This is a genomic window from Nocardioides agri (assembly GCF_013778305.1).
Classification (GTDB): domain Bacteria; phylum Actinomycetota; class Actinomycetes; order Propionibacteriales; family Nocardioidaceae; genus Nocardioides; species Nocardioides agri.
On the sequence record NZ_JACEIC010000002.1, the window covers coordinates 2,978,928 to 3,090,970 of the forward strand.

General features: G+C 72.4%; 109 protein-coding genes (2 of these 109 cut by a window edge). 65 read left to right on the top strand and 44 right to left on the bottom strand.

Translation table 11 applies throughout. The features are described 5' to 3' along the window. Window positions 1-646: the start of a dolichyl-phosphate-mannose--protein mannosyltransferase gene (locus HZF07_RS19035; protein ID WP_181645385.1), read on the bottom strand. The gene continues 977 nt to the left of window position 1, outside the view; 646 of the gene's 1,623 nt are visible here — the first part of the coding sequence; it begins with the start codon at window positions 644-646; its stop codon lies beyond the left edge, outside the window. 18 nt (window positions 647-664) lie between these two features. Here HZF07_RS19035 and rsmI point away from each other — a divergent pair, with 18 nt between their 5' ends. Genes rsmI through HZF07_RS19050 form a run of 3 tightly spaced genes read left to right on the top strand, consistent with a single transcriptional unit; the run spans window position 665 to window position 3,170 of the window. Beyond that, complete coding sequence (rsmI, locus tag HZF07_RS19040; protein WP_309504849.1) at window positions 665-1,516, top strand: 16S rRNA (cytidine(1402)-2'-O)-methyltransferase; 852 nt, start codon at window positions 665-667, stop codon at window positions 1,514-1,516. Beyond that, window positions 1,513-2,349, top strand: a complete 837-nt coding sequence (locus tag HZF07_RS19045) for an alpha/beta fold hydrolase (RefSeq protein ID WP_157343827.1) — start codon at window positions 1,513-1,515, stop codon at window positions 2,347-2,349. The genes rsmI and HZF07_RS19045 overlap by 4 nt, the downstream gene beginning before the upstream one ends. Next, complete coding sequence (locus tag HZF07_RS19050) at window positions 2,346-3,170, top strand: TatD family hydrolase (protein WP_157343829.1); 825 nt, start codon at window positions 2,346-2,348, stop codon at window positions 3,168-3,170. Before HZF07_RS19045 ends, HZF07_RS19050 begins: the two co-directional genes overlap by 4 nt. 99 nt (window positions 3,171-3,269) lie before the next feature. Here HZF07_RS19050 and HZF07_RS19055 read toward each other — a convergent pair whose 3' ends face one another. After that, the gene (locus HZF07_RS19055; protein WP_181645386.1) at window positions 3,270-4,490 is read right to left on the bottom strand and encodes an alpha/beta hydrolase domain-containing protein; all 1,221 of its coding nucleotides are present in this window, start codon (window positions 4,488-4,490) and stop codon (window positions 3,270-3,272) included. A 241-nt stretch (window positions 4,491-4,731) separates the two neighbouring features. Between HZF07_RS19055 and HZF07_RS19060 the strand changes: the two genes are divergently transcribed. Next, complete coding sequence (locus tag HZF07_RS19060) at window positions 4,732-5,886, top strand: transglycosylase family protein (RefSeq protein WP_309504850.1); 1,155 nt, start codon at window positions 4,732-4,734, stop codon at window positions 5,884-5,886. 71 nt (window positions 5,887-5,957) lie between these two features. Here HZF07_RS19060 and HZF07_RS19065 read toward each other — a convergent pair whose 3' ends face one another. Next, a complete protein-coding gene (locus tag HZF07_RS19065) occupies window positions 5,958-9,437 on the bottom strand; it encodes an immune inhibitor A domain-containing protein (protein ID WP_181645387.1) in 3,480 nt (1,159 codons plus the stop codon). A 124-nt stretch (window positions 9,438-9,561) separates the two neighbouring features. Between HZF07_RS19065 and rsmA the strand changes: the two genes are divergently transcribed. The 3 genes from rsmA to HZF07_RS19080 are packed head-to-tail and all read left to right on the top strand — an operon-like array spanning window position 9,562 to window position 13,107. Continuing rightward, on the top strand, window positions 9,562-10,422 hold the full coding sequence (rsmA, locus tag HZF07_RS19070; protein WP_157343831.1) for a 16S rRNA (adenine(1518)-N(6)/adenine(1519)-N(6))-dimethyltransferase RsmA: 861 nt from the start codon (window positions 9,562-9,564) through the stop codon (window positions 10,420-10,422). After that, window positions 10,419-11,321, top strand: coding sequence for a 4-(cytidine 5'-diphospho)-2-C-methyl-D-erythritol kinase (locus tag HZF07_RS19075; RefSeq protein WP_157343833.1), 903 nt, complete (start codon window positions 10,419-10,421; stop codon window positions 11,319-11,321). Before rsmA ends, HZF07_RS19075 begins: the two co-directional genes overlap by 4 nt. Next, window positions 11,314-13,107: an ABC-F family ATP-binding cassette domain-containing protein gene (locus tag HZF07_RS19080; RefSeq protein WP_157343835.1), complete on the top strand. Its 1,794-nt coding sequence runs from the start codon at window positions 11,314-11,316 to the stop codon at window positions 13,105-13,107. The genes HZF07_RS19075 and HZF07_RS19080 overlap by 8 nt, the downstream gene beginning before the upstream one ends. Before the next feature lie 3 nt (window positions 13,108-13,110). On the opposite strand, the gene HZF07_RS19085 is transcribed toward HZF07_RS19080, so the two are convergent. Then, a complete protein-coding gene (locus HZF07_RS19085) occupies window positions 13,111-13,599 on the bottom strand; it encodes a MarR family winged helix-turn-helix transcriptional regulator (protein ID WP_157343836.1) in 489 nt (162 codons plus the stop codon). Window positions 13,600-13,664: 65 nt separating this feature from the next. Here HZF07_RS19085 and HZF07_RS19090 point away from each other — a divergent pair, with 65 nt between their 5' ends. Both HZF07_RS19090 and HZF07_RS19095 read left to right on the top strand, forming a co-directional pair. After that, complete coding sequence (locus HZF07_RS19090; protein ID WP_157343837.1) at window positions 13,665-14,441, top strand: trans-aconitate 2-methyltransferase; 777 nt, start codon at window positions 13,665-13,667, stop codon at window positions 14,439-14,441. Beyond that, window positions 14,438-14,797 (top strand): VOC family protein, encoded by a 360-nt coding sequence (locus HZF07_RS19095; protein WP_157343838.1) that lies wholly within the window; start codon window positions 14,438-14,440, stop codon window positions 14,795-14,797. Before HZF07_RS19090 ends, HZF07_RS19095 begins: the two co-directional genes overlap by 4 nt. Here HZF07_RS19095 and HZF07_RS19100 read toward each other — a convergent pair. From HZF07_RS19100 to HZF07_RS19115, 4 genes are all read right to left on the bottom strand, one after another. Further along, entirely contained in the window at window positions 14,786-14,938 is a 153-nt protein-coding gene (locus tag HZF07_RS19100; protein ID WP_157343839.1) for a hypothetical protein, read from the bottom strand. The genes HZF07_RS19095 and HZF07_RS19100 overlap by 12 nt on opposite strands. A gap of 128 nt (window positions 14,939-15,066) precedes the next feature. After that, a complete protein-coding gene (locus tag HZF07_RS19105) occupies window positions 15,067-15,903 on the bottom strand; it encodes a patatin-like phospholipase family protein (protein WP_157343840.1) in 837 nt (278 codons plus the stop codon). Window positions 15,904-15,912: 9 nt separating this feature from the next. Next, entirely contained in the window at window positions 15,913-16,926 is a 1,014-nt protein-coding gene (locus HZF07_RS19110; RefSeq protein ID WP_198346430.1) for a phosphotransferase, read from the bottom strand. After that, entirely contained in the window at window positions 16,923-18,011 is a 1,089-nt protein-coding gene (locus tag HZF07_RS19115) for a TIGR03857 family LLM class F420-dependent oxidoreductase (protein ID WP_181645388.1), read from the bottom strand. The genes HZF07_RS19110 and HZF07_RS19115 overlap by 4 nt, the downstream gene beginning before the upstream one ends. Window positions 18,012-18,084: 73 nt before the next feature. Between HZF07_RS19115 and HZF07_RS19120 the strand changes: the two genes are divergently transcribed. After that, window positions 18,085-18,546, top strand: coding sequence for a hotdog fold domain-containing protein (locus HZF07_RS19120; protein ID WP_157343841.1), 462 nt, complete (start codon window positions 18,085-18,087; stop codon window positions 18,544-18,546). Here the strand turns inward: HZF07_RS19120 and HZF07_RS19125 are convergent. Beyond that, complete coding sequence (locus HZF07_RS19125; protein WP_157343842.1) at window positions 18,530-19,240, bottom strand: hypothetical protein; 711 nt, start codon at window positions 19,238-19,240, stop codon at window positions 18,530-18,532. The two genes, HZF07_RS19120 and HZF07_RS19125, sit on opposite strands and share 17 nt — an antisense overlap. 114 nt (window positions 19,241-19,354) lie before the next feature. Here HZF07_RS19125 and HZF07_RS19130 point away from each other — a divergent pair, with 114 nt between their 5' ends. Then, on the top strand, window positions 19,355-20,428 hold the full coding sequence (locus HZF07_RS19130) for a sensor histidine kinase (RefSeq protein ID WP_232523621.1): 1,074 nt from the start codon (window positions 19,355-19,357) through the stop codon (window positions 20,426-20,428). Then, window positions 20,425-21,066: a response regulator gene (locus tag HZF07_RS19135; protein WP_181645389.1), complete on the top strand. Its 642-nt coding sequence runs from the start codon at window positions 20,425-20,427 to the stop codon at window positions 21,064-21,066. Before HZF07_RS19130 ends, HZF07_RS19135 begins: the two co-directional genes overlap by 4 nt. Here HZF07_RS19135 and HZF07_RS19140 read toward each other — a convergent pair. From HZF07_RS19140 to HZF07_RS19160, 5 genes are read right to left on the bottom strand one after another with little or no spacing between them, the layout of a single operon-like run. Next, entirely contained in the window at window positions 21,059-22,528 is a 1,470-nt protein-coding gene (locus tag HZF07_RS19140) for a CehA/McbA family metallohydrolase (RefSeq protein ID WP_157343844.1), read from the bottom strand. The genes HZF07_RS19135 and HZF07_RS19140 overlap by 8 nt on opposite strands. Before the next feature lie 34 nt (window positions 22,529-22,562). Then, on the bottom strand, window positions 22,563-23,411 hold the full coding sequence (locus HZF07_RS19145) for an amino acid ABC transporter permease (protein WP_157343845.1): 849 nt from the start codon (window positions 23,409-23,411) through the stop codon (window positions 22,563-22,565). A gap of 7 nt (window positions 23,412-23,418) precedes the next feature. After that, window positions 23,419-24,069: an amino acid ABC transporter permease gene (locus tag HZF07_RS19150; protein WP_157343847.1), complete on the bottom strand. Its 651-nt coding sequence runs from the start codon at window positions 24,067-24,069 to the stop codon at window positions 23,419-23,421. A gap of 47 nt (window positions 24,070-24,116) precedes the next feature. Continuing rightward, window positions 24,117-25,025 (bottom strand): glutamate ABC transporter substrate-binding protein, encoded by a 909-nt coding sequence (locus HZF07_RS19155; protein WP_157343848.1) that lies wholly within the window; start codon window positions 25,023-25,025, stop codon window positions 24,117-24,119. Between the two features lie 52 nt (window positions 25,026-25,077). After that, window positions 25,078-25,851 carry an amino acid ABC transporter ATP-binding protein gene (locus tag HZF07_RS19160; RefSeq protein ID WP_157343849.1) on the bottom strand — a complete coding sequence of 258 codons (774 nt, stop codon included), beginning with the start codon at window positions 25,849-25,851 and terminating at the stop codon, window positions 25,078-25,080. Window positions 25,852-25,964: 113 nt separating this feature from the next. Here HZF07_RS19160 and miaB point away from each other — a divergent pair, with 113 nt between their 5' ends. Together miaB and HZF07_RS19170 are read left to right on the top strand one after the other, a co-directional pair. After that, the gene (gene miaB / locus HZF07_RS19165; RefSeq protein WP_157343851.1) at window positions 25,965-27,434 is read left to right on the top strand and encodes a tRNA (N6-isopentenyl adenosine(37)-C2)-methylthiotransferase MiaB; all 1,470 of its coding nucleotides are present in this window, start codon (window positions 25,965-25,967) and stop codon (window positions 27,432-27,434) included. Between the two features lie 28 nt (window positions 27,435-27,462). Beyond that, complete coding sequence (locus HZF07_RS19170; RefSeq protein ID WP_181645390.1) at window positions 27,463-28,194, top strand: Type 1 glutamine amidotransferase-like domain-containing protein; 732 nt, start codon at window positions 27,463-27,465, stop codon at window positions 28,192-28,194. Here the strand turns inward: HZF07_RS19170 and HZF07_RS19175 are convergent. Genes HZF07_RS19175 through HZF07_RS19195 form a run of 5 tightly spaced genes read right to left on the bottom strand, consistent with a single transcriptional unit; the run spans window position 28,191 to window position 29,450 of the window. Next, a complete protein-coding gene (locus tag HZF07_RS19175; RefSeq protein WP_157343852.1) occupies window positions 28,191-28,406 on the bottom strand; it encodes a hypothetical protein in 216 nt (71 codons plus the stop codon). The two genes, HZF07_RS19170 and HZF07_RS19175, sit on opposite strands and share 4 nt — an antisense overlap. Beyond that, window positions 28,403-28,654: a hypothetical protein gene (locus HZF07_RS19180; RefSeq protein WP_157343853.1), complete on the bottom strand. Its 252-nt coding sequence runs from the start codon at window positions 28,652-28,654 to the stop codon at window positions 28,403-28,405. Before HZF07_RS19180 ends, HZF07_RS19175 begins: the two co-directional genes overlap by 4 nt. 16 nt (window positions 28,655-28,670) lie before the next feature. Beyond that, window positions 28,671-29,168, bottom strand: a complete 498-nt coding sequence (locus HZF07_RS19185) for an NUDIX hydrolase (protein WP_181645391.1) — start codon at window positions 29,166-29,168, stop codon at window positions 28,671-28,673. Next, window positions 29,165-29,308 (bottom strand): hypothetical protein, encoded by a 144-nt coding sequence (locus HZF07_RS19190; RefSeq protein WP_157343854.1) that lies wholly within the window; start codon window positions 29,306-29,308, stop codon window positions 29,165-29,167. The genes HZF07_RS19185 and HZF07_RS19190 overlap by 4 nt, the downstream gene beginning before the upstream one ends. Before the next feature lies 1 nt (window position 29,309). Then, window positions 29,310-29,450: a hypothetical protein gene (locus tag HZF07_RS19195; RefSeq protein ID WP_181645392.1), complete on the bottom strand. Its 141-nt coding sequence runs from the start codon at window positions 29,448-29,450 to the stop codon at window positions 29,310-29,312. A gap of 18 nt (window positions 29,451-29,468) precedes the next feature. Between HZF07_RS19195 and miaA the strand changes: the two genes are divergently transcribed. From miaA to HZF07_RS19230, 7 genes are read left to right on the top strand one after another with little or no spacing between them, the layout of a single operon-like run. Next, on the top strand, window positions 29,469-30,389 hold the full coding sequence (miaA, locus tag HZF07_RS19200; RefSeq protein ID WP_181645393.1) for a tRNA (adenosine(37)-N6)-dimethylallyltransferase MiaA: 921 nt from the start codon (window positions 29,469-29,471) through the stop codon (window positions 30,387-30,389). 48 nt (window positions 30,390-30,437) lie between these two features. Then, window positions 30,438-31,343, top strand: coding sequence for a helix-turn-helix domain-containing protein (locus HZF07_RS19205; protein ID WP_157343855.1), 906 nt, complete (start codon window positions 30,438-30,440; stop codon window positions 31,341-31,343). Then, the gene (locus HZF07_RS19210) at window positions 31,340-31,876 is read left to right on the top strand and encodes a dihydrofolate reductase family protein (protein WP_181645394.1); all 537 of its coding nucleotides are present in this window, start codon (window positions 31,340-31,342) and stop codon (window positions 31,874-31,876) included. Before HZF07_RS19205 ends, HZF07_RS19210 begins: the two co-directional genes overlap by 4 nt. A 17-nt stretch (window positions 31,877-31,893) precedes the next feature. Continuing rightward, window positions 31,894-33,687, top strand: coding sequence for a gamma-glutamyltransferase (gene ggt, locus HZF07_RS19215; RefSeq protein WP_157343856.1), 1,794 nt, complete (start codon window positions 31,894-31,896; stop codon window positions 33,685-33,687). A 21-nt stretch (window positions 33,688-33,708) separates the two neighbouring features. After that, window positions 33,709-34,350, top strand: coding sequence for a pyridoxamine 5'-phosphate oxidase family protein (locus HZF07_RS19220; RefSeq protein WP_181645395.1), 642 nt, complete (start codon window positions 33,709-33,711; stop codon window positions 34,348-34,350). Further along, entirely contained in the window at window positions 34,343-35,149 is an 807-nt protein-coding gene (gene dapF, locus HZF07_RS19225) for a diaminopimelate epimerase (RefSeq protein ID WP_157343858.1), read from the top strand. The genes HZF07_RS19220 and dapF overlap by 8 nt, the downstream gene beginning before the upstream one ends. A gap of 20 nt (window positions 35,150-35,169) precedes the next feature. Next, the gene (locus tag HZF07_RS19230) at window positions 35,170-35,946 is read left to right on the top strand and encodes an SDR family NAD(P)-dependent oxidoreductase (RefSeq protein WP_157343859.1); all 777 of its coding nucleotides are present in this window, start codon (window positions 35,170-35,172) and stop codon (window positions 35,944-35,946) included. Here HZF07_RS19230 and HZF07_RS19235 read toward each other — a convergent pair. Next, entirely contained in the window at window positions 35,939-36,463 is a 525-nt protein-coding gene (locus tag HZF07_RS19235) for a maleylpyruvate isomerase family mycothiol-dependent enzyme (protein ID WP_157343860.1), read from the bottom strand. The two genes, HZF07_RS19230 and HZF07_RS19235, sit on opposite strands and share 8 nt — an antisense overlap. Window positions 36,464-36,514: 51 nt before the next feature. Here HZF07_RS19235 and HZF07_RS19240 point away from each other — a divergent pair, with 51 nt between their 5' ends. Next, window positions 36,515-37,321, top strand: coding sequence for a helix-turn-helix domain-containing protein (locus HZF07_RS19240; protein WP_157343861.1), 807 nt, complete (start codon window positions 36,515-36,517; stop codon window positions 37,319-37,321). Here HZF07_RS19240 and HZF07_RS19245 read toward each other — a convergent pair. Further along, window positions 37,284-37,874: a nucleoside/nucleotide kinase family protein gene (locus HZF07_RS19245; protein ID WP_309504854.1), complete on the bottom strand. Its 591-nt coding sequence runs from the start codon at window positions 37,872-37,874 to the stop codon at window positions 37,284-37,286. The genes HZF07_RS19240 and HZF07_RS19245 overlap by 38 nt on opposite strands. Before the next feature lie 57 nt (window positions 37,875-37,931). Here HZF07_RS19245 and hflX point away from each other — a divergent pair, with 57 nt between their 5' ends. From hflX to HZF07_RS19305, 12 genes are all read left to right on the top strand, one after another. Beyond that, window positions 37,932-39,404, top strand: coding sequence for a GTPase HflX (gene hflX, locus HZF07_RS19250; RefSeq protein WP_157343864.1), 1,473 nt, complete (start codon window positions 37,932-37,934; stop codon window positions 39,402-39,404). A gap of 511 nt (window positions 39,405-39,915) precedes the next feature. After that, window positions 39,916-40,617 (top strand): SGNH/GDSL hydrolase family protein, encoded by a 702-nt coding sequence (locus tag HZF07_RS19255; RefSeq protein WP_157343865.1) that lies wholly within the window; start codon window positions 39,916-39,918, stop codon window positions 40,615-40,617. A 40-nt stretch (window positions 40,618-40,657) separates the two neighbouring features. Beyond that, window positions 40,658-41,848 carry an ROK family transcriptional regulator gene (locus HZF07_RS19260; protein WP_309504855.1) on the top strand — a complete coding sequence of 397 codons (1,191 nt, stop codon included), beginning with the start codon at window positions 40,658-40,660 and terminating at the stop codon, window positions 41,846-41,848. Between the two features lie 192 nt (window positions 41,849-42,040). Beyond that, window positions 42,041-43,246, top strand: a complete 1,206-nt coding sequence (locus tag HZF07_RS19265; protein ID WP_309504856.1) for an ROK family transcriptional regulator — start codon at window positions 42,041-42,043, stop codon at window positions 43,244-43,246. Continuing rightward, window positions 43,243-44,757 (top strand): sugar ABC transporter ATP-binding protein, encoded by a 1,515-nt coding sequence (locus HZF07_RS19270; RefSeq protein ID WP_198346431.1) that lies wholly within the window; start codon window positions 43,243-43,245, stop codon window positions 44,755-44,757. Before HZF07_RS19265 ends, HZF07_RS19270 begins: the two co-directional genes overlap by 4 nt. Then, window positions 44,754-45,782: an ABC transporter permease gene (locus HZF07_RS19275; protein WP_157343866.1), complete on the top strand. Its 1,029-nt coding sequence runs from the start codon at window positions 44,754-44,756 to the stop codon at window positions 45,780-45,782. The genes HZF07_RS19270 and HZF07_RS19275 overlap by 4 nt, the downstream gene beginning before the upstream one ends. Before the next feature lie 57 nt (window positions 45,783-45,839). Next, the gene (locus HZF07_RS19280; RefSeq protein ID WP_157343868.1) at window positions 45,840-46,913 is read left to right on the top strand and encodes a substrate-binding domain-containing protein; all 1,074 of its coding nucleotides are present in this window, start codon (window positions 45,840-45,842) and stop codon (window positions 46,911-46,913) included. A gap of 85 nt (window positions 46,914-46,998) precedes the next feature. Beyond that, entirely contained in the window at window positions 46,999-48,180 is a 1,182-nt protein-coding gene (locus tag HZF07_RS19285) for a Gfo/Idh/MocA family protein (RefSeq protein WP_157343870.1), read from the top strand. Then, window positions 48,177-49,340: a xylose isomerase gene (xylA, locus tag HZF07_RS19290; RefSeq protein ID WP_181645397.1), complete on the top strand. Its 1,164-nt coding sequence runs from the start codon at window positions 48,177-48,179 to the stop codon at window positions 49,338-49,340. The genes HZF07_RS19285 and xylA overlap by 4 nt, the downstream gene beginning before the upstream one ends. A gap of 22 nt (window positions 49,341-49,362) precedes the next feature. Then, complete coding sequence (locus HZF07_RS19295) at window positions 49,363-50,367, top strand: sugar phosphate isomerase/epimerase family protein (protein ID WP_157343871.1); 1,005 nt, start codon at window positions 49,363-49,365, stop codon at window positions 50,365-50,367. A 49-nt stretch (window positions 50,368-50,416) separates the two neighbouring features. Next, on the top strand, window positions 50,417-51,385 hold the full coding sequence (locus HZF07_RS19300) for a sugar phosphate isomerase/epimerase family protein (RefSeq protein ID WP_157343872.1): 969 nt from the start codon (window positions 50,417-50,419) through the stop codon (window positions 51,383-51,385). Between the two features lie 146 nt (window positions 51,386-51,531). Beyond that, a complete protein-coding gene (locus HZF07_RS19305) occupies window positions 51,532-53,388 on the top strand; it encodes an ATP-dependent DNA helicase (RefSeq protein ID WP_232523627.1) in 1,857 nt (618 codons plus the stop codon). On the opposite strand, the gene HZF07_RS19310 is transcribed toward HZF07_RS19305, so the two are convergent. The 3 genes from HZF07_RS19310 to lexA all read right to left on the bottom strand — a co-directional run bounded on the left by HZF07_RS19310 (window position 53,381) and on the right by lexA (window position 56,710). Further along, complete coding sequence (locus HZF07_RS19310; protein WP_157343873.1) at window positions 53,381-54,898, bottom strand: MXAN_6640 family putative metalloprotease; 1,518 nt, start codon at window positions 54,896-54,898, stop codon at window positions 53,381-53,383. The genes HZF07_RS19305 and HZF07_RS19310 overlap by 8 nt on opposite strands. Before the next feature lie 139 nt (window positions 54,899-55,037). Next, window positions 55,038-55,847 carry a phosphatase PAP2 family protein gene (locus tag HZF07_RS19315; RefSeq protein WP_157343874.1) on the bottom strand — a complete coding sequence of 270 codons (810 nt, stop codon included), beginning with the start codon at window positions 55,845-55,847 and terminating at the stop codon, window positions 55,038-55,040. A 104-nt stretch (window positions 55,848-55,951) separates the two neighbouring features. Next, a complete protein-coding gene (gene lexA, locus HZF07_RS19320) occupies window positions 55,952-56,710 on the bottom strand; it encodes a transcriptional repressor LexA (protein WP_157343875.1) in 759 nt (252 codons plus the stop codon). A gap of 271 nt (window positions 56,711-56,981) precedes the next feature. Here lexA and HZF07_RS19325 point away from each other — a divergent pair, with 271 nt between their 5' ends. After that, window positions 56,982-57,347: a LysM peptidoglycan-binding domain-containing protein gene (locus tag HZF07_RS19325; RefSeq protein WP_157343876.1), complete on the top strand. Its 366-nt coding sequence runs from the start codon at window positions 56,982-56,984 to the stop codon at window positions 57,345-57,347. Window positions 57,348-57,475: 128 nt separating this feature from the next. Here the strand turns inward: HZF07_RS19325 and HZF07_RS19330 are convergent, their stop codons facing one another. After that, on the bottom strand, window positions 57,476-57,853 hold the full coding sequence (locus HZF07_RS19330; protein ID WP_157343877.1) for a hypothetical protein: 378 nt from the start codon (window positions 57,851-57,853) through the stop codon (window positions 57,476-57,478). A gap of 33 nt (window positions 57,854-57,886) precedes the next feature. Next, a complete protein-coding gene (locus tag HZF07_RS19335; protein ID WP_157343878.1) occupies window positions 57,887-58,660 on the bottom strand; it encodes a sigma-70 family RNA polymerase sigma factor in 774 nt (257 codons plus the stop codon). Window positions 58,661-58,995: 335 nt separating this feature from the next. On the opposite strand from HZF07_RS19335, the gene nrdR reads away from it, so the two are divergent. Next, window positions 58,996-59,481 (top strand): transcriptional regulator NrdR, encoded by a 486-nt coding sequence (gene nrdR, locus HZF07_RS19340; RefSeq protein WP_157343879.1) that lies wholly within the window; start codon window positions 58,996-58,998, stop codon window positions 59,479-59,481. A gap of 154 nt (window positions 59,482-59,635) precedes the next feature. Further along, a complete protein-coding gene (locus HZF07_RS19345; RefSeq protein ID WP_157343880.1) occupies window positions 59,636-62,536 on the top strand; it encodes a vitamin B12-dependent ribonucleotide reductase in 2,901 nt (966 codons plus the stop codon). A 327-nt stretch (window positions 62,537-62,863) separates the two neighbouring features. Here HZF07_RS19345 and HZF07_RS24600 read toward each other — a convergent pair whose 3' ends face one another. Together HZF07_RS24600 and HZF07_RS19355 are read right to left on the bottom strand one after the other, a co-directional pair. After that, window positions 62,864-65,719, bottom strand: a complete 2,856-nt coding sequence (locus tag HZF07_RS24600) for a tetratricopeptide repeat protein (RefSeq protein WP_181645399.1) — start codon at window positions 65,717-65,719, stop codon at window positions 62,864-62,866. A gap of 1,231 nt (window positions 65,720-66,950) precedes the next feature. Beyond that, a complete protein-coding gene (locus HZF07_RS19355; protein ID WP_309504857.1) occupies window positions 66,951-69,290 on the bottom strand; it encodes a PQQ-dependent sugar dehydrogenase in 2,340 nt (779 codons plus the stop codon). A gap of 255 nt (window positions 69,291-69,545) precedes the next feature. Between HZF07_RS19355 and HZF07_RS19360 the strand changes: the two genes are divergently transcribed. From HZF07_RS19360 to HZF07_RS19370, 3 genes are all read left to right on the top strand, one after another. Further along, a complete protein-coding gene (locus HZF07_RS19360) occupies window positions 69,546-69,827 on the top strand; it encodes a hypothetical protein (protein ID WP_157343884.1) in 282 nt (93 codons plus the stop codon). A 4-nt stretch (window positions 69,828-69,831) separates the two neighbouring features. Then, window positions 69,832-70,512 carry a response regulator transcription factor gene (locus HZF07_RS19365; RefSeq protein ID WP_157343885.1) on the top strand — a complete coding sequence of 227 codons (681 nt, stop codon included), beginning with the start codon at window positions 69,832-69,834 and terminating at the stop codon, window positions 70,510-70,512. 95 nt (window positions 70,513-70,607) lie between these two features. Then, window positions 70,608-70,991, top strand: a complete 384-nt coding sequence (locus HZF07_RS19370; protein WP_198346434.1) for a response regulator — start codon at window positions 70,608-70,610, stop codon at window positions 70,989-70,991. On the opposite strand, the gene HZF07_RS19375 is transcribed toward HZF07_RS19370, so the two are convergent. Further along, the gene (locus HZF07_RS19375) at window positions 70,944-72,983 is read right to left on the bottom strand and encodes a sensor histidine kinase (RefSeq protein WP_157343886.1); all 2,040 of its coding nucleotides are present in this window, start codon (window positions 72,981-72,983) and stop codon (window positions 70,944-70,946) included. The genes HZF07_RS19370 and HZF07_RS19375 overlap by 48 nt on opposite strands. Before the next feature lies 1 nt (window position 72,984). Continuing rightward, window positions 72,985-74,295, bottom strand: coding sequence for a GAF domain-containing sensor histidine kinase (locus HZF07_RS19380; RefSeq protein ID WP_157343887.1), 1,311 nt, complete (start codon window positions 74,293-74,295; stop codon window positions 72,985-72,987). Window positions 74,296-74,499: 204 nt separating this feature from the next. Here HZF07_RS19380 and HZF07_RS19385 point away from each other — a divergent pair, with 204 nt between their 5' ends. Next, on the top strand, window positions 74,500-75,279 hold the full coding sequence (locus tag HZF07_RS19385; protein WP_157343889.1) for an ABC transporter ATP-binding protein: 780 nt from the start codon (window positions 74,500-74,502) through the stop codon (window positions 75,277-75,279). A gap of 3 nt (window positions 75,280-75,282) precedes the next feature. After that, window positions 75,283-77,829, top strand: coding sequence for an ABC transporter permease (locus tag HZF07_RS19390; RefSeq protein ID WP_157343890.1), 2,547 nt, complete (start codon window positions 75,283-75,285; stop codon window positions 77,827-77,829). A 162-nt stretch (window positions 77,830-77,991) separates the two neighbouring features. Here the strand turns inward: HZF07_RS19390 and HZF07_RS19395 are convergent, their stop codons facing one another. Next, window positions 77,992-78,816, bottom strand: a complete 825-nt coding sequence (locus HZF07_RS19395) for an SGNH/GDSL hydrolase family protein (protein WP_157343891.1) — start codon at window positions 78,814-78,816, stop codon at window positions 77,992-77,994. Window positions 78,817-78,977: 161 nt separating this feature from the next. Beyond that, window positions 78,978-79,190 carry a hypothetical protein gene (locus tag HZF07_RS19400; RefSeq protein WP_157343893.1) on the bottom strand — a complete coding sequence of 71 codons (213 nt, stop codon included), beginning with the start codon at window positions 79,188-79,190 and terminating at the stop codon, window positions 78,978-78,980. Between the two features lie 212 nt (window positions 79,191-79,402). Here HZF07_RS19400 and HZF07_RS19405 point away from each other — a divergent pair, with 212 nt between their 5' ends. Further along, entirely contained in the window at window positions 79,403-80,878 is a 1,476-nt protein-coding gene (locus tag HZF07_RS19405; RefSeq protein WP_157343894.1) for a serine/threonine-protein kinase, read from the top strand. Between the two features lie 22 nt (window positions 80,879-80,900). On the opposite strand, the gene HZF07_RS19410 is transcribed toward HZF07_RS19405, so the two are convergent. Together HZF07_RS19410 and HZF07_RS19415 are read right to left on the bottom strand one after the other, a co-directional pair. Continuing rightward, window positions 80,901-81,377: a hypothetical protein gene (locus HZF07_RS19410; protein WP_157343895.1), complete on the bottom strand. Its 477-nt coding sequence runs from the start codon at window positions 81,375-81,377 to the stop codon at window positions 80,901-80,903. Window positions 81,378-81,390: 13 nt separating this feature from the next. Beyond that, window positions 81,391-82,989 carry a hypothetical protein gene (locus tag HZF07_RS19415; RefSeq protein WP_157343896.1) on the bottom strand — a complete coding sequence of 533 codons (1,599 nt, stop codon included), beginning with the start codon at window positions 82,987-82,989 and terminating at the stop codon, window positions 81,391-81,393. Between the two features lie 192 nt (window positions 82,990-83,181). Here HZF07_RS19415 and HZF07_RS19420 point away from each other — a divergent pair, with 192 nt between their 5' ends. The 4 genes from HZF07_RS19420 to HZF07_RS19435 all read left to right on the top strand — a co-directional run bounded on the left by HZF07_RS19420 (window position 83,182) and on the right by HZF07_RS19435 (window position 86,876). Continuing rightward, window positions 83,182-84,378: a cysteine desulfurase-like protein gene (locus HZF07_RS19420; protein ID WP_181645400.1), complete on the top strand. Its 1,197-nt coding sequence runs from the start codon at window positions 83,182-83,184 to the stop codon at window positions 84,376-84,378. A 65-nt stretch (window positions 84,379-84,443) separates the two neighbouring features. Continuing rightward, on the top strand, window positions 84,444-84,803 hold the full coding sequence (locus HZF07_RS19425) for an excalibur calcium-binding domain-containing protein (RefSeq protein ID WP_157343897.1): 360 nt from the start codon (window positions 84,444-84,446) through the stop codon (window positions 84,801-84,803). A 53-nt stretch (window positions 84,804-84,856) separates the two neighbouring features. Beyond that, a complete protein-coding gene (locus HZF07_RS19430) occupies window positions 84,857-86,032 on the top strand; it encodes a fatty acid desaturase family protein (protein WP_157343898.1) in 1,176 nt (391 codons plus the stop codon). A gap of 13 nt (window positions 86,033-86,045) precedes the next feature. Next, window positions 86,046-86,876 carry a class II glutamine amidotransferase gene (locus HZF07_RS19435; protein WP_181645401.1) on the top strand — a complete coding sequence of 277 codons (831 nt, stop codon included), beginning with the start codon at window positions 86,046-86,048 and terminating at the stop codon, window positions 86,874-86,876. 3 nt (window positions 86,877-86,879) lie between these two features. Here HZF07_RS19435 and HZF07_RS19440 read toward each other — a convergent pair whose 3' ends face one another. Further along, complete coding sequence (locus HZF07_RS19440) at window positions 86,880-87,161, bottom strand: MerR family transcriptional regulator (RefSeq protein ID WP_181645402.1); 282 nt, start codon at window positions 87,159-87,161, stop codon at window positions 86,880-86,882. Window positions 87,162-87,266: 105 nt separating this feature from the next. On the opposite strand from HZF07_RS19440, the gene HZF07_RS19445 reads away from it, so the two are divergent. Next, window positions 87,267-87,692, top strand: a complete 426-nt coding sequence (locus HZF07_RS19445) for an Hsp20/alpha crystallin family protein (protein ID WP_157343899.1) — start codon at window positions 87,267-87,269, stop codon at window positions 87,690-87,692. 76 nt (window positions 87,693-87,768) lie between these two features. Here HZF07_RS19445 and HZF07_RS19450 read toward each other — a convergent pair whose 3' ends face one another. The 4 genes from HZF07_RS19450 to HZF07_RS19465 all read right to left on the bottom strand — a co-directional run bounded on the left by HZF07_RS19450 (window position 87,769) and on the right by HZF07_RS19465 (window position 90,569). After that, on the bottom strand, window positions 87,769-88,158 hold the full coding sequence (locus HZF07_RS19450; RefSeq protein ID WP_157343901.1) for a hypothetical protein: 390 nt from the start codon (window positions 88,156-88,158) through the stop codon (window positions 87,769-87,771). A gap of 126 nt (window positions 88,159-88,284) precedes the next feature. Next, a complete protein-coding gene (locus HZF07_RS19455; RefSeq protein ID WP_181645403.1) occupies window positions 88,285-89,157 on the bottom strand; it encodes a DUF1295 domain-containing protein in 873 nt (290 codons plus the stop codon). A gap of 11 nt (window positions 89,158-89,168) precedes the next feature. Continuing rightward, the gene (locus tag HZF07_RS19460; protein WP_157343902.1) at window positions 89,169-90,101 is read right to left on the bottom strand and encodes a hypothetical protein; all 933 of its coding nucleotides are present in this window, start codon (window positions 90,099-90,101) and stop codon (window positions 89,169-89,171) included. A gap of 69 nt (window positions 90,102-90,170) precedes the next feature. Then, window positions 90,171-90,569 carry an ATP-binding protein gene (locus HZF07_RS19465; RefSeq protein WP_157343903.1) on the bottom strand — a complete coding sequence of 133 codons (399 nt, stop codon included), beginning with the start codon at window positions 90,567-90,569 and terminating at the stop codon, window positions 90,171-90,173. Between the two features lie 117 nt (window positions 90,570-90,686). On the opposite strand from HZF07_RS19465, the gene HZF07_RS19470 reads away from it, so the two are divergent. From HZF07_RS19470 to HZF07_RS19480, 3 genes are all read left to right on the top strand, one after another. Further along, window positions 90,687-91,655: a bile acid:sodium symporter family protein gene (locus HZF07_RS19470; protein WP_157343904.1), complete on the top strand. Its 969-nt coding sequence runs from the start codon at window positions 90,687-90,689 to the stop codon at window positions 91,653-91,655. Window positions 91,656-91,728: 73 nt separating this feature from the next. Further along, window positions 91,729-92,181: an LPXTG cell wall anchor domain-containing protein gene (locus HZF07_RS19475; RefSeq protein ID WP_157343905.1), complete on the top strand. Its 453-nt coding sequence runs from the start codon at window positions 91,729-91,731 to the stop codon at window positions 92,179-92,181. Then, the gene (locus HZF07_RS19480) at window positions 92,178-94,481 is read left to right on the top strand and encodes an immune inhibitor A domain-containing protein (protein ID WP_157343906.1); all 2,304 of its coding nucleotides are present in this window, start codon (window positions 92,178-92,180) and stop codon (window positions 94,479-94,481) included. Before HZF07_RS19475 ends, HZF07_RS19480 begins: the two co-directional genes overlap by 4 nt. Window positions 94,482-94,619: 138 nt before the next feature. Here the strand turns inward: HZF07_RS19480 and HZF07_RS19485 are convergent, their stop codons facing one another. Next, a complete protein-coding gene (locus HZF07_RS19485; RefSeq protein ID WP_157343908.1) occupies window positions 94,620-96,071 on the bottom strand; it encodes an MFS transporter in 1,452 nt (483 codons plus the stop codon). A gap of 89 nt (window positions 96,072-96,160) precedes the next feature. On the opposite strand from HZF07_RS19485, the gene rlmC reads away from it, so the two are divergent. Together rlmC and HZF07_RS19495 are read left to right on the top strand one after the other, a co-directional pair. Continuing rightward, window positions 96,161-97,291 carry a 23S rRNA (uracil(747)-C(5))-methyltransferase RlmC gene (gene rlmC, locus HZF07_RS19490; RefSeq protein ID WP_157343909.1) on the top strand — a complete coding sequence of 377 codons (1,131 nt, stop codon included), beginning with the start codon at window positions 96,161-96,163 and terminating at the stop codon, window positions 97,289-97,291. After that, the gene (locus tag HZF07_RS19495; RefSeq protein ID WP_157343910.1) at window positions 97,288-97,641 is read left to right on the top strand and encodes a TraR/DksA family transcriptional regulator; all 354 of its coding nucleotides are present in this window, start codon (window positions 97,288-97,290) and stop codon (window positions 97,639-97,641) included. The genes rlmC and HZF07_RS19495 overlap by 4 nt, the downstream gene beginning before the upstream one ends. Here the strand turns inward: HZF07_RS19495 and HZF07_RS19500 are convergent. Continuing rightward, window positions 97,617-98,270, bottom strand: coding sequence for a response regulator transcription factor (locus HZF07_RS19500; protein ID WP_157343912.1), 654 nt, complete (start codon window positions 98,268-98,270; stop codon window positions 97,617-97,619). The two genes, HZF07_RS19495 and HZF07_RS19500, sit on opposite strands and share 25 nt — an antisense overlap. Further along, the gene (locus HZF07_RS19505) at window positions 98,267-99,415 is read right to left on the bottom strand and encodes a sensor histidine kinase (RefSeq protein WP_309504858.1); all 1,149 of its coding nucleotides are present in this window, start codon (window positions 99,413-99,415) and stop codon (window positions 98,267-98,269) included. The genes HZF07_RS19500 and HZF07_RS19505 overlap by 4 nt, the downstream gene beginning before the upstream one ends. A gap of 131 nt (window positions 99,416-99,546) precedes the next feature. Between HZF07_RS19505 and HZF07_RS19510 the strand changes: the two genes are divergently transcribed. Beyond that, window positions 99,547-101,691 carry an MMPL family transporter gene (locus HZF07_RS19510; protein WP_157343913.1) on the top strand — a complete coding sequence of 715 codons (2,145 nt, stop codon included), beginning with the start codon at window positions 99,547-99,549 and terminating at the stop codon, window positions 101,689-101,691. 112 nt (window positions 101,692-101,803) lie between these two features. On the opposite strand, the gene HZF07_RS19515 is transcribed toward HZF07_RS19510, so the two are convergent. Further along, window positions 101,804-102,142, bottom strand: coding sequence for a TfoX/Sxy family protein (locus HZF07_RS19515; protein ID WP_157343914.1), 339 nt, complete (start codon window positions 102,140-102,142; stop codon window positions 101,804-101,806). A gap of 43 nt (window positions 102,143-102,185) precedes the next feature. Here HZF07_RS19515 and HZF07_RS19520 point away from each other — a divergent pair, with 43 nt between their 5' ends. Genes HZF07_RS19520 through HZF07_RS19530 form a run of 3 tightly spaced genes read left to right on the top strand, consistent with a single transcriptional unit; the run spans window position 102,186 to window position 104,205 of the window. After that, window positions 102,186-103,043 carry a methyltransferase domain-containing protein gene (locus HZF07_RS19520; protein ID WP_157343915.1) on the top strand — a complete coding sequence of 286 codons (858 nt, stop codon included), beginning with the start codon at window positions 102,186-102,188 and terminating at the stop codon, window positions 103,041-103,043. Next, window positions 103,036-103,185 carry a hypothetical protein gene (locus HZF07_RS19525; protein ID WP_157343916.1) on the top strand — a complete coding sequence of 50 codons (150 nt, stop codon included), beginning with the start codon at window positions 103,036-103,038 and terminating at the stop codon, window positions 103,183-103,185. Before HZF07_RS19520 ends, HZF07_RS19525 begins: the two co-directional genes overlap by 8 nt. Before the next feature lie 18 nt (window positions 103,186-103,203). Then, the gene (locus tag HZF07_RS19530; RefSeq protein WP_157343918.1) at window positions 103,204-104,205 is read left to right on the top strand and encodes an aldo/keto reductase; all 1,002 of its coding nucleotides are present in this window, start codon (window positions 103,204-103,206) and stop codon (window positions 104,203-104,205) included. A 3-nt stretch (window positions 104,206-104,208) separates the two neighbouring features. Here the strand turns inward: HZF07_RS19530 and HZF07_RS19535 are convergent, their stop codons facing one another. Further along, window positions 104,209-104,367 carry a hypothetical protein gene (locus HZF07_RS19535; RefSeq protein WP_157343919.1) on the bottom strand — a complete coding sequence of 53 codons (159 nt, stop codon included), beginning with the start codon at window positions 104,365-104,367 and terminating at the stop codon, window positions 104,209-104,211. Window positions 104,368-104,495: 128 nt separating this feature from the next. Here HZF07_RS19535 and HZF07_RS19540 point away from each other — a divergent pair, with 128 nt between their 5' ends. The 8 genes from HZF07_RS19540 to HZF07_RS19575 all read left to right on the top strand — a co-directional run. Continuing rightward, a complete protein-coding gene (locus tag HZF07_RS19540; RefSeq protein ID WP_157343920.1) occupies window positions 104,496-105,341 on the top strand; it encodes an MBL fold metallo-hydrolase in 846 nt (281 codons plus the stop codon). A 21-nt stretch (window positions 105,342-105,362) separates the two neighbouring features. After that, window positions 105,363-105,725, top strand: coding sequence for a winged helix-turn-helix transcriptional regulator (locus HZF07_RS19545; RefSeq protein WP_198346435.1), 363 nt, complete (start codon window positions 105,363-105,365; stop codon window positions 105,723-105,725). 9 nt (window positions 105,726-105,734) lie between these two features. Continuing rightward, window positions 105,735-106,598, top strand: coding sequence for an alpha/beta hydrolase (locus tag HZF07_RS19550; protein ID WP_157343921.1), 864 nt, complete (start codon window positions 105,735-105,737; stop codon window positions 106,596-106,598). A 39-nt stretch (window positions 106,599-106,637) separates the two neighbouring features. Further along, window positions 106,638-109,754: a heavy metal translocating P-type ATPase gene (locus HZF07_RS19555; protein WP_157343922.1), complete on the top strand. Its 3,117-nt coding sequence runs from the start codon at window positions 106,638-106,640 to the stop codon at window positions 109,752-109,754. A gap of 10 nt (window positions 109,755-109,764) precedes the next feature. Next, window positions 109,765-110,187 (top strand): hypothetical protein, encoded by a 423-nt coding sequence (locus tag HZF07_RS19560; RefSeq protein WP_157343923.1) that lies wholly within the window; start codon window positions 109,765-109,767, stop codon window positions 110,185-110,187. Window positions 110,188-110,261: 74 nt separating this feature from the next. Then, window positions 110,262-110,810 (top strand): RNA polymerase sigma factor, encoded by a 549-nt coding sequence (locus HZF07_RS19565; RefSeq protein WP_198346436.1) that lies wholly within the window; start codon window positions 110,262-110,264, stop codon window positions 110,808-110,810. Further along, window positions 110,807-111,640, top strand: coding sequence for an anti-sigma factor family protein (locus tag HZF07_RS19570; protein ID WP_157343924.1), 834 nt, complete (start codon window positions 110,807-110,809; stop codon window positions 111,638-111,640). Before HZF07_RS19565 ends, HZF07_RS19570 begins: the two co-directional genes overlap by 4 nt. Further along, a protein-coding gene (locus HZF07_RS19575; RefSeq protein WP_157343925.1) for an ABC transporter ATP-binding protein crosses the window boundary here: on the top strand, window positions 111,637-112,043 show its 5' end (the start). The gene runs 424 nt beyond the window's last position; 407 of the gene's 831 nt are visible here — the first part of the coding sequence; the start codon lies at window positions 111,637-111,639; its stop codon lies beyond the right edge, outside the window. The genes HZF07_RS19570 and HZF07_RS19575 overlap by 4 nt, the downstream gene beginning before the upstream one ends.

Genomic DNA, 112,043 nt, shown 5'->3' on the forward strand with positions numbered 1-112,043 from the left:
GGCCCCAGCCCCGGTCGGTGGTCACCGGCTCCGGGAGCAGCCGGGCGAGCCGCGCCCGGTGCCAGTCGCGGTCGGCGACCAGGCAGTGCACGCCGCACAGCAGGAAGAACGCGACGAAGATGTCGAGCAGCGCCAGGCGGGAGAGCACGAAGTGGATGCCGTCGAGGCAGAGCAGCAGGCCGGCGACGCAGCCGAGCAGCGTGGAGCCGGTGAGCCGGCGCGCGAGCCGGCACATCACCAGCACCATCAACGCGCCCACCACCGCCGCGGACACCCGCCAGCCGAAGGGGTCCATGCCGAAGGCCTTCTCGCCCAGTGCGATCAGCCACTTGCCGACGTCGGGGTGCACCGCCATCTCGGGCCCGTCGCGCCAGAGCCCGGTCGTCGTACCGTCGAGGATCCTCTGGTTGGCGTCCTCGACGTAGTTCTGCGCGTAGCCGTGGTGCAGCAGCGACCACGCGTCCTTGGCGTAGTAGGTCTCGTCGAAGGAGAACTGGTGCGGCTTGCCGAGCCCCCACAGCCGCAGGAGCAGCGCCAGCAGGGCCACGCCGATGCTCGACGCCCACCCGACGATGGGGTCCTCGGAGCGGGTCCGGCTCCGGGCACGCGCCCACGCTGACGGCGTCGGCGGCTCCTCGGGCGTCACGATGGGAGACTCTAGGGCGTGTCGACAACTGGCGTGCTCGTGCTCGCGGCAACTCCCATCGGGCGCGTCGGTGACGCCCCGCCGCGACTGGCCGAGGAGCTCGCGACCGCCGACGTGGTCGCGGCCGAGGACACCCGCCGGCTCAAGCGGCTGACCACCGACCTCGGGGTCACCGTCGCCGGGCGGGTCGTCTCGTACTTCGAGGGCAACGAGTCCGCGCGCACCCCGGCACTGCTGGAGGCGCTGCTCGCCGGCGACCGGGTGCTGCTGGTCACCGACGCCGGCATGCCGAGCGTGTCCGACCCCGGCTACCGGCTGGTCGCGGCGGCGGTCGAGCACGACGTGCTCGTCACGGCGGTGCCCGGTCCGTCCGCGGTGCTGACCGCGCTGGCGGTGAGCGGCCTGCCGGTCGACCGGTTCTGCTTCGAGGGCTTCCTGCCGCGCAAGGCGGGGGAGCGCTCGCGGCGGCTGTCCGCGCTTGCCGCCGAGAAGCGCACGATGGTGTTCTTCGAGGCGCCGCACCGCACCGAGGCCGCGCTGGCGGCGATGGCGCAGGCGCTCGGCGACGACCGGCCGGCCGCCGTCTGCCGCGAGCTGACCAAGACCCACGAGGAGGTACGCCGCGGTCCGCTCGGAGACCTGGTCGCCTGGGCGGCCGAGGGTGTCCGCGGCGAGGTCACGATCGTCGTGGCCGGCGCCCCACCGGCCGCCGAGGTGGCCTCCGACCCGGCCAGCCTGCTCGCAGCCGTCGCCGAGCTCGAGGCGGACGGCGTACGCCGCAAGGAGGCGATCGTCGAGGTCGCCCGGCGCGCCGGCGTGCCCAAGCGCGACGTCTACAACCTGGTCCACGGGGGAGAAGGGAAGGCATGAGCGACCGCATCCGCGTCCTGCACCACGACGGGCTGAGCTTCGACGTCCTCGACGAGGGGCCCGAGGACGGCACCCCGGTGGTGCTGCTGCACGGCTTCCCCGAGCGCAGCTCGACCTGGCGCGACGTCGTGCCGCGGCTGCACGCGGCCGGGCTGCGCACCTACGCGCTCGACCAGCGCGGCTACTCGCCCGGTGCGCGGCCGCGCGGTCGCCGCAGCTACCGCATGCACCACCTCGCCGGGGACGTCGCCGCGCTCATCGAGCAGATCGGGCAGCCGGTGCACCTCGTCGGCCACGACTGGGGCGCCGCTGTGGGCTGGGCGGTCGCCGGTCGCTTCGGCGACCGGGTCCTGACCTACACGGCGCTGTCGGTGCCGCACCCCGCGGCGTTCGCCCGGGCGATGAAGAACCCCTCGCAGCGGCGGCGGTCGCGCTACATGGCGGTCTTCAACATCCCGGTGCTGCCGGAGCTGGCCGCGCGCAAGCCGGGCGGGCAGTTCGACCAGGCGATGCGCAAGGGCGGCATGACCGCCGACGAGGTGGCCCGCTTCCGCCGCGAGATCGTCGAGTACGGCGCCCTGCGGCACGCGCTCGGCTGGTACCGCGCGCTGCCGGTCACCCGACCCGGGTCCACGGACTTCCACGTGCGGGTGCCGACCACGCTCGTGTGGAGCGACCGGGACATCGCGATCGGCCGCGAGGGCGTCGACGGGACCGCCCGCTGGGTGGACGGGCCCTACGAGCTGGTCGTGCTCGAGGGCGTCAGCCACTGGATCCCGACCCAGGCCGCCGACGCGTGCGCCGACGCGATCCTGGCGCGGGTCCGCGGATGAGCCGTCCGCCCGTCCCGGAGCCCCTTCCGCACCCGGTCGTCGACAACCACTGCCACCTCGACATCGCGCGGGGCGACGAGCCGGCCGTGCCCGTGGGGGAGGCGCTGGCGCGCGCGGCCGGCGTCGGCGTCCCCCGCATCGTCCAGATCGGCTGCGACCTGCCCGGCGCCCGGTGGGCGGTCGAGGCGGCCGCGACGTACGACGCGCTGGTCGCCGGCGTCGCCCTCCACCCCAACGAGGCGCCCCGGCTGCCGTCGCTGGACGACGCGATGGCCGAGATCGAGGCGCTGGCCGCCGCGCACGACAAGGTCCGCGCCGTCGGGGAGACCGGGCTCGACTTCTTCCGCACCGGTGAGGAGGGCCGGGCGGTGCAGGAGGAGTCCTTCCGACGCCACATCGACCTCGCCAAGCGGCTCGACAAGACGCTGGTCATCCACGACCGCGACTCCCACGAGGCGGTGCTGCGGGTGCTCGACAGCGAGGGCGCTCCGGAGCGGTGGGTGATGCACTGCTTCTCCGGCGACGCCGAGTTCGCGCGCTCCTGCCTGTCGCGGGGCGCCTACCTCTCCTTCGCCGGCACGGTCACCTTCAAGAACGCCGAGCCGCTCCGCGCGGCCCTGGCCGTCACCCCGCAGGACCGGGTGCTCGTCGAGACCGACGCGCCCTACCTCACGCCGGTCCCGCACCGCGGCCGGCTCAACGCCTCCTACCTCGTGCCGCTCACCGTGCGCGCCATGGCGGAGGTGCGCGGCGACGACCTCGGCGACCTCTGTGCGGCTCTCGACGCCAACACGGAGGCGGCGTTCGGGGGTGCGTGGTGACGGCGTCGGAATCACCGGTGCACCGGTGAATCCGTCACTTCTCGGCCGTTGCAACGCCTGAGAAGTGACAGCAACCCCTGAGGAGTGGGGCCCGTGAGGCTAGAGGGACCGCGCCTCGGCAAGCACCGCGTCGCGATCCTCGGCCAGCACGAACCCGGCGGCGATCGCCGCGTCGGTCGCCGCCGTGTACGCCGCCAGGTAGTCGGCCTGCGACTCCCACAACGGCGATGGCAGTGGCAGCGTCCGCCCGAAGAGCGCGCAGATCACCGAGGCGCCGGGGGCGGCGTAGCCGGACAGCACGTCGGCGGGCGCGTCGACGACCGGCGTGCGCACCCCGCCCCGCACGTTGCCGACGCCGTCGACCACGAACGAGTCGCCGGAGACCTCCAGCCGGGGCGCCGCGGGGGCGGCGGGTCCGCCGCGGGCCCAGCCCTCGAGCCACCGCAGCGCCGCGCGCACGACGTACGCCTGCTGGCCGCGATTGACCGGGTCGGGGCAGCCGAGGAAGGACTCGAAGGCGCCGATCTGGAAGAGGTCCGCGTGCGCGGCGCCGGCGATCTCCCACACCCGGAGGCGCTCGGCGTCGGGCTGCCGGGCGGGCAGGTAGGAGAGCCGCCCGAACAGGTCGCCCTCGGTCTGCACGACCATCACCGGCGCGGCGTGGTCGGTGCGGATCGGGGTGGGCGCGTCGGTGTGCAGCGCACCGCCACCGCGGCTGTGCACCAGGAACCCGTCGAACAGCCCGGCCGAGGAGTGCACCAGCTCGAGGTACGTCGTGAGCGCGTACGCCGACTGCGACTCCCCGATCGCCAGCACGCAGGTCGCCCCGAGGTCGGCGGCGAGGCCGCGCGCCACCTGGGTGTAGATGTCGTGGCAGTAGTCGTCACCGGGGTGCGCCAGCGAGCCGTAGCGCTGCGGGTCGAGCTCCTTCAGCCCCTGGAGCGTGACGCCCGTCGCGACCCGCGGCGGGCCGCCCTCCACCCCGACCACCTGCGCCGAGACCCCCGCCCAGGCGTGCCCGCGGCGGACCACCTCCTCGCCGAGGTAGGTCCAGTCGGGCGCGGCGTCCTGGCCGCTGCTCACGTTGAGCCACTCGACCACCAGCGTCCCGCTGCCACCGGCGGCGGGGCGGCGCACGACGACCCGGGTCGCGTACGCCGCCGCCGCGTCCCCGTGCAGCGCGGCGGCGACACCGACGGCGCGCAGCTCGCTCTCGACGTAGCCGGCGGCGGCCAGGTCCGGACCGGGGTTGGCGGCCACCAGCGACACGCCGTTTCCGCTGGTCAGCGCCGTGAAGGCGGCTCGCTCGGAGGTGCGCACGGGCGGACTTTACCCACGAGATCCTGCTCACGGACCGCCCGAATATGAGAGGTTCGGTTTGCATTCGCCAGGGAACGCTGCTGGTCTGGATGACTGAAGGCCGGGATCGGGACCCGATTTCGACCAGTGCACAGGGCCTCGTGGGGCCCGAAACAGGAGACACCAGGCGCTGCCCCGCTCGGGAGGCGAGGCGCCGCCGCACTGGCACCCGAGGCCCGGGACGTACGACGTTCGGAGAATCGTGCCCGACCACGAGCACACCCCCTCGACCCCCGGCTGGCTCCGCCGAGCCACCCACAGCCGCCCCCTGATGATCGCCCTGTGCGCGGTCGTCGTGACTGCCGTCGCCGGCACCACCTTCGGCTACAGCGCCCTGAGCAAGACGGTGACGGTGAGCCTCGACGGCGAGTCCGAGCAGGTCACCGCGTTCGGCGGCACCGTCGGCGACGTGCTCGCCGCCCAGGGCGTCGAGGTCACCGACCGCGACAAGGTCGCGCCGCCACTCGACGAGAAGGTCAGCGACGGGTCCAGCATCTCGGTGCACTTCGCCCGCCCCTTCGAGGTCAACGTCGACGGTGAGGCGACGACCTACTGGGTCACCGCGACCACCGTCTCCGGAGCGCTCGACGCCATCGGTCACCGGTACGCCGGCGCCGACCTGTCCACCAGCCGCAGCGGCGCCGTGGACCGTGACGGCCTGACCCTCGACGTGGTCACGCCCAAGGAGCTCACGGTCAAGATCGGCGACCGCCACCCCGTCGAGCGCACGGTCACCGCGCTCACCGTCGAGGACGCCCTCGACGACCTCGGTGTCGAGCTCGACGCCCGCGACCAGACCAAGCCGGCGGTCGACCACGTGCTCGAGGACGGCGACCGGCTCGTCTTCACCGACGTGAAGGTCACGACCAAGCACGTCTCCGACGAGGTCGTCCCGTTCGACACGGTCGAGCAGGAGGACGACTCGATGTACGCGGGCGAGTCCGAGGTGGTCCGTGAGGGCCGCGAGGGCCTGCGCGACGTCACCTACCGGATCGTCTACCGCAACGGCGAGATCTCGGTGAAGAAGGTGCTGAGCCAGGACATCAGGCGCCAGCCTGTCGACGAGGTCGTCAAGGTCGGCACCAAGGAGGCCGCGGCGAACTTCACCGGCGGCGACAGCGTCTGGGACCGCCTCGCGCAGTGCGAGGCCGGCGGCAACTGGGCGACCAACACCGGCAACGGCTACTACGGCGGCCTCCAGTTCAGCCTCGGCACCTGGCATGCGTACGGCGGCCCCGGCATGCCGCACACCGCCAGCCGCGAGACCCAGATCGCGATCGCGACCAAGGTCCGCGACGCGTCCGGCGGCTACGGCGCCTGGCCCGGCTGCGCTGCGAAGCTCGGCCTGCCGCGCTGACCTGACAGACGGACGACGAAGGCCCCGGTGCGCTGCACCGGGGCCTTCGTCGTTCCGTGCTTCCTCCGGGACTACCTGACCGTCACGTCGACGGTGTGGCTCGCGGGGCCGAAGCCACGGGCCGGCAGATAGGTCACCTTCAGCTCATGGCTGCCCTTGCCCCGCTTCGGCAGCCTGATCGAGACCTCCCCGGACTTCAGCGTCAGCGTGTCCACGGGCTCGACGTCGTAGGTGATCCGGACCCGCCCGGAGACCCGCAGGTCCGGGGAGGTGGCCCGGACCGTCAGCCGCACCTTCTTGTTCTTCCTGGCGGGCCCGTGCTTCAGCGTGAGCGTCACCGGCGCCTTGCCCACCGTGCCCGACGTCGCGCTCGCGGTGCCGGGCGGGTAGCCCGGGCTCGTGAACGTCTCGGTCACGCTCACCGTCTTGCCGAGGTCAGCCGGCCTGACCTGGTACGTCGTGCCCGTCGCGACCTGGCTGCCACCGACCGTCCACGCGAACGTCGACGCGCCCGCGCGCGGCCAGGCGGCGCCGGTGACCGTCAGCGTCGACCCCACGCGCGCGGTGCCGGTGATCGCCGGCGCCCTGTTGGGGCTCGGGGCGGCGCCCGGCGCGACCGGCCCGGTGCTCGCCGTGTCGGTCGCGTCCAGGTATCCCACGGTCCTGCGGGTCTCGGTCAGCGTGACGACCTTGCCCAGGTCGCCGGGCTTGACGTCGTACGTCGGTCCGGTGCCGGCCGGGCTGCCGCCGACCGCCCATGCGAACGTGGACGTGCCCGCGCGGGACCACCCGGCACCCTGCGCACCGAGCGTGCTGCCCACCGTGGCCGTGCCGAGGATGCCGACGGCAGAGGTCGTCGTGGATGCGGGGCCGGGCGCCACGCTCACCGCGGCCGACACGGCGGTGGTCGCCGTGTAGCCGTCCTTGCTCCCGGTGAAGGCGACCCGGATGCCCGCACCGGCGTCGGCGGGGCCGAGCTGGTAGGTGAGGTCGTCCGCGCCGTCGATCGGCTCGCCGTCGCGCAGCCAGGCGACCTGGGTGTCGACGTCGTCCTGGAACCAGGTCGGCGCGACCGCGGTCAGTGTCCGTTCGACCTGGGGCGTCCCGTCGATCTCCGGCCGGCTGGTCGACGCCACGAACCGCTTGCCGATCCTGACGACCATCTGGCCGGTGGCCTCGTCGGAGGAGACGACCTGGACCATCGCCCCGGCGCCCGCGACGCGGGTGCCGAGCCTGTCGCTGCCCGGCAGCGACGGGTCGTAGTAGCCGTCGACGTCGCTGTCGTCGAAGACGGGGTTGCTCGGCCCGGCCGGCACCTCCAGCGACCCGGTGGTGCTCGGGTCGAGCTCCATGCCGAGGTCGAGCGCGTCGGTCTCGTCGACGTCGAAGGTCGCGTCGAAGCCCTGGACCCGCGAGTCGACCAGTGCCACGGGGTCGCCGTCGCCGTCGACCCAGGCCTGCGCCGCCGCTGCGGCGTCCACCGGCAGGGTCACCCCGCCGCCCGGGTGCTCGCTGGTGTTGTTGTCGCCGTACCGCCCGTTGACGTACCAGACCAGCAGGCCGTCCTGGTACGGGAACCGGTCTGACACCGTGTAGGGCTCGGCGCTGACGTTGTGGCCCCAGCTGTAGGGGCCGGCGGTGAGGGTGTCGTCGTAGCCGGCGTACTGGCGGTTCTCGAGGATGTAGTACTGCCGGTAGGAGATGTCGTACTCGTCGTTGCGCACGGCCGCGAAGCCGCCGTCCAGCTGCCAGCCGACCTGGTCCTCGTCGAAGCCGGTGCCGTAGTCGCCCAGCGCGATCTCGTCGAGCGCGAAGCCGACGTCACCGAGGGTGCCCTGGTCGGTGAGGTACTCCCACTGCAGCCGGACCGTGCGCCCGGCGTACGCCGACAGGTCGGCCGTGAGGTCGACCCAGCCCCCGGAGCTGCCGGTGATGCCGTTGCCGAGGTTCGCCTCGGAATCGGCGTCGGTCGACTCGCTGGTCTCGATCGGGCTCGCGGACCACTCGTCGGCCGCGACGTCGTAGACCCAGAGGTAGACGTAGTCGAAGCCCGGCTCGGTGTCGTAGGCGACCTTGGCGGTCAGCGTCGGGCTGGCGACGTCGGGCACGTCGATCTCCGGGCTCGTGGCCAGTGCCTGGGTCTGGCTGGTGTTGCCCGAGTAGAGGTACGCGCCGTCGTCGCTGCCGGTCGCGGGACCGTCGACCGTCTCCTCGCCGTCCGGGAGGTCGACGATCACGGCCTGCTTGCCGGTCGTCGTCGCGTGGTACGAGGGCCCGAGCGTGACGGTGGCCGGCTCGTCCGCGAGGCCGTCGACGACCTCGAGGTCGTCGTTGGCCGGTCCGGGCGCGCCGTACCACCCCAGGAAGAGCTTGTCGTAGGCGCCGACGTGGTTGGGCGTCGTGCCGGTGGCGTGGCCCTCGTTCGAGAGCCACGAGCCCGCGCTCATCAGGTTCCAGAAGCCCACGCTGTTGTCGGTGGTGGAGCTCTCGGTGTCGTAGTAGTCCGGCAGCCCCAGGTCGTGGGCGAACTCGTGCGCGAAGACGCCCAGGCCGCCGTTCTCCGGCTCGGTCGTGTAGTCGAAGATCCAGTAGCCGGTGTCGCCGATCTCGACGCCACCGGGCAGGAAGCAGTCGAGCCCGGGGTTCGCCGAGACGCAGTCCGGGCCGGTCGAGAACGTCGGGTCGAGCGCGGCGCCACTGCGGTGCGACCAGATGGTCCAGGGCGCACCCCCCGCCTCCTCGCCGACGCCGGCGTGGATCGCCTGGAAGTGGTCGATGTAGCCGTCGGGCTCGTTGAAGACGCCGTCGTTGTCGGAGTCGTAGCGGTCCCACTCGTCGAAGCTGGCCAGGTAGTCGTGGACCTCGGCCGGGGTCATCGTCGACGTCGCCTCGGCGAACCACGCGGAGGCGCTGTCGCCGATGAAGTTCGCCATGTCGTGGCCGCTCTCCTCGCCGTTCGCCTGCGAGTAGTACGACGACGGGTGGTCGACCGACACCCAGTCGGACACGTCGCCCGACAGGCCGAACCGGCCGCTCGACATCTCGGTGTAGAGGTCCTTGAACGACTGCCCGTCCTGGTCGGCCATGCCGTTGAAGAACATGTCCTCGTAGTGCTGCTCGTCGAAGCTCGGCTTCCAGTACGTGCTGTTGTCCGACGGCGCGGGCGGCGGGAGCCGGTCGTGGACCGGCCCGGCGGTCTGGTCGGGGAAGTCGGGGTTGCCCTCGCCGTCACCGAAGTCGACGAGGAACGTGAGCAGCCGCGCGTGCTGGGTCGTCGGGTAGGACACCTTCGACCCGTCGGCCGTCAGGATGGTGCGGCTGCGGCCCCGCCCCTGCAGCCGGGCATCGCCGGCCACCAGGTCCTCGACCGCCGACTGGCGCAGCGCGTTCTGCCGCGTCGACGCCGGTGTCGGCCGGTCGTCGGCGCGCACGACACCGGAGCGGGCATCGCCGCCCGCGGTGCCGGTGGGCGCCGCCGCTGCTGACGTGGCCACGGACGGGAGCACGGCGATGGTGGCCAGAGCACTCAGCACGGACAGGGCGCGGCGCATGTCGATCCTCCGAGTCGGCGCGGCCCGAGTCCGCTCACGAGAAAGTGAACCGACCCTATCCACCCACGGAACGGTCCGGGCCGCGAATGCGGTCCCGGGTGTGGCGCTGACTACGCTGGCGGGCATGCCCGAGCCGTCTGCGACCCCCCGCCTGCTGGGCGCGGCGGACGTCCGGAACCTCGCGGCGCGGCTGGACCTGCGACCCACCAAGCAGCGCGGCCAGAACTTCGTGATCGACGGCAACACGGTCCGGCGGATCGTGCGGGAGTCGGGGGTCGGCGCCGACGACGTCGTCGTCGAGGTCGGGCCGGGGCTCGGCTCGCTCACCCTGGCTCTCCTCGAGGTCGCCGGCCGGGTGGTCGCGATCGAGGTCGACGACCGGCTCGCTGCGCTGCTGCCCGAGACGATCGCGACGTACGCGCCCGGCCGGGCGGACCGCTTCGAGGTCGTGCTCGCGGATGCGATGCGGGTGACCGAGGTGCCCGGGCCGGCACCGACGGCGCTGGTCGCGAACCTGCCCTACAACGTCTCGGTGCCGGTGCTGCTGCACCTGCTGGCGCTGCTGCCCTCGCTCGAGCGCGGCCTGGTCATGGTGCAGTCGGAGGTCGCCGACCGGCTGGCCGCCGAGCCGGGCTCCAAGGTCTACGGCGTGCCGTCGGTCAAGGCCGCCTGGTACGCCGACGTGCGCCGCGCGGGCGCGATCGGGCGCAACGTCTTCTGGCCGGCGCCCAACGTCGACTCCGGCCTGGTCGCCTGGACCCGGCGCGAGCCGCCGACGACCGACGTCTCGCGGGAGCGGGTCTTCGCGGTCGTCGACGCCGCGTTCGCCCAGCGGCGCAAGGCGCTGCGCGGGGTGCTCCGGTCGCTGGCCCCCAGCGAGGCCGTGGACGCGGCGCTCGCATCGGCCGGCATCGACCCGCTGGCGCGCGGCGAGACGCTCACCATCGACGACTTCGTCCGCATCGCAGAAGGACTCCCAGCATGACGTTGACGGTGCGCGCACCGGCCAAGATCAACCTGCACCTCGGTGTGGGCGCTCCGCGTGAGGACGGCTTCCACCCGCTGACCAGCGTCTACCAGGCCGTCGGCGTCTACGACGACCTCACGGTGACCAGGGCCGACGGCTGGTCGGTCGACCTCGTGGTCGCCGACTGGATCGACCGCAGCCACGTGCCGCTCGGCGGCGCCAACATCGTCGACCGCGCCGCGGCCCTGCTGGCCGCCCACCACGGGCTGGTGCCGTCCGGAGACCTGCACATCGACAAGGCGATCCCGGTCGCCGGCGGCATGGCCGGCGGCTCGGCCGACGCCGCCGCCGCGCTCGTCGCGCTCGACCGGCTCTGGGGCGTCGAGACCTCCGACGCCGACCTGCTCGCGATCGCGGCCGAGCTCGGCAGCGACGTGCCGTTCGCACTCATCGGCGGCACCGCGCTCGGCACCGGCCGTGGCGAGATCGTCGAGCCGGTCGCCGACCACGGCACGTGGTGGTGGGTGCTCGTCCCGTCCACGGAGGGCATGTCGACGCCGGCGGTCTACCGGCACTTCGACGAGCTCGTCCCGGACGCCCCCGCCGTACCCCCGATGCCGGACGCCCTGCTCGCTGCCCTCGACGCCGGCGACCCGCACGCGCTGGCGGCGGCGCTGCACAACGACCTCCAGCAGGCGGCGCTCGACCTGCGCCCCGACCTGGCCGGGCTGATCGACGCCGGCGAGGCCGCCGGCGCGCTGCGCGGGGTGGTGACGGGGTCCGGACCCACGTGCGTCTTCCTCTGCGAGTCCGCCGACGCGGCTCGCGCGACCGCCGCGGACCTGCGCACCGCGCACGACGTGGTGCTCGTGACGACCGGCGCGGTGGCCGGCGCGCACCCGGTGTCGTATGTCTAACCTCGTCAACCTCGAGCGGGTCTCCAAGTCCTACGGCGTGCGCCCGCTGCTCTCCGACGTCTCGCTGGGCATCGCGGCGGGGGAGCGCGTCGGCATCGTCGGCCGCAACGGCGACGGCAAGACCACGCTGCTCGAGGTGATCAGCGGCCTCGACGAGCCCGACACCGGTCGGGTCTCGCGGCAGCGCGGGCTGCTCATCGGCTACCTGCACCAGGGCGACGAGCTCGAGGACACCCACACGGTCCGCGAGGCGGTGCTCGCCGGCCGGTCCGACCACGAGTGGGCGGCCGACCCGCGCACCCGCGAGGTCGTCGAGGTGCTGCTGGCCGGCGTCGAGCTCGACCGCGCCGTGCTCGGCCTGTCGGGTGGCGAGCGCCGCCGCTGCTCCCTGGCCGCCCTGCTGCTCGACGACCACGACCTGGTGATCCTCGACGAGCCCACCAACCACCTCGACGTCGAAGCCGTGGCCTGGCTGGCCCAGCACCTGGTCAACCGCTCGTCCGCGCTGATCGTGGTCACCCACGACCGCTGGTTCCTCGACGCGGTCTGCCAGTGGACCTGGGAGGTCCACGACGGCGTGGTCGACGCCTACGAGGGCGGGTACGCCGCGTTCGTGCTGGCCAAGGCCGAGCGTCAGCGCCAGGCGGCGGCCTCGGAGGTGCGCCGGCAGAACCTGGTGCGCAAGGAGCTCGCCTGGCTGCGTCGCGGCGCCCCCGCGCGCACCTCGAAGCCGAAGTTCCGCATCGACGCCGCCAACCGGCTGATCGAGGACGTGCCGCCGCCGCGCGACCGGATGGAGCTGCAGCGGTTCGCGGCGCAGCGGCTCGGCAAGGACGTCATCGACGTCGAGGACGTCGACCTCTTCCGCGGCACCCGGCAGCTGCTGTCGCACGCCACCTGGCGGATCGGCCCCGGCGACCGGATCGGCATCGTCGGCGTCAACGGCGCCGGCAAGACCTCGGTGCTGTCGCTGCTCACCGGCGAGTTGGCCCCGTCGGTCGGCAGGGTCAAGCACGGCCGCACGGTCGCCCTCCAGCACCTCACCCAGCAGCTCGACGACCTCGACCCCGACGGCCGGGTGCTGCCGACCGTCGAGTCGATCCGCCGGGTCACCCGCACCGCCGACGGCGAGATCACCGCGAGCTCGATGCTGGAGCGCTTCGGCTTCACCGGCGACCGGCTCACCGCCCGCATCGGCGACCTCTCCGGTGGGGAGCGGCGGCGCTTCCAGCTGCTCCGGCTCCTGCTCACCGAGCCCAACGTGCTGCTCCTCGACGAGCCGACCAACGACCTCGACATCGAGACGCTCAACGTGCTCGAGGACTTCCTCGACGGCTGGCCGGGCACGCTCGTCGTGGTCTCCCACGACCGCTACTTCCTCGAGCGGGTCACCGACTCGGTCTGGGCCCTGCTCGGCGACGGGCAGATCTCGATGCTGCCCCGCGGCGTCGACGAGTACCTCGAGCGCCGGGCCGCCTCCCTCCACCTCGACCTCGCCGAGCCGGCGCAGCCCGCTGAGGAGCCCGCCGACCCGGCGCAGTCCTCCGTCGTGCCCAAGGCGAAGGCAGGAAGCGCCGAGGAGCGGGCCGCCCGCAAGGTGATCGCCCGGATCGACAAGCAGCTCGAGCGGATCGCCGAGCAGGAGGCGGCGCTCAACGCCGAGGTGCTCGAGCACGCCCAGGACTACGAGAGGCTCGCGGAGCTCAGCGCCCGGTTGACCGCGCTCGCCGACGAGAAGGGCCAGCTCGAGCTGGAGTGGCTCGAGGCGGCCGAGCTCCTCGACTAGCGGTCAGCCGGCGAACGGCGCCAGCAGCGTGCGCAGCAGCCCGGCGAGCTGCGCGCGGTCCTTGTCGGGCAGGCCGGCCAGGAACGTGACCTCGGCCTCGAGCAGCCGCTCGAAGGCGCTGTCGACGGCGACCTTGCCCTCGGGAGTCAGCCGCACCAGCACGCCGCGCCGGTCGCGCGGGTCCGGCAGCCGCTCCACCAGGCCGCGCTCCACGAGCCGGTCCACGCGGTTGGTCATCGTGCCGCTGGTCACCAGCGTCTCGCGCAGCAGCCGTCCGGGCGAGAGCTCGTACGGCGCGCCGGCGCGCCGCAGCGCGGCGAGCACGTCGAACTCCCAGGACTCGACCTGGGCAGCGGTGAAGGCGTCCCGGCGGGCGAGGTCGAGGTGTCGGCCGAGCCTGCTGATCCGGCTGAAGACCTCCACGGGCGCGAGGTCCAGGTCGGGACGCTCGCGCGCCCACGCCTCGACCAGCTCGTCGACCTCGTCGCGCATGGGGGGAGCGTAGCGGATACGTCGAGAATCTTGACATCAAGATAAATCGGGCGCACGCTGGGGGCATGGCGCACACCTGGGACCCGGATCGCTACCTGACCTACGCCGACGAGCGCGGCCGACCGTTCCTCGACCTGCTCGCCCGGGTCGGCGCCGATCGCCCGCGCAGCGTCGTCGACCTCGGCTGCGGTCCCGGCAACCTGACCTCGCTCCTCGCCGACCGGTGGCCGGAGGCCGACGTCGTCGGGCTCGACTCCAGTCCGGAGATGATCGCCGCGGCCACCGGCAGCGCCGGTAGCGGCCGGGTCAGGTTCGAGGTCGCCGACCTCCGCGAGTGGGAGAGCGCGGAGCCGGTCGACGTGCTGGTCTCCAACGCCACCCTCCAGTGGGTGCCGGGCCACCTCGACCTGCTGCCGCGCCTGGCCGCCCAGGTGGCGCCGGGCGGCTGGTTGGCGTTCCAGGTGCCCGGCAACGTCGGCGAGCCCAGCCACACGATCCGCGCCGAGCTGGCCGCGGAGCCGGCGTACGCCGCGCACACGGCCGGTGTGGCCGTCCCGAGCAGCCACGACCCGGCGGTCTACCTCGACGCGCTGGCGGGGCTCGGCTGCACCGTCGACGCCTGGGAGACGACGTACCTCCACGTGCTGACTGGGCCCGACCCGGTCTTCACCTGGGTCTCCGGCACCGGCGCGCGGCCGACGCTCCAGGCACTGCCCGACGACCTGCGCCCCGCGTTCGAGCAGGAGTTCAAGGGGCGGCTCGCCGAGGCCTACCCCGAGCGCGGGTACGGCGTCGTCCTGCCGTTCCGCCGCGTCTTCATGGTCGCGCAGGTCGCCGCATGAGGCTCCACCACGTCCAGGTCGCCTGCCCCCGCGGCGGCGAGCACGCCGCGCGACGGTTCTACGCCGACGGGCTCGGCATGAGCGAGGTCGCCAAGCCCGCGGAGCTCGCCGGCCGCGGCGGCTGCTGGTTCCGGCTCGACGCGGCCGAGATCCACGTCGGCGTCGAGGAGCCGTTCCGGCCGGCCCGCAAGGCGCACCCGGCGCTCGTCGTCGAGGACCTCGCGGCCGTCGCCGAGCGGCTCGGCGCGCTCGGGTTCGAGGTCGACTGGACCGAGCGGCACACGTTCCCGGGCTTCGAGCGCTGTCACACCCGCGACGCGCACGGCAACCGCGTGGAGCTGCTCTCAAGCGGCTAGCGGGACCGCGCCGGGCGCCGGCAGCGGCGTGCAGGCGCAGCTCTCGCTGCAGGCCAGGTAGGTGTGCTGGGCGTGGCCGCACCGGGCGCACGGCAGGTCGTGCGACAGGTGGACCTGGTTGGTCTGCGGGGTGTCCCACATGGCGGTGCCTCCTCGTCCGGCTCGTCGTCCGCCCTCACGTGAACTACGAAGGAGATCGGCTCGGTTCGACATCTCTGAAGGAGGAACCTGCTTCGCGTCAGATACCCGGGGCACGGTCCCGGCTCCGGTCAGGCCCAGATCTCTCGCGCCAGCGGGGCGACCGCGGCGGCCTGGGCGCGCCCGGCCCGCGCCGACGCGGCGCGCCGGGCGGGGTCGAGGACGTTCTTGCCGATCGCCCGCACGGAGTCGGCGTCCGGCGAGACGACCAGGTGCGGCACGTCCCCGAGCAGCTGCCCGGCGCTCCGCAACGGCCCGACGGCCCGGTCGACGGGCGTGAACGCGAGGACCCGGTCGCAGTCGGCGACCAGGTCGGCGTTGGACCCGGACCGGGCGCCGCCGTCGACGTACTGCCGCCCCTGGATCGGGACCGGCGGGTAGACCCCGGGTACGGCGCAGCTGGCGGCGACGGCCGCCACCAGCGGGACGCCGTCGGAGCCGTCGAAGACCCGCAGCGCGCCGGTCTCGACCTCCACCGCCGTCACCTGGAGTCGGCCGCCGGGCCCCCACTCCTGGACCGGCAGCCGTTCGCGGATCGCGTCGAACCGCGACTCCAGGCTGGGCAGCCGGCCGGCGTCCGCGCGCCGTGCCGACCACGCCCCGACGTGCCGCCCGAACGCCTCGAGGTCGCCGCGGGCGCGCAGCAGCGCGCGGGCGAACCCCCACAGGACCACCGGGCTGATGCGGGCCAGCGGTGCGGGCCTGGGCTGCGAGACCTGGTAGGCGAAGAGGTCGCTCAACGAGATGCCGGTCGTGAGCTGGGCGCCGACGACCGACCCCGCCGACGTGCCGACGACCGCGTCGGCGACCGTGACGTCGACCCCGAGGTCCTGCAGCCCGAGCAGCAGCCCCGTCTCCCAGGCGATCCCCGTGACCCCGCCGCCACCGAGTGCCAGTCCTCGTCGCATGCGCGGACCCTACTGGCCGACCACGTCGAGGCTGCCGAGGTCGCGGATCGCGGCGCAGCCGCGGGCCACCATGGCCGCGAACATGCGGTCGCCGCGCTCGCTCCGGCTGGTGCTGTAGGCACAGCCGAAGGTCGCGACGAGCGGCACCTGGAGCATCGCGAACACGTAGTCCTCCCAGCACAGGTCGAAGGGGTAGTCGGCGACGCCGTACCCCACCAGCGCGTGGTGGTACGCCGCGACGATGTCGCGCTCGTGGGCGCGGCGGTCGTCCGGCGCCAGGCTGGTGGCGACGAGGTAGGCGAGGTCGCGCGCGGGCAGGGCGAGGCTCAGCGTCTGCCAGTCGACGGCGGCGACGTCGGTGCTGTCGGGGGAGAACATCAGGTTGTCGAGGCGGTAGTCGCCGTGCACGAGCCCGAACCGCTCCTGCCGCGCCAGCAGCCACGGGCCGATCACCGGCACGCAGGCGCGCAGCGTCGCGGCGTCCTGCGGTGCGACGAGGTCGCCCAGGCCGTCGAGGAAGAGCTCCGTGGTCGGCCCGTACATCTCGAGCAGCAGCGCGATCTCCTCCGGACCGTTGAGCGACAGCGTGTCCACCTCGGCCAGGGTGGGGTCGCACCAGCGCGGACCGTGCAGCCCGGCGAGGTTGACCGCGGCCGCCCGCGCCTCCTCGACCGTGCAGCCGGCGATCTGGTCGCCCTGCTCGGCCGGCGCCAGGTCCTCGAGCAGCAGCACGAAGTCGCCCGAGTCCTCGGCGATCTCCGCGTGGTGGCAGTACGGCGTGCGCACGGCGACGGTCCCGGCGACCTGTTGGTAGAACCGCACCTCGCCCCGGTAGGCGCCGGCCATCATGTCCCGCTCGCCGGGATCCGCCGGCGGCAGCTTGGCCAGCAGCGTCTCGTCCCCGAAGCGGAGCCGGTAGCAGGCGCCGATCTGACCGGTCCCGACCCGTTCGACCCTGAGCTCGCCGACCTCCCGCCCCAGCACGCCCGCCAGCCACCCGGCGGTCAGCCCGTCGACGTTCACGACATCCAGCCCGGGTTGCGGGGAAGGGTGATGTCGGGGCGGACGGCGCGCCAGGCGTCGAGCACGGGTGCGAGCTCGGTCGGGGTCGCGCCGTGCAGGATCACGCTGTCGGCACCGGCGTCGAGCTGGTCCTGGATCCGCGCCGCGCACTGCTCGGCGGTGCCGCTGGCGGCCGCGGTGAGCCACTCGGCGGGCAGCACCTCGTCGCGCAGGTGGGTGAGCTGCTCGACCGTCCCGATCGCGTCGAACGCGCCGGGGTAGCCCTGCACGAGGTCGTCGGTGCGGAACCGCTCGAGCGCGTCCAGGTCCCACCCGTTGGCGCGCACCAGCACCTCGCCGTACCCCTGGAGGTAGGTCGCGAGGCGGCCGACCAGCTTGCGCAGCCGGGCCTCCTCGGGCACGGACTCCTCGACGGTCGCGAGGACCGCCCACACCCGGACCGACGCCGGGTCGCGTCCGGCCTCCTCGGCGGCGCGGCGGATCGTCGCGACCGAGCGGGCCAGCGTCTCGTCGGAGAGGAACGTGTGCAGCACTACGCCGTCCGCGACCCGCCCGGCGAGCTCGAGCGAGCGCCGGCCGATCGCCATCATCAGCACCGGGATGTCCTCGTCGAAGGAGGCGTCCTGCGAGAGGTAGGGGTAGCTCCCGGCCGGTCCCTCGTGGCCCACGACGGCCTCGCCGTGCCACAGCGACCGGTAGATCCCGATCGCGTCCTCCATCTGGGCGCCGGTCACCCGCGGCACGCCCATCACGTCGAAGAGCAGGTCGAAGCCGCGCCCGAGCCCGAGCGCGTAGCGGCCACCCGTCAGCCGGTGCATGGTGGTCGCGAACGTCGCGGTCACGAGCGGGTGGCGGGTGTTGTGGTTGGTGGCCGCGGTGGCGATCCCGATGCGCTCGCTCGCCGCGCCCGCGGCGCCGGCCAGCACGGCCGCGTCCTTGACGTTGAACCGCTCGGAGAGGAAGACCGACCCGATGCCGAGCCGCTCGGCGAGCCGCACCTCGTCGACCAGGTCGCGCGGGCTCGGGGCGTGACCGGCGAGCCCGTAGCAGCCGAGCTCGGGAAAGTGGAACGCGTTCTCGTTCACCCGGGCGACGCTAGCAACGCGGTTGGACACGTGTCAGGTGCGCACTGAAGTTACCTGTCGGTAATATGCCCGCATGAGCCAGGTCCAGACGATGTGGAACACGACGAGCCGCCTGCCCCTCGGCAGCCGGGTGTTCTCGGTGCTGTTCGCCCAGAAGGCGCCGTACTTCGCGTCCATCCGTCCCCGCTTCACCGTGATCGAGCCCAACCGCGTCGAGCTGCTGGTGCCCAAGCGGCGCCGGGTCCACAACCACCTCGGGACCGTGCACGCGATCGCGCTGTGCAACGGTCTCGAGGCGGCCATGGGTGCGCTCGCGGAGGTGACGATCCCGGCCGACAGGCGCTGGATCCCCAAGGGGATGGAGGTCTCCTACACCGCCAAAGCGACCGGTGACGTCACCTGCATCGCGGAGACCGACCCCGAGCAGTGGACCGGGTCGGACCCCGACCTCCCGGTCCGCGTCCGCGGCGAGCTCGCGGACGGGACGCGGGTGATCGAGGGCGTGATCCGGCTGTGGGTCACCCCGCGGCGCTGAATGACCGGTCCCTCAGCCAGATGATCGCGAGCGCGCCGATCCACAGCTCGTAGCCGAGCGACCCGAGCGCGAGCGCCGGGAAGGCGACGGCGGTCACCGAGGTGGCGGTGCCGATCCCGCTCAGCACGGCGATCACGACCGCGATCCGCTGCATCCAGCGGGAGCCGCCGGTGATCCGCAGCGCGTAGGCGATCGCGAGCACGAAGAAGATCCGCGGCAGCGCCGAGAAGGCGAGCGAGTACGGCGCGACCGCGTCCCAGCCGGCCAGCAGTCGGAGGTCCACGCCCTTCTCGGCGGAGTCGAGCGCCACGTCGTGCAGCACGGCGGCGTACGGCCAGACGAAGGCCAGCAGCGTGCCCGCGGCGACGGCGACCGTCGCGAGCGTGCCGGTGCCGTCGGCGCGGCGCAGCCGGAAGCCGACCGCGCCGAGGAAGCCGAGCAGCAGGACGCCGGAGACCATGAAGACGTAGTTGCCGACCCGGTAGGCCTCGATGTGGTCGAGGACGTTCTGTCCCCAGACCGCTGGGTCCTCGCCGGGAGTGCCGCCCTTGGGCAGCACGAAGATCGCCATGCACACCATGACGGCGAGCTGGCAGATCGTGAACGCGAGGCCGCACCAGGTGCTGGCGCGGACGAGGTCGGGGCCCGTCGTACGGGTGCCCGACGTGGTCGAGTGGGTGTCGATGAGAGTCATGGCAGGACCGTAGGAATCGCGCCCGGGGTGTCACATCGACCGCAGGGCGGCTCTCGGGATCAGCCCGTGGGCTGAGGCCAGGCGGGCGGCCCGAGCCCTACGCTGCGGTGCGTGATGCCGAACCGGACCGACGCCGCGCTCGCCGCGGTCATCGCGCTCGCCGGGCTCGTGCAGGTCACCCTCTGGCCGATCGCGGACGGCGTTCTCGGCCAGGTCTTCGTGCTGGGCACGACGCTGCCGCTGGCGTGGCGCCGCACCCAGCCCATCGGGTCCTCGCTGGTGTCCACCGCGTTCTGGCTGATCCCGACCGACGGCTATCCGGTGCTCGGGTTCATCACGGTGGTCCTGCAGTTCTTCGCGCTCGGCAGCCGTGGTCGCCCACGGTCGGCCGTCGCCGTCACCTCCGCGTGGGCCGTGGTCGCGAACGTCGTCGGGACGCTGCTCGGCCCCGAGGCCCTGGTGGCCGCGATCGGCGGCGGGATCGCGGTGGTCGCGCCGGTGCTGGCCGGCCAGCTCGTCGCCCACCTCGCCCGGCAGAACGCCGAGCTGGCCCGGCTCGCGGCCCGGCTGCGGGAGGAGCGGCTGCGGGCCGAGGAGGCTGCGGTCGGGGCCGAGCGGGCCCGGATCGCCCAGGAGCTGCACGACGTCGTCGGCCACGAGGTCACGCTGATCGCCGTCCAGGCCGAGGCCGCCGCGGCCGCGCTCCGGATGGCGCCGGAGCGGGCGGCCGAGCCGGTCGAGGCGATCCGGGTGACCGCGCACCGCACCCTCGCCGAGATGCGCGGGGTGCTCGACGTGCTCGCCGCCGAGGACGGCGTGCGCGGTGCCACCGAGGACGTCACCGAGCTCGGCCGGCGCGCGGAGTCGGCGGGCATCCCGAACACGCTGACGATCAGCGGCGCGCCCTCCGACCAGCACGAGCCGGCCCGACTGGCGGTGAACCGGATCGTCCGCGAGTGCCTGACGAACGCCGGCCGGCACGCCCCGGGCGCGCCGGTGGCGATCGAGGTCGCGTGGCAGCCGCACGAGGTGAGGGTCGTCGCCACCAACCCCACCTCGGCCGTCGCCGTGCCCGCGAGCGGCCGCGGGCTGACCGGGATGCGCAACCGGGCCGAGCTGCTCGGGGGCGACTTCGAGGCCGCCGTACGCGACGGGGCCTTCAGCGTGCGGGTGGCGATGCCGCTGTGACCCGGGTGCTCCTCGTCGACGACCAGGACCTGGTGCGCCAGGGCCTGCGACTCATCCTCGACCTGGCCGGCATCGACGTGGTCGGCGAGGCCCGCGACGGGGCCCAGGCGGTGGTCGCGGTCGCCGACCTCGACCCCGACGTGGTGCTGATGGACCTGCGCATGCCCGGGATGGACGGGGTCGAGGCGACCCGCCTCATCACCGGGAGTGGCGCCCGGGCGCGGGTGCTCGCGCTGACGACCTTCGACGTCGACGAGCACGTCGTCGGGGTGCTGCGGGCAGGGGCGGTCGGCTACCTGCTCAAGGACGTCACCGCGGACGACCTCGTCGCCGCCGTACGCCGTGCCGCTGCGGGCGAGCCGGTGGTGGCGCCCGCCGTGCTCGCCCGGATGATGGCCAACTTCGCCGACCGGCCGCCCGCGAACGCCGCGGTGCTGCCGGGCCTCGGCGACCTCAGCGAGCGGGAGCGCGAGGTGCTGGCCCTGATCGGTGCCGGGCGCTCCAACGCGGAGATCGCCGACACGCTGGTGATCAGCATGGCGACGGTGAAGACCCACGTGCGGCACATCTTCGCCAAGCTCGACCTGCGGGACCGCGCCCAGGCGGTGGTCGCCGCCCGGGACGCCGGGCTCAGCTGAGGAAGACCGGGTTCGTCAGCGCCACCATGGCGCCGCCGGCGTCGCGCACCTCGGCGCGCACGAACGCGCCGTCGGCGCTCGCCTCGAGGGTCAGGGACCCGGACGCATCGGCGGTCGCCGTCCCGTGGGTCACGGCGCCCGGCCCGAGCAGCGTCGCGACCGAGCCGACCGGCACGCCGGTCACCTGGAGTCGCACCGACGCGGCGCCGGTGCCGCCCAGGTGGTCGCCGCACTCGGCGCTCGCGCCCGCGCGGGTCGCCGTGAACGTCAGGTCCACCGCGGAGGAGCCGGCGACCCAGGAGTGCCCGGCGCGGTAGCCCGCGACGATCGCCGCCGCGGACAGCGACGACGCCCGGACCACGGTCTGGGCGGTGCCGATCCGCTGCTCGCGCCGGTGGGTGTCGGAGTTGCCGACGGCGGGCTTGAAGATCCCGGCGGTGAGCAGCGCGTGCCAGCGGGCCACGGCCTTCTCGTTGGCGGTGGCGTTGAGTCCGCTCCAGGGGCCGTTCCAGACCTCGATGGCGTCCATCTCGGCGAACGAGTCGCCGAACTGCCAGCCGTTGCCGGTGCCGATCTGGTAGGGGTGCGCGGCGATCGCGAGGCCGCCGACGGACCGGACCCGGTCGGTGAAGCGGTCGAGCTCACGGTCGGCCGGCCGGTAGCGCCAGTCGATCCAGGTGCCGGCCGGCAGGCCGGCGGCCAGCCAGTGCCCGGCCCGTGTGGTCACCTCCTCGCCGGGGATCACCAGGAAGTCCTTGGGTGCCACGGCTCCCCACACGGCGTGGGCGGAGGTGGTGTTGTGCTCCGAGCTGCCGATGAAGTCCAGTCCCGCGGCCCGCGCCCACGCGACGACCTGCTTCGGGGTCTGCGAGCCGTCGGAGTGCACGGTGTGCACGTGCAGGTCGCCGCGGTACCACCCGCGGCCGGTGCCCTTGACCGAGCGCGGCGGCGGGGCGGGGACGGCACGCCGGCCGCGCCGGCCGAAGTGCAGCGTCACGCGGACCCGGTACGGCGTGCCCGGCGCCATGATCTGGTAGGGCCCGAGCACGACGTGCCAGCGACCGGGGGAGATCGGCCCCGGCAGGTAGCCCGGCGTCGCCGAGCCGTCGCTGATCCGGAAGGAGCGGCGCGAGCCGCCGGACCAGCCGCGGAAGCCGGCCGCGTCGCCGAGCCCGCGCCCCGACGGGTCGAAGATGCCGATGTCGATGACGTTGAACGTCGTCGGCCCGAGGTCGAGCGGCTCGAAGTCGTAGGACACCTCGATCGCCCGCACGCCCTCCGGCACCCGCACCGGCAGGTAGACCCAGTCGGGCCCGTCGGAGTCGGCGAACTCGCCCCGGAAGGTCTTGGTCCGCTTCGTGGTCCCGGCCGCGGCGGGCTCGAAGGTCAGGGCGGCTGCGGTGGTGGCGACGCCGGCGCCCGCGAGGAACAGGGCGCGCCGGTCGAGGTGTGCGTCAGACATGGTGCGCACAGCATGGACCATCACCGGCGAGGCGTCACGACGACCCGGGGGCCGGGCCACCCTGGCCCATGCCGGGGTCGACGGGGTGCACGATCGGCTTGCGCTCGCCGACCAGCCGTCGCTGCGCCCACATGGCGACGGCGGTGAGGATCAGGTTGCACACGATGTAGATCGCCGACAGCACCAGGGCGGTCTGGAGCTGGTTGCCGAACTCGATCCAGATCGAGCGGCCGACGGTGGTCAGTCCCGGCGCGAGCACGTAGAAGCCGAGGCTGGTGTCCTTGAGCGCCACGATGCACTGGCTGATGATCGCCGGGATCATGACCTTCACCGCCTGCGGCAGCTGGATGGCCAGCATCACCTGGGTCTTGCGCATGCCGAGGGCGTACGCCGCCTCGACCTGGCCCCGGGGCACCGCGAGCACCCCGGCGCGGGTGATCTCCGCGAGCACGGCGCCGTTGTAGAGCATCAGGCCGACCACGACCGACCAGTAGGGGCTCAGGGACAGCGGGCCGAACCGCAGGAAGATGATGAGCAGCAGCAGCGGCACGGCGCGGAAGAACTCCACGACCAGCCACGACGGCCAGCGCAGCAGCCGGTGCTCGGAGAGCTTGCCGACGCCGAGCAGGAAGCCGGCGACGACGGCGAAGAGGATCGCGAGCACCGCCATCGCGAGCGTGTCGAGCAGGCCCTGCCACAGCGCCTCGACGTACTCCGGGGTGACGAAGGGCTCCCAGAGCTCGTAGGCGAACTCGCCGTGCTCGTAGAGGTACCAGACGAACCAGGCGAGCAGCGCCACCAGCCCCACGCCCGTGAGGATCGTGTACAGCCGGTGCCGGGCGCGGGTGCGCGGCCCGGGGGTGTCGAAGAGGACGGTGCTCATCGGGCGCTCACCTCGCCGCCCGCCAGCGCCGCTCGAGGCCGATCGCGCCGGCCGAGATCAGCTCGACCAGGACGATGTAGAGGACCGCGAAGGTGAGGAAGATCGCCGTGTCGTCCGCGCTGTTGTTGGTGAAGTAGCGCATCCGGCCGGTCAGCTCCATCAGGCCGAAGACCGCGGCGATCGAGGTGTTCTTGGTCATCGCGATCAGCACGCTGGCCACGGGTGGCACGACCGCCCGGAAGGCCTGGGGGAGCACGATGCTGGTCATCGTCTGGCCGAAGGTCAGGCCGATGGCTCGGGCTGCCTCGGCCTGACCGAGCGGGACGGCGTTCACGCCCGAGCGGACCGCCTCGCAGATGAAGGCCGAGGTGTAGACGCTGACCGCGATCACGCCCTTGAGGAGGAACGGCGTGCCGACGAACCAGCCGATGTTGGGGGCGGCGACGAAGACGAACACGAACATCAGCAGCAGCGGCGTGTTGCGCACCAGCGTCACGTACGTCGTCGCCGCGCCACGCAGCACGGAGATCGGCCCGACCCGCATCGCGGCGAGGACGGTGCCGAACGCGAGCGAGCAGACGCCGGAGAGAACCGCGAGCTGGATGGTCAGCCAGAACGCCTGGAGCACCAGGTCGCGCTGGTCGAGCAGGTCGTCCAACTCTCGGTCCTCTCCGTCGGTCCCGCCGGCCTGCGGTCAGCCCGCCGTCAGGCGGCGGGGCACTCGTCCAGGGCCGGCGGCTCGGGGGTCTCGACGCCGGACTTGCCGAGCGTGGCCGCGAACCCGTCCTCCCACGAGCCGTCCTCGAACGCCCCCTCGAGGGTGTCCGAGATCCACTCGCACATCTCGGGGTGGTCGAGCGAGTAGCCGACGCCGTAGCGCTCCTCCGAGAACGGCTCGACCACGACCTTGAGCTGGTCGGGGTTCTGGGCGGCGTAGCCGAGCAGGATCGCCCCGTCCGTGGTCATCGCGTCGACCGTGCCGTTGAGCACCTGGTCGACGCACTCGGAGTAGGTGTCGAACCCGCGGGGCTTGGCGCCCTCGGCCTCGATGTTCTCCAGCGACGTCGAGCCGGTCACCGAGCAGACCTCGGTGCCCTTGACGTCGTCGAGGCTGTCGATGTCGCTGTCGGCACCGACCAGCAGCTGCTGGCCCGTGACGTAGTAGGGGCCGGCCTGGCCGACGACCTCGCGACGCTCGTCGGTGATGGAGTACGACGCGACCACGAGGTCGACCTCGCCCGAGGTGAGGAACGGCTCGCGGTTGTCGGAGATCGTCTCCTTCCAGGTGATGTCCTCGGGCGCGATGCCGAGGTCGGCGGCGAGGATCTTGCCGATCTCCGGGTCGAACCCCACCGGCATGTCGTCGGTGGCGCCCTTGAAGCCGATGCCGGGCTGGTCGTACTTCACGCCGATCGTGATGCCGCCGCTGTCGGCCAGCTCCTTCATCCGGGTGCCGTCGTCGAACTCGTCGGCGGCGTTCTCCTCGACCTCGACCTCGGTGCCGCTCTCGTCGTCGTCGTTGCCTGCGTCGCCGCAGGCGGCGAGGGCGCCGGCCAGGGCGAGGGCGACCGCAGCCACCCCTGCCCTCCGGGTCGTCTTCTTGATGAGTCGCATCTCTTCTCCTCTTTCCGAGTTAGGGCGAAGGGCTGGGGTCGGTTCCGGAAGGTCAGTGCTTGAGGATCTTGGCGAGGAAGTCCCGTGCGCGTTCGGAGCGCGGGTTGGTGAAGAACTCGTCGGGCGTGTTCTCCTCGACGATCGCGCCGTCGGACATGAAGACGACCCGGTCGGCGGCGGTGCGGGCGAAGCCCATCTCGTGGGTCACCACGATCATCGTCATGCCGCCTCGTGCGAGGTCGACCATGACGTCGAGCACCTCCTTGATCATCTCGGGGTCGAGCGCGGACGTGGGCTCGTCGAAGAGCATCAGCTGGGGGTCCATCGCCAGCGCCCGCGCGATCGCGACGCGCTGCTGCTGACCACCCGAGAGCTGGGCGGGGTACTTCTCCGCCTGGTGGCCGACGCCGACCCGGTCGAGCAGCCGGCGCGCCTTCTCCTCGGCCTCCGCGCGCTTGGCGCCGCGGACCTTGATCGGGCCGAGGGTGACGTTCTCGAGCACGGTCTTGTGGGCGAAGAGGTTGAAGCTCTGGAAGACCATGCCGACGTCCGAGCGCATCCTCGCGAGCGCCTTCCCCTCCTCGGGGAGCGGCTCCCCGGCGAGGGTGATCGAGCCGCCGTCGATGGTCTCGAGCCGGTTGATGGCGCGGCACAGCGTCGACTTGCCCGACCCCGACGGCCCGATGACCACGACCACCTCGCCGCGCTCGACGCTGAGGTCGATGTCCTTCAGCACGTGCAGGTCGCCGAACCACTTGTTCACGCCCGCGAGGTCGACCGCGGCCCCCTCGCCCGTGCGCGGTGCGGAGGTCGACGACGCTGTCATGCCGAGGACACTAGTCAGCATGGCCCGTTCGGGCTACCGCCTTCCTGGGGTGTCGGCGCCCGACGCCGGAGTTTCGGGCGGCGGCGCAGTCCGCCGTACCCTTGACGACTGTCATGAGCGCGCGCACGTACGAGGTCCGCACCTACGGGTGCCAGATGAACGTCCACGACTCCGAGCGGCTGTCCGGGCTGCTGGAGGACGCGGGCTATCTCGCGGCGCCCGAGGGTGCGCAGGCCGACGTCGTCGTGTTCAACACGTGCGCGGTGCGCGAGAACGCCGACAACAAGCTCTACGGCAACCTCGGCCACCTGGCGCCGATCAAGGCCGCGACGCCGGGCATGCAGATCGCCGTCGGCGGCTGCCTGGCGCAGAAGGACCGCAGCACGATCACCGCCAAGGCGCCGTGGGTCGACGTGGTGTTCGGCACCCACAACATCGGCTCGCTGCCGGTGCTGCTGGAGCGGGCGCGCGTGCAGGAGGAGGCGCAGGTCGAGATCCTGGAGTCGCTCGAGGTCTTCCCGTCGACGCTGCCGACCCGCCGCGAGTCGGCGTACGCCGCCTGGGTGTCGGTGTCGGTCGGCTGCAACAACACCTGCACGTTCTGCATCGTCCCGAGCCTGCGCGGCAAGGAGAAGGACCGCCGCCCGGGGGAGATCCTGGCCGAGATCGAGGCGCTGGTCGCCGAGGGCGTCTCCGAGGTCACCCTGCTGGGCCAGAACGTGAACGCCTACGGCGTCGAGTTCGGCGACCGGCAGGCGTTCTCCAAGCTGCTGCGCGCCTGCGGCGAGATCGAGGGGCTGGAGCGGGTCCGCTTCACCTCGCCCCACCCGGCGGAGTTCACCGACGACGTCATCGAGGCGATGGCCGAGACGCCGAACGTGATGCCGCAGCTGCACATGCCCCTGCAGTCCGGCTCCGACAAGGTCCTCAAGGACATGCGCCGCTCCTACCGGCAGGCGAGGTTCCTCGGCATCATCGAGCGGGTCCGCGCCGCGATGCCCGACGCCGCGATCACCACCGACATCATCGTCGGCTTCCCCGGCGAGACCGAGGAGGACTTCCAGGCGACCCTGGACGTCGTGCGCGCGGCGCGCTTCTCCAGCGCGTTCACGTTCCAGTACTCCAAGCGTCCCGGCACCCCCGCGGCCACGCTGCCCGACCAGATCTCGCCCGAGGTGGTCAAGGACCGCTACGAGCGGCTGGCCGCGCTGGTCAGCGAGGTCGCGTGGGAGGAGAACAAGCGGCTCGTCGGCCGCCGGGTCGAGCTGATGGTCGCCGAGGGGCAGGGCCGCAAGGACACCGCCACGCACCGGCTCTCCGGCCGCGGCCCCGACAACCGGCTGGTGCACTTCACCCCGCCCGCCGGCGTCGAGGTGCGCCCCGGCGACATGGTGACCGTCGAGATCACGTACGCCGCACCGCACCACCTCGTCGCGGACGGCGACGTGATCGACGTACGCCGCACCCGCTCCGGCGACGCGTGGGAGGCGCGCCACGCCACGCCGACACCGGCGGGGGTGGTGCTCGGCATGCCGAGCGTGGGCGTACCCTCGCCGCTGCCGGACGCACCGGTCTGCCGCTGAGGCAGCCCTTCTCGGACCAGGAGCACCCGTGCCAGCTGACGCCCCCACCATCCTCGCCACCTCAGGCGGCGCTGGCCGGCACGACCGGCTGCGTTGGGGCGTCGCGCCCCTGACCGACCACGCCGTCGAGCTGTCCGGGGTCACCGGACGCGCCCCCCGCGTGACGTTCCTCGGCACCGCCTGCGGGGACGACGCCGGCCTCTACCGCGACTTCTACGCCGCGGCGCAGGACCGCGGCTTCCAGGCCTCCCACCTGCAGCTCTTCACGATGCCCAACGTCGAGGACATCACCGCGCACCTGCTGGAGCAGGACGTGGTCTGGGTCTGGGGCGGCAGTGTCGCCGGCCTGCTCGCGATGTGGCGGCTGCACGGCGTCGACGAGGCCATGCGGACCGCCTGGGAGGCCGGCGTCGTCCTGACCGGCGTCTCCGCGGGCTCCCTCTGCTGGCACGTCGGCGGCACCACCGACTCCTTCGGCCCGCAGCTGCGCCCGATCACCAACGGGCTCGGCCTGCTGCCGTGGTCCAACGGCGTCCACTACGACAGCGAGCCGCAGCGGCGTCCGCTCTACCAGTCGCTCGTCGCCGACGGCACGCTTCCGCACGGCTACGCCACGGACGACGGGGCCGGCCTGCTCTACCGCGGGACCGAGATGGTCGGGGCGTACGCCGAGCTCGACGGCGCCGGCGCCTACTTCGTCGAGCGCGGGCCGGACGGCACCGCCGTCGAGACGCCGCTCGAGGTCACCCGCCTGCGCTAGTCCGACCGCGGGTCCTTGCTGGAGTAGCCCGCCTTCGGCGGGATGCCGACGGGGTTCTGCTCCGGGTTGCCGGGCGACTGCTCGGGCGGGGTGTCCTCGTCGGGGTCGCGCTCGCGCTCCGAGGAGTCGCGGACGCCGTCGTCGCCGTGCTGGTTGGAGTTGGAGGCGCGCAGCTCCTCGTCCGGGTTCCGTGCGGGGTTGAGGTCGCTCATGCCGGTGACTCCTTCTCGGGATCCTCGTCGGCACCGTCGGGGGACTCGGTCGCCTCGGTGGAGGTGTCCTCGGGCTCCTCGACCTCCTGCCTGAGGGCGTCCGGCACCTTCTCGGCGATCGAGGGGTTGTCGCTCACCGGCGGGTCGGGCGTGGTGCCGTTGGTGTCCTCCGGCACGGCGTCCACCCCGCCGGGGTTGGGCTCGCCGGGCTCGATCTCCGGCTCGGGCTTGGGTCCGAGGTCCGTCATGGTCCCCCTTCCGGGGTCAGAAGCCGAACGTGCAGTACGCCTGCGTCGTACCCGCCCGGAGCGACTCCAACACGGCCCGCTCGTGCGGCACCACCGGGTCCGGCAGCGCGTCGAGCGGGCACCAGCGCAGCTCGACGGCCTTCTCGGTCTCGACGATCCGCGGCTCGCCGGACCAGGCACGGGCGGTGAAGAAGAAGTCGATCCGCTCGTCGATCGCCTGGTCGTGGCGGGTCCGCTGCATCGAGGTGACGAAGGTCAGGTCGACGTCGGTGACGCCGAGCTCCTCGAGCGCCTCGCGGCGCGCCGCGTCGCACGCCGTCTCGCCGCGCTCGACGTGCCCGGCAGCGGCCGCCGCCCAGTGGTCGTCCATGTAGCCGGTGTTCTGACGCAGCTGGAGCAGCACCTCGTCCCCCGTGGCGCCCTCGCGCAGCAGGAAGACGTAGGAGGCCGGCACGACCACGAAGCGGCCGTGCGCCGCGGCGTACCTCTCCGTGTAGCCCTCGGTCGACGTCACCCCTCGTCCTCGAGGTCCTCGAGGTCGTGCGGCGTCTGCTCGGCCTCGCCGGCGGTGCCGTAGACCGTGCCGGTGTCCTCGGAGACCGGCAGCTCCTCCTCCTCGGGCAGCGGGTCCTCGTGGAAGTCGAACTCGCTCATCTCACTCACCTCCCGTGCCGTCCGACGGTTCGTCGAGCGACGTCTCCGCATTCTCCTCCTGCTCGGCGCCTCCGCCGACGGCATCGCGCTCGCTCGGGAGCTCGCTGTCGTGCTCACCCGGGGGCCGCTGCGTCTCGCTCATGTTTGCCACACTAACGACGTGCCACCAACCCCCTCGACCCCCATCGTCGCGGTCGTCGGGGCCACCGCCTCGGGCAAGACGGGCCTCTCGCTCGACCTCGCCGAGCGGCTGGGCGGCGAGGTCGTCAACACCGACGCGATGCAGGTCTACCGCGGCATGGACGTCGGCACCGCGAAGCTCCCCGAGGCGGAGCGGCGCGGCATCCCGCACCACCTGCTCGACACGCTGTCGGTGCGCGACCCGGCGACGGTCGCGGAGTTCCAGGGGTGGGCGCGGGCCGTCATCACGGACCTGCGTGCGGGCGGCCGCACGCCGGTGCTCGTGGGCGGGTCGGCGCTCTACACGCGGGCGATCCTGGACCGCTTCGAGTTCCCCGGCACCGACGACGCCGTGCGACGCCGGCTCGAGGCGGAGCTCGACGAGGTCGGCCCCGCGGTGCTGCACGAGCGGCTGCGGACGGTCGATCCGGAGGCGGCCGAGCGGATCCTGGTCGAGAACGGCCGGCGGATCGTGCGGGCCCTCGAGGTCGTCGAGATCACCGGGCGGCCCTTCACGGCGTCGCTGCCGACGCTGGAGTACGCCGACCCGCACAGCGCGCAGATCGGCGTCGACATCGACCGGCCGACCCTCGACGCGCGGATCGTGCAGCGGGTCGACCTGATGTTCGCCCAGGGGCTGGTCGCCGAGGTCGAGCGGCTGCTGGCCGAGGGGCTGGCCGAGGGCCGCACGGCGTCCACCGCGATCGGCTACCGCGAGGTCGCGGCCCACCTGCGCGGCGAGCTGTCGCTCGAGGAGGCCCGCGAGCGCACCGTGGTCGCCACCCGTCGCTTCGCCCGCCGCCAGGACTCGTGGTTCCGCAAGGACCCGCGGGTGACCTGGATCCGCTTCGACGACGCGGACCTGGTCGACAAGGCGGTCGCGGCGATCCCGACGACCTGAGCAAGATCGGTCGGGCGGGAGGGGCCGCGTCGAGGTCAGACTGGACCCATGACGGGGAAGGACCGGCTCCGCGAGCTGCTCGACGCGGTGCTGGACGAGCAGCACCGCAGCCTCGACGAGATGGCGAGCGGCGCGCACTCCTCGCCGTACCACTTCACCCGCCAGCTCTCGGCGGGCGCGGGCGAGCCACCCGTCGCGATGCGCCGCCGCGTGATGCTCGAGCGCGCCGCCTGGCAGCTGAGCCGCGGCGCGACCGTGACCGACGCGGCGTTCGCCGCCGGCTACGAGTCGGCGGAGGGGTTCGGGCGTGCGTTCGCGCGCGCCTACGGCCACCCGCCGAGCGAGCGGGCGGACGGCGACCACTGGCTGCCCGCGCCCAACGGGATCCACTTCCACCCACCCATGTCGCTGTGGGTGCACACCGGGGAGCACACGATGACCCAGCCGCTGGACCTGCTGGTCCACCACGACCTCGACGACACCCGCGACCTCATCGACCTGGCCAAGCAGCTGACGGACGGCGACTACCGCCGCGAGCTGTCGCCGGGCGCCCGGGTGCACAGCTGGGAGGGCGAGGAGGCGTCGGTCGCGGCGGTGCTCACCAGCCTGGTCTTCACCAAGGAGGTCTGGTTGGCCGCGATCCTCGGCGAGGACTTCCCCGCCGACCGGCCCGACCACGTCGGCGCCCTGCGGCGCCGCCACGACGACGTCGCGCCGCGCTGGCTGGAGATGCTGCGCGACATGGAGCGGCGTGCCGCCTGGGACGACCGGATCGTCGACGCGCTCTGCGAGCCCCCGGAGAGCTTCGTGCTCGGCAGCATCGTCGCGCACGTGCTGACCTACGACGCGCACCGCCGGCTGGGCGTCCGGGCGATGCTGCGCGAGCTCGGGGTCGACGCCGACGAGGGCGACCCGATCAACTGGCTGCGACGACGCACGGAGGCGACCGCGTGACGACGATCTTCTACACCGCGACCACCCTGGACGGGTTCCTCGCCGACGAGCAGGACTCCCTCGAGTGGCTGTTCGTGCAGCCGCAGGACGAGGGCGGCCCGATGAACTACGAGGACTTCATCAAGGACGTCGGGGCGATGGTCATGGGCGCGACGACGTACCAGTGGCTGGTCGACCACCTCGCCAGGACCGGCGAGAGGTGGACCTACGAGATCCCGTGCTGGGTCTTCACGCACCGCGACTTCGAGGCGATCGGCGAGGGCCTGACCTTCACGCAGGCGCCGGTGCCGGAGGTGCACGCCGAGGCGGTCGCCGCGGCCGGCGGCAGGAACGTCTGGATGGTCGGCGGCGGGGACCTGGCCGCCCAGTTCGCCGAGCACGGACTGCTGGACGAGATCGTCCTCTCGATCGCGCCGGTGACGCTCGGCGCGGGTCGACCGCTCTTCCCGCGGCGGTGGAACCTCGAGCTGAAGGAGCTCGACCGCAACGGCGCCTTCCTCTGTGCGCGCTACGCCGTTTCGGGTCCGCTCTGAGCGGATACCGGCGCCGTATGCGCCGTCTCGGGATCGTCGTACCTGCCCTGCTCGTCCCCGCCCTGCTGGTCGTCGCGCCGGCCCAGGCCGACCCGGTCAAGCGCCCGACGGCGCGCGGGTACGGCGGCGCCGTGTCGTCCGTCGATCCATACGCCACGGCCGTCGGGCTGCGGGTCCTCCGCGCCGGCGGCAACGCCACCGACGCCGCGGTCGCGACCGCGGCCGCGCTGGGGGTCACCGAGCCCTTCAGCGCCGGCATCGGTGGCGGCGGCTACTTCGTGCACTACTCGGCGAAGACCGGCAAGGTGCGCACCATCGACGGCCGGGAGACCGCTCCTAAGGCGATGCCGCGCAACGCGTTCATCGACCCGGAGACCGGCAAGCCCTACAACTTCTCGCCGGAGCTGGTGACCAGCGGCGTCTCCGTCGGCGTGCCCGGCACGCTCGCGACCTGGCAGCGCGCCCTCGACCGGTGGGGCACCCGCGACCTGGGCGACGTGCTGCGGCCGGCCGCCCGGCTCGCCGCCGACGGCTTCGTCGTCGACAACACCTTCCGCAGCCAGGTGCAGCAGAACCTGGAGCGGTTCCGGGCCTTCACCTCCACGCGCCCGCTCTACGGCCACCTGCCGCGCGTGGGCTCGACCTTCCGCAACCCCGACCTCGCCGCCACCTACGACCTCATCGCCGACCGCGGCACCGCGCCGTTCTACCGCGGCGCGATCGCCCGGGAGATCGTGCGGGCGGTGCGGAAGCCGCCGACCACCGCGCGCACCGCGCTGCCGGTGCCGAAGGGGCACCTGGTCGTCCGCGACCTGCGCCGCTACCGGGCCCTCGACCAGAAGCCGACCCACGTCGGCTACCGCGGACTCCACGTCTACGGCATGGCGCCGTCGTCATCGGGCGGCACCACCGTCGGCGAGGCCCTCAACATCCTCGAGCGCCACCCGCTCGGCACGCTGCCGCGCGCGCAGGCGCTGCACCTCTACCTCGAGGCCAGCGCGCTGGCCTTCGCCGACCGCGGCAAGTACGTCGGCGACCCCGCCAAGGTGCTGGTGCCGCGCCAGCAGCTGCTCTCCGACGAGTACGCCGCGGAGCGCAACTGCGCGATCAGCCCCACCTCGACGCTGCCCAAGCCCGTCGCCGGCGGCGACGTCACGTCGTACGACGGGGTGTGCGGGAGCCCGGCCGGCCGCGGACCGGCGGCCGCAGACACGGAGAACACCGAGACGACGCACCTGACCGTCGTCGACCGCTGGGGCGACGTGGTCTCCTACACGCTGACGATCGAGCAGACCGGCGGCTCGGGGATCGTGGTGCCCGGCCGCGGCTTCCTGCTCAACAACGAGCTCACCGACTTCTCGGCGGAGTACGACCCGGCCGACCCCAACCGCATCCAGCCGCTCAAGCGGCCGCGCTCGTCGATGTCGCCGACGATCGTGCTCCGCCACCGCAAGCCGGTGCTGGCGCTCGGCTCTCCCGGCGGCTCGACGATCATCACCACCGTGCTCCAGACGCTCGTCAACCGGATCGACCTCGGCATGACGCTGCCGCAGGCGATCGCGGCTCCGCGGGTCACCCAGCGCAACGGGGCGACCGACCAGGCCGAGCCCGCGTTCGCGGCGGCGTACGGGCCCGCGCTCGAGGCGCTCGGCCACGACGTGGTCACCTACGAGGACATCTTCACCGGCACCCACGAGATCGGCGCCGCGACCGGCATCGAGATCGGTCGGGGCGGGCGGCTGACGGCCGCGGCCGAGCCGGATCGCCGCGGCGGTGGCTCGGCAGGTGTCGTCAGCCGGAAACGGAGATGACGGCGCCGGTACCGTTGAGGGGTGACGACCGCCCCCACCTGGACCGAGATCACCTCCGTCGACGCGCTGGTCGGCCTGCTCGGTGAGCCTGGCCAGCGCGCCCGCGACAAGGGCCGCACCGCGCTCCTCGACGTCGACCGCGACTGGCTCGCCGCGTCACCGTTCTGCGTGCTCGCGACCTCGTCGTCCGACGGTCGCTGCGACGCCTCGCCCAAGGGCGACCCGGCGGGCCGGCTCGTGCACGTCATCGACGACACGACGATCGCGCTCGCCGAGCGCCCCGGCAACAGGCGCGCGGACGGCTACCGCAACATCCTCGACAACCCGCACGTCGGCCTGAACTTCCTCATCCCCGGCCGCGGCGACACGCTGCGCATCAACGGTCGGGCGCGGCTGGTCAGCGACGCGCCGTTCTTCGACGAGATGGTCGTCAAGGGTCACCGGCCGGTCCTCGCTGTCGTCGTCGAGATCGAGGAGATCTTCTTCCACTGCGCCAAGGCGTTCCTGCGATCGGGGCTGTGGAAGCCGGAGACCTGGGACCCCACCGGCGTGGTGCCGCGGCGCGCGGTCATCGCCCACGACGTCGAGCCGAGCGGCATGACGCTCGAGCAGCTCGACGAGTACTACAAGCCCGAGAACTACGAGAAGGGCATGTATGCCTGACTACCCCTTCCTCAAGGGCCACGGCACCGAGAACGACTTCGTGCTGCTGCCCGACCACGACGGCAGCGTCCACGGCGACCTCTCGCCCGACGAGATGGCCCAGCGGGTGCGCGCGCTCTGCGACCGCCGGGCCGGCATCGGCGGCGACGGCGTGCTGCGCGTCGTCCGCGAGGACGGCGGGTGGTTCATGGACTACCGCAACTCCGACGGCTCGGTCTCGGAGATGTGCGGCAACGGCATCCGGGTCTTCGCGCGCCACCTCGTCGACGAGGGGCTGGTCGACGGGTCGGCGCCGATCCCGGTCGGCACCCGCGACGGCCTCAAGACGCTGACCGTCGACGGTGACCTGATCACCGCCGACATGGGCACCCCGCGGGTGCTCGGCGAGACCACGGTCGCCGTCCCCGGGCACGCCTGGGTCGCGCGGCACGTCGACATGGGCAACCCGCACGCGGTCGCCTTCGTCGACTCGCTCGACGACGCCGGACACCTGCTGGACCCGCCGGAGCACGACCCGGCGACGTACCCCGAGGGCGTCAACGTCGAGTTCGTCGTACGCCGCGGCGACCGGCACGTCGCGATGCGGGTGCACGAGCGTGGCTCGGGGGAGACCCGGTCCTGCGGCACGGGCGCGTGCGCGGCGATGGTCGCGGCGGCGGTGGCCGACGGCCTCGGCCCCGGCTCGGCCTACCGCGTGGACGTCCCCGGCGGGACCCTCACCGTCACCTGGACCGAGGACGACCGGGTCCTGCTCACCGGCCCCGCCGTCATCGTCGCCCGGGGGACCACCTCGCTCTGACGACCGCTATCGTCCGGCGCATGGACATCAACGGAGCCAGTGCCATCGTCACGGGCGGCGCGTCGGGCATCGGTGCCGCGGCCGCCCGTCAGCTCGCCGCCAAGGGAGCGGTCGTCGTGGTCGCGGACCTGCAGGCCGACAAGGGCGAGGCGCTCGCCCAGGAGATCGGCGGCGTCTTCGCCCAGGTCGACGTCACCGACACCGACCAGATCAAGGCCGCGGTCACCGCCGCCGCCGAGATCGCGCCGCTGCGCGCGGTCGTCAACTCCGCCGGCATCGGGTGGGCGCAGCGCACGATCGGTCGCGACGGCGAGTTCGACTCCGCCCACGACCTCGAGGCGTTCACCCGCGTCATCAAGATCAACCTGATCGGCACGTTCGACATGACCCGCCTCGCCGCGACCGCGATGAGCCGCAACGAGCCCGACGCCGACGGCTGCCGCGGCGCGATCGTCAACCTGGCGAGCGTCGCGGCCTTCGACGGCCAGATCGGGCAGGCGTCGTACTCCGCCTCCAAGGGCGGCGTCGTCGGCATGACCCTGCCGGTCGCCCGCGACCTCTCCGCCTCCGGCATCCGCCTCAACACCATCGCCCCCGGCCTGATCGACACCCCGATCTACGGCGAGGGCGAGGCATCCGAGGCGTTCAAGGCCAAGCTCGGTGAGAGCGTGCTCTTCCCCAAGCGCCTCGGCGTCCCGGACGAGCTGGCCAGCATGGTCGTCGAGTGCATCACCAACAGCTACATGAACGCCGAGGTGATCCGCGTCGACGGCGGCATCCGGATGCCTCCTAAGTAGCGCGTCGGCCCATCCGGGCCAGGATCTTCGTCTGCCGGTCGGCGTCCTCCGGGACGTCGACCGGCTGCTTGAAGACGCCCTCGTCGTAGGCGTGCTCGCCGAAGCCGACGAACGCCTGCTCCAGCGCGTCCAGGTCGGCCTCGGTGAAGGTCGTCGGCCGACCCGCCGCCGAGCCCAGGTCCCAGCCGTGGACGACGAGGTCGAAGCCGTAGAAGTCGTCCCACGTCGCACCCATGGTGGTGCGGCCGAAGAAGCCGTCGTACTCCCGCGCCCGCACGTCGTCGTCGACCGCACGGCGTACGGCGGCCAGGTGCTCGGCCCACACCGCGTCGGGTGATCCCGACGGTCGCGGTCCCAGCTCGATCCCGTGGCCCTCGAGGAACGAGCGCTCAGTGTCGACCACGTGGTCGACGACGTCGGCGGCGGTCCAGCCCTCGCAGGGGCTGGTCGCCGACCAGTCGTCGGTCGCGGAGACGGTGGCGGAGAAGCGGTCGGCTGCGTCGTCGTAGAAGCTCATGACCCCAGCATCGGCCGGGCACTGTCGGCGGCGCTTGCAAGAATCCGACACATGACCCGGCGGATCGACCCGACGGAGCGGGCACACCTCCTCGATGCGAGCGGCTACGCGCCGCCGATCCATCGGTTCGCGCCGAGCCCGGAGCTCGCCGACGTCGTGCGCCGCTACTGGATGCCCGTCTGGTCGCTGCCCGACGGACAGGTGTCGTTGCAGCGGGTGCTGCAGTACCCCGTCTGCCTGGTCGTGGTCTCCGCCGACTACGCGCTGCTCGTCGGACCGACCACCGGCCTGTCCACGCAGGAGCTCAGCGGCAGCGGCTGGGCGCTCGGCACGATGCTGCACCCCGCCGCCGGGCAGGTGCTGGCGGGCGGCCCGATCACCCGGCTGACCGACGTCACCGTGCCGCTCGACGACGACGCGCTGGCGGGTCGGATCCGGTCCGCCGTCGGCGACCACCCCGACGACCCCGACCGCCAGCAGGCGGCCGTGGCGGAGGTCGAGTCGTGGCTGCGCACGCTGCTCCCGGTCGACGACGAGGGCCTGCTCGTCAACGCGATCGTCGAGCACGTCGAGGGCGACCCGTCCGTGCAGCGGGTCGGCCAGGTCTGCGAGAAGTTCGCGATCACCGAGCGCACGCTGCAACGGCTCACCGCGCGCCGGATCGGGCTGACGCCGAAGTGGCTGATCCAGCGCCGCCGCCTGCACGAGGCCGCCGAGCGCCTCGCCGACGCGGAGCGCCCCGACCTGGCCCGGGTCGCCGCCGACCTGGGCTACTCCGACCAGTCCCACTTCGCCCGCGACTGGCGCGCGGTCACCGGGCTCACGCCGGGGGAGTACGCCGCAGAGCCCAGGCGCTGACGTCGACGACGAGGTCGGCCCGGGAGCGGGCGGCCTCGACCAGGCGGGCGTTGGCCTCGTCGACCCGCGCCACCCACTCACGGGCGGCGGCGAGCGACTTGCCGAACGCGACGTGCCGGGCCACCAGCCGCTCCACGCGCACGTCGTCGTCGACCTCGAGGTGCCAGACCACGTCGATCTCGGCGCGCACGGCGTGCCAGCGCGGCTCGTCGAGCAGAAGGTAGTTGCCCTCGGTGACCACGGTCCCGGCGGCGGGCACCGGGATGGCGGCGGCGATCGGCTGCTCCAGGTCCCGCTCGAACATGGGCGCCACCACGTCGGGCTCGCGGGTCCGCACCCGCCGCAGCAGCGCGGCGTACCCCTCCGCGTCGAAGGTCTCCGGTGCTCCCTTGCGGTCCAGCAGCCCGCGGCGCTCGAGCTCGACGTCGGCGTAGTGGAAGCCGTCCATCGGGACGACCGGCAGTCCCAGCGCGGCCGCGAGCGTGGACTTCCCGACGCCCGGAGCGCCGGCCAGCCCGAGCAGCCGGATGCCGGGCGGGACGTCGGGAATCACGAGGGGAAGGTTAAGCGTTGGGAGGAACAGATGACTGAAACGTACGCTGTGCCCCATATGACGAACGCTGAGCCGAACTTCTACCTCGACGAGGAGCTCGAGGCCACCGAGGACTGGGACGACGACTTCCAGACCGGGTACGCCGACGAGCCCGATCCCGAGGACCTCACCACTGGCGAGATGGACCTCGCGGAGCGCCACCAGCTCCGCCGGGTCGCGAGCCTGCGCACCGAGCTCGAGGACATCACCGAGGTCGAGTACCGCCAGCTCCGCCTGGAGCGGGTGGTGCTGGTCGGTGTCTGGACCGACGGCACGGTCGAGGACGCCGAGAACTCCATGGCCGAGCTCGCGCTGCTCGCCGAGACCGCCGGCTCCGAGGTGCTCGACGCGATCTACCAGCGCCGGCAGTCGCCCGACCCGGCGACGTACGTCGGCCGCGGCAAGGTCGAGGGCCTCGCCGAGATCGTGAAGGCCACCGGCGCCGACACCGTGATCTGCGACGGCGAGCTCGCGCCCAGCCAGCTGCGCAACCTCGAGGACCGGCTCAAGGTCAAGGTCGTCGACCGCACCGCTCTGATCCTCGACATCTTCGCCCAGCACGCGAAGTCCAAGGAGGGCCAGGCGCAGGTCGAGCTGGCCCAGCTGAGCTACATGAAGCAGCGGCTGCGCGGCTGGGGTGGCAACCTCTCCCGCCAGGTCGGTGGCCGGGTCGCCGGCGGTGCGGGCATCGGTGGCCGTGGCCCCGGTGAGACCAAGATCGAGACCGACCGCCGCCGGATCAACACCAAGATCGCCAAGCTCCGCCGCGAGCTGAAGGAGATGAAGGGGACCCGCGACACCAAGCGCCAGGAGCGCCGTCGCAACCACATCCCCAGCGTCTCGATCGCCGGCTACACCAACGCCGGCAAGTCCTCGCTGCTCAACCGGCTCACCGACGCGGGCGTACTCGTCGAGGACGCGCTGTTCGCGACGCTCGACCCGACGACCCGTCGTACCACGACCGCCGACGGCCGCGTCTACACGATGAGCGACACCGTCGGCTTCGTGCGCCACCTGCCGCACCAGCTGGTCGAGGCTTTCCGCAGCACGCTCGAGGAGGTCGCCGACTCCGACCTGGTCCTGCACGTCGTCGACGGGTCGCACCCCGACCCCGAGGGCCAGATCGCCGCGGTGCGCGAGGTGTTCGCCGAGATCGGCGCGACCGACGTGCCCGAGCTGGTCGTGATCAACAAGGCCGACCAGGCCGACCCGATGGTCATCGCCCGGCTCCGCCAGCGCGAGCCGCACTCGGTCGTCGTCTCGGCCAAGACCGGCGAGGGCATCGCCGAGGCGCTGCGCATCGTCGAGGGCGAGCTGCCCCGACCGGGCGTGGAGTTCAAGGCGCTGCTGCCCTACGGCCGCGGCGACCTGATCAACCGCCTCCACCAGCAGGGCGAGATCACCTCGATGGAGCACACCGGCGACGGCACGATCGTCGTCGGTCGGGCCAACCCCGACCTGGCCGGCGAGCTCGAGGCGTACGCGCTCTAGCCCAGGTTGAGGCTGCGCGGGTCGCAGTTTCATCAAGGGATGCAGGCCAACCGGCGCTTCCCAGGGCGAGTTCGCCCGGGTGAGCGCGGCTTCACCGTCATCCCTTGATGAAACTCCCGCCCCCCCGACCTGGCCGGCGAGCTCGAGGCGTCCGCCCTTCAGCCCGGGCTGCGCGGGTCGCAGTTTCATCAAGGGATGCAGGCCGACCGGCGCTTCCCAGGGCGAGTTCGCCCGGGTAAGCGCGGCTTCACCGTCATCCCTTGATGAAACTCCCCTCCGGCCTGGCCCGCGAGCTCGAGGCGTCCACCTCTAGCCCGGGCCCAGGCTGCGCGGGTCGCAGTTTCATCAGGGGATGCAGGCCGACCGGCGCTTCCCAGGGCGAGTTCGCCCGGGTGAGCGCGGCTCCACCGTCATCCCTTGATGAAACTCCCGCCGCCCGCCCGGCCACAATTCGAGCGATTTCTGCGTCATTCCGCGGACACGAGGCCGTCCTGTCGCTGACGATTTCGTGGTGACTCGGGGGCAAGACATGGGCGCATGGGTACGCCGGCCGGTGCTGGTCGGCGCCGTCGTCGTGGCAGTGCTCGCCTCGACCCTGACGGTCCTGCTCGCCGTCGGCGCGATCGGCTCGCGTCCCACGCGGTGCGAGCGGTTCGCCGGCGACTCCCGGGACCGGGCGGCCGCGGTCAGCGGCTCGGGGACCCGGATCCTCGTCATCGGCGACTCCTGGTCCGCCGGCCTCGGCCTGGACCGGCCCGCCGAGTCGTGGCCGTCGAGGCTCCCCGGCCGGGTGCGCGTCGCCGGCTTCTCCGGCTCCGGGTTCGCCGAGCACGCCAGTGACTGCGCCCAGGTCTCCTTCGCCGACCGCGCGCCGCGCGCCCTGCGTCGGTCGGCCGACCTGGTCGTCGTCCAGGGCGGACTCAACGACTACGACCAGCCCGACGCCGACGTGCGCGCGGGCTTCGCGCGGCTGATGACGTCGCTGCGCGGCGAGCGCGTCGTGGTCGTCGGGCCGGCGGCCGCACCCGCGCGCGCCCGCCGGGCCGCGCACGTCGACCTCCTCCTGACCGGTCTGGCCGCTCGCTACCGCGTCCCGTACGTGCCGACCTCGGGCCTCGAGCTCACCTATCTGCCCGACCGGCTGCACCTGACCCCCGCGGGCCACCGGGCCTTCGGCGACTACGTCGCCGACCGGCTGGCCGAGCTCCCGTAGTCGGCCACCGCGCTGGGAGCTGCGTGGGAGACTCCCTCCCGTGCGTCATTCCCTAGCGGGCCGCGCCGAGAACGCGATGCAGGCCCGGATCCTCGCCCAGCTCCTCGACGCGGGGCCGCTGTCGAAGGCCCAGCTCGCCGACCGGCTCCAGGTCTCCCGGACCACGGTGGCCGCCGAGGTGGCCCGTCTCGTCGAGCTCGGCCTCGCCCAGGACGCCGGGCCGGCGGCGTCCCGCGGCGGCCGCCGGTCGACGCTGGTCGACCTCTCCGAGGACGTCCACTTCGTCGGCATCTCGATCGGCGCGACCGGCATGTCGGTCGGCGTGACCGACGGGCGGCTGGCCGTGCTCGCGACCCGGCACCAGTCCTGCGACATCCGCCAGGGACCCGAGGTCGTCCTCGCGGCGGCCATCGAGCTGGTGCGCGAGGTGATCGACGAGGTCGGCGTCACCAGCCTGATGGGCGCCGGCGTCGGCGTCCCCGGTCCGGTCGACTTCGGCCGGGGCGTCTCGGTCTCGCCGCCGATCATGCCGGGCTGGGACGGCTACCCGGTCCGCGACGCGGTGTCGCGCGAGCTCGGCTGCCCGGTCGTGCTCGACAACGACGTCAACGTGCTCGCCGTGGGGGAGCAGCACGCCGGGGTCGCGAGGGGCGCGCAGGACTTCCTGTTCGTGAAGATCGGCACCGGCATCGGCTGCGGCATCGTGATCGACGGCGAGCTCTACCGCGGGGTCAACGGCTGCGCCGGCGACATCGGGCACATCCGCGTCGAGGACTTCGGCCCGACCTGCGCCTGCGGCAACACCGGCTGCCTCGAGGCCTTCTCCGGCGGGGCCGCCCTCGCCCGCGACGCGACGGCCGCGGCCCGCAGCGGCCGGTCGCCGGCGCTCGCCGCGATCCTGGAGGAGAAGGGCGAGCTCACCGCGGCCGACGTCGGGCACGCGGTCGCGCAAGGCGACGCCCAGGCCGTCCAGCTGATCCGCGACAGCGGCCGGCACATCGGCCAGGTGCTGGCCGGCCTGGTGTCGTTCTTCAACCCCGGCCTCATCGTGATCGGCGGCCGGGTCACCGGACTCGGTCACGCGCTGCTCGCCGAGGTCCGCGGCGTCACCTACCGCCGCTCCCTGCCGTTGGCGACCGGGAACCTGCCGATCGTGCTCAGCGAGCTCGGTGACGAGGGCGGGGTGATCGGGGCGGCGCGGCTGATCAGCGCGTCCGTGTATGCCCCCTAGATGCCACCCGAGTCTCAGAAATCGGCCTACTTCTGCAGATCACTTTGCAAAGTTTGACGCTCAGCGCGGATTCTTTCGCCTGAATCGCTTGCCAGCGGCCCGGTTCACTGCCTAGTTTGTGCGTCGTCACGACAAACGGGTGATGGCAGTCACAAAGCCTGCCTCGCCCCCGGTGTGCAGGGAGGGTCGCGGGTGCGCAGTCCCAACCTCTCCCTCGTCCTGCGCCAGCTGCGCGACCAGGGCCCGCGCTCGCGGGCCCGCCTGGCCACCGACCTCGGCCTGACCCGGTCCGCGGCGAGCACGCTCGTCGCCGAGCTCGAGGAGCTCGGTCTGGTCCGCACCGCAGGCGTGGAGCGCGGCGGCGTCGGCCGGCCCGGCTCGCTGGTCGAGATCGACGGTCGCGCCGTGTGCGGCATCGGTGCCGAGATCAACGTCAACCACGTCTCGACGATCGCCCTCGACCTCAGCGGTCAGGTCGTCGCGGAGCACCGGCTGGCGCTCGACGCGCACCGGCTCACCGCCGACGAGGTGCTCGACAAGCTCGCCGAGCTGGTACGCCGCACCGACGCCGACGTGCGCACCGTCGGCGCGACGCCGGTCGGGCTGACCGTCGGCGTCGCCGGCCTGCTGGACAGCGCCCGGGAGGTGCTCGCAGTGGGCCCGAACCTGGGATGGCGCGACGTCCCGGTGGGCGCCGGTCTGCGGGCCCGGCTCGGTGCGGCGTACCCGCTCGGCGTCGAGAACGAGGGCAACCTCGCCGCCATCGCCGAGGCGGTCCCCGGGGACGCGACTCGTCAGGACATCCTCGTGATCTTCGGCGAGGTCGGTGTCGGCGGCGGCATCGTCGCGGGCGGCCGGCTGCTGCGCGGCCACCAGGGGTACGCCGGCGAGTTCGGCCACATGATCGTCGAGCCGGGCGGCCGTCGCTGCGGGTGCGGCCGGGTCGGCTGCTGGGAGACCGTCGCCGGACTCCGCGCGCTGCTCGACGCCGCCGCGGACCCCGACGACCCGGTGCGCGACCCGGCGCTGTCGCTCGACGACCGGATCGCCGAGATCAACCGGCGCGCCGACCTGGGCGACACCCGCACCCGCGCGGCGCTCGACCAGGTCGCCGGCTGGATCGGCGTGGGCGCCGCGCTGCTCACCAACGCGCTCAACCCCGCTGCCATCGTGCTCAGCGGCTACTTCGCCGGCCTCGGGCAGCAGCTCCGCCCGCTCATCGAGGAGCAGCTGCAGGCCGGCGTCCTCGCGCCGTACTCCGGTGGCACCCGGGTGGAGTTCTCGACCCTCGGCTTCACCGCCGCCGTCAGGGGCGGCGCCGCCGTCGCCCTCGAGGCCGTGTTCGACGACCCGACGCTCGTGGCGCCTCGCGCCGCCCTCGTGGGAGGAACCCGATGACCGACACACCGCTGCTCCAGATGACCGGGATCGTCAAGCAGTTCCCCGGCGTCCGCGCGCTCGACGGCGTCGACCTCGACGTCCGCGCCGGCGAGGTGCACTGCCTGCTCGGCCAGAACGGCGCCGGCAAGTCGACGCTGATCAAGGTGCTCTCCGGCTTCCACCAGCCCGACGAGGGCACGATCACCTGGGACGGCCAGGACGCCGCGTTCTCCACGCCGGCCAAGGCGATCGAGCACGGCGTCGCGACGATCTACCAGGAGCTCGACCTGGTGCCGCACCTCGACGTCACCGAGAACGTCTTCCTCGGGCACGAGGTCTCCCGGGCCGGGTTCAGCCAACGGAGCCGGGCCCGCGAGATGGCCAGGGCGCTGCTCGCCCGGCTGGGCCACGCGGAGATCCCGGTCACCCGCGTGGTCGGGGACCTCTCGCCCGCCAACCAGCAGATCGTCAGCATGGCGCGGGCGTTGTCCCACGACACCCGCCTCCTCGTGCTCGACGAGCCGTCCGCGGTGCTCGACCAGCAGGAGGTCGCGAACCTCTTCCGGGTCATCCGCAGCCTCACGGCCGAGGGCGTCGCGGTCGTCTACATCTCCCACCGGCTCGAGGAGATCCGCCAGATCGGCGACCGGATCACGGTCCTCAAGGACGGCCGCACCGTCGCCACGGGCCTCGCGGTCGCGGACACCCCGACCGCGGAGCTGATCAGGCTGATGACCGGTCGCTCGATCGAGTACGTCTTCCCGCCCCGCCCCGAGACTCCCCGCGACCAGGGTGAGCCGGTGCTGGAGGTGCGGGACCTCAGCCTCGCCGGCGTGTTCACGGGCGTCGACCTCACCGTGCACGCCGGCGAGATCGTCGGGCTGGCCGGCCTGGTCGGAGCCGGCCGGTCGGAGATCCTCGAGACGCTGTACGGCGCGAGGCGGGCCTCGACGGGGACGGTCGCCGTCGACGGCAAGCGGCTGCGCAGGGGCTCGGTGACCTCGTCGGTGCAGGCCGGCGTCGGCCTGGCCCCGGAGGAGCGCAAGAGCCAGGGCCTGCTGCTCGACGAGGCGGTCTACCGCAACATCACGATGTCGTCGATGGCGCGCTTCGCCCGGTTCGGGTTCCTCGACCGCGGCCAGGAGCGCAAGCGCGCCGAGGAGCTGACCACCAGCCTCGACGTCCGGCCCACGGGCGTGACCCGCGCCGTCCGCACGCTCTCGGGCGGCAACCAGCAGAAGGTCGTGCTCGCCCGGTGGCTGCTGCGCGACTGCCGGGTGCTGCTGCTCGACGAGCCCACCCGCGGCGTCGACGTCGGCGCCCGGTCCGAGATCTACCAGCTCGTCCGGTCGCTCGCCGACCGCGGCGTCGCGGTCGTGGTCGTCTCCAGCGAGATCGAGGAGGTGCTCGGTCTCGCCGACCGGGTCCTCGTCGTCCGCGAGGGCGAGGTCGTCCACGAGTCCGCATCCACGGACATCGACGAGGCGAAGGTCCTCGACCTCGTCATGGAAGAAAGGGTTCCGGCATGAGCCAGGACAGCGTGCGCGTCGAGAAGGAAGCGCTCGAGACCGAGCGGGAGCCGAACCCGGTCCTCGCCCTGCTGCGCACGAGCGTCGGCCGCAACGCGGGCCTCGTGGTCGCGCTGCTGCTGATCTGCCTCGTCGGCGCCATCACGGCGGGCAGCCGCTTCACCGACTGGGACAACGCGATGACGATCCTGCGGCTCGCCGCCGTCGTCGGCGTGGTCAGCATCGGGATGACGTTCGTGATCATCGGTGGCGGCATCGACCTCTCGGTGGGCGCGATCGTCGCCCTCTCGTCGGTCTGGTGCACCACGGTCGCCACCCAGGAGTTGGCCCAGGACATCCACTGGCTCTGGATGGTCGCCGTCGCCCTGCTGGTCGGCTCCGCGTGCGGCCTGATCAACGGGCTGCTGATCGCCTACGGCAACATCGTGCCGTTCATCATGACCCTGGCGATGCTGGCCAGCGCCCGCGGCCTCGCCGAGATCATCAGCGACAAGAAGACCCAGATCGTCAGCGTCGAGGGGTTCGACGACTTCTTCAACCGCGACATCCTGGGCATCGACGTCCAGGTCTGGCTGTTCGCCCTGGTCTCGGTGGCCGGCTGGATCCTGCTCAACCGCACCACGTTCGGCCGCCGTACCGTCGCCGTCGGAGGCAACCCCGAGGCGGCCCGCCTGGCCGGCATCAACGTGAAGCGGCAGACCGTCTACCTCTACGTGCTGATCGGCTTCTGCTGCGGCATCGCCGCGCTGATGCTCGTGGCCAAGACCACGACCGGCAGCTCGACGCACGGCAGCCTCCTCGAGCTCGACACGATCGCGGCAGTCGTCATCGGCGGCACGCTGCTCACCGGTGGCCGCGGCACGATCGTCGGCACCGTCCTCGGCGTCCTGATCTTCTCGAGCATCACCAACATCTTCATCCTCAACAACCGCTCCTTCTCCGAGCAGTCGCTCTTCAAGGGAGCCATCATCGTCGCCGCCGTGCTCCTGCAGCAGAGGTTGGCGTCTCGGAACAGCACCACCTAGCACCGCTCAACACCACCACCACCGCATCACTCTCCGCATCACACAAGGAGCACCACCATGTCCCTGCGGTCCACCACCCTGAGGTCCAGGAAGCGTTTCGCCACCGGCCTGGTCGCCGGCATCGCGGTCCTGTCCCTCGCCGCCTGCACGAGCAACGACTCCTCCGGCGACGACGACAACGACGAGACCAGCGGCGGCACCTCTGCGGCCGCAGCGGGCTCCAACGACGAGTCCGGCGACAAGGTCGTCATCGGCTTCTCCGCACCCGCCGCCGACCACGGCTGGATGGGCTCGATCACCGAGTCCGCCCAGAACGTGGCCGACGAGTACGACGACGTGGAGCTGCGCGTCGCCGAGGGCACCAACGACGTGAACGTCCAGATCAGCCAGATCGAGACCTTCATCAACGACGGCGTCGACGCGATCGTGCTGCTGCCGTTCGACGGCGCCGCGATGACGCCGATCGCGCTCGAGGCGATGTCCAAGGGCATCCCGGTGATCAACGTCGACCGTGAGTTCGACGACCCCAACGCCGCCCGCGTGACGGTCCTCGGCGACAACTACGGCATGGGCGTCTCCGCCGGTGCCTGGGTCTGCGCGGAGGCCGACGGCAACAAGGACGCGGTCGTCGCCGAGATCGCCGGCATCGACTCGCTGCCGCTCACCCAGGACCGCAGCAAGGGCTTCAAGGACGCGCTCTCCGAGTGCGGCCTCGACGTCGACAACCGCGTCGCCGCCGACTTCACCGTCGAGGGTGGCGAGGAGGCCGCGACGAACCTGCTCCAGGCGGCCCCGAAGATCGACTTCCTGTGGAACCACGACGACGACCAGGGTGTCGGCGTCCTCGCGGCGATCGAGAACGCCGGTCGTGACGAGTTCAAGATGATCGGCGGCGCCGGCTCGGCCAACGCGATGCGCTCGATCCAGGACGGCGACAGCGTGCTCAAGGCGACGGTCATCTACCCGTCGACCCAGGCCGCCGACGGCATCAAGCTCGCCCGCCTGCTCGTCCAGGGCAAGTCGATGTCCGACCTCGTCGAGGTCGAGGTCCCGCGCAAGGTCCAGCTCTACGCCCCGGTCGTGACCGAGGAGAACGTCGACCAGTACATCGACACCGCGTTCGAGTCCTGACCGACCCGTGCCCGCCCCCGCTCTCCGTCCCCCTCTCTGGGCGTCGCGGGGGCGGGCACGCACCACTTTCCCCGGGAGTCTCCCCATGACTGACCAGCGCACCCTGCGCGTCGCCATGATCGGCCACGCGTTCATGGGCAACGCCCACTCGCAGGCCTGGCGCACCGCGCCGTACTTCTTCTCGCTGCCGCTCCGCCCCGAGCTGGCCCTGCTCGTCGGTCGCGACGCCGGCCGGGCCGCCGAGGCCGCCACGCGGCTCGGTTGGACCGAGAGCTCCACCGACTGGCGCGAGGCCATCGCCCGCGACGACATCGACCTCGTCGACATCTGCACGCCGGGCGACACGCACGCCGAGATCGCGATCGCCGCACTCGAGGCCGGCAAGCACGTGCTCTGCGAGAAGCCGCTCGCCAACACCGTCGCCGAGGCCGCGGAGATGACCGCCGCCGCCGAGAAGGCCCGCGCGAACGGCGTCCTCACCATGGTCGGCTTCACCTACCGACGGGTCCCCGCGATCGGCCTGGCCCGCCAGCTCGTCGCCGAGGGCAAGATCGGCGACATCCGTCACGTCCGCGCGCAGTACCTCCAGGACTGGATCTCCGACCCCGAGGCACCGCTGTCGTGGCGGCTCGACAAGGAGAAGGCCGGCTCCGGCGCGCTCGGCGACATCGGCGCGCACATCGTCGACCTCACCCAGTTCATCACTGGCGACCGCATCGTCGAGCTCACCGGTCGGCTGGAGACCTTCGTCAAGGAGCGGCCCTATCCCGCGGGAGACACCTCCGGCAGCCTGGGCGGCGGCGGCACCTCCGTCGAGCGCGGCCCGGTCACCGTCGACGACGCCGCGTCCTTCCTGGCGACCTTCTCCAGCGGAGCGATGGGCGTCTTCGAGGCGACCCGCTTCGCCAACGGCCGCAAGAACGCGATCCGCATCGAGATCAACGGCTCGCTGGGCAGCATCGCCTTCGACTTCGAGGACATGAACGTCCTCGAGTTCTTCGACGCCACCCAGCCCGCGGCGGTCGGCGGCTTCCGCCGGATCATCGTGACCGAGGCGGAGCACCCCTATGTCGCCGCGTGGTGGCCCCCCGGCCACGGGCTCGGCTACGAGCACGGCTTCACCCACCAGGTCGTCGACCTGGTGACCGCGATCGCCGAGGGGACCGACCCGTCCCCGACGTTCGCCGACGGCCTCCAGGTCCAGCGCGTCCTGGACGCCGTCGAGACCAGTTCCGAGACCCGCACCTGGCAGGAGATCCCCCAGTGACCGACCGCTTCGCCCCCCGCCCCGAGGACAAGTTCTCGTTCGGACTCTGGACGGTCGGGTGGCAGGGCACCGACGTTTTCGGGCCCGCGTCCCGCGACCTGCTCGACCCGGTCGAGGCGACCTACCAGCTCGCCGAGCTCGGCGCCGCCGCCGTCACCTTCCACGACGACGACCTGCTCCCCGACGAGGCGACCCGCGACGCCACGCTCGACCGCTTCAAGAAGGCACTCGCCGACACCGGCCTGGTCGTGGAGATGGTCACCACGAACACCTTCTCCGACCCGGTCTTCAAGGAGGGCGCGATCACGGCCAACAACCGTGAGGTGCGCCGCTACGCCCTGGCGAAGGTGCTGCGCAACATCGACCTGGCCGCCGAGCTCGGCGCGCAGACGTTCGTGATGTGGGGCGGCCGCGAGGGTGCGGAGCACGGCGCCAGCAAGAACGTGCCGGCCGCCATGGACCGCTTCCGCGACGCGCTCAACATCGCCACCGGCTACGTCAAGGACAAGGGCTACGACCTCCGCTTCGCCCTCGAGCCCAAGCCCAACGAGCCGCGCGGCGACATCCTGCTGCCGACGATCGGTCACGCGATCGCCCTGATCTCCGAGCTCGACCACCCGGAGATGGTGGGCCTCAACCCCGAGGTCGGGCACGAGGAGATGGCGGGCCTCAACTTCGCGCACGGCATCAGCCAGGCGCTGTGGCACGACAAGCTCTTCCACATCGACCTCAACGGCCAGCACGGCCCGCGCTTCGACCAGGACCTGCGCTTCGGCGCCGGCAACCTCCGCGGCGCGTTCTGGACCGTCGACGCGATGCTGGGCGCCGGCACCTCCAAGCGCTACGACGGCTACGTGCACTTCGACTACAAGCCGCCGCGCGCCGAGGCGATCGACGGCGTCTGGGAGTCGGCCCGCGCCTGCATGCGCAACTACCTGATCCTGCGCGAGAAGGTCCAGGCGTTCCGGGCCGACCCCGAGGTCCAGGCGGCCCTCGAGGCGGCCGGCGTGGCCGAGCTCGAGCAGCCGACGGTGGCGGCGGGGGAGTCGCTCGACGACGTCCGCAACGCGACGTACGACCTCGACGCCCTGCGCTCGCGCAGCGTGGCGATGGAAGCCCTCGACCAGCTCGCGATGGAGCACCTGCTCGGCGTCCGCTGACCCTCGTTAGGAAGGAACTGACATGCCTCGACCGATCACGCTCTTCACCGGACAGTGGGCCGACCTGCCCTTCGAGGAGGTCGCGAAGCTCGCCTCGGAGTGGGGCTACGACGGGCTCGAGATCGCCTGCTGGGGCGACCACCTCGACCCGTGGCAGGCCGACGACGACGGCTACGTGCAGGGCAAGCTGGACCTGCTGGAGAAGTACGGGCTGCAGGTCTTCGCGATCTCCAACCACCTCAAGGGCCAGGCCGTCTGCGACGACCCGATCGACGCCCGCCACGAGGCGATCCTGTCGTCGAAGGTGTGGGGCGACGGCGACCCCGAGGGCGTCCGGCAGCGGGCGGCCGACGAGATGAAGATGACGGCCCGGATGGCGCAGAAGCTCGGCGTCAAGACGGTCGTCGGGTTCACCGGCTCGTCGATCTGGAAGTACGTCGCGATGTTCCCGCCGGCCACGGAGGAGATGGTGGCTGCCGGCTACCGCGACTTCGCCGACCGCTGGAACCCGATCCTCGACGTCTTCGACGAGTGCGGGGTGCGGTTCGCCCACGAGGTGCACCCCTCCGAGATCGCCTACGACTACTGGACGACCGTCGCCACGATGGAGGCGATCGGGCACCGCGAGGCGTTCGGCCTCAACTGGGACCCGTCCCACTTCGTGTGGCAGGACCTCGACCCGGTCGGGTTCCTCTGGGACTTCAAGGACCGGATCTACCACGTCGACTGCAAGGACGCGAAGAAGCAGGTCGGCAACGGCCGCAACGGCCGGATGGGCTCGCACCTGCCCTGGGCGGACCCGCGGCGCGGCTGGGACTTCGTGTCCACCGGCCACGGCGACGTCCCGTGGGAGCAGTGCTTCCGGATGCTCAACACAATCGGGTACGACGGCCCGATCTCGGTCGAGTGGGAGGACGCCGGCATGGACCGCCTCGTCGGCGCCCCCGAGGCCCTCGAGTTCGTGCGTCGGCTCGCGTTCGACGCACCCGCAGCCGCCTTCGACGCGGCGTTCGCGACGAAGGAGTAGGTAACACCGCACCACCTGCACGTGTCCATCTCGGGAAAGGACCACTGTCATGTGTTTCGGATTTGACGGCGAGCGCGCCCTGCGCGACTCGCTGGACCAGAAGGGCGCCAGCCGCCGCTCCGTCTTCCGCGGGGCGGCGGCGATCGGCGCCGCAGGAGCGGTCGGGGCCGCCGCCCTCGGGGCGGCGTCCCCCGCGGTCGCCCACGGCCACCGCGGGAAGGGCGGACGCGGGCACGGCAGCCGCGTGCCCCACGAGCTGATCTCGATCCAGATGTACACGCTTCGAGACGTCACCGACGGCACCACGCTGCCCACGATCCTGGAGCGGCTGGCGCAGTACGGCTACGAGCGGGTCGAGCTCGCCGGCTACTACAAGCTGACGGCCGCCCAGATGAAGGCCGCCCTCGATGCGCAGGGCATCCGTGCGACCTCCAGCCACGACGGGCTCAGCAACCGCAACTCCGCCGCCATCCGCACCAAGATGGAGAACGCCAAGACGCTGGGGCAGAAGTACGTCGTCGTGCCGTACCTGGTCTCCGACCAGCTGTCGTACTGGCAGGACGCCGCGGACCAGATGAACGCCGAGGCCGCGATCGCCCGCCGCTACGGGCTGCGCTACGGCTACCACAACCACGCCCACGAGTTCACGACCGACCTCGGCGGGGGAGTGACCCCCTGGGAGGTGCTCACCGAGCGGCTCGACCCGCGCCTGGTGCACCTCGAGGTCGACCTCTACTGGGCCTACACCGGTGGGGTGAACTCCGGTGCCGCCGACCCGCTCGAGTTCGCCATCGACGTCGTGCGGTCCGCGCCCCAGGAGGTGCGGCAGTACCACGTGAAGGACCGGGCGGCCTCCAACGGCGACATGGCCGACCTGGGCACGGGCGTCATCGACTTCGCCGAGATCTTCCGCAAGCACCGCGTGGAGGAGTACATCGTCGAGAACGACACCCCCGATGTCACGCCCCTCACCACGGCCGCCGTCGGCCACGGCTACCTCGAGCACCTGAAGTTCTAGTCACACCGCGACCCTGGGGACGGCGGCGACGGAGTGTCCGTCGCCGCCGTTAGGGTTCTCGGGTGCCAGAGAACCCCACCGTCACCGACCTGCTGACCACGGCGGTGGCGGCGCTGGGCGGGCACGAGCGCGCCGGCCAGGTGCAGATGGCCGAGGCCGTCGCGACGGCGATGGAGAGCGGTCAGCACCTGCTCGTGCAGGCGGGCACCGGCACCGGCAAGTCGCTGGCCTACCTCGTGCCCAGCCTGCTCCACCAGGACCGGGTGGTGGTCGCGACCGCGACGCTCGCGCTCCAGCACCAGCTGGTCGAGCGAGACCTGCCGCGGCTGGTCGAGGCCCTCGCGGCCGATCCGGCGGCGGGCGCGGTCGACACGTCGTACGCCGTGCTCAAGGGGCGCTCCAACTACGCGTGCCTGCACCGCATCCGCGAGGGCGTCCCCGACGACCAGGGCACGCTCGAGGTCGAGCTGCCGACCGGGTCCCTCGGCAAGAAGGTGCTGGAGCTGCGCGACTGGGCGGAGGAGCAGGCCGAGCAGGGTGGCAGCGGCGAGCGCGACAACGCGCCGCGGCACACCGACCGCGAGTGGCGCCAGGTCAGCGTCAACCACCGCGAATGCCTGGGCGCCGCCAAGTGCCCCTTCGGCCAGGAGTGCTTCGCCGAGCGGGCCAAGGAGAAGGCGCACCGGTCGCACCTGATCGTCACCAACCACAGCCTGCTCGCGATCGATGCGATCGAGGGCGTGCCGATGATCCCCGACTACGACGTGGTCGTGATCGACGAGGCGCACGAGCTCACCGCCCGGGTCACCCAGGCCGCGACCGACGAGCTGTGGGCGGCCGAGGTCGAGCGCGCCGCGCGGCGCAGCCAGCGCCATGTCGAGGGCGACCAGGCCGACGACCTCGCCGACGCCGCCGATGCGCTGCGCGAGGCGATCAACGAGGCGCGGCCGGGCCGGTTCGACACGATCCCGCAGGACCTCGGCGATGCGCTGCTGCTGGTGCGCGACGCGGCGCGGGCGTGCGTCTCGGCGTACCCCAAGACGACCGAGGACGCCGACGCCGCGATGCAGCAGGCGAAGGGCGCCGTGCAGGAGGTGTTCGCGACCGCCGAGCGGATGGCGGCCGACCTCGACTCCGACGTGCTCTGGCTCAGCGAGGGCACCGAGCGGATGCCGCCCCGGCTCTGCGTCGCGCCGCTCCAGGTCTGGGGCCCGATGCGCGACAAGCTGCTCACCGACAAGACCGTCGTCTTCACCTCGGCGACGCTCAAGCTCGGCGGCGACTTCAGGACGGTCGCGACGAGCCTGGGCCTCAAGCCCGAGGACGAGGAGATGCCCTGGCTGGGCCTCGACGTGGGCAGCCCGTTCGACTACGGCAGGCAGGGCATCCTCTACGTCGCCCGCCACCTCCCGCCGCCCGGTCGTGACGGGCTCGGGCCGGCGGTGCTCGACGAGATCGTCGAGCTCGTCGACGCGTCGGAGGGCCGCACGCTCGGCCTCTTCTCGAGCCGCCGCGCGGCCGAGGCGGCCGCCGAGACGGTGCGCGAGCGGCTGCCCCACCTGACGACCCTCGCCCAGGGCGACGCGCAGCTGCCGGAGCTCGCGGCCCAGTTCGTCAGCGACCCGCACACGTGTCTCTTCGGCACCCTGAGCCTGTGGCAGGGCCTCGACGTGCCCGGCGACACCTGCCAGCTGGTGCTCATCGACCGGATCCCGTTCCCGCGGCCCGACGACCCGCTGCTCAGCGCACGCCAGCAGGCCGCCGACCGTGCCGGCGGCAACGGCTTCATGCAGGTCGCGGCCACCCACGCGGCGCTGCTGCTCGCGCAGGGCGCGGGCCGGCTGATCCGCACCGGCACCGACCGGGGCGTCGTCGCGGTGCTCGACCCGCGGCTGGCGACGGCCAGGTACGGCGGGTTCCTCAAGGCGAGCCTGCCGCCCATGTGGACCACGACCGACCCGGCCGTGGTGCGCCAGGCGCTCACCCGGCTGGCGGCTACCTGATCGCGCGAGCCCGGATCAGCATCGGCTGGCGCTGGTCGCGCGGCTTGCCGCGGCAGCTGTAGAGCACCCGGGCGTCCGGCTGGGCGCGCCAGCACCGGTAGCGGGCGCTGGTGTTGACCAGGGTGACCTCGACGTACCTCACCGTGCGGCCGTCGAAGCGCACCACGGCGGTGCCGCGGCCGTGGCGGTCCAGGCGCACCGGCCTGGTCTTGACGACCCCGTCCGTGCGGTAGCTGCTGATGACCGCGGCCGCATGCTGACTGGGGAGGTCGAGCTTGACCCGGAGCCGCCACTTGTCGCCGGCCACCTTGGCGCCAGGGACGAGGCGGGCGGTGGCCGAGGCGAGGTGGTTGACCGTGGTCCGGCGGACCCGCGTGTCGGGGTGCCGCTTCGACAGCTTCCACGTCGCGCTCGGCGCCGCGGCCTGGTAGGAGGCGCCCTCCTCGTAGGTGACCTGCGGCCGACGGTTGGCGTCGGAGAAGTCGGCGTACACCTTGGCCAGGGAGGTCCCCCGGGCCTTCAGCTCGCGCTCGATGGCGCGCATCGAGTAGGTGTCGGGTCCACCGGCGGCGCCGTCGACCCGATCCATCAGCCGGCGCATGATCACGGGCAGCGCGCCCTGGCGCGTGGGCCACCGCTCGGAGAGGTAGCGGAAGAAGATCCACTCGCCGTACTGGCGAAGACCGGTCTCGGTCCACTGGTCGAGCGACTGCCGCGGCTGGCGCAGCGGGCTCGCGGCGAGGTACTGCCAGTTGTCGTTGACGTCGTCGTAGAGCTCGTCCTCGACCCAGGTCGCGGTCGCCTCGAGGAACCAGCGGTCCTCCTCGTAGTCGTAGGCGAACTGCACGGCGTGGAAGAGCTCGTGGGCCGCGGTGACGTTGAGGGTGTTGTCGGGGGTGCCCGGGTACTCGGCGTAGTCGTTGTCGAAGGCGCAGTACGCCGACACGTCGTAGGGGCCGTTGTTCGGGGGCGGGGCGTCGCTGTCGCAGTAGCCGTAGAGACCGAACTCGCCCTTGGCGGCGAAGTCGACGAGGTAGATGTCGAGCAGCCCCGCAGCGACGCCGCCGTTCGTGCCGTCCGACTTGGGCGCCCGGTAGCCGGAGCCGGTGTAGGTCGCGAGGACGTTGTTGACGACCGTGCCGACCTGGGACACGTACGCCGGCGTGACCGTCCCGGCGTCCCAGTGCACGAGCACGCCACCGAACTGCTGCACCTGCTCGGAGGCCCACTGGTACTTCGTCGGCGGCCGGTTCAGCAGCCTCCGGGCCGCGGTGCGGTCGGTCGGGGAGAGCTCGTCCTGGTGCAGCCGCAGCTCGCGCAGCGCCATCGTCAGGTCGCGGCCCGTCTCGGTGCGGCCGTCGGCGAGCTCACGGACCTCGGTCAGCGCGTCGGTCGCGGCGTCGGTCGACTCGACCTCGGGCGCGGGGAGCGTGGTGTCGGACGCCGAGGCGGCGGGGAGGCCGAGCGTGCCGACGAGCAGGCCGAGCGTGAGCAGACCGACTGCGGGCACGAGGCGTCGACCGAGAGAGGGATGCACCCGCTAACTCAACCGCACGAACCTGTGAAAATCCCAACCGCCGCACGGTAGCCGACAGATCTCGTCCGTCGACTGCGTCACGTCGGTCGCCGGGACCGTGCGGCGGGGAGCCTCACTCCACGACCGCGGTGCCCGCACGCACTGGTTTGGCGCTCGATCTGCGCTTGGCCCAGGGCACCGGTATCGGGATCCGGCCGATCGCGGTGGCCGCGACCCAACCGAGGAGCACGACCAGCCAGCCGACGAGCGCGTCGATGACCCAGTGGTTGCCGGTGCCGATGATGACGACCGCCGTACCGATGGCATAGACCCAGCCGACCACGCGCACCCACTTGCGGGTCGCGTAGAGCTGGATGGCGAGGGCCACCCACAGCGCCCACCCCGCGTGCAGCGAGGGGAACGCCGCCAGCTCGTTGGTCAGCCCGCCGAGCCCGCGCGGGGCGGACGCGTCGGCGCCCCACCAGCCGTCGGCGGCGTGCAGGCTGAGCACGTCGACGTACCCGGTGATGAAGCGCGGCGGGGCGGTCGGCATGGAGATGTACATGAGCAGGCCGAGCAGGGTCGAGATGACCAGGGCCCGGCGGGCGGGGCCGTAGCGGTCGGCGCCGAGGCGCCACAGCCAGGCCAGCACCCCGATGGTGACGACGTAGTGGAGACTGGCGTACCAGTAGCTGCCGATCAGGCCCACCACCCGGTGGTCGGTGAACAGCTGGTTGATCGGGGTCTCCCAGTGGATGCCGATCAGGCGCTCCACGTGCAGCAGCTCGTTGGCCCGGTCGAGGGCGGGGCCCATGCTGGTGTCGGCGAGCAGCCGGGCCAGGCTGTAGAGCACCCACAGGCCGAGGATCAGCACCAGCTCGAGGATGGCCCGGACCCAGCGCGGGAACCCGTCCTCGCGCACGCTGGCTGGTGCTGTCGTCACCGCACCAGCGTCACCCATCGGCCCTCCCTTGGCATCGGGTGTCTCCCCTAGTCAACCCGGGGGTCGACCAGGCAATTCCCCGATAGCCCTGTCCGCCTCGGGGTTCAGACCCGTCGCAGCACCGCGGTCACCTTGCCCAGCAGGGTGGCGTTCGTGCCGTCGATGGGATCGTAGTTGGGGTTGTGGGGGAGGAGCCACACCTTTCCGTCCTTGCGCTGCAACGTCTTGACCGTGGCCTCGCCGTCGATCAGCGCGGCGACGATGTCGCCGTTGTCGGCGGTCTGCTCCTTCTTGATCACCACGTAGTCGCCGTGGCAGATCGCGGCCTCGATCATCGAGTCGCCGGAGACCTCCAGCAGGAAGAGCTCGCCCTCACCCACGAGCTGCTTCGGCAGCGGGAAGACGTCGTCGTAGCGCTCCTCGGCCAGGATCGGGCCGCCGGCGGCGATCCGCCCCAGCAGCGGCACGTAGCTCGCGGCCGGCACCTGGTCGCCCAGCCCGGTCTCGTCGTACGACGACTCCTCGCCGGCGCCCAGCGACCGGCGGGCCGCCATCACCTCCGGCAGGAACACCTCGAGGGCGCGCGGACGGTTGGGGTCGCGCTTGAGGAACCCCTTCTCCTCCAGCACCCGCAGCTGGTGGGCGACGCTGGAGGAGCTGGTCAGCCCCACGGCCTCGCCGATCTCGCGCATGCTGGGCGGGTAGCCGCGCTTCTCGATCGAGTCCTTGATCGTCGAGAGGACCCGCTGCTGGCGCGGCGTCAGTCCCGTCGCGTCGGCCGGGCCGTCGGGGAGCTCGCGCACCGTCATCTTCTTGGCCGTGCTCTTGGACGCGGTGTTCTTGGACGCCGGGGTCTTGGGCATGGGCTCACGCTAGCCACGCCGTCCCGATTGTTCAAACATCTGTTCGAACGGGCGTGTCGCGACAGGCTCTCGAACAAATGTTCGTCTGACCCTTGATTTCGTTCGAACAGGTGCTCTACCTTCGTACATGTGTTCGATCGAACGTCTGATCGAGCGGGCGGTCCAGACAGGTCCCCGGGCTCTGTCGGTGGCGGCCTCTAGAACTGGTCTCGACACGAACACAGACCCAAGGCCCGCAACGACGGCGAGCCACTTCCCCAGGAGGTCACCCATGAGCACGATGACGATCGACCAGATGCTGAGCCCCTCCCTTGGGCACGGCAAGCCCGCGGTGCGCCCGCGGAGCACGGTCCGGCTCACCCGACGCGGCCGCGCGGTCGTCGTCCTGGTGGCCCTGCTGGCGGTGCTCGCCGTCGGCCTGGTCGTCGCCTCGAGCTCGGTCGCCACCGGCGAGGGCGGGACCGCGGAGCCGACCCGTGTCGTCCAGGTCAGCCCGGGTGACACCCTGTGGGACATCGCGGCCGCGATCGCCGGCGACGGCGACGTGCGCGCCATGGTCGCCCAGATCTCGAAGCTCAACGCGCTGGACTCCGGCATGGTGGCCGCGGGTCAGCGGCTGCTGGTGCCCGTCGACTGACGGCACCTCCACGAACTTCGCCGGCCGCCTCGACCCCGGCCGGCGAAACCGGGGAAGACGAGGGGCGGAGCCAGGTGGCTCCGCCCCTCGCGGTCTTCCGGGATGCAGTGCGGCCCGTCCCGCCACCGTCAGCGCTTGGCCCGGCGCCCGCCGACGGGTCGCGGGGTCGGCGGCGCGTCCGACGGTTCCGGCTCGGTCTTCCGGGCCGGGCCCGAGGTGATGCCGAGGCGGCGCAGGACCTGGGCGATCAGCATCAGTCCCACGAAGAGACAGGCCACGGCGCCGACCGACGCGAGCGCCAGGAACCACCAGGCGGCACCCTCGCCGCCGCGTGCGCTGGTGCCGAAGTCGATGGCCGCGACGACCAGGTAGCCCCAGGCCACGATGCAGGCCGTGATCCCGAGGGCGAGCACGAGCAGCCCCGGCCGGAACCTGCGCTGGGGACGGGGGCCGCGGCGGCTGCCGGCCCGCTTCCCCGGCGTCGTCCCACCCGTCGCACCCGTCACCGCGCCATTGTGGCGGATCGGACGCGATCGCGGTCAGGCGGCGCGCGCGACCACCAGCTCGTCGCGCATCCGCGTCATCAGCTTGGCGAGGAGGCGGGAGACCTGCATCTGGGTGACCCCGATCGCCTGCCCGATCTCGGCCTGGGTGCAGCCGCGCACGAAGCGCAGCTCGACGATCGTCCGCTCCCGCTGGCTGAGCCCGGCGAGCACCGGACCGAGCATCGCGCGCGCCTCGGCCACGTCGTACCCGCCCTCGTCGGCGCCGAGCCGCAGCGTGAGCGGCTCGTCGTCCTCGGTGACCGCGGCGTCGAGGGAGACGGGGGAGAAGCAGCCGCTGGCGCCGAGCGCCTCGACGACCAGGCCCACCTCGACGCCGATCCGCTCGGCGATCTCGGACGGTCGCGGGGAGCGCCCCAGCTCCTGGATGAGCTCGCCTTCTGCCCCGAGGATCTTGCCCTGGGTCTCCTGGATCGAGCGCGGCGGCCGGATCGCCCAGCCGAGGTCGCGGAAGTGACGGCGCACCTCGCCGCGGATCGTGGGGATCGCGTAGCTGAGGAAGTCGTGGCCGCGGTCGGGGTCGAAGCCCTGGACGGCCTTGACGAGGCCGACGTACGCGACCTGCTCGAGGTCCTCGTTGGCGATGCCCCGGTTGCGGAAGCGCCGGCAGGCGTCGGCGGCGACCCGCATGTTGGTTCGGACCAGGTCCTCCTCCAGGCGGCGGCGGGCCTGGGAGTCGGCGGTACGGCGGGCGGCGAAGAGCCGGGCGGTTGCCTCGGTGCGACTCTCCTGGGCGGGAGGTGCCTGCATGCAGGACACCTGCCCTGGGGGTGGGTCCGGAAACCACCCGTGCGGGTGGGGACGGTCTCGACGCGCCGGTCGTTGCCCCGAATTTCGGGTGTCGGAGGCGCGCTGACCTGCGGCGATGCCGAGCCGCCCGGGGCGGCCGGAAGATCTTGTCCGCGCTACTTGCGCCCCTCGCGGCCCGGGCCTACTGTTACCACTACATCTTGTGTTACACGGTTGTAGTTCATCAACATGTTGGGGATGCGGGGATCCACAGCCCGGCACGCGGAAGCACCACAGTCCGGCGTTGGTTCTACACAGTGTGACCCGGTTTTATCCACAGGGAGGAGGGGCCCGCGATGCACTGTCCGTACTGCCGCAACACCGACACCCGGGTCCTCGACTCCCGGGTGGCTGACGACGGCGGCTCGATCCGCCGGCGTCGTACCTGCTCGGCGTGCGAGCGCCGGTTCACCACCGTGGAGATGATGCAGCTGACGGTGCTCAAGCGCTCCGGCGCGAGCGAGCCCTTCACGCGCGACAAGGCGATCGCCGGCGTCCGGAAGGCCTGCAAGGGCCGGCCGGTCACCGAGGACCAGCTCGCCTGCCTCGGCCAGGCCGTCGAGGACGCGCTGCGGCTCGAGGGCACCGCCGAGATCGAGGCCCACGAGGTGGGCCTCGCGATCCTCGGCCCGCTCCGCGAGCTCGACGAGGTCGCCTACCTGCGGTTCGCGAGCGTCTACCGGGCCTTCGAGTCCGCCGACGACTTCGAGGACGAGATCGCGGCCCTGCGCGCGGAGCGCGCGGGAGCTCCGCAGCAAGCTCAGCCCGTCCCCACGGGCTGACCCCAGACGGCCCGGCGTGCATCGTGGGGAAGCGATGTGCGCCGGGCCCACCAACGTCGCCACCGGGGCCCCGGGACCGAGTCCGGGGACTGTCGGTGGCACCAGCAAGTATCCAAACCAGACACACCAACCTCGACAGACGGGACCAAGAGGGATGACCGAGACGGTGAGTGGCGGAGCCCCCCAGAAGGCGGCGGGCAAGGCCAAGGCGGGCGCAGGACTGAAGATCGCACGGGTCTTCAGCACCCCTGGCGTGCACCCCTACGACGAGATCACGTGGGAGCGCCGCGACGTCGTGCAGACCAACTGGAAGACCGGTGAGACGGTCTTCGAGCAGCGCGGCGTGGAGTACCCCGACTTCTGGTCGGTCAACGCCTCGACCATCGTCACCACCAAGTACTTCCGCGGCGCGGTCGGCACCGACCAGCGCGAGTGGAGCCTCAAGCACATCGTCGACCGGGTCGTGAAGACCTACACCAAGGCCGGAGTCGACTTCGGCTACTTCGCCACCGACGCGGACGCCGAGGTGTTCGAGCACGAGCTCACCTGGCTCCTCGTCCACCAGTACTTCTCGTTCAACAGCCCCGTCTGGTTCAACGTCGGCACCCCGTCGCCGCAGCAGGTCTCGGCCTGCTTCATCCTCTCCGTCGACGACTCGATGGACTCGATCCTCAACTGGTACAAGGAGGAGGGCTTCATCTTCAAGGGCGGCTCCGGTGCCGGCCTGAACCTCTCCCGGATCCGCTCCTCCAAGGAGCTGCTCTCCTCCGGCGGCACCGCCTCCGGCCCGGTCTCCTTCATGCGCGGCGCGGACGCGTCGGCCGGCACCATCAAGTCGGGCGGCGCCACGCGCCGGGCGGCGAAGATGGTCGTGCTCGACGTCGACCACCCCGACATCGAGGAGTTCGTGATGACCAAGGCGCGCGAGGAGGACAAGATCCGCGCGCTGCGCGACGCCGGGTTCGACATGGACCTCGGCGGCGCCGACATCACCTCGGTCCAGTACCAGAACGCCAACAACTCGGTCCGCGTCTCCGACGAGTTCATGCGCGCCGTCGAGGACGGCACCGAGTTCGGCCTGCGGGCTCGCAAGACCGGTGAGGTGATCGAGCGCGTCGACGCCCGCGACCTGTTCCGCAAGATCGCCACCGCGGCGTGGGAGTGCGCCGACCCGGGCCTCCAGTACGACGACACGATCAACGACTGGCACACCAACCCCGAGACCGGCCGGATCACCGCGTCCAACCCGTGCTCGGAGTACATGTCGCTCGACAACTCCTCGTGCAACCTGGCGTCGCTCAACCTGCTGAAGTTCCTCAAGGACGACGACACCTTCGACGGCGAGCTGTTCGCGAAGGCCGTCGAGCTGATCATCACCGCGATGGACATCTCGATCTGCTTCGCCGACTTCCCGACCGAGGCGATCGGCAAGACCACCGTCGACTACCGCCAGCTCGGCATCGGCTACGCCAACCTCGGCGCACTGCTGATGGCGATGGGTCTGGGCTACGACTCCGACGGTGGCCGGGCGATGGCCGCGACGATCACCTCGCTGATGACCGGCACGTCCTACAAGCGCTCGGCCGAGCTGGCCGGCGTCGTCGGCCCCTACGCCGGGTACGCCCGCAACGCCGAGGCCCACAAGAGGGTCATGCGCAAGCACCAGGCGGCCAACGACACCGTCCGCACCCTCTCGATCGCCGACAGCCAGGTCCACAAGCTGGCCACCAAGGCGTGGGCCGACGTGCTGAAGATCGGTGACAAGCACGGCTTCCGCAACGCCCAGGCCTCGGTGCTCGCGCCGACCGGCACCATCGGCTTCATGATGGACTGCGACACGACCGGCATCGAGCCGGACTTCTCTCTGGTCAAGTTCAAGAAGCTGGTCGGCGGCGGCTCGATGCAGATCGTCAACCAGACGATCCCGCGGGCCCTCAGGAAGATGGGCTACGTCGACGAGCAGGTCGAGGCGATCGTCGCCTACATCGCCGAGCACGGCCACGTGATCGACGCCCCCGGCCTTCGCACCGAGCACTACGAGGTGTTCGACACCGCGATGGGTGCCCGTGCCCTCAAGCCGATGGGCCACGTCCGGATGATGGCGGCCGCCCAGCCGTTCCTGTCCGGCGCGATCTCCAAGACGGTCAACCTGCCGGAGTCGGCGACCGTCGAGGAGATCGAGGAGGTCTACCTCCAGTCCTGGAAGCTCGGTCTCAAGGCCACCGCGATCTACCGCGACAACTGCAAGGTGGGCCAGCCGCTCGCCGACGGTGGCGGCAAGGCCAAGAAGGATGCCGCCGACGCCGCCGCGAAGGTCGAGTCGGACCTCGAGCCGAAGGTGATCGAGAAGGTCGTCTACGCCCCGACCCGCAAGCGCCTCCCGAAGTCCCGGGTCTCGCGCACCACCTCCTTCACGGTGGGTGGCGCCGAGGGCTACATGACCTCGGGTGCCCACGAGGACGGCTCGCTCGGCGAGATCTTCCTCAAGCTCGGCAAGCAGGGCTCGACCCTGGCCGGAGTCATGGACGCGTTCTCGATCGCGATCTCGATCGGCCTGCAGTACGGCGTGCCGCTGGAGACCTTCGTCTCGAAGTACACCAACCAGCGCTTCGAGCCCGCCGGCCTCACCGACGACGCGGACATCCGGATGGCGCAGTCCGTCATGGACTACGTCTTCCGTCGCCTCGCTCTCGACTACCTGCCCTTCGAGACCCGCCAGGGCCTGGGCATCTACTCGGCCGAGGAGCGCCAGCGCTACCTGGAGACCGGCTCCTACGAGCCCCTCCAGGAGACCGGCTCCACCGCCGCCGAGCTGATCGAGGCCCCGGCCATCGAGCTCCTCGAGGACGACGCCGAGGCCACCCCGGCCGCCGACGTCGTGGAGGCGGCCGCCAAGCCCGCCCCCGCCACTGCCCACACCAGCGCCGAGCTCCTCGAGCAGATCACCGGCACCGCCGTCGACAGCCCGCTCTGCTTCACCTGCGGCACCAAGATGCGCCCCGCCGGCTCCTGCTACGTCTGCGAGGGCTGCGGCAGCACCAGCGGCTGCAGCTGATGTGAACGGACAGGAAATGTCCCGGCTCGGTCGGGCAGCAATGTCCTGATCTCGGCCGCGAATGGCCGGGTTTCGGCCAACCAGACATTCCGTCCGCCAGAGGTACATTCCAGGAGACCCGGCACCGCTTCGGCGGATGTCGGGTCTCCTGCTTCGCCCGTCAGCTCGTCGAGTCGCCGACCAAGCCGGCGTCGAAGTGCTTCGGGTGATGAGTGCTCGAGCGTGACCCGCGGCCTTTGCGGTGGAGGGACACACCGGCCGTCTGTGTCAGGTCGCCGCCGGTGATGCTCCGCCTCCATCTCCGTCCGGCCGTCGCTCGGCTGCGACTCAGCCGAGGCCGAGGACGGCGAGCGCAAGGGCGAACGCCGCGCCGGCGCCGGCGACCAGTTGGCCCTTGCGCAGCCGGGCGCCGTCCAGCGGACCGATGGGCAGCAGCGTGGACGCGGCCATGATCAGGGCCGCGACAGCCATCGCGCGGGTGAGTGGGACGCGGAGCCAGGCTGCCTCGACCAGCAGGATCGTGGCGATGGCGAGAAGAACCAGCGGGGCGGCGACGTGCACCCGTGTTGATGGGCGGTCGGTGTCGTCCAGGACGGGGAGCGGCGCCCATGGTGCGCCGGCCACGGTTGCCGCCACTCCGACGACCATGCCCGGGGGCCAGCTCCGTTGAGCTGTCGACCGAGTCGGCCGTGCGACGGCGGTGCGGGCCCGGAGTGCGGCACCCGCGATGACGGCGAGGGCAACGGCGGCCGCGAGGAGGACCCACGCCTGCGACCAGCCCTGGCGGAGGACCGAGGACCACAGGAGCAGGACGGTGAGGCCGAGGCCCCATGCCGGTGCTCGCAGGTGGCGGACCAGGGGGACCTTCTGCATGTGGTGGTCGACGGACTCGGCCCAGCGGCTGGCGAAGTCCTGTCCGGAGGTCCCGACTGAGCGAGCGACGGCGAGGGCGAGCGCGAGGACGGCGATGAGACCGACGGAGACGGCGGGCGCCGCTGGCCGCAGGCCTCCGAAGCTCCACCCCGGTGGCAGCGGCTTGGACAGGTCGAGGCCGGTTCGGTAGATGGTCGCGTCGATGGTGAGGTCTGGTCGCCGGTCCGCCAGGTCCGGATCGAGGCGCGCCGCGCGAGCGAAGCTGCCCTGTGATGCGGGGAGGTGGGCCGGTCCCATCCGGCCGTGGACGACGCCGAGATTGAACCAGCCGAGGGCATAGTCCGGATTCGCGGTCACTGCTTGCTGGAGTGCGTCCACCGCCGCGTCGTTGTTCCCGTCACGCGCCAACTGGACGCCGAGGTCGTTCGCCGCCGGGTAGGCGCCGGGGTCGCTCTCGAGTGCCCGCCGGTTGTAGTCGATCGCCTTCTCCCGGTCGCCGCGACGGTCAGCGACGAAACCGGCTGTCATGAGGAACGCCGGGTTCATGGGGTCGACGTCGAGCGCGCGCTCGACCGCGTCAGCGGCGTCGGTCTCCTGTCCGGCCGCAAGACGAGCAAGGGCGAGGTTGTTGTAGAGCCGTTCGGGGCGGTAGCCGACAACGGGGGAGTACTGGTCGTCGAGGGTCGCGAGCTGCTCTTCGGCTGCTCGGTAGCTCTCGAGCGCGGCGTCCACCTCGCTGTCCTCGAGCTGGGCATCGGCGAGGATCGTTCGAGCGTGGTAGGCGACGCCGGCGAACTCCACGTCGTACTGCGTCCCGTTCTGGAGGTGGTACGCCGCGGAGAACTCAGCGTCGGGCGCGAGAGTGCCGAGGAGGTCCAGCGCCTCGGCACGCCGGTCCGCGTGCAGTAGCGCGGACGCCCGGGCCAACTCAGCGCGCTGGTGTCCGAGCTCGTCGTCCCAGTGCGCCCGGCGGATCGCGCGAGAGGCCGCGCCGAACTCCGACGCCGCCTCGGCGTACCTGCCCTGGAGGTAGCGGATCTCGGCCAGCCGCTGGGCCGGCAGTGACTCCCAGCGCGACCCGTCCGCATCCTTGGTCCAGTCCTCGGCGACGTCGGCGGCGCGGTCGAGGTCGCCTGCCCACCGCCACATGTTCTGGCGGCGGTCGTAGAGCTTCTCGAGGATGCCGGGACGGACGTCGACCGTTTCGCCGAGCTCCAACCTGATCAGGTTCCGCGGGGGATGCGGGAAGAACGGGCAGGCGTAGGCGTCGTAGGGGCGGACCTCGCGCAGCTCCCCGCGGGCCATGCCGTCGAGAGCGTCGTCGGCATTGCCCGCCAGGACGGCGTCGCGGATCCATCCCCAGTCCGGGCAACGGGTGTTCGGCCCGGTCCAAGGGGCGTCGGGCCGGTAGCGCGGCACGAACGAGACGTCGTCGACGCTGGCGCCGCCCCCGCCTTCGTAGTACTCGAGTGGCACCTCCAGTGGAGCGAACCGGTCGATGCCCCAGGAGACCACCGGAATGGTGAGCTCGTCGCCGTCGAAGCTGGCGCCGGACTGGGGTGTCGCGAAGAGTGCGTTTCCCTGGGGGTAGCCGCTCGGCCCCAGCTGTGCGTGCTCCTGGCCGGTCTCCTGGGCCCCGGTGAAGTCGTGCGCCCACTCCTGCGCTGCAGTGAGGAGCTCCATCCTGAACCCGGGGGTCGTGGCGGCCGCAGCGTCCTGGAGGACCTCGACCGCCTTCCCCGGCTCGCCGAGGCCGACGAGAGCCCGAGCCAGCCCGGCACTGATCTCCGCCGTGGGCGAGAGCTCGAGCGCGTCGCGGTAGTAGGCGGCGGCCGCCTGGAACTCCTCGCGCGCGGTGAAGGGCCGCTCGCCGGCTATCCGCTCTCCCTCCCGGACGCGGGCATCCCCAGCACCGGAGAGCACGGTGGCCGAGCGCGGGAACCGCTCGACCAGCTCGTCGAACGTCGCCTTCGCGGCCGCCGCGGTGCCCTCAGGGACCGAGACCGGCAGTCCCAGCGCGTCGGTCTGGACGGCGCGGAGCGACTGGAACTGCCCGAGCAGCCACCCGGGCGTCGGGTCGTTCGGGCAGGCGTCCTCCGCGCGTTGTGCCTCCGTCGCCACGTCGGCGTCCCGAGGCAGATCGGCCGCCGAGATCAGCTGGAGCAGGTCCAGGTGGGCCGCGCAGTCACCGGTCGTCGTCGCGGCTCGCTCCAGCACGGCGAACGCGGCTGGCGGCGCGTTGTTGTAGAGGTTGTATCCGTCGGCATCGCGCACAGACGACAGCACCGCCAGGGCGGCGCCGAGGCCCACTCCGTGTTCTCGGAAGTCGGCCGCCGGTGCCTGGTCCAACAGGTCGGTGAGCTCTGGGTATCGGTACGGGTACGTCGATCTTTCGCTCGTACTTGCACTTGTGAAGACCACGGAGGTATCGGACCCGAGCAGGGTCATCAGGCGGACCGCCCCAGCCGGCCCCAGAGCCGAGACCGCGGGCACGACCAGATCCAAGGGATCCTTCACGGTCAGCCCGGGTGGAAGGCCCACAGGTAGGACCTCGACCTCGGGCGCCACATCTTCGGCGTTCGCCACGGGGGCCGCACGGGTGACCGCATCAGAAGATCCGCCCGTCTGCTGACGGTCCGCAGCGATGGACGCCACGGGCGCGAACCCGAGGACCAGGAGCACGGCGAGACCGAGGACCAGGTCGACCGGCGACAGCGCCCGAGGCAGACCGGACAGCGCGAACCGACGACGCGTCCGCTCCGGGCCCTGCCCGGGCCCAGCGACCTCAGTCATCTGTCGTGCACCCCCACGAGCACGCGGCCGGCGGCGCCCGAGCCTCGCGGCCGCCCGCCCGCCACCTGCAGGCGGTGGCCGCGACCGAGGATTCCCGAGCTGGTGAACATGGCGTGACACTCCGCACTTTCACGATGCGGCGGCCAGCTGACATCCGGAATAGCCCGATGAGGCCACATCGCGAGCCCGCCTGGATCGGTGACGGAGATGGCGTGCGATCCGATGAGGGGTTCGTCCAACGTGCCGTTCAGGCTGGCTGTGGGCAGGCCGCCGAACACAGCTTGCGTCCCGAAGAGCTCGGCTGGCCCTCGTCCTCACCTGTGACGTGAGCCTGGCCGTGCGCATGGGCGGGGTCGCACACTCCTTGCCGCCGCACTGGATCGCGCTAGTGCGTGATCACCCACGACGACCGCGCCATCTCTGCGGGCGGGCAGCGATTAGGGCCTACCGGCAGTCTCGGCGATCCTGCTCGGTGGCCAGGCTCGGACATTCCGTGACCGTTGGATGGACATCGGATGACCGTTGACAGCTGGTGTGATGTAAACATCCAAGGGATGTCCCCGCTGGCTAGGTCAGCAATGTCTCTTGGTTCCTCGCCTGGGGCTCGTGGCACGGCCGACAGTGCGGGCCCGCGCCGCGTTCAACGCTTTCGTGTTCTGTTAGCGGCGGGTGTAGATCGTGATCTCCGGACGCCGATCCCGCGGCGCTCCCTACCCCCGGATGTGGCGCAACCGGGGGTAGGCGGACCTCACTTGTACCGGGCCGTGTAGGTCGCAGGTGCGGCCGGCGCGGTGATCGTGTGGGTCTGAGCGCCGCCGTCGGACCACGACGCGAAGAGGTACTGCTTGCTTCCCTTCGCTTGCGGTGAGACCGCGCTCACGGTGTTGCTGGATCCCACGATGACGTTGCGGGTGAAGGTCGCCTTCGTCGCCGTGCCGCCCACACTCACCGTCAGTCCGCCTGGCACGGTCTGGAAGGTCAGCGTCACCATGCGTGGATCGAGCCTTCTGGTCACCGTGCTGGTCAGTCCTCCGGAGTCCGTCGCCGTCAGCCGCAGCTCCAGGTAGGCCGGCGCCTCGTGGTCTGGCGCGACGAACGACCCGCCGCTGACTCCGGCGAAGCTCTGCACGGAGTGCGAGTGGCAGTTGCTCGGACAGTGCTGGAGGACCAGGTCCCACGAGAGCGCGGACGCCGGAAGCGCACCCTGCTGAGGATCGTCCGCATGGCCGGAGAACCTGATGACGTCCCCGACCTTCCACGTGGTGCCGGCCGTCGGGGCGTCGATGACGGCCGACGGCGCGGTGTTGCCGACCGACACTGTCACTGCGGCCGTGGCGGTCGCTCCGCCGGCGTCAGTGACGCGCAGGGTGGCGGTGTAGACGCCCGAGCTGGTGTAGGTGTACGACGGTCGCGACTCCGTCGAGTCGTCGAAGGCCTGGTCACCGTCGAGGTCCCACGCGAAGCTGAGCGTGTCTCCTGAGTCGGGGTCGCTCGAGGCAGAGCCGTCGAAGGCCACCGTGAGCGGGGCGGATCCCGTGGTGGGCGTGGCGGTGGCGACGGCGACCGGCGGCTGGTTGCTGCTGGTGTAGCGGATCCGTCGCACGGTGCCGCCGTCGAAGTCGACGTAGAAGAGCTCTCCACCCGGGCCGATCTGCAGGTTCACCGGATTCGCAGCGCCTGCGACGAAGGTGCGCACCAGCCCGGGGGCGGGGTTGCCGTCAGCGCCCTTGGACATCACCCAGATGCAGTCTCGGGAGTAGTCCGCGAAGAACAGCGCGCCGTCGTACTCCGCAGGGTAGGGACTCTGCCCCGCACCGAAGGCGAACTGGACCCCGGCCATCGACGAGCTTCCCGTGGGACACGTCTCGTTGGGCACCACTCTGGCGGTGTGGTGGTAGGCGAAGTACGGCGCCGTGACGCCCCCGGCCGTGTACAGGTTCTCGCACACGGACAGGTTCGCGCCGTCGTACCCGGCCTGCCGCCCCACGCCCTCGTAGCAGGGCCACCCGAAGTTGTAGACCTGGGTGGGCGAGGGGACGAGGCGGTTGATCTCCTCCCAATCGTTCCACCCGACGTCACCGATCCAGAGCTCCTCGGTGCCGGGCCGCTCGGTGATCCGGAAGGGGTTTCGCAGACCGTGGGCGACGATGCGACGGGCGTTGGCATCGGCGGAGGAGGCGAGCGGGTTGGTGGCCAGGCCAGCGCCGGTCGTCGGGTCGACGCGGATGACCGAGCCGTCCAGACTCACAGGATCTCCGGAGGTGCGGAGGTCCTGGCTGCGCAGCGCGCCGCCCTCCGCGGTCGGCGGAGAAAGGGTGGCACCCACGCCGCCTGGCGGGTCACCGCAGGGGTTGAGCGGGCTGCCGTCCTGACCCCAGTCAGCGAAGTTGAAGCTCGCGCCGTCGCCGGCGCTGGCGTAGAGGGCCCCCGAGCGCCCGAACTCGACGGAGCCGATGGAGTGGCTGGGGTACTGCTGACACCAGTCCTCGACCAGCACCTGCTCGTTCCCCGTCATCGAGTTGCCGCTCGCAGTGAGCCGGGACAACCGCCCGCTGACCACGCAGCCATCGGCCGTTGCGCCGGGCGGAGTCGGACAGGGGTCGGAGTACACCCCCGCAGTGCCCCATCTGGGGGCGGGCGAGCTCGAGCCGAGCTCGTGGTCGTAGGTGTACAGGACGTACACATACGGGTTGGCTGGGAACCCGGGGTCCAGCGTCATCCCCAGCAGTCCGCGGTCCCAGAAGTTGTGGACGTTCGCGTTCAGGTCGGCGAAGACGTCAGGCGACGGGTCGGTGAGCGAATCGAAGACCTTGATGACGCCGCGCTTCTCTGCCACGAAGATCCGGCCGTCGGGCGAGAATCGGAGTGCGGTCGGGTTCGTCAGGTTGCTGAAGACGATGGTCTCGGAGAACCCTGGCGGAGTAACCGCTCCCTGAGCCTCTGATGTCACCGACACCATGGCGAGGCCACCGGCCGCCAGGGAGAGGGCCGACGCGACGGCCAGCCGCCGCCGGCCGCGCTGACGCCGCGGATGCCCCGCACTGGATCGCTTGGCCGAACTGTCCGACACCGTCGCCAACCAGTTCATGGTGAGACCCCGTCCTGCGGTGGGCTGGGACGTCTGCTCTCTCGCGGCCGCCCTTCTCCGCAGGATCGTCGGGGCGGCCCACAGCGTTCAACCCCCAAATGCGGGACCGGCCGCCTCGGATCTCCGCACCCGGTGTCGTTCGGGTCGACCGATCGGTCACGATCGACCGACGTGCGGCAGCGGGTGGCTTGTCGGGACCAGTCGCCCCTGCTCAGGCCGACGCGCAACTCCCGACCCTGGCCCGATCGGCCGCGGGTGACCGACTCACTCCCGCCCGGCACCGCAGCCGGGTCGCTCGTCGGCTCGATCGTGGGAGTCGACCCGACCGGCGACACCACGCCGGGCGTGCTCGACACGCTCGTGCCCGAGCGGGCGGTGGCGACGCTGCTGGCCTACATCGTGGTGGTCGCCGGCGCCTCGCTCCTGCTGGTGCGCCGGCGCGACGTCACCAGAGTGTCCGCACCCGCTCGAGCGGCACCGGACCTTCCTCAACCGCTGCGGGACCGCCGATGGCGGGGTGTCCGGGCCCTACAGTGAGCCCATGACGGTGCGCGTCGTCTTCGCTGACGACAACTACCTCGTGCGAGAGGGAGTCGCGGCGCTGCTCGCCGAGACGGCCGAAGTCGACCTGGTGGAGACCGCGGCCGACCCCGACGCGCTCATGAAGGCCGTGGCCGCGCACCGTCCGGACGCGGTGCTGACCGACATCCGGATGCCGCCGACGTTCACGACCGAGGGCATCGACGCGGCGAAGCGGATCCGGTCCGGGTTCCCCGGCACCGGCGTGGTCGTGCTGTCGCAGTACGTCGAGGAGGACTACGCGCTGGAGCTCCTGTCCGACGGGGTGGAGGGTCTCGGCTACCTGCTCAAGGAGCGCGTCAGCGAGGTCGACGAGCTGGTCCGGGCGCTCCACGACGTGGCGCGCGGCGGCTCGGCGCTCGACCCCAAGGTCGTGGAAGGCCTGCTGGCGCGGAAGAACCAGGACGCCGGCTCCGCGCTCCGCGGGCTCACCGACCGCGAGCTCGAGGTGCTGAGCGAGCTGGCCACGGGCCGCAGCAACGCGGCCACCGCGAAGGCGCTCTACATGAGCGAGCGGGCGGTCGAGAAGCACGTCGGCTCGGTCTTCCAGAAGCTCGGTCTCGTCACCGAGGCCGACACCAACCGCCGGGTGATGGCGGTGCTCGCGTACCTCGAGGCGACCGGCGGCACTGGGGCGCGGTGACGCACCGTGAGCGCCCAACCTCCGGCCGATGTGCGGCCAACCCCCCTGACGGCGGCGGTCGCCGGAGCGCACGATGGCGACGAGGAGGTGGCCGCGTGCACGAGGTCCGGGTGCTGATCGTCGACGACCAGGAGCCCTACCGCAGGGCGATGGCCGCCGTGGTCGCCGCGACCGACGGGTTCGCGGTCGTCGGCGCGGTCACGACCGGTGAGGAGTCGCTGGAGGCGGCGGCCGAGCTCCGACCCGACCTCGTGCTGATGGACGTCAACCTTCCGGGCATCGACGGCATCGAGGCCACCCGCCGGCTGGTCGCGGATCGGGCCGGCCCGGTCGTGCTGCTCCTCTCCACGTACGACGTCGACCAGGTCGACCTCGAGGGCAGCGGCGCGGCGGCGTACCTCGCCAAGGCAGAGCTCGGGCCCGATCGGCTCTCAACGGCCTGGCGAGACGCCGGCGCCGGTCTCCGCGAGCGCGGGTGACGCCGGGACGGAGACGAGCAGGTCGTCGCCGTCGACGGTGACGGTCCCACCCGCGGCGCCGAGCCGGTCGGTGATCGCCTGGAGGTCGAGGCCGCGCGGGTCGACCCGCTCGATGCGCAGGTGCACGTCCGCGTCCTCCAGCCACAGCTGCAACGAGGACACGTCCCCGCCCGCCCGCGTCGCCTCGACGCAGCAGAAGTACAGCGCCGCCTCGACGCGCGGGGAGAACCGGCTGCCCGCGACGCCGTCGACGGTCAACCGGGGGGCGCCCGCGGTCCGCGCCAGCATCGATCGCAGGGCCGGCTCCAGGCCCGACCTGGCCAGCTGGGTGGGGAACACGCCCCGGCTGAGGTCGCGCAGCGACTCCAGGGCGGTGTTCGCGTCGGCGACCAGCGCCCCGATGCCGGCCGCGGGGTCGCCGGCCCCCACCGCCGCGCGAACCCGGCCGATCCGGGCGGGCAGGTCGGCGATGGGCGGCAGCACGTCCCGGGCGATCGCTGCCTCGAGGCCGCGGCGCGCCGCGTCGTCGGCCTCGATCAGGCGCAGCCGCGACTCCGTGAGCTGGCGGGTGGTGCGCTCGAGATCGTCGACGTGCGCCGCCAGCTGGCTTGCCAGCACGGTGTTGCGGAAGGCCACCGCCGCCTGCTTGGCGACCGCATCGAGGAGCCTGAGGTCCGCGGCGTCGAGACTGCGTCCACGCGGAAGTGTCACGCCGATCGTCCCCAGGACGCGGCCGTCGAGCCGGACCTGCAGGCTGTGGTCCCAGGGGCCCGAGGCGTCGCCCCAGGTGCCGCACAGCGGCTCGCCGCCGGGCACGTCGAGGGAGGCGACGGCGCCGCTCGCCGACACCGCCCGCGCGGCCGTCTCGGCGACCGCCGGCATGAGAGCGCCCGGCGGTGGCGCGTGGGCCAGGCGACGGCTGAAGTCGGAGAGCGCTTCGTACGGCTGCGCGCGCTGCCCGTAGGCGAGCCGGTTCGCCAACCGGACCACGCTGCGGCGCAACGGCTGGAACGCGAGCGCGACGACCGCGGTGCCCAGGAGCGAGAGCCAGAACCCGCTCCCGGTGCCCTCCACGACCCGGCCCAGCGCCACGACGAGGACGGTGTAGCCGACGGCCGCGAACGCGACGCCGGCGATGACCACGACGGTGCGGTTGATGAACACGTCGAGCTCGTAGAGCCGGTGCCGCAGGACCGCGACGGCGAAGATGATCGGCAGCAGGAAGTACGAGACGAACAGGGGCAGCGACGACGCCCACGTCTGGCGGTCGCCGTTCAGCGCCTGCACGACCACCATCCAGATCACCCCGAGCGTCGGTAGTGCCGCCGCGAGGGCGATCAGCCGGAGCTGCTGACGCTGCTCGCCGTCGCTGCGGCGCAGCCGGAGGAGCATCGAGACGACCGAGGCGATCAGCCCGCCGATGATCGTGAGGAAGCCGACGGTCAGCGCCAGCTGGCGCGGCACACCCATCTCGGTCTCATCGGTGTAGAGCCGGACGCTCGCCGGTGGTGTGGTGAGCACGGCGAGCAGGCACAGCAGCGCGCCGAACCCGGTGAGCCATGCGGCCCAGCGCCAGCGTCGGGAGAGCAGGTGGCCGTCGGGGGCGAGCAGGAACATCAACGCCAGGCCGGCGATGATCACCTGGCCTCCGCACAGGGTCGAGATCCAGGCGAACACCCCGCCCACGGCTGCCGACCCCGGCCCGTCGTCCTCCTGGATCCAGTACGCGTAGGCCTCGGTCGCGAGCGAGACCGCACCGATCGCCCCGACCACGCTCAGCAGCCAACCGATCGGGTGGCGCGGGTAGCGGGAGACGATCAGCGAGCCCATGACGGCCGAGCCGGCGACGGCGCCATCGATGAACGGGAAGCCGTGCACGGCCACTGCCGTCTGCGACGTGAGCCGGATCGCCTGGGCGCCGATGATCACGTCGACAGCCACTACGGCGATCGTGAACCAGGCGAGGGCGCGGGCGGCTCGGGCGGCGTCCATGTCAGGCCGTCGATCCGGCCGGGACCGACGCGGGCAGCACGGCGCGGATGCACGTGCCGCGGCCCGGCGCGGACGTGACCGTGAGCTGGCCCCCGACGGACTCCACCCGTTCGCGGAGGTTGGTCAGCCCGGTGCCGCCGGCGCTGGCGCGGGGGTCGAAGCCGCGGCCGTCGTCCTCCACGGTGAGCTCGAGCGCGTCCGGCGTTCCCACCAGCTCGACCCGGGTGGTCGAGGCCTGTGCGTGCTTGGCGGCGTTCTGGAGTGCCTCGAGGCAGCAGAAGTACGCCGTCGCCTCGATCGGCGCCGGGTAGCGCCCGACGCCGGCGGCGTGCACCTCGATCGCCGCCCCCGCGGAGGCGAGGGCGGAGCGGAGTGCCCCGGCCACGCCGGCGGCCTCGAGTCCCGGTGGGTAGATGCCACGGGCCAGCCGGACGAGCGTCGCGATCGCGTCCTCGGCGGCGCGTTCCTGCTCGGCCAGCAGCGCGACGGCACGGTCGGGCGAGCGACCCGCGAGCGTGTCGGCGAGCCGGAGGTTCACCGCCAGTGCCACCAGGTGCTGCTGCGCACCGTCGTGGATGTCGCGTTCGAGTCGCCGGCGCTCGGCATCGTGGGCGTCGACGAGCCGCTCGCGGGAGACCCGCAGCTCCTCGGCGCGCGCGGAGAGCGTCGCGAGCCGCTGCTCGAGCTCGGCGCGGAGCCGGGCGCCCCGGAGGACGAGCCCGGCCTGGTCGGCAAGACCGGCGAAGAGCCGCTCCTCCACCGGGCCGAGCGGGACCCCGGGACGCTCGAGCACGACGAGCGCGCCGAGGTTCTCACCGCCGTGCAGCACGGGCATCCGCCGGGCGACCGACCCGGGCCTCGGGACGTGCGCGGGCGGCCAGGTGGCCGCCAGGACGCCGCGGTCCACCATGTCCACCCAGACCTGCACGGACTCGGCCCCGGTGCCGTCCGCGAGCACCCGAGCCATCCGCTCGGGCATCTCCCGGTCGGGGTACTGCCCGGCCAGGGTCGTCGTGAACCGCCGGAGCACGTCGTACGGCGTCGCGGTGCCGCCGAGCACCGCGCGGCGCGCCCAGCGCTCGAGCCGGGTCTGCACGGGGTCGAAGGCGACCGCGACCCCCGCGGTGGCGAGCACCGAGAGGCCGAGGCTCGGGGACGACGTCTGGCCGAGCAGGACTCCGCCGCCGAGGACGACCACCGCGTAGACGAGCACGACGAAGGCCGTCAGCCCCGCCCAGACGAGGGCGCTGGCCAGCAGCTCGCGCGGGGCGCGCCGACGCCACGTCCGCGGCGGGCGCAGGAGCGGGGTCATGCTCAGCAGTCTGCGCGCTCGACCGCCCGCCCGGGAGGGGACGAGCCGAACGGCGGGGGTGGGGACAGCCGCACGGGCAGCCCTCCGCGGAGCGCGGCCAGCGCCCGCCTCGCTGCGCTCAGCCCGCTCCCGGAGGGCCACCCGATCGCGGTCTGCTCGTCGTACGCCCTCCGACCGGAGGGTCACCCGACAAGGAGACAACCGATGACCTCCACCATCACCACCACCGTTCCCGGTCACCCCGGCACGGCCACTGGTGCCCAGCCCGCCGCCCGCGCCGACCACCTCACGAAGGTGTACGGCGCGGGCGAGGCGGCCGTCGCCGCCCTCGACGACGTCACCGTCGGGATCGACCGTGGTCGCTTCACCGCGATCATGGGTCCGTCCGGCTCCGGCAAGTCGACGCTCCTGCACCTGCTGGCCGGTCTGGACCGGCCGAGCTCGGGCACCGTGCACCTCGGCGACACCGAGATCACCTCGCTCGGCGACAAGGCGCTCACCATCCTGCGCCGCGACCGGATCGGCTTCATCTTCCAGTCGTTCAACCTGCTGCCGACGATGACCGCAGCCGAGAACATCGTGCTGCCGATGCGGATCGCCGGGCGCCGGCCCGACCCGCACTGGGTCGCGTCGGTCGTCGACACCGTCGGTCTGACCGACCGGCTGGGGCACCGGCCGGCGCAGCTGTCCGGCGGCCAGCAGCAGCGGGTCGCCGCGGCGCGTGCGCTCGCCTCGCGTCCCGAGATCGTCTTCGCCGACGAGCCGACCGGCGCGCTGGACTCACGCTCCGGCGCCGAGCTCCTCCGCTTCCTCCGCACGGCCGTCGACGACCTCGGACAGACCGTCGTCATGGTCACCCACGACCCGGCGGCGGCCTGCTACGCCGACCGCGTCCTCTTCCTGGCCGACGGCCACGTCGTCGACGAGATGCACTCGCCGTCCGCCGACGCCGTCCTCGACTACATGAAGCATCTGGGGGACTGACCCATGTTGACCGCAACCTTCCGCAGCATGGTGGCGCACAAGGTGCGCCTCCTCCTCACGACCGCCTCGATCGCGCTGGGCGTCGCGCTGCTCGCCGGCACCCTGATCCTCACCAACACGATGGGGATCGCGTTCGACATGCTGTTCGGCAAGATCTCCTCGGGCACCGACGCGGTGGTCCGCACCGAGGCGCCGTACACCTCGACCGAGGGCGTCGGCACCGACCGTGGGCCGATCGCCGCTTCCGTGCTCGACAAGGTCCGCCACGTCGACGGTGTCCGCGCGGCAGAGGGCTCGGTGCGCGGCTACGCCCTGCTGACCGACACCGACGGCCGGGCGATCACCACCAACGGCGGGGCGCCGACCAACGGCTACTCGATGCCCGCCGACGACGAGCTGCGCGGCGAGGTCGAGCTGCTGTCGGGCCACGCGCCGCAGGGACCGCACGAGGTCGCCATCGACGCCACCAGCGCCGAGGACCACGACATCGCGCTCGGCTCGACCATCAGCGTGCTGTTCCAGGGCCCGACGCAGGAGTTCACCGTGGTGGGCACCGTCGGGTACGGCGACGGCATCAAGGACCTCGGCGGCACCACGTCGGCGTACTTCGACACCGCCACCGCGCAGCAGGTGCTCGGCTCGCCCGGCGAGTTCGACGGCATCGACGTCAGCGCCGAGCCCGGCGTCTCCCAGGCCGAGCTGGCCGACCGGCTGTCCGCGGTGATCCCGCGGGGCACCGAGGCCGTGACCGGTGCCGCAGTCGCACAGGAGAACGCCGACGCGACCAAGGAGAACTTCAAGATCGTCGGCATCGTCTTCGGGGTCTTCGCCGCCATCGCGCTGTTCGTGGGCTCGTTCATCATCTGGAACACCTTCACGATGACCGTCACCCAGCGCTCGCGGGAGATCGCGCTGCTCCGCGCGATCGGCGCCCGCCGGCGTCAGGTCCTGGGCAGCCTGCTGCTCGAGGCCGTCGTCCTCGGACTGGTCGCGTCCGCGGCCGGGATCGGGCTCGGTGTGCTGGTGGCGAAGGGACTGAAGGCGCTCATGGACGCCGTCGGGCTCGCCCTGCCCTTCACCGCGCTGCAGATCCCCGGCACGGCGATCTGGGCCTCGCTGGTCGTCGGGACCGGCGTCACGGTGGTCGCCGCCCTGGTGCCCGCTCGCCGCGCGACGAAGGTGCTGCCGATCGAGGCACTGCGCGAGTCGACCCCGGGCGCGGAGAAGCCGTCCGTCGTCCGAGGCGTGATCGGCCTGTCCGTCCTCGGTGCAGGCACCGCGGGCATGCTCTGGTCGCTGTACGGCGGCGCGCCGTTCAAGGTGTTCGGCCTGGGCCTGCTCGCAGCCATGGTGGGCGTCCTGGTCGCCCTGCCGCTCGCGGTGCGACCGCTGGCCGCGCTCGTCGCGGCCCCGCTCAAGCTGCGCGGCCTGCCCGGGGAGCTGGCCCGGCAGAACGCGACGCGCAACCCGCGGCGTACCTCTGCCACGGCGGCCGCCCTGATGATCGGCCTGACCCTGGTCGTCAGCATGGGCGTGTTCGCCTCCTCGCTGAAGTCATCCTTCGGCGAGGTGCTCGCGGACCGGACCGACGCGGACCTGTACGTCGCCACCTCCAGCGCCCAGGCGCCCGGGTTCAGCCCGGCCGCCGTGGACGCGGTCAAGGCGGTGGACGGCGTGGCCGAGGTCTCGGCCAGCGGCTGGGGACAGGCCCACTTCGACGGCGAGCCGTCGGGCTACTCCTCCGTCGACCCGAGCAGCGCCGACGAGGTCATGAACCTCGACGTCTCCCAGGGGTCGCTCGCGGACCTGGGCGAGGACGGCGTGGTGGTGTCGAAGTCGGCCGCGACCTCGCACGGTTGGAAGCTGGGCGACACCGTCTCGGCTCAGTTCGCGCAGAGCGGCGACCACACGCTGCGGATCGTGGGCGTCTACGACGCCAAGGGCTGGATCGGCGACGACTTCGTGATCAGCATCGCCGAGCAGAACGCGTTCGCCGGCCCGCAGCTGGTGTCGACCGCGTTGGTGACGCTCGACCGGGGTGCCGACGCCGGCCGGGTCCAGGACGCGATCGATGCGGCGCTCGCCGACCACCCGGACGCCCAGGTGCTCGACAAGGACGGCTTCCAGAAGGTCGCCACCGGGTTCATCGACAGCCTGCTGGCCTTCGTCACGGTGATGCTCGCCCTGGCCGTGCTGATCGCGCTGCTCGGCATCGTGAACACCCTGGCGCTGTCGGTCTTCGAGCGTACCCGTGAGCTGGGCCTGCTCCGCGCGGTCGGCATGACGCGTGGTCAGGTGCGGGCGATGGTCCGCTGGGAGTCCGCCGTCATCTCCCTGATCGGCGCCGTCGGTGGGACCGCCCTCGGCGTCGGCATCGGGCTGGCGCTCTCGCAGGTGCTGAAGGACGAGGGCATCAAGTCGGTGTCCGTCCCCATCGGTCAGATCGTCGTCTACCTCGTCCTGGCTGCGGCCGCGGGCGTCCTGGCTGCGGTCGGCCCGGCCCGATCCGCCGCGAAGGTCGACGTGCTCAGGGCGGTGGTCGCCGACTGACGAGGGACATCACGGCTGCACCATCGAGACCCGGTTCCCGCTTCGGCGGGAGCCGGGTCTCTCCGTCCCTCAGCCCGGGTCGTGGCACCTCGACCTGCGAACGTGCGGGCACGACGCGCGGGAGCTGGTCCAGACGCTGCGGAACCAGCTGTCCAGGACCCGTCACGACCGCAGCCGGGACGGGTTGACCGCGCTCGTGACGGCGGCGGTGTACGTCTCGTAGCCGTCGGCGTTCGGGTGGAACGCGCCGGGGTCGGACAGACCGAGGATCCACGGGTCCGGCGCGTTCACCCCGTGGTCGAGGAAGCGCTTGGTCACGTCGACGAACTGGAAGCCGTGGGCGGCCGCCGCGCGCGCGATGGTGGCGTTGAGCAGGTCGGCACCCTCGTTGAGCGTCTGCTGCTCGGCCGGCGAGGCGCCCAGGTAGGCGCCGTACTCGGGCGAGAAGAGCCGCGCGTAGCCGGTGACGACCACGTGCGCGTTCGGCGCGGCCGCCGCCACCTGGGCGTACAGCCGATCCAGGCGCGCTGGCAGCAGCGTGGTGATCCGGGCGGTGACGGCGTCGGACGCCTGCGTGCAGGTCTCGTCGCCGCCGAGAAGGCACGCGACGACCGCCGTCGACCACCCGGTGTCGTTGCCGCCGGCACTGAGCGTCAGCAGGTCGGTCTGGGCGTCGAGTGCCGCGAGCTGTCCACCGGACACCACCGTCAGCGTCGTCGCCCCGCCGCACGCGACGAAGTCGTCGAGTGCGATGTGCTTGCGCCCGTCGAGCTGCACCGGATAGGCAGCGTCCGACCTCCCGCAGGTCGGCGTGTACGGCGGCACGCCGAACCCCGACGCGTAGGAGTCCCCGAGCGCGTCGTAGACGATCGGATCGGGCGGACCTGCCGCGGCAGTGGTCGACCCGGCAACCGACGCAGCAACGGTGACGACGGCGGTCAGGACGACGGAGGCGGTGCGCGTGGCCCGCGCCAGGGAACTGGTCATAGGACCCTCGTACTCTTCCGGCCGAGCTCCCGTCAATGCTCGCTGCTCCACCCCCTGACGATCCGGCCCGTGTTCCACATGCGATCCGGTAGGCGGGGCACGACGCATGGTGGCTCGGATCCGAGGACCCGAGCCACCATCGCTGTCGCAGGGGCGTCGTCCTAGCAGAGGTCCCGTGCGGCCGCGTTCTTCCCCTGGCCGCCGAGGGCCTGGACGAGCTCGCCGACATTGGCGAACCCGGGGAGTCCGCCGCTGTTGACGGTCTTGTGGACCTGGCCGAAGCAAGCGGCGTCGGCGGGCGCGGCGTGGGTCGGGGCAGCGAGCCCGAGAGCTGCCAGGGCAGCGATGGATCCTGCGGCGAGAATGCGCTTCATGTGAGTTCCCTCCTGATGAGTGCTGTCCCCTTGCCGGTGGTTCGGCACGGGCAGCCGATCGGATGGGTCGGCGGGACGTCATACGGATGGTGCAAGCGGACGCACCGTCCGTATGACGTCCCGCGGCTCGCATGCGCGTCTCGGTGCCCCGCGGGATGACCGCCGCGGCCCCGTCGGGGATATCGGCCGCGGTGCCTGGGTAGAGCACGAAGGTGGCACCGGAGATCATCGCGGGACGGTACGTCGTGCTCCGCGCCGTCGGGCGCGGCGGCATGGGCACGGTGTGGCTGTGCCGCGACGAGCGGCTCGGGCGCGAGGTGGCCGTCAAGCAGGTGGGCGTGCTGCCGGGTGAGTCGGTCCCCGACCCGGCGCGCGCGCTCCGCGAGGCACGCTCGCTGGCCTCCCTCCACCACCCCTACGTGGTGGGTGTCTTCGACGCGATCGAGGCCGACGACCACATCTGGCTGGTGATGGAGTACGTCGCGGGGGAGACGCTCTCCGAGCTCGTCGCCCGGGAGGGTCGGCTCGACCCCGCGCGGGTGGCCGCGATCGGCGCCCAGGTCGCCGACGGACTGGCCGCCGCACATGCCCGCGGGATCGTGCACCGCGACGTCAAGCCGGGGAACGTGCTGATGGCGGGGGACGTGGCGAAGATCAGTGACTTCGGCATCGCCCGCACCGCGGGCGACGCCCAGCTCACCCGGTCCGGTCTCGTCATGGGGACGCCGCTCTACTTCTCCCCGGAGCTGGCCCGCGGTGCGGAACCGACACCGGCGGCGGACGTCTGGGCCCTGGGTGTCACGTTGTACACCGCGGTGGAGGGGGCGCCGCCGTTCGCCGACCGGGGCAACGCCCTCGCCACGCTGGGCGCGATCGCGGAGGCGCGGCCGCCCCACCCCGACCACGCCGGGTTCCTCGCTCCGGCGATCGGGCGGATGCTGGACCCGGACCCGACGTCTCGCTGGTCCATGGCGGACGCGGCGCACGCCCTCGGCCGACTCCAGGACCAGGACCGGGGGCCGTCGACCCTCGCCACCACCGCCCCAGTCGCGGTCGGGACGCCCGTGAGCCCGCGGACCGACGACCTGCCGGCGCCGCCCGGCACCGAGGGTCGTTCCCGGTGGCCGCTGCTCGTCGGCGCGCTGGTCCTGCTGCTGCTCGCCGGGATCGGTGGCGTGCTCCTCATGAACTCCCGTGGACCGGATCCGTCGGCGGACGAGTCCTCCGACAGCGGTACGCCGTCCGCGGACGCGTCGAGCACACCCGGCAGCGCGACGCCCAGCGCGAGCTCGCGCAGCACCGCCGCGTCCGCGGCGACGCCGACACCGTCGGCATCGCCGACGCCGACACCGTCGACGACGCCGGCCCCGCCGGTGCCGGCCGGTGGGGGCGCGGCGCGGACCGTGTCCACCTACTACGGGCTGCTGCCCGCTGACACGGAGCGCGCCTGGTCGATGCTGGGGGAGGACGCCCAGGCCCAGGCCGGCGGCTACGACCGCTACGCCGGGTTCTGGCGCACCATCGACGACGTCACCGTGAACGCGGTCTCCGCCGACGGGGACGTCGTCACCGCCGAGCTGACCTACGCGACCGACCGGGGCCAGGAGGGCGAGACCCGGCAGCTCCAGGTCGAGCGCAGCGGCGGCGGGTGGGTCATCACCGAGGACCTCGGTCCGGTCGGCTCCTGACCGAGGGGGCGCGGGTCACGCCTCAATCCGCGTGGACCGCGGTCTCCACCAGGAACCGCCAGACGAGCGCGTGCCCGAGAGCGACCAGGAGGACCAGGAGCAGTGCCTCGGCCTGCAGGGGCCGGAGGTCGACGGCGCCCGCGATCTCCGGGAACACCCCGAGCAGCGCGACGACGGCGTAGATCGCGACGGCGCCGACCCGCAGGACGATGACGCCGCGGTCGGCGCCCTGCGACAGCAGCCGTGCCGTCGCCACGCAGCCCACCACCGCGACGACCACGAAGCTGATCCGCCACATCCCCGGGCTCTCCGTGCCGCCCACTTGCGCGAACAGCCCCATCAGCGCAGGCAGCAGGAAGGACAGGTAGACGCCGGCGACGGCGTGGCGGCGGACGGGATCGGCGGCCCACCCGAGGTCGCGCTGAACCACTCCCCACCACAGCCCGACCAGCGTGAAGCACGACGCCGAGAAGAGCGCGTAGAAAGTGCCGACGTCCATCACCCCTCCCGGGTCAGAGCGGGGAGTGCACGAACGGCAGGAACGTCGTCACCCAGTCGAGATGGTCGTCGAGCCAGCCGAGCAGCCCCAGGGAGCCGGTGATCGAGATCGGCGGATCCGAGAGCAGGGTGTCGGCGCGCAGGAGGCGGTCGAAGTCCACCTGGACCGGGCCCGACCGGGGGTTGCCCTGCCGATCGAGGAACTCGACACCGGCGAGCTGGAGGATCTTGATGACCTCCTGGGCCAGGATCCCGTAGGCGACCGTCGTCGGGTGCACGCCGTCGAGCGAGAAGAGCCCACCGTCCGTGCGACCTCCGGGACCGGCGCGGAAGAAGCGGGTGTTGGGCACCGGGTCCAGCCGTTGCAGCGCCGCCGGCAGCGGGTAGGGCTGCCACCAGGCGGGTCGCGCCCAGGGGCTGTTGATGTAGCGACGGGTGGCGAGCCGGTCGAGCAGCCCGCCCATGTCGAAGAGGTACCAGTCCTGCCCCGCCGTCCGGGCGGCCCGGACGGAGGCGATGATCGTCTCGTTGTAGGCGTCGATCGCCGAGTCGATGGCCCGGACCTCGTCCTCGGTCAGGTGGGGGTCGTGCTCGGGGTCGAAGTCCTCGTCGGTGATCCACGGGCGTGTGTAGTACGGGAAGTAGCGCGAGTCGGGTCTGACCTTGTTGTCCGTCCCGCGGGCGATCGGCGCGATCGTCACCGACGGCACGGTCGCGATCACCACGTGCTGCGCCTTGATCGCTTGCAGCTGCGCCACCAGGTCGGCCCAGTCGGCCTTGAAGGCGCTCGGGCGCCACAGGTTGCACCCCGCGCGGGCGTCGAGACGCTCCGCCGGGGAGAGCTTCGCGTAGCCGGCAGGGGTCCAGGACGGCTCGAGGGTCAGGATCGAGCCGAGGGCGTTGTTGGCGCCGATGACCACGACGAGCGTCTCGACGCCTTCGTCGTCGGCCATGGCGGCCACGGAGTCGAGCACGGTTCGTTTGGGGTCGCCCTGGGCGGCGCGGTGCAGCACCGGCCGGGCGGCGCGGGCCGCGTGGTTCTCGACGAGCTGCTTGAGGAAGTCGTCGTGCGGCTTCCCGGCCAGCCGCTTCTCGACGCGGGCCTCGGTGGCGAGCTGCACGTCGAGGACGTCCCAGCCGTAGATCGCCGTGTTGTGGAACGGTGGCCCGTCGGCCGGGGGCTCGGCACCCTTGCCGCGCTCCCAGTAGTCCTCGATGGCGTCCATGTGGTCGCGCAGCCACGGCCCCGCCCGGAAGGTCTCGAGGAGGTCGAGCTTGTTGCCGAACCGGCGGGCGAACTCGCGGGCCAGCCGCTCGAGGTCGAGCGGGAGGCCGCCCGGCCCGCTCGGCCACTCGTACGTCGGGAACCTGAACTGCTCGGCCGTGAGCCCGAGCTCGAAGGCGGTGATCGCCGGCCACGACAGGTCTGTCCGGTGGATGGCGCCGCTCATGAACCCGTGCGTGAGGGAGTCGCCGACCGTGACGAGCCGGTGGGTGGGGGGTGCGGCGGGCACCTGGACCGCCACGGGGATGCCGAGCGTGGGGTCGACCTCGGGTCGACGCGGCTCGGTCCGGATCTTGACCTCGCGCGGAACCGGCTGCCGTGCGGCCATGGCGGCCCACCTCCCAGTGATGCCTCCTGTGCCCGCGCCGCGCCACCACCTGGACGTCTCCGAGCCTCGAGCAGCTCCTCTCACCATGCCCCAGCAAGACGCCCGGCACATGACCCGAACGGATCAACCCCGCAGCCCAGCCCCTCCTGAGGCAGTCGGGCGCGGGTGACCACGTGCCGCCATGATGGGCACGTGATCTTCGACGTCGACCGCATCCGCAAGGACTTCCCGGCCCTCGACCAGGGCGTCGCGTACTTCGACGGTCCGGGTGGGACGCAGGTGCCGCGGCGGGTGGGGGAGGCGATCGCGACCACGATCACCGGCGGCATCTCCAACCGCGGATCGGTGACCGCCGCCGAGCGGCGTGCCGACGAGGTCGTCCTCGGCGCGCGGCAGGCGGTGGCGGACCTGCTGGGCTGCGACGCGGGCGGGGTGGTGTTCGCGCGGTCGATGACGCAGGCGACGTACGACGTGGCGCGCGCCCTGGCGAAGGAGTGGGGGCCGGGGGACGAGGTCGTGGTGACGCGGCTCGACCACGACGGCAACGTCCGGCCGTGGGTGCAGGCGGCGCAGGCCGCGGGGGCGACCGTCCGGTGGGTCGGGTTCGACCGGGAGACCGCGGAGCTGACCGTCGACGACGTGCGGGCGGAGCTCTCGGAGCGCACGAGGCTGGTGGCCGTGACGGGGGCGTCGAACGTGCTCGGCACCCGGCCGGACCTCCCGGCGATCGCGGCGGCGGTTCACGAGGTGGGCGGGCTGCTGTACGTCGACGGGGTGCACCTGACGCCGCACACGACGGTCGACGTGAGGGAGCTGGGCGCCGACTTCTACGCGTGCTCGCCGTACAAGTTCTTCGGGCCGCACCACGGACTGGTCGTGGCCGGGCCGGAGCTGTGGGAGCGCCTGGACAACGACAAGCTGCTCCCGTCGAGCAACGCGGTGCCGGAGCGGTTCGAGCTCGGCACCCTACCCTACGAGCTGCTCGCCGGCACGACGGCGGCGATCGACTACATCGCGAGCCTCGCCTCGGACGCGGCCGACCGGCGCACCCGGGTGCTGGAGTCGATGCGGGCGGTCGAGGAGCACGAGGAAGCGCTGCTGGCCCGGCTGCTCGACGGGCTGCGCGGCATCGGCGGCGTCACCCTGCACGGCCACCCGGCACGTCGTACGCCGACGGTGTTCTTCTCGGTCGCCGGGCTCGCGGGTCGGGCGGTCTACGAGCACCTGGGGAGGCTGGGAGTCAACGCGCCGGCGAGCAACTTCTACGCGATCGAGGCGTCGCGGTGGCTCGGCCTGGGCGACGCCGGCGCGGTGCGCGCGGGCCTGGCGCCGTACACCAGCGCCGAGGACGTCGACCGGCTCGTCGCGGGCGTCGCCGAGGTCGCCTAGGCCGCTGCGCCGGCTCAAGTGAGGTCTCGCGCGTTCCGACAACACGGTGTCGGATCGGAGGGGAGATGGCTGGGCACCTTGCGGACGAGATCGCATGGCGGCAACGGGAGCGCGGAGCGCGGACGATCGCCCGCTTCCTCGCCGTGGTCGTGGCAGCGATCGTGACCGTGGCCTGCCTCCCGCTGGTCGCGTCGACGATCGGTGCCGCGGTGAGCCGCGGACTGGTCGACGACGTCGCCCCCGTGACGTCGTTCGACGGCTGCGCCGCCCTGAACAGTCGGTTCGCGCGCGGCGTCGGCACGGTCGCGGCCGTGGACGGGATGGGGTGGGACCGCCAGCTGCCGACCGTCGACGACCGGACCTACGAGGCCAACGCCCGCCTCGACACCGACAGGGACGGCATCGCCTGCGAGCGCGGTCAGTGAAGAGGTAGCGCCGCCGAAGCATGGAATACCCGCTGACGGAGCACACTGAAGAGATGACCGTCATGATCGAGCCCACCCGTACCGCACCCGCCGGGCTGAGCCCGGAGGACGTGGAGCTCCTCGGCAAGGAGCTCGACGCGATCCGCCAGGAGGTGCTCGACTCGCGCGGCGCGCGCGACGCGGCGTACATCCGGCGTCTGGTGCGCGCGCAACGGCTGATCGAGCTGGGCAGCCGCGCCGTGCTGATGCGCAGCCGGAAGCCCTCGGCGTGGTTGCTCGGGACCGCCGGGCTCACGCTGGCGAAGATCCTCGACAACATGGAGATCGGGCACAACGTCCTGCACGGCCAGTGGGACTGGATGCGCGACCCCAAGATCCACTCCAGCACCTGGGAGTGGGACTACGTCACGCCGGCGGCGCAGTGGAAGCGGGCGCACAACGACACCCACCACCGCTTCACCAACATCCTCGGCAAGGACAACGACCTCGGCTACGGGATCATGCGGGTCGACGAGGCGCAGGAGTGGAAGCCGCGCCACCTGGCGCAGCCGGCCTGGAACTTCGTGACCGCGTGCATCTTCGAGTACGGCATCGCGATGTTCGACCTCGACCTCGGCGAGCACATCCGCGACAAGCGCAGCATGACGCCGGAGAAGAAGGCCGAGGTGAAGGTGGCCCTGCGCAAGGCGAGCCGGCAGCTCACCAAGGACTTCGTCATCTACCCGGCGATGTCCGGCCGCAACTGGCGCACGACGCTCGCCGCCAACGCGACCGCCAACCTGGTGCGCAACCTGTGGAGCCACTCGGTGATCATGTGCGGCCACTTCCCCGAGGGCGTGGCGACCTTCGAGCAGGACCAGCTCGACGAGCACGAGACCCGCGGCCAGTGGTACGTGCGCCAGATGCTCGGCTCGGCCAACATCACCGGCCCGCGCACCCTGCACCTGCTGACCGGCAACCTCTCCCACCAGATCGAGCACCACATCTTCCCCGACCTGCCGAGCAACCGCTACATCGAGATCGCGCCCCGGGTGCGGGAGGTGTTCGCGACCTTCGAGCTGCCCTACAACGCGCGCTCGATGGTCAAGCAGGTCGGCAGCGCCTGGCACAAGGTGCTGCGGCTCTCGCTGCCCAACGACTGGCTGGCCGAGACCAACCGGCGCAACCTCGTGCCGCAGCTGCGAGCCCTCGCGAGCAGCACGCTGCGGCCTGCGGTCGCCACCGCGTAGGTCGGCGACCGTCGTGTGCCGCTGGCTGGCCTACTCCGGCACCCCGGTGCTGCTCGAGGACCTGCTCTTCAAGCCGCAGAACTCGCTGGTGATCCAGAGCAAGCACTCCCGCCTCGGCGCGACGACGGTCAACGGCGACGGCTTCGGCGTCGGGTGGTACGCCGAGGGCGCTCGGCCGGGCGTCTACCGCAGCACCGAGCCGGCCTGGAACGACAGCAACCTCCGCGAGCTGTCCGCGATGGCGCGCTCGCGCCGGGTCTTCGCCCACATCCGGGCCTCGACGGGCACCGCGGTCCAGCAGTCCAACTGCCACCCCTTCCGTCAGGGCGACTGGCTGTGGATGCACAACGGGGCCATCGCCGATTTCTCGGTCATCAAGCGCGATCTCGCGCTCGCGGTCGACCCCGCGCTCTACGCCGACATCGCAGGGTCGACGGACTCCGAGATGCTGTTCTTCCTGGCGCTGACCCTCGGCCTGCACGACGACCCGACGGGGGCGGTCGCCCGGGCCGTCGGTCTCGTCGAGGAGGTCGCCGGCCGCCACGGCATCGCCGACCCGGTGCAGATGACCGTCGCGACCACCGACGGCGAGACCACCTGGGCCTTCCGGTACGCCACCGCCGGCAGCGCGAGGTCGCTCTTCCACAGCACGGACGTCGCGACGCTGCGGGCGCAGTACCCCGACAACCCGCAGCTGCACGACCTGTCCGACGACGCGCGGCTGATCGTGTCCGAGCCGCTCGGCGACCTCCAGGGCGCGTGGCGCGAGGTCCCGGAGTCGTCGTACGTCGTGGTGCGCGGCGCCAGCGAGGAGCTGGGCTCGTTCGTGCCGACGGCGCCGTAGTCCTCAGCGCGCGCGCAGACGCGCGACCTGCGCCTCGAGGCTGCGCACCCGGTCCTCCAGCGCGAGCACGTGGGCGATGCCGGCGAGGTTGAGCCCGGCGGCGAGCAGGTCGCGGATGCGGTGCAGGCGGTCGATGTCGTCGGCGCTGTAGAGGCGGGTGCCCCCGGAGGTGCGGTCCGGCTCGAGGAGACCGCGGCGTTCGTAGACGCGCAGGTTCTGGACCTCCATCGACACCATCTCGGCGGCGACGGAGATCGCGAAGACTCCTCGGCTTCGTTCGGGCACGGGGTTGATCTTGCCTCATGTTGGAGATATAAAAAACCTGTAACCAACGTTATAGGTACGGACCCGCTCCACGGGCCCCCGGCACCAGAACCAGGAGGACAACTGATGTTGCTGCGCACCACCGATCCGTTCCGCGACTTCGACCGGCTCACCCAGCAGATCTTCGGCACCACCAACCGTCCCGCTGTGATGCCGATGGATGCGTGGCGCGAGGGCGAGCGCTTCGTCATCGAGTTCGACCTGCCCGGTGTGGCCAAGGACAGCATCGACCTCGACGTCGAGCGCAACGTGCTCACCGTCCGCGCCGAGCGCGTGGCCCGCAACGGCGACTGGGAGGCCCTCGCCTCCGAGCGGCCGCGCGGCGTCTTCAGCCGCCAGCTCGTCCTGGGCGACAACCTCGACCTCGACCGCATCGAGGCGGCGTACGCCGACGGCGTGCTGCGGCTCGTCGTCCCGGTCGCCGAGAAGGCGAAGCCGCGCAAGATCCAGGTCAGCGCCGGCACCGAGGAGCGCACGGCGATCGAGGCCTGACGCTCACGCAGCGTCACCCGAGGGGCCGTCCCGCCCGGGGCGGCCCCTCGTCATGCGGCGGGGCGACGACGCCTGCTCATCGGCTGACGCGGGCCACGCACACCTGGCCGGTGGCGCGGTGCACGGCCCGGAACGTGAACGTGTCGGTGCCGCCGGCGTTCGCCGTACGGCGCTCGACGTCGAACGAGCCGCTGCGGCCGCCGGTGACGGACCGGCCGCGGTCGACGACCGTGCCGTCGTGACGCAGCGTCCAGTGCCACGTCTGGCCGGTGCGGTTGCTGTCGACCTCGGCCCCGACCTCCAGGCGACCGTCGTCGGGACCGGCCTTGATCTTCCAGGTCGCCGAGCCCGAGCAGGAGCCGGTGCGCACGCGGTCGTCGTCCCCGGCGTGCGCAGGGGCGGTGCCCAGGAGCGCCAGCGCCGGGAGGGTCAGCAGGGTCGCGGTGGTGATCGTGAGGGTCTTCATGTCGTCACCGTGCCCGCGCTGGATGAGGTGCAGGTGAGGGACGCGTGAGAGCGCCCTCATGGGTACCGACGCGGGCTCGGCCACCGCTGAGCCCGCCGCCGAAAGGGGCCTGCGTCGTGGTCGCGATCAGCGCCGCGGCGGGCGCGGGAACAGCTTCGGGACCCGGGTGACGACGTCGGCGTACGCCGGCCGGCGCTCGAGGCTGCGCTCCTCCATCATCGGGATGCTGACGAAGAGGAAGAGCAGCAGCATCGCGACGGCGCCGACGAAGATCCACCACCAGTACTCGGGGAAGCCGGCCAGCCCGAAGAGGGCCAGGGCGAACCAGAAGGTGATCTCGCCGAGGTAGTTGGGGTGACGGCTCCACGCCCAGACGCCCCGGTCCATGACCTGGCCGGGCCGCTTGGTGCGCGCGAAGCGGTGCATCTGGGTGTCGGCGACCAGCTCGAGGAGGACGGCGCCGAGGCCGACGGCCACAGCGAGGTAGTCGAGCCAGCCGACGTCGCGGCCGACGCGGGTGGTGACGACGTAGACCGGCACCAGGCCGAGGAAGACCTGCAGCGTCGGGACCAGGTGGATGCCGAACAGGTCGGCGACCAGCTCCATGCGGCCGGCGCGCTCGCGCACCATCGGGTAGCGCCAGTCCTCGTGGTGCATCCCGGGGAAGGTGTGGACCCAGTTCGCGGTGAGCCGCACCGCCCAGACCGTGATCACGCCGATCACCAGCCACGAGCGGGCCTGGTTGACGTCGGGGGTGGACTCCGACCACCAGTAGAGCGCCAGCAGCGGCGGGATGACGCTCCAGTACGCGTCGTAGAACGACGAGTTGCGGTGCAGGCGGCTGAAGGCGAAGACCACCAGGGTCGCGAGGACGTCGGCGACCAGCGCGTCCAGCCAGAGGTACGACGAGTCGGGACCGGCGTACAGCCACGCGGCTCCGACGGCGATGGCGACGACGTACGCGAGGGCGACGTGCGCCAGCGAGGCGGCTCTGCTCACGGCGCCGGACGCTACTGGGTGGGCGCCAGCACCGCCTCCAGGCTCGCCGACACCTCGTCGAGGACTGGGCCCGCGACTGTCGGGTCCGCGGGCAAGGCGTCGAGGCGGTGCCGCGCGTTGCGCGCGGCGTCCCGGAGCGCGATCGCGCGAGCCCGGCCGGCATCGTCGGCCGCCTCGTCGGCCAGCCTGGTGAGCCGGTCCTCGGTGGCGGTGATCCGCGCAGCGCTGCTCGCGGTCCAGGCGGCCGCGCCGGTGCGCAGCTGCGGCACCAGCTGCCTCGAGAGCCAGGCCAGGTCGGCCTCGCCCTTGGCGATGCCCTGCTGCCAGGCGGTCCGGCGGCGGGTGCGCATCACCAGCGGGATCGCGATCGCGCCCGCGATGACGGCGGCGGCGAGCAGCCACCAGAGCCACGCCGGCATGCCCGCGTCCTCCTCCGCCGTGTCTGACTCCGTCGGCGTCGGCGTCGGCGTGGGCGACTCGGCGGCGGTCTCGGACGGGGTCTCCGCGGGGGTCGGCGAGGGGGTCTCCGTGGGAGTCGCGCTCGGCGTGGGCGACTCCGTCGGCGGCTGCGACGGGGTGGGGGTGACGGTCGCGGTCGCCGTGGCAGTGTCGGTGGCGGTGGCGGTCGCGGTGACCGTCGTCGTCGCGGTGGGTCGCGGGCTGCGGGTCGGGCGGGGCTTGGGGGTGCCGGAGTCGATCGGGGCGTCGCTCGAGGGGGGCGCCTCGGTCGGGGTCGGCGCCTCGGTCGCGGTCGGCGTCTCGCTCGGCGTCGCCTCCGGCGTGTCGGTCGCCTCCGGCTCGGCCGTGGGCTGCATGACCGTCGGGGACAACGTGACCGAGCGGGTCGGTGTCGGCAGCTGCGAGACGCGCTCGCCGTCGCCGCTGCACCCGGCGAGCGCGAGCGTCGTGAGCAGGGCCAGCGCGGGGACCGCGGCACGGATCATGGCCGGGACGCTAGCGGCGCAGCGCACGCTCCGACCTCGCCCGAAAAGGGCGGTCGGGCTCCGTCCCGGTCAGGCCAGGTCGATCTCGCACCAGACCGTCTTGCCGTGCGCGTGCGGCTCGGCCCCCCACCGGGAGGCGAGCGCAGCGACCAGCAGCAGCCCGCGGCCGCGCTCGCTGAGCTCGTCGGCGGTGTCCGCGATCGGCCTGGGGGTGGGGAGGACCGGGCTCGGGTCGGCGACCGCGATGCGGATGGCGTCGGCCCTGACGTAGGCGTCCAGCAGCGCGGGACCGCCGCCGTGCTCGATCGCGTTGCTCGCGAGCTCGGTCGCGAGCAACACCGCGGTGTCCCGCGTGTCTGCGTCCACGTCGGCTCTGTCGAGCAGCTGCCGCACGGTGCCGCGCGCGAGCCGGCACGACTCTGCGGACGATGCGAGCGGCACTCGCGTCGACGGTCCGGACAGGCCCATCGTCTCAACTCCACTCCTGCCGGGAATCCGCCCGACACCTGGGGTCTTCCCGGTGAGGTGGTCGGGAAACAAAGGTGTGTCGCATTCCTCAGACCGGGGCGGCGCTAGATTCCGAGCGTGATCGATCCCCTCGCCGTCCTGGCCACGGACATCGACCAGCTGAGCATCGAGCTCGGCGACGGCCTCCAGCTCGGGGTGAAGGCGATCGTCGCGCTGTTCCTCTTCGGCATCGCGCTGGACACCGACCTCAGCGACTTCCGCGCAGTCGCCCGCCGGCCCTGGGTGATCGTGGGCGGCCTGGTGGCGCAGTACGCCGTCGTGCCGGCGCTCACGGTCCTGCTCACGCTCGCGCTCGACGTGCGGGGCTCGGTCGCGATCGGGATGATCCTCGTGGTCTGCTGCCCGGCGGGAAACCTGTCGAACCTGCTCACCCACCGAGCGCGCGGCGACGTCGCGCTCTCGGTCTCCCTCACCGCGGTCTCCACGCTCGTCTCGATCGTCGTGACACCCCTCGCGGTCGCGTTCTGGTGCGGCTTCAACCCCGCCGCCGACGACCTGCTGCGCGACGTCCGGATCGACCCGTGGGACATGCTCGGCGAGGCGGTGCTGCTGATCGCGGTGCCCTTCGCGCTGGGCCTGCTGATCGCCTGGCGCCGTCCCGCGGTCTCGGCGAAGGCGCGCAAGGTCGTCGAGCCGGCGGCGCTCGGCCTGCTCCTGCTGCTGGTCATCGGCGGGATGGCGGGGCAGCTGGGCACCTTCCTCACCTACATCGGGGTCGTCGCGGTGGCGGTCGTCAGCCAGAACGCGATGTCGCTCGGCGTCGGCTACGCGACCGCGCGGGCCAGCAGGCTGCCGGAGGCCGGCGTGCGCGCGATGACGCTCGAGCTCGGGCTGCGCAACACCGGGCTGGCGATGGTGCTCGCGCTGGCGTTCTTCGGCGACCTCGGCGGGGTCGCGTTCGTGGCCGCGATGTGGGGACTGTGGGACATCGTCACCGGGCTCACGCTGGCGACCTGGTGGCGCCGCCGTCCGCCTGCTGACCGGACCAGCGCCGCGCCCACGAGCGACGTCGCACCGGCGGGCTGACCCGACAGGTCCGGACATCCGGACCACCCGGCCCGACAGCGAAAGCACAACCAGGATCACGAGCGCCGCAACGGTGACGACGGCCACCGCCGAGGTCTCGACCGGCAACAACGACGCCTCGGCCGCGGCCGACGTGGGGCCGGCACCCGTCGTCGTCGGTGGCGACGAGCCGCCGCCTCCGGCGGGTGGCGCCGGTGTCGGCCCGCCCGGGGTGCTGCCCGCCACCGGCGCGAGCCAGACCACCAGCGAGCTCGTCGTCCTCGGGCTCACCCTCGTCGCGCTGGGCGGACTCCTGATCCTGCTCGCCGCCCGGGGGGGCGCCGCCGGCGGGGCGACTGAAGCCGAGCGGTCGCTGACGTTTCACCCGAAAGTAGGCTCCTGCGCCGCAGGATCTGGCGGGGTGCCTCATGTTTTCGCAAGGGTCTTTACACGTCCGAAATTGCGTGATGTGGTGCCGCGGGTGGGCATCGAGGCCCACGTCGGCGGCCGTTCGGGGCGCCGTACAACTCTCGGAGGAATACGTTGAAGCGACGCATCTCGGGCGTCCTTGGCGCGGCCGCGAGCCTCACGCTCGCGGCCGTCGTCATGCCAGGATCGGCGACGGCCACCCCGTCCGCCGACCAGGTTCCCGACGCCCAGCAGGTCACCAACCACAAGAGCGACGACCGGCGGGACCCGCTGGAGGCCAAGCGGCGGGAGCTGAAGGAGAAGGCGGTCGAGCTGGTCGCCACCGGCAAGCGCGACGTCGTGGACCGCGGCGGCTCCAAGGCCGTCAGGATCTCGGACGACAAGTGGGTCGAGTACGGCACCCAGGAGACCGCGCAGCTGCTCACCTTCCTGGTCCAGTTCGGCGACACCGTCGACCCGCGCTTCCCGACCGCACCGGCCGGGCCGGGCGCGGGCGAGATCCCGGAGCCGGGCGCCGACGACAACAGCACGTACTGGAAGCCGGGCTTCGACCGCCAGCACTACCTCGACATGTTCTTCAACGGCATGCCGGAGCAGGACGGCGAGTCGTTCAAGGACATCTACAACGAGATGTCCAGCGGTCGCTTCGACGTCGAGGGCGACGTCTCCGACTGGGTGACGGTCCCCAACAACGAGGCCAGCTACGGCCAGACCGAGAACAACGTCGACATGACGCGCTTCGTCGGTGACAGCGCGACGGCCTGGTACCAGGCACAGAAGGCCGCCGGCATGAGCGACGCCGACGTCACGGCCTACCTCCAGCAGTACGACATCTGGGACCGCTTCGACCACGACGGCGACGGCGACTTCTCCGAGCCCGACGGCTACATCGACCACTTCCAGGCGATCCACGCCGGTGAGGGCGAGGAGGCCGGAGCGCCGGAGTGGGCCATCTGGTCGCACCGCTGGTATGTCAACCCCAACCGGACCCAGGGCCCGGAGGGCGCCAAGTACGGCGGTGTCCAGATCGGCAACACCGGCCTCTGGATCCGCGACTACACCACCGAGCCGGAGAACGGCGGCCTCGGCGTCTTCGCGCACGAGTTCGGCCACGACCTCGGCCTGCCGGACTACTACGACACCAAGGGTGGCGAGAACGGCACCGGCTTCTGGAACCTGATGAGCTCGGGGTCCTGGATGAGCCACGGCGGCGACGCGATCGGCACCACGCCCAACCACATGGGCGCCACCGAGAAGCTCTACCTCGGCTGGCTCGACTACGCCCAGGTGGGCGCCGGCCGGCAGGCCGACGTGAAGCTCGGCCCGTCGTACCACGCGACGAGCAACGCCCAGGCCGTGCTGGTGAACCTGCCGCCCGGCCAGGAGAAGATCGACGTCGGTGGCGCGGCATCCGGGACGAAGTACTTCTACTCCGGCCAGGGCGACAACCGCACCGCCACCGTGACCAGCCCGGCGTTCACCGTCCCGGCGGGCGGACAGCTCACCGCGAAGGTCAACTACGACATCGAGGCCAACTGGGACTACGCCTACGCGGAGGTCTCGGCCGACGGCGGCAAGACGTTCACCCCGGTGCACACCAACCTGTCGACGAGCACCAACCCCAACAACCAGAACGACGGCGAGGGCATCACCGGCGCCAGCGGGGGCAAGTGGGTCGACCTGACGGCCGACCTCGCGTCTTACGCCGGTCAGAGCGTCCAGCTGCGCTTCCGGATGTTCAACGACGAGGCGTCGCACGGTCTCGGCTTCAAGGTCGACGACATCGCGGTGGGCACCGCCCTGACCACCGGTGTCGAGGACGGTGCGCCGACGTGGACCAAGGACGGCTTCCTCGTCGTCGAGAACGGCAGCTACAACAAGCCGTACGTGCACTACTACCTCGCCGAGAACCGCGTCTACGGTGGCTACGACTCGACGCTGAAGAAGGGCCCGTACAACTTCGGCTGGGCGGTCACCAAGCCCAACAAGGTCGAGCACTTCCCGTACCAGGACGGCCTGCTGGTCTGGTACGCGAACTCCCTCTACTCCGACAACAACACCAGCGAGCACCCGGGCGGCGGCGAGGCCCTGCCGGTCGACGCTCACGCGAAGGCGCTGGAGTGGAGTGACGGGACCGTCGCGCGCAACCGGATCCAGTCCTACGACGCGACGTTCACGCTCGACCAGACCGACCCGATCAGCCTGCACCGGGAGGCCGCCACCGCCGGTGGCACCCAGCGCACCACGCTGGTCCAGAGGGCGCAGAACGGCGTGAAGGTGTTCGACGACACCGACCCGAACGCCTACTACGACGCGTCGAACCCGGGTGGTTCGGTCATCGTGGGTGGCACGGGCACGACGATCCGCATCCTGACGGCCAACGCCACGAAGGGCGTGATGACGGTCCGCGTGAACTGATCGTCGCAACGGCACGACCGAGGGGGTCGTGCGCCTGGGAGACCGGGCGCACGACCCCCTCGTCGTGGGCACGGGCTCAGCGTCAGCGCGAACGGCGGTCCCGCCAGGCACCGGCGCGGAGACGGCTCGTGTGAGTACTCAGGCCTGGACGTGCTCCGGGTGCTCGGCCTCCCACTCGGCCTGCGGTCCGGGCACGACGTGCGTGCTGGCCCGCACGACCGGCACCAGGATCGCGACGACCGTGGCGGCGGTGGCGGTGATGGCCAGCAGCAGGAAGCCGTGGGAGTAGCCGGACTCGACCGGGAGGCCGGTCGGCTGCAGCTCGCTGGTGACCACCGTGGCGAGCAGGGCGGAGCCGATCGCACCGCCGACCGTGCGGATGTTGGTGTTCATGCCGCTCGCGACGCCGGTCTGCGACTGCGGGACGGCGGCGACGACGAGGTTCGACATCGCGGCGAACGCGAGCCCGAAGGCGAGACCGAGGAAGAGCGTCTCGACGACGATCATCCAGAGCTCGTCGTGGGCGAACGCGATGCCGAACATGCCGATCGCGGTCAGCGCGGCGCCGACCACGAGGAGCGCCTTGGAGCCGACGCGCGTCGCGAGCCGGCCGGCTGCGACGCCGCCGATGAAGCTGGCGACGGTCTGGGGGAGCAGCAGGAGGCCGGACTGGGTGACGGTCGCGCCGAAGCCGTAGCCGGCGGCCTCCGGGGTCTGCAGGAACTGCGGCACGAAGGCGAACATCGAGTACATGCCCATGCCGAACAGCAGGGCGACGAGGTTGACGGTCCAGACGGTCGGGATCCGCATCATCCGCATGTCGACCAGCGGCTGGTCGCTGCGCGCCTCGGCGACCACCCAGACGGGCAGCAGCACGGCGGCAGCCACGAAGAGGCCGATGATCTCCGGAGAGGCCCAGCCCCAGTGGTGGCCCTGGCTCACCGCGACCAGCAGCGCGACCAGCCACCCGGAGAGCAGCAGCGCGGTGCCGATGTTGATCCGGCCCGGCGTGCGCTCCGGGGACTCCGGCACCCAGATCGCTGCGCCGATCGCGGCCAACGTCGTGATGATCATCGGGATCCAGAACAGCCAGTGGTAGCTCAGCGCCTCGACGAGCGGGCCGGCGATCACGAGGCCGACACCACCGCCGACGGCGAGCAGCGCCGCCGACGTGCCGATCGCGGAGGCGACCTTCTCGCGCGGGAACTCGTCGCGGATGATGCCGAAGGTCAGCGGCAGCACGCCGCCGCCGATGCCCTGGATCGCGCGGGCCGCGATCATCACGCCGACGGTCGAGGCGACCGCGGCGAGCAGTGAGCCGACGGCCAACGCGGCGAGCGCCACGACGAGCATCCGCTCCTTGCCGACCTTGTCGCCGACACGGCCGATGATCGGGGTGAAGACGGAGGCGGAGACGAGGTAGGCGGTGAGCACCCACGTCACGGTCGCCTGGTCGGTGCCGAGTGCGGCCTGGATGGTCGGGAGCACCGGGTTGACCATCGACTGGAGCAGGGAGAAGGAGGCCACCCCTACGCAGAGCACCAGGAAGGTGACGCGATAGTCGGTACGGCGCGCGAGGGGGTCGGTCATGCTTCGCCCAACCTCGTCCCGGACTGGTTGATTCCGGCAACCGTCGAGCAATCGGTGTGAGGAGGCTCGCGTCGTAGCCTGGGCCGGCGATGTCCACTGCCCCGCTCTGCCACCACTTCGACGCCGGCCGCTGCCGCTCGTGCAGCTGGCTCGGCCTGCCCTACGACGTGCAGCTGCTGGACAAGCAGCGCCAGGTCGAGACGCTGCTGGCGGCCCACGACGTGGCCTGGCTGTCGCCGGTCGCGAGCCCGCAGCTCGGCTTCCGCAACAAGGCCAAGATGGTCGTGCACGGGACCGCCGACGACCCGACGCTCGGCATCCTCAACCCGGCCGGCAGCGGGGTCGACCTGCGCGACTGCCCCCTGCACACGCCAGGGATCCGGGCGGCGCTGCCGGTGCTCGCCGACTTCGTCACGACCGCCCGGGTGACGCCGTACGACGTGCCGGCGCGGCGCGGCGAGCTCAAGCACCTGCTGGTGACCGAGTCGCCGGACGGGGAGCTGATGGTGCGGTGGGTGCTGCGCTCGCAGGAGCCGGTGACCCGGATCCAGAAGCACCTCCCGGCGCTGCGTGCGGCGCTGCCGGCGCTGGCGGTCGCGTCGGTCAACCTCCAGCCCGAGCACAAGGCGATCCTCGAGGGCGACCGGGAGATCCTGCTGACCGAGCAGGAGACGCTGACGATGCGGGTCGCCGGGCTCGACCTGCACCTGCGCCCGCAGAGCTTCTTCCAGACCAACACCGCGATGGCCGCCGAGCTCTACGAGCGCGCCCGCGCCTGGGTGTCCGAGGTCGGGCCGGGGAGCGTCTGGGACCTCTACTGCGGGGTCGGCGGCTTCGCGCTCGCGCTCGCCGGGCCGGCCGTCGACGTCATCGGGGTCGAGGTGAGCACCGAGGCGGTCGCCTCCGCGACGCTGAGCGCGCGGGAGGCCGGCGTGGACGCCACCTTCGTGGCCGGCGACGCGACGGCGTACGCCGTGGCCGCCGCGGCACCGCCGGACCTCGTGGTGGTGAACCCGCCGCGGCGCGGCATCGGCGCCGAGCTGGCGGGCTGGCTCGAGACGTCCGGCGTCCAGCGCGTCCTCTACTCCAGCTGCAACGCGCAGACGCTCGCGACCGACCTGGCCGCGATGCCGAGCCTGCGGCCGGTGCGTGGGCAGCTGCTCGACATGTTCCCCAACACCGGGCACTACGAGGTGCTGACGCTGCTGGAGCGGCGATGACCGACGCCCGCGAGCTGCTGGCCGACGAGCGCCGCCGCACCCTGCGGCGGCTGGCCGACCTGCGCGGCGACTACCAGGGCTTCGTCGAGGCGTCGAACGACAGCAACGCTGACGACGAGCACGACCCGGAGGGCGCCACCATCGCCTTCGAGCGCTCCCAGGTGGGCGCCCTGGTGCAGCAGGCCGAGGAGCACCTGCGCGCGATCGACGCGGCGCAGGCCCGCCTCGACGAGGGCAGGTACGGCGTGTGCGTGGTGTGCGGCAAGCCGATCCCGGCCGAGCGGCTGGAGGTGCGGCCGACGGCGGCGACCTGCGTGGCCTGCGCTCAGTCGCGCAGCCGGCCGGTCTGATAGGCCCACATCGCGATCTCGACACGGTTGCGGGCACCGAGCTTGGTGAGCAGCGCCGCGACGTGGGTCTTCACCGTGGTGATCCCGATGAAGAGCTCCGCGCCGATCTCGGCGTTGGTGCGTCCGCGGGCGACCAGGCCGAGCACCTGCTCCTCGCGCTCGGTCAGCGGCTCACGGGGCTGGCTGGGCGCGAGCGGGAGGCTGTCGGCGAAGGTCGAGAGCAGTCGCCGGGTGACGCCCGGGGCGATCAGAGCGTCGCCTGCCGCGGCCGCGTGCACGGCCTGCACGAGCAGCTCGGGGCCGGCGTCCTTGAGCAGGAAGCCGCGCGCACCGGCGCGCAGCGCGCCGAGGACGTACTCGTCGAGGTCGAAGGTCGTGATGACGACGACGGCCACCGGGTCGGCGATGCCGGGCCCGGCCACTCTGCGGGTGACCTCGATCCCGTCGTACCCGGGCATCCGGATGTCGACGAGCAGCACGTCCGGCCGGACGTCGGCGACGGTCGCGACGGTGGACGGGCCGTCGGCCGCCTGGCCGACCACGTCGATGCCGTCCTGGGCGCCGAGGATCATCGCCAGGCCTGTGCGCACCAGGTCCTGGTCGTCGGCGACGACCACGCGGATGCTCATGCGCCGGACCGCAGTGGCAGCTCGGCAGCGACCAGCCAGCCGCCGCCCTCGGCCGGACCGGCGGCCAGCGTGCCGCCGAGCATCTCGGCGCGCTCGGTCATGCCGACGATGCCGTAGCCGGGCTGCCAGAGGGGATCCGCGGTCCCGTCGTCGCGCACCCGGACCCGGGCGTGGTCGGGCTCGACGGTCACGTCGATCTCGATGCGGGTCGCCTCGCGCGCGTGCCGGCGGGCGTTGGTCAGCGACTCCTGGGCGAGCCGGAAGACCGCCTGGTCGACGGTCGCCGGCAGCGCCGAGGCGTCGCCGTCGACATGGACGACGACGGCCGGCCGGCCGTCCGGCTGGGCGAGCGAGGAGAGCGCGGCGACGCCGCCGACCGGGGCGTACTCGGCGGGGGTCCCGGCGCGCAGCACCCCGACCATCGCCCGCATCTGGGCGAGCGTCCGCGACGCCTCGTCCTCGATCGAGGCGAGCGCCTCGAGCGCGACCGCGGGGTCCCGGGCGCCGACGGTGCGGCCCATCTGGGCCTGCACCGCGATCGCCGAGACGTGGTGGGCGACCACGTCGTGCAGGTCGCGCGCGAGGCCGACCCGCTCCTCGCTGCGGATCTGCTCGAGCTGGCGCCGGTTGGCGGTCGTGCGGTAGCGCAGGATCGCGCCCGACCCGGCCGCGAGGGCGAGCACGGCGTACCCGCCGATCACGTCGCCGAGCGTGCTGGGCGTGGTGACGATCGACGTGGTGGCGACGGCCATCACGACCGCGAGACCGATCACGACCTCGCGGCCGGAGCCCCACCGAGTCACGGCGTACACGAGGACGAGGAAGTAGAGCATCGAGGCGAGCCCCACCTCCTGGCGACCGAACCACACGGCCACCAGCTGGACCACGGTCACCACCCCGAACCCGACGACGATCATCGCGAGGGGGTGGGTACGCCGCCACAGCAGCGTCGGCGTCAGGCCGATCGCGAGCACCATCGCGAACGGACGCCACGGCACGTCGGGCGCGAGGATGCCCTCGAGCAGCGCGGCGATCGAGAACCCGGCGACCAGGACCCAGTCGCGCCAGACCCGGGCCGGGGCGTCGTCGGGCCGCGGCTCGCGCCACAGCGCGCGCCACGACTCCCTCATCCCCGGTCCGGCCACGTGCCCAGCCTAGGGAGCGGGCGCCCGCGGCGTACCGGCCGAAAGGAGGACTCGCGCACCCTCCGGACGGCGGAGCAGGTGCGGCCCCGACGCCGATGCGGCCGCGGGTCGCCGGCCGGGAGCGTGGTGGCATGTCCCGACTCCTCTACCGCTGGGGCCGCTGGTCGGCCCGCCGCCCGTGGGTCGCGATCGCCGCCTGGCTGGCAGCGACCGTGATCGTGGTCGTCGCCTCCGCCTCCTTCGGCAAGGCGCTCGCCGACACCAATGCCGCTCCCGGCACCGACTCCCAGGCCGCCGCGGACCTGCTCGCCCGCACCGGCGCCGACGGCATCACGGCGTACGTCGTGGCGCGTCCGGCCGCCGGCGCCGCCGTGGAGGAGGCCGCGCTCGACCGGCTCGGCAGCGAGCTCGCCGACCTGCCGCACGTGCTCGGCGTCAGCGAGCGGACTTCGGCCGACGGCGGCACGGCCGTGCTCACGCTCGCCTATCCGCCGGTCGAGGACCTCTCGGTCGACGACCTCGCCGCCCTCGAGGCCACCCTCGACGACGTCCGCGACGACGGCGCCTGGCGGGTCGAGGGTGGTGGCGACCTCTACTTCAACTTCGGTGGGCCGGAGTCCAACGTCGGCGAGCTGCTCGGCATCGTGGTCGCGCTCGTGGTGCTGGTGATCGCGTTCGGGTCGCTGCTCGCGGCCGGCCTGCCGATCGCGATCGCCCTGCTCGGCCTGCTCCTCGGCGCCAGTGCGCTCCCCCTGGTCGCGTACCTCGTCGACGTGCCCGTGTGGGCCACGGCGATGGCGGCGATGGTCGGCCTCGGGGTCGGCATCGACTACGCGCTCTTCCTGCTCACCCGCTACCGCGAGCACCTCGACCTCGGCATGACCGTGCCCGAGGCGGTCGGCCGAGCCGTCGCCACCGCCGGGCAGGCGGTGCTCTTCGCCGGAGGGATCGTGGTGCTGGCGATCCTCGGGCTGGTCGTGGCCGGCCTGCCGTTCGTCACCGCAGGCGGGATCGGCATCGCCGTCGTCGTGCTGGTGATGGTGCTCGCGGCCCTCACGCTGCTGCCCGCCCTGCTCGGTCTGGCCGGGCGCCGGCTCGCCGGGAGGTCCCGCTTCGCACATCGGTCCGCATCGTCGGTGGCCCGCTGGAAGCGCTGGGGCGGGCACGTCACCCGCCACGCCCCGGCGTACGCCGCGGGCGGCGCGCTGCTGCTGGTCGCCCTCGCGCTGCCGGTGCTGGGTATGCGGCTCGGCCTGCCCGACCAGGGCAGCTATCCCGAGTCCAGCACCGAGCGCCGCGCCTACGACCTCGTCGCCGACGCGTTCGGGCCGGGCGCCACCGGGCCGCTGGTGGTCGCGGTCTCGCCGGCGGCCGCGGCCGACCGGGTCGGGAACGCGCTGCGCGAGGACGCCGGCATCGCCGACGTCGCCGAGCCGCAGGACTTCCCGGACGCCGACGTGGCCGTGCTCGTGGCCGAGGCGACCACCGCGCCCCAGGACGCGACGACCCGCACCACCGTCGAACGCCTGCGCTCGGAGGTCATCCCGGCCGTCGCCGACGGAGCGTCGGTGCACGTCGGCGGGTACACCGCGACCATCGACGACCTCGGCGCGCGGGTGGCCGACCGGCTGCCGTGGTTCGTGCTCGCGGTGGTCCTGCTGTCGTTCGTGCTGCTGGTCGTGGTGTTCCGCTCGGTGCTGGTGCCGCTCAAGGCGGCGCTGCTCAACCTGCTGAGCGTCGGTGCGGCGTACGGCGTGATCGTGATGGTCTTCCAGTGGGGCTGGGGGGCGGACCTGATCGGGCTGGAGTCGACGATCCCGGTGATCTCCTTCATCCCGCTCTTCATGTTCGCGATCCTCTTCGGGCTCTCGATGGACTACGAGGTGTTCCTGCTGTCGCGGATCCGCGAGGAGTACCTGCGCACCGGCGACGCCGACGGCGCCGTCGTGCACGGCATCGGCGTCACCGCCCGGACGATCTCGTCGGCGGCGGCGATCATGGTCGCGGTCTTCGCCGGCTTCGTGCTCGGCGCGGACCCGATCCTCAAGATGCTCGGCCTCGGCCTGGCGACCGCGGTGCTGCTGGACGCGACCGTCGTGCGGCTGGTGCTGGTGCCGGCCGCGATGAAGCTGCTGGGCCGGGCCGCATGGTGGCTGCCGTCGTGGCTGGACCGGGCGCTGCCGGTGCTCGACGTGGAGCCGTCGGTGGGCGCCGCTGTCCCCGCTTCATCAAGGGATGTGGGCGAAGCTGCGGGTCGGCCGGCCTTCATCCCTTGATGGAACCGCGCTTCCCCGGGCGAGCTCGGTGAGGGAAGCGCGGCTCCACCTGCATCCCGTGATGAAACGCCCGGGGGCGCAGCCGGCGGCGCAGGCGGGGGGCGGGCCGCCGCTACGTCCGCTTCGGCGGCAACGACGCCGCGTGCTCCAGCCCGATCGCCGCCCACCGCTCCACGGATTCGTACGACGTGAGGGCGTCGGGCTCGACGCGCAGCCAGCCGGTCATCGCCCGGTGCTGCATGACGAACTCGTTGGCGCCGGGCTCGCCGAGCAGCTGCTCGGTGCGCTCGGGCGGGACGCGGAGCAGCAGGCCGCCCTTGCTGGCCGCGGCCACCGCCATGTTGCCGTTGACCAGGAACGCGAGCCCGCCGAACATCTTGGTCTCGCTCAGTCCTGGCGTGCCGGCCGCGATCGCGCGGAGCTGACCGGCGAGCTCCTCGTCGTACGCCATGAACTCGATTGTGCTGCACGCGGTCGAGGAGGAACCTCGGAACATGAGCGAGGGCGGGTTCACGCTGGGGTCCGCGTTCCAGCCGGGCACGACCGGCGACGAGGCGGTCGCGACGATGGTGACCGTGCTCGACGAGCAGGACGCGGCGCCGTCGATCGAGCGGTTGCGGGTCTGGGCGCTCGACGCGGGCGCGGTGGACGCGGGGGAGACGTGCGTCGACGTGGGCAGCGGCACCGGCACGATGACCCGGCGGCTCGCGCAGCTGGTCGGACCGACCGGGCAGGTGCTCGGGATCGAGCCGAACGCCGAGATGCGCCGGGTCGCGGCCGACCGGGCGGCGTCCGCGGGCGTGGCGGCGACCTTCCAGGAGGGGCTGGCCACCGCGCTCCCGCTGCCGGACGCCAGCGTCGACGTCGTGTGGTGCGAGCGGGTGCTCCAGCACCTGCCGGACGCCCAGGCCGCGCTGCACGAGATGGCGCGGGTGCTGCGGCCCGGCGGTCGGGCGCTGGTGCTCGACTCCGACCACGAGTCGCGGGTGCAGTCCGACATCGACCCCGCCGTCGGGCGCGCCATGCTCGAGGCCTTCATGCGTCAGGTCGCCAACCCGCGCGCCGCGCGCAGTATCCCGCGCCAGGCCATCACCGCCGGGCTGACGGTCGACCCGGACGTCGGGTCCACCGCGCTGGTCGCCCCGCAGCACCAGCTGATGAGCTCGCACCTCGCCCGGCTCGCCGCCGAGCAGGCGGTCGCCGACGGCACGATCACCCGCGAGCAGGCCGATGAGGCGCTGGCCGCGCTGACCACGGCGGCCCGGCAGGGCTGGGCGTTCTCGGCGGTCACGATCTTCGGGTTCGTCTGCCGCAAGCCGGTATCTGGCAGGGAGGAGGACGCTCTTGACTGACATGGACACCCACCGCGAGGCGCGCCGCACCTGGCGCTCCCTCACCCCCGCGGAGAAGCAGCTCCGTCTCGGCGCGCTGCGCCGCAGCCAGCAGCAGCAGCTCGCCCGCGACGCCCGGGCCCTCCTGCTCACCCGCGGCTGACCTGACAGACTCGCTGCCATGGAGCAGCGCACCCTGATCACTGACGGCCGCGGCACCCGACGGGAGGTCTCCGTCGTCGGGCTCGGCACCTGGCAGCTCGGCGCCGACTGGGGCGAGGTCTCGGAGTCCGACGCCCTCGCCGTGCTCGAGACCGCCGTGGAGGCCGGCGTCACCTTCCTCGACACCGCCGACGTGTACGGCGACGGGCGCAGCGAGCAGGTGATCGGCACGTTCCTCAAGTCCCACGAGGGCATCACGGTGGCCACCAAGCTCGGCCGCCGCGCGGATCAGCTGCCGGAGAACTACTCGCTCGACAACTTCCGCGCCTGGACCGACCGCTCGCGGCGCAACCTCGGCGTCGACACCCTCGACCTCGTGCAGCTGCACTGCCCGCCGAGCGCGACCATCGACGACGACGCGACCTACGACGCCCTCGACACGCTGGTCGACGAGGGCGTGATCGCGGCGTACGGCGTCAGTGTCGAGACCTGCGACCAGGCGCTGTCGGCGATCAGCCGGCCGCACGTGGCGTCGATCCAGATCATCCTCAACGCGTTCCGGCTCAAGCCGCTCGACGCGGTGCTGCCCGCGGCCGCCGAGGCCGGGGTCGGCATCATCGCGCGGGTGCCGCTCGCGTCGGGACTGCTGTCGGGCAAGTACACCGAGGCGACGACGTTCGCCGCCGACGACCACCGCACCTACAACCGCCACGGCGAGGCGTTCGACGTGGGGGAGACGTTCTCGGGCGTCGACTACGCGACGGGGGTGCGGGCGGCGCAGGAGTTCGCTGCACTCGTCGACCGGGTGGGGCCGACCGGGCTGAGCCCGGCCGAGGTCGCGCTCGCGTGGGTGTGGCAGCAGCCCGGCGTGACGACGGTGATCCCGGGTGCGCGCAACGTGCAGCAGGCCCGGGCCAACGCCGCCGCCGGCGACGCCGACCCGCTGCCGGCCGCGCTGCTCGAGGGCGTCACCGCGATCTACGACGAGCACTTCCGGGCCGCGATCCACGGCCGCTGGTAGGGCTCAGGCGAGCAGGCGGCGCAGGCGCGCGGCCTGCTCGAAGCGGCGCCGGCGCTGGCGCAGTCCGCGGGTGCGGCCGGCGCGCTGCTGGCGGGCGGTGGTGGCGTGCTCGGTGAGCATCAGGGCGACGATCGGGTCGGGGATGGTGATCAGCTCGGTCATGACGCCCACGGTGCGCGTCTGAGGTAGCCGGGCACATCCGGCGATCGCCTTAGATGCGGCCGCCGGGGCGGGTAGGCACCGGAAAGTGCGTACTGGTCAGCGCGAGCGGTACGTCGTGTCATGAGCCCATGACACCTTCCGACTCAGCCGGTCCCGGCACGGTCGTCACCCGGGTGACGGGCGCGGTCATGCCGGTGAACTCCTACCTCGTCGACTGCGGCCCGGGCGTGGTCGTCGTCGACGCCCAGCTCTGCGTGAGCGACGCGGCCGCCGTGCGTGCCGCCGTGGAGGCGTCGGGCAAGCCACTGCTCGCCGTGCTGCTCACCCATCCGCACCCCGACCACTACGCCGGCGCCGAGGTCCTGACCCGCGGGCTCGACGTGCCCGTGGTGGCCACGCGGGCCGTGGCCGACGTCGTCGCCGCCGACGACGGCGAGAAGCAGGCGGTCGTCGGCCCGATGATGGGCGACGAGTGGCCGGCCTCCCGCCGCTTCCCGGACCAGATCGTGGCCGACGACGCCACCCTCACCTGGGGCGAGCAGCACTTCACCGTGGCGTCGTGGGGCGCGGCCGAGTCGCACGCCGACACCACCTGGTCGCTGGCCGACGGCACCGTCTTCGCCGGCGACCTCGTCTACGACGCCGAGCACGCCTACCTCGCCGACGGCCACGGTGAGCGCTGGCTTCGGGTCCTCGACCGGTTCGCGGCCACCCTCGACCCCGGCGCGCGGCTGCTGCCCGGGCACGGCGCCGGCGGCGGTCCGGAGCTGGTCGACCGGCAGGCGGCCTACGTGCGCACGTTCCTCGACGCCGTGTCCGCCGCCCTCGACGACGACCCGGTTGCGCGGGAGCAGCGGGTCCTGGACGCCGTACGACCGTTGGCCCGCAGCGACGGGCTGCTGTTCCTGGCCCGGCTGAGCATCGAGCCGACGGTGGGCGTCATGCGCGACCATGGAGGCGAGCGATCCGCGTGAGCCCGACCCGAGGAGGCACCCGTGGCCGAGGATCCCGAGTACCTGTGCCCCGTCGACGTGCCGCTGCACCACCTCGGGGGCAAGTGGAAGCTGATCGTCTGCTTCTACCTGCTGCAGCGGCCGTGCCGAAATGGCGAGCTGCGGCGGCTGATCCCCCAGGTGCGGCAGAAGATGCTGACCCAGCAGCTCCGCGAGCTCGAGGCGTCCGGCCTGGTGCAGCGGGAGGTCTTCGACCAGGTGCCGCCGAAGGTGGTCTACTCGATCGTCGACAAGGAGCGTGCCGCCCTGGAGGCGGTCGTCTACCCGCTGTGCGAGTGGGGCATCGACCGGGTCGGCCGGCACGGCGGCCGCATCCTGACCACCACCCTCCCGACCGACTTCTGAGGACCGTCCATGAGTGTTGACATCGCCCTGACCACACCCGACGGCGTCCGCCTGGCCGCCGTGCTGCGACCCGGCCGCGGGGACGGACCCCGTCCCGCGGTCGCCCTCACCGGGCCGTTCACCGGGGTGAAGGAGCAGGTGCTCGCGACGTACGCCGAGGGCCTCGCCGCGCGCGGCGTGACCACGCTCGCCTTCGACCACCGCAACTTCGGCGCGAGCGGTGGCACGCCCCGGCAGCACGAGGACCCGGGCGGCAAGCTGACCGACCTCCAGACCGCGGTCTCCGCCCTCCTCGACCGCGACGACGTCACCCGCGTCGGGCTGCTCGGCATCTGCCTCGGGGCGGGGTACGCGCTCAAGGCTGCGGCGTTCGACGGACGGGTGGAGGCGCTGGTCACGGTCGCTGGTGCCTACAACAGCCCCCAGGCCATGCAGGCGGGCTTCGGCGCCGAGGCCTACCGGAGCAAGCTCGCGGAGCTGCTCGCCGCCGCCGGCACCACGATCCCGGCGGTCGCTCGGACCGGTCCTGCGGCGATGCCGGGCGAGGAGCCGTTCGCCTACTACGGCACCGAGCGCGGCGCCGTGCCCGGCTGGCGCAACGAGGTGACCACCGCCTCGATCCACGCCCTGCTCACCCTCGACGCCGCCATCGGCGCCGACTTCCTGGCCGGGACGCCGTTCCGGATCGTCCACGGCACCCGCGACGACTACTGCTCCCCGGAGGCCGCCCAGGCCGTCTACGACCGCGTCGAGGGACCGCGTGACCTCATCTGGCTCGAGACGACCGACCACATCGACCTCTACGACCGGCCGGCGTACGTGGAGCCCGCCCTGGACGCGTGCGCCGACTGGTTCCATCGTCATCTCAGCTGAGTATTGGATACCCCTTGGGGGTATGTTAGCGTCGATGTCATGACCACCTCGCCGGCGCTGTCCGAGTCGACCCTCGACATCGAGGGGATGACCTGCGCGTCGTGCGTCAACCGGGTCCAGAAGGCGCTCAACCGGGTCGACGGTGTCGTGGACGCGTCGGTGAACCTCGCGACCGAGACCGCCTCCGTCACCTACGACCCGGCCGCGGTCGGGCCCGCCGACCTGAGCGCGGCCGTCGAGAGGGCGGGGTACGCCGGACGGGTGCGCCAGCCGGTCGCGCCGACGCCCGACGAGCCGGACCCGATCGCCGCGCTCGACGCCCGCCGGGACACCGAGATCGCCACGCTGCGCCGGCGGTGGCAGGTCGCCCTCGTGGCGGGACTCGCGCTGATGGGCGTGATGTACCTCCCGCTCCACGTCGACACCATGGACTGGCTGATGCCGCTGCTCCTGGTCGTCGCCACCACCGTGCTCTTCTGGGCCGGGCAGGACATCTACCGCCAGGCCTGGGTGAACCTCCGGCACCGGACGACGAGCATGGACACGCTCGTCGCGCTCGGGACCGGCGTGGCCTGGGCCTACAGCGCGTTCGTGACGCTGTGGCCGGGGCTGGCCGAGCGGTGGGGGCTGCCGTTGCACCTCTACTTCGAGACGGCGCTGATCGTGGTCGCGCTGATCCTCATGGGCCGGTGGCTGGAGCTGAAGGCCAAGAAGCGCACGGCCTCCTCGCTGCGCGCCCTCGGCGACCTCGCGCCGACGACCGCGCGCGTCGCGCGTGGTGACACCGAGGTCGACCTGCCGCTCGCCGAGGTCGCCGTCGGCGACCTGGTGCGGGTGCGTCCCGGCGAGAAGCTGCCGGTCGACGGCGTCGTCGTCGAGGGCCGGTCCGCGGTCGACGAGGCGATGCTCACCGGCGAGAGCGTGCCGGTGGAGAAGGCCGTCGGCGACGCGGTGATCGGGGCGACCGTCAACACGACCGGCACCCTCGTCGTCCGCACCACCGCCGTCGGCGCCGACAGCACGCTGGCTCAGATCGTGCGGCTGGTCGAGGAGGCACAGGCGTCCGCGCCACCGATCCAGCGGCTGGCCGACCGGGTGTCCGCGGTGTTCGTGCCCGCGGTGCTGGTGGTCGCGCTGCTGACGTTCCTGGCCTGGCTCGCCTTCGGCCCGGACGGCGATCGCCTCACGCTCGCGATCGGTACGACGGTCGCGGTGCTGATCATCGCCTGCCCGTGCGCGCTCGGGCTGGCCACGCCGACGGCCGTGATGGTCGGCACCGGGCGGGCCGCGGAGATGGGCATCCTCATCGGCGACGGCGCCGCGCTGGAGACGGCCCGGCGGCTGACCGCGGTCGTGCTCGACAAGACCGGCACGATCACCCAGGGGCGGCCCGACGTCCGCACGGTCGAGGCCGTCGAGACCGTCGGCGACGCCGACGCGCTGCTCGCCCTCGTGGCCGCTGCCGAGGTCGGCAGCGAGCACCCGGTGGGGGAGGCCGTGGTCCGGGCCGCGCGCGAGCGTGGCCTGGTGGTGCCGCCGGCCACCGACTTCGACTCGGTGCCCGGGCACGGGGTGGTCGCCACGGTCGACGGCCGCCGGGTCCTGGCCGGGAACTCCGCCCACCTCGCGGCCCACGGCGTCGTCGCCGCCGGCGCCGGGATCCTGGTGGCGGTCGACGGCGCGTACGCCGGCCGGATCGAGGTCGCCGACACCGTGAAGCCGACGTCGGCCGCGGCGGTCCGGGCACTGCGCGACCTCGGGCTCGAGGTCTGGATGGTCACCGGCGACGACGCGGCGACCGCTCGGCGGGTGGCCGGCGAGGTCGGCATCGAGCACGTGCTGGCCGGCGTACGACCGGCCGACAAGGCCGCCCGGGTCGCCGATCTGCAGGCCGCCGGCCACGTGGTCGCGATGGTCGGCGACGGCGTCAACGACGCCCCCGCGCTGGCGACGGCCGACCTCGGCATCGCGATCGGCACCGGCACGGACGTGGCGGTCGCCGCGTCCGACGTCACGCTGGTCGGCGGCGACCTCGGTGGCGTGGCCTCCGCGATCGACCTGTCGCGGCGCACGGTGGCGACGATCAAGCAGGGGCTCGCGTGGGCCTTCGCCTACAACGTGCTGCTGATCCCGGTCGCCGCCGGCGCGCTCTACTGGTGGGACGGCCTGCTGCTCGACCCGGTGCTGGCCGGGGCCGCGATGGCGATGAGCTCGGTGAGCGTGGTGACCAACGCGCTGCGACTGCGGCGTCCGAGCCGCGGGAGGGTCGCGGACTCGGCGTACCTCGTCGGCATCGCCGCCCTGGCGCTGCTGGTCGGCGCCGGGTTCACCTGGCTGAGCCGCACCGACCAGGCCGAGCGCGGCATGAACGGTCTGCTGTCCTTCCAGGAGGACATGGGCATGCCGATGCACCCGCAGATGTCGGTGATGGAGCAGACCGAGATCCCGCCGATGTCGGCCGACGACGCCGGGCTGACCTTCGGGTACGACGTGCCGGCCGACGTCGCGCCGGGCGAGGCGACGACCGTGACGATCACGGTCGACGGCGCCTCCCGCCTGGTGAAGACGCACGAGGCGTGGATGCACCTGATCGTGACGCGCGCCGACCTCGGCACGTTCGCGCACCTGCACCCGGAGCCCACCGACGAGGAGGATGTGTTCGAGGTGCCGGTCACCTTCCCGACCGCGGGCGACTACACGCTGCACGCGGAGGTGCGGGAGCAGGGCCAGCTGGCCGACGTGCTCGACGAGACGACGGTGCCGGTCGCGGGCACCGCCCCCGCTCCGGTCGCGGTGCCGGTCGGTGACGTCCGCTCGGCGACCGTCGACGGGGTGACGGTGTCGCTGGAGGGCGAGGCGCGGGTCGGTGGGACGAGCGACCTGACCCTGCGCACACCCGAGGGCCTGCAGCCCTACCTCGGCGCCGCCGGGCACGTCGTGGTGATGCGCGCCGACGGTGCCGACTTCCAGCACCGGCACGCCGAGACCTTCGACGGCCGGGGCCGGCCGGTGCCGGCGCTGCCGGGCACCACGTTCGGGCCCGAGCTCGACCTGCACGTGCGCTTCGACGACGCCGCCGCCTACCGGCTCTGGGTGCAGCTGCGGCTCGCCGACGGGTCGGTGGTCACCGCGCCGTTCGTGGTGCACGCGGGTTAGGGTGGTGGCGATGAGCGACGTGGATTACTGCGATCTGTGTGACCTTCCGAAGAGCACGTGCATCCACGGCAACCCGCCGCCACCACCGCCGACAGCGGTGAAGCGGGCGGCGCCGCGGGTGCCCGGGACTCGTCGTACCGCCGCTGCTCCGCCGGCACCGCCGCGCGTCGTCAACACGAAGTGGACGCCGCCGGTGGCCTTCGAGCCGGTGATCCTCGAGGTGCTCGACGAGCACGGCGGCCAGATGGAGCAGGACGACGTCTACGTCGCCCTCGAGGAGGTCATGGCCGACCGGCTCAAGCCGGCCGACCACGAGACCACCCCCGAGGGCGAGCTGCGCTGGCGCTACGCCGCTCGCAAGGCCCGGCAGACCCTGATCGCCGACGGGCGGATGACCAAGGGCAAGCCGGGCGTCTGGGCACTCGCCGACTGAGCTGCCGCTCGCCTCTCGTCCGTCGAAATCGTCGGTCCGCGAACCGATCGGCCCCCTCGGTGGCACAGTGAAGCGTGACCGACCACCAGGGGCCTGCGGAGGCGAGTGACCGGGCGTTGCTCGCCCGGATCGCGGAGGACGACCGCGGTGCGCTGCACGAGCTCTTCGTGCGGCACCAGCCGTGGCTGGCCGCCCGCGTCCGGCAGCGCTGCGCCGACCCCGCGATCGTCGCCGAGGTCGTCAACGACACCTTCCTGGTGGTGTGGGAGAAGCCCGGCAGGTACGCCGGGGACGGCGAGGTGGCGGCCTGGCTGTGGGGCATCGCGATCCGCACCCTGCTCCACCGGCTGCGGCCGCGGAAGTCGGTGCTGGAGCGGCTGACCGCCCTGCGCCACGACCACGCCACCGCGTCCGCCGAGGAGGCGGTGCTCCTCTCGGTCGAGCACACCGACGTCGGCCAGGCGCTGCAGCGGCTCTCGCCCGAGCTCGTGGCCGTCGTGCAGGCGACCGTGATCGACGGGCTGTCGACCCGCGAGGCCGCTGCCCTGCTCGGGATCCCGAGCGGCACCGTCAAGAGCCGGATGAGCCGGGCCCGCTCCGAGCTGAGGGAGGCGCTGCTGTGAGCACCCACCACACCGCGTGGCACGCGGACGACGAGGACCTGACGACGTACCTGGACGGCGGTACGCCGGCGGTGCTGGCCGCGTCGCTCGAGACCCACGTCCTCGGCTGCCCCGCATGCCGGGCGCGGCTCGCGACGCTGAGCAGCGCCGACGAGCGGGAGCTCGCCTGGGCGCGGCTCGCCGACGCCGTCGACCGGCCGTCGCGCTCCCCGTGGATCGTGCGTTCCGCGATCGCCACGCCGGTGATGGTGCAGGCGGCCGCGGTCGCCCTGCTGCTGGTCGGCCTGGTGCCGCTGGTCGCTGCGACCGCCTTCGGGGGGCGGGGACTCGTCACGCTCCTGGTGGCGGCGCCGCTCGCACCAGTCGCCGCCGTCGCCCTGGCCTATCGGGACGGCTCCGACCCCAGCGGCGAGCTCGCCCTCGCGGCGCCGACCGCCGGCCTGCGCATCGTCGCCCTCCGGGCGCTGCTGGTCGCCGCGATCGCGATGCCCGTGGCCGCCGGGGTGCTGCTCGGTGTCGACCAGTGGCTCGGCGACGTGCCGGTGCGGCTCGCCTTCGCGTGGTGCCTGCCCGGTCTCGCGCTGGCCGCGGTGGTGCTGCTGGCCGGCACCACCCGTCTCGACCCCGCTCACGTGGCCGTCGCCGCCAGCGCCGGGTGGGCGCTGCTCGTCGGCCTGATCGTCTTCGCGCACCGGTCGGTGCGCCCGGAGCTCTTCACCGACGCGATCGGCGGACCCGCTGTGCAGGCCGCCGCCCTGGCGGTCGCGGTCGGCGCGACCGTGATGACCGTCGTACGGCGCGACGCCGTCGCCTACCGGAGGACCACATGATCGAGACCACCGCCCTCACCAAGGCGTTCGGCCGCACCCGCGCGGTCGACGAGGTGACCCTGTCCACCGGCCGGGGCGTGATCGGGTTGCTGGGCCCGAACGGCGCCGGCAAGACCACGCTGCTGCGGATGGCGGCCACCGTGCTCGCCCCCGACGCCGGCGAGCTCCGGCTCCTCGGGCTCGACCCGAGCCGGGCCGGCGAGCGGGTCGAGATCCGCCGCCGCCTCGGCTACCTGCCGCAGAGCCCCGGTCTCTACCCGGGCTTCACCCCCTACGACATGGTCGACTACGTCGCCGTGCTCAAGGAGCACACCGACCGCGCGTGGCGACGCCAGGAGGCGCGCCGGGTGCTGGAGGCCGTCGAGCTCACCGACGTCATGCACAAGAAGATCCGCTCGCTCTC

Excerpts from the sequence above, each read along its gene's own strand:
- HZF07_RS19045 (WP_157343827.1), top strand. The coding sequence starts at position 1,513 with ATGAGCGACCGCATCCGCGTCCTGCACCACGACGGGCTGAGCTTCGAC.
- HZF07_RS19050 (WP_157343829.1), top strand. The coding sequence starts at position 2,346 with ATGAGCCGTCCGCCCGTCCCGGAGCCCCTTCCGCACCCGGTCGTCGAC.
- HZF07_RS19065 (WP_181645387.1), bottom strand. The coding sequence starts at position 9,437 with ATGCGCCGCGCCCTGTCCGTGCTGAGTGCTCTGGCCACCATCGCCGTG.
- rsmA (WP_157343831.1), top strand. The coding sequence starts at position 9,562 with ATGCCCGAGCCGTCTGCGACCCCCCGCCTGCTGGGCGCGGCGGACGTC.
- HZF07_RS19075 (WP_157343833.1), top strand. The coding sequence starts at position 10,419 with ATGACGTTGACGGTGCGCGCACCGGCCAAGATCAACCTGCACCTCGGT.
- HZF07_RS19080 (WP_157343835.1), top strand. The coding sequence starts at position 11,314 with ATGTCTAACCTCGTCAACCTCGAGCGGGTCTCCAAGTCCTACGGCGTG.
- HZF07_RS19085 (WP_157343836.1), bottom strand. The coding sequence starts at position 13,599 with ATGCGCGACGAGGTCGACGAGCTGGTCGAGGCGTGGGCGCGCGAGCGT.
- HZF07_RS19090 (WP_157343837.1), top strand. The coding sequence starts at position 13,665 with ATGGCGCACACCTGGGACCCGGATCGCTACCTGACCTACGCCGACGAG.
- HZF07_RS19095 (WP_157343838.1), top strand. The coding sequence starts at position 14,438 with ATGAGGCTCCACCACGTCCAGGTCGCCTGCCCCCGCGGCGGCGAGCAC.
- HZF07_RS19100 (WP_157343839.1), bottom strand. The coding sequence starts at position 14,938 with ATGTGGGACACCCCGCAGACCAACCAGGTCCACCTGTCGCACGACCTG.
- HZF07_RS19105 (WP_157343840.1), bottom strand. The coding sequence starts at position 15,903 with ATGCGACGAGGACTGGCACTCGGTGGCGGCGGGGTCACGGGGATCGCC.
- HZF07_RS19120 (WP_157343841.1), top strand. The coding sequence starts at position 18,085 with ATGAGCCAGGTCCAGACGATGTGGAACACGACGAGCCGCCTGCCCCTC.
- HZF07_RS19125 (WP_157343842.1), bottom strand. The coding sequence starts at position 19,240 with ATGACTCTCATCGACACCCACTCGACCACGTCGGGCACCCGTACGACG.
- HZF07_RS19130 (WP_232523621.1), top strand. The coding sequence starts at position 19,355 with ATGCCGAACCGGACCGACGCCGCGCTCGCCGCGGTCATCGCGCTCGCC.
- HZF07_RS19140 (WP_157343844.1), bottom strand. The coding sequence starts at position 22,528 with ATGTCTGACGCACACCTCGACCGGCGCGCCCTGTTCCTCGCGGGCGCC.
- HZF07_RS19145 (WP_157343845.1), bottom strand. The coding sequence starts at position 23,411 with ATGAGCACCGTCCTCTTCGACACCCCCGGGCCGCGCACCCGCGCCCGG.
- HZF07_RS19155 (WP_157343848.1), bottom strand. The coding sequence starts at position 25,025 with ATGCGACTCATCAAGAAGACGACCCGGAGGGCAGGGGTGGCTGCGGTC.
- HZF07_RS19160 (WP_157343849.1), bottom strand. The coding sequence starts at position 25,851 with ATGACAGCGTCGTCGACCTCCGCACCGCGCACGGGCGAGGGGGCCGCG.
- miaB (WP_157343851.1), top strand. The coding sequence starts at position 25,965 with ATGAGCGCGCGCACGTACGAGGTCCGCACCTACGGGTGCCAGATGAAC.
- HZF07_RS19175 (WP_157343852.1), bottom strand. The coding sequence starts at position 28,406 with ATGAGCGACCTCAACCCCGCACGGAACCCGGACGAGGAGCTGCGCGCC.
- HZF07_RS19180 (WP_157343853.1), bottom strand. The coding sequence starts at position 28,654 with ATGACGGACCTCGGACCCAAGCCCGAGCCGGAGATCGAGCCCGGCGAG.
- HZF07_RS19190 (WP_157343854.1), bottom strand. The coding sequence starts at position 29,308 with ATGAGCGAGTTCGACTTCCACGAGGACCCGCTGCCCGAGGAGGAGGAG.
- HZF07_RS19195 (WP_181645392.1), bottom strand. The coding sequence starts at position 29,450 with ATGAGCGAGACGCAGCGGCCCCCGGGTGAGCACGACAGCGAGCTCCCG.
- HZF07_RS19205 (WP_157343855.1), top strand. The coding sequence starts at position 30,438 with ATGACGGGGAAGGACCGGCTCCGCGAGCTGCTCGACGCGGTGCTGGAC.
- ggt (WP_157343856.1), top strand. The coding sequence starts at position 31,894 with ATGCGCCGTCTCGGGATCGTCGTACCTGCCCTGCTCGTCCCCGCCCTG.
- dapF (WP_157343858.1), top strand. The coding sequence starts at position 34,343 with ATGCCTGACTACCCCTTCCTCAAGGGCCACGGCACCGAGAACGACTTC.
- HZF07_RS19230 (WP_157343859.1), top strand. The coding sequence starts at position 35,170 with ATGGACATCAACGGAGCCAGTGCCATCGTCACGGGCGGCGCGTCGGGC.
- HZF07_RS19235 (WP_157343860.1), bottom strand. The coding sequence starts at position 36,463 with ATGAGCTTCTACGACGACGCAGCCGACCGCTTCTCCGCCACCGTCTCC.
- HZF07_RS19240 (WP_157343861.1), top strand. The coding sequence starts at position 36,515 with ATGACCCGGCGGATCGACCCGACGGAGCGGGCACACCTCCTCGATGCG.
- hflX (WP_157343864.1), top strand. The coding sequence starts at position 37,932 with ATGACGAACGCTGAGCCGAACTTCTACCTCGACGAGGAGCTCGAGGCC.
- HZF07_RS19270 (WP_198346431.1), top strand. The coding sequence starts at position 43,243 with ATGACCGACACACCGCTGCTCCAGATGACCGGGATCGTCAAGCAGTTC.
- HZF07_RS19275 (WP_157343866.1), top strand. The coding sequence starts at position 44,754 with ATGAGCCAGGACAGCGTGCGCGTCGAGAAGGAAGCGCTCGAGACCGAG.
- HZF07_RS19280 (WP_157343868.1), top strand. The coding sequence starts at position 45,840 with ATGTCCCTGCGGTCCACCACCCTGAGGTCCAGGAAGCGTTTCGCCACC.
- HZF07_RS19285 (WP_157343870.1), top strand. The coding sequence starts at position 46,999 with ATGACTGACCAGCGCACCCTGCGCGTCGCCATGATCGGCCACGCGTTC.
- HZF07_RS19295 (WP_157343871.1), top strand. The coding sequence starts at position 49,363 with ATGCCTCGACCGATCACGCTCTTCACCGGACAGTGGGCCGACCTGCCC.
- HZF07_RS19300 (WP_157343872.1), top strand. The coding sequence starts at position 50,417 with ATGTGTTTCGGATTTGACGGCGAGCGCGCCCTGCGCGACTCGCTGGAC.
- HZF07_RS19305 (WP_232523627.1), top strand. The coding sequence starts at position 51,532 with ATGGCCGAGGCCGTCGCGACGGCGATGGAGAGCGGTCAGCACCTGCTC.
- lexA (WP_157343875.1), bottom strand. The coding sequence starts at position 56,710 with ATGCCCAAGACCCCGGCGTCCAAGAACACCGCGTCCAAGAGCACGGCC.
- HZF07_RS19325 (WP_157343876.1), top strand. The coding sequence starts at position 56,982 with ATGAGCACGATGACGATCGACCAGATGCTGAGCCCCTCCCTTGGGCAC.
- HZF07_RS19335 (WP_157343878.1), bottom strand. The coding sequence starts at position 58,660 with ATGCAGGCACCTCCCGCCCAGGAGAGTCGCACCGAGGCAACCGCCCGG.
- nrdR (WP_157343879.1), top strand. The coding sequence starts at position 58,996 with ATGCACTGTCCGTACTGCCGCAACACCGACACCCGGGTCCTCGACTCC.
- HZF07_RS19345 (WP_157343880.1), top strand. The coding sequence starts at position 59,636 with ATGACCGAGACGGTGAGTGGCGGAGCCCCCCAGAAGGCGGCGGGCAAG.
- HZF07_RS19355 (WP_309504857.1), bottom strand. The coding sequence starts at position 69,290 with ATGAACTGGTTGGCGACGGTGTCGGACAGTTCGGCCAAGCGATCCAGT.
- HZF07_RS19365 (WP_157343885.1), top strand. The coding sequence starts at position 69,832 with ATGACGGTGCGCGTCGTCTTCGCTGACGACAACTACCTCGTGCGAGAG.
- HZF07_RS19375 (WP_157343886.1), bottom strand. The coding sequence starts at position 72,983 with ATGGACGCCGCCCGAGCCGCCCGCGCCCTCGCCTGGTTCACGATCGCC.
- HZF07_RS19380 (WP_157343887.1), bottom strand. The coding sequence starts at position 74,295 with ATGACCCCGCTCCTGCGCCCGCCGCGGACGTGGCGTCGGCGCGCCCCG.
- HZF07_RS19385 (WP_157343889.1), top strand. The coding sequence starts at position 74,500 with ATGACCTCCACCATCACCACCACCGTTCCCGGTCACCCCGGCACGGCC.
- HZF07_RS19390 (WP_157343890.1), top strand. The coding sequence starts at position 75,283 with ATGTTGACCGCAACCTTCCGCAGCATGGTGGCGCACAAGGTGCGCCTC.
- HZF07_RS19395 (WP_157343891.1), bottom strand. The coding sequence starts at position 78,816 with ATGACCAGTTCCCTGGCGCGGGCCACGCGCACCGCCTCCGTCGTCCTG.
- HZF07_RS19400 (WP_157343893.1), bottom strand. The coding sequence starts at position 79,190 with ATGAAGCGCATTCTCGCCGCAGGATCCATCGCTGCCCTGGCAGCTCTC.
- HZF07_RS19410 (WP_157343895.1), bottom strand. The coding sequence starts at position 81,377 with ATGGACGTCGGCACTTTCTACGCGCTCTTCTCGGCGTCGTGCTTCACG.
- HZF07_RS19415 (WP_157343896.1), bottom strand. The coding sequence starts at position 82,989 with ATGGCCGCACGGCAGCCGGTTCCGCGCGAGGTCAAGATCCGGACCGAG.
- HZF07_RS19425 (WP_157343897.1), top strand. The coding sequence starts at position 84,444 with ATGGCTGGGCACCTTGCGGACGAGATCGCATGGCGGCAACGGGAGCGC.
- HZF07_RS19430 (WP_157343898.1), top strand. The coding sequence starts at position 84,857 with ATGACCGTCATGATCGAGCCCACCCGTACCGCACCCGCCGGGCTGAGC.
- HZF07_RS19445 (WP_157343899.1), top strand. The coding sequence starts at position 87,267 with ATGTTGCTGCGCACCACCGATCCGTTCCGCGACTTCGACCGGCTCACC.
- HZF07_RS19450 (WP_157343901.1), bottom strand. The coding sequence starts at position 88,158 with ATGAAGACCCTCACGATCACCACCGCGACCCTGCTGACCCTCCCGGCG.
- HZF07_RS19460 (WP_157343902.1), bottom strand. The coding sequence starts at position 90,101 with ATGATCCGTGCCGCGGTCCCCGCGCTGGCCCTGCTCACGACGCTCGCG.
- HZF07_RS19465 (WP_157343903.1), bottom strand. The coding sequence starts at position 90,569 with ATGGGCCTGTCCGGACCGTCGACGCGAGTGCCGCTCGCATCGTCCGCA.
- HZF07_RS19485 (WP_157343908.1), bottom strand. The coding sequence starts at position 96,071 with ATGACCGACCCCCTCGCGCGCCGTACCGACTATCGCGTCACCTTCCTG.
- rlmC (WP_157343909.1), top strand. The coding sequence starts at position 96,161 with ATGTCCACTGCCCCGCTCTGCCACCACTTCGACGCCGGCCGCTGCCGC.
- HZF07_RS19495 (WP_157343910.1), top strand. The coding sequence starts at position 97,288 with ATGACCGACGCCCGCGAGCTGCTGGCCGACGAGCGCCGCCGCACCCTG.
- HZF07_RS19500 (WP_157343912.1), bottom strand. The coding sequence starts at position 98,270 with ATGAGCATCCGCGTGGTCGTCGCCGACGACCAGGACCTGGTGCGCACA.
- HZF07_RS19510 (WP_157343913.1), top strand. The coding sequence starts at position 99,547 with ATGTCCCGACTCCTCTACCGCTGGGGCCGCTGGTCGGCCCGCCGCCCG.
- HZF07_RS19515 (WP_157343914.1), bottom strand. The coding sequence starts at position 102,142 with ATGGCGTACGACGAGGAGCTCGCCGGTCAGCTCCGCGCGATCGCGGCC.
- HZF07_RS19520 (WP_157343915.1), top strand. The coding sequence starts at position 102,186 with ATGAGCGAGGGCGGGTTCACGCTGGGGTCCGCGTTCCAGCCGGGCACG.
- HZF07_RS19530 (WP_157343918.1), top strand. The coding sequence starts at position 103,204 with ATGGAGCAGCGCACCCTGATCACTGACGGCCGCGGCACCCGACGGGAG.
- HZF07_RS19535 (WP_157343919.1), bottom strand. The coding sequence starts at position 104,367 with ATGACCGAGCTGATCACCATCCCCGACCCGATCGTCGCCCTGATGCTC.
- HZF07_RS19540 (WP_157343920.1), top strand. The coding sequence starts at position 104,496 with ATGACACCTTCCGACTCAGCCGGTCCCGGCACGGTCGTCACCCGGGTG.
- HZF07_RS19550 (WP_157343921.1), top strand. The coding sequence starts at position 105,735 with ATGAGTGTTGACATCGCCCTGACCACACCCGACGGCGTCCGCCTGGCC.
- HZF07_RS19555 (WP_157343922.1), top strand. The coding sequence starts at position 106,638 with ATGACCACCTCGCCGGCGCTGTCCGAGTCGACCCTCGACATCGAGGGG.
- HZF07_RS19560 (WP_157343923.1), top strand. The coding sequence starts at position 109,765 with ATGAGCGACGTGGATTACTGCGATCTGTGTGACCTTCCGAAGAGCACG.